Annotated in this window: 87 protein-coding genes, 1 tRNA gene and 1 pseudogene (1 of these 89 running past the window's edge); 41 read left to right on the top strand and 48 right to left on the bottom strand. The window is 63.2% G+C overall.

Annotated elements, in window-relative coordinates; genetic code table 11:
* Positions 1-266: 266 nt before the first annotated feature.
* The 3 genes from ACMGE0_RS24540 to ACMGE0_RS24530 all read right to left on the bottom strand — a co-directional run bounded on the left by ACMGE0_RS24540 (position 267) and on the right by ACMGE0_RS24530 (position 4,194).
* Positions 267-343: transfer RNA gene (locus tag ACMGE0_RS24540), tRNA-Arg, on the bottom strand.
* 139 nt (positions 344-482) lie between these two features.
* A complete protein-coding gene (locus tag ACMGE0_RS24535; RefSeq protein WP_436818514.1) occupies positions 483-1,979 on the bottom strand; it encodes an ATP-binding protein in 1,497 nt (498 codons plus the stop codon).
* Positions 1,980-2,157: 178 nt separating this feature from the next.
* On the bottom strand, positions 2,158-4,194 hold the full coding sequence (locus tag ACMGE0_RS24530; RefSeq protein ID WP_436818513.1) for a methyl-accepting chemotaxis protein: 2,037 nt from the start codon (positions 4,192-4,194) through the stop codon (positions 2,158-2,160).
* Between the two features lie 474 nt (positions 4,195-4,668).
* Here ACMGE0_RS24530 and rpmH point away from each other — a divergent pair, with 474 nt between their 5' ends.
* The 4 genes from rpmH to yihA all read left to right on the top strand — a co-directional run bounded on the left by rpmH (position 4,669) and on the right by yihA (position 7,816).
* Positions 4,669-4,803: a 50S ribosomal protein L34 gene (gene rpmH / locus ACMGE0_RS24525; RefSeq protein ID WP_081953029.1), complete on the top strand. Its 135-nt coding sequence runs from the start codon at positions 4,669-4,671 to the stop codon at positions 4,801-4,803.
* A 27-nt stretch (positions 4,804-4,830) separates the two neighbouring features.
* A complete protein-coding gene (gene rnpA / locus ACMGE0_RS24520; RefSeq protein WP_436818512.1) occupies positions 4,831-5,223 on the top strand; it encodes a ribonuclease P protein component in 393 nt (130 codons plus the stop codon).
* Entirely contained in the window at positions 5,223-7,031 is a 1,809-nt protein-coding gene (gene yidC, locus ACMGE0_RS24515) for a membrane protein insertase YidC (RefSeq protein WP_436818511.1), read from the top strand. The genes rnpA and yidC overlap by 1 nt, the downstream gene beginning before the upstream one ends.
* A gap of 125 nt (positions 7,032-7,156) precedes the next feature.
* The gene (gene yihA / locus ACMGE0_RS24510) at positions 7,157-7,816 is read left to right on the top strand and encodes a ribosome biogenesis GTP-binding protein YihA/YsxC (RefSeq protein ID WP_436818510.1); all 660 of its coding nucleotides are present in this window, start codon (positions 7,157-7,159) and stop codon (positions 7,814-7,816) included.
* 61 nt (positions 7,817-7,877) lie between these two features.
* Here yihA and ACMGE0_RS24505 read toward each other — a convergent pair whose 3' ends face one another.
* The 3 genes and pseudogenes from ACMGE0_RS24505 to ACMGE0_RS24495 all read right to left on the bottom strand — a co-directional run bounded on the left by ACMGE0_RS24505 (position 7,878) and on the right by ACMGE0_RS24495 (position 9,827).
* Positions 7,878-8,435, bottom strand: a complete 558-nt coding sequence (locus tag ACMGE0_RS24505) for a fasciclin domain-containing protein (protein ID WP_436818509.1) — start codon at positions 8,433-8,435, stop codon at positions 7,878-7,880.
* 123 nt (positions 8,436-8,558) lie between these two features.
* Positions 8,559-9,285: pseudogene (locus ACMGE0_RS24500) on the bottom strand (anti-sigma factor).
* Positions 9,282-9,827, bottom strand: a complete 546-nt coding sequence (locus ACMGE0_RS24495) for a sigma-70 family RNA polymerase sigma factor (protein WP_436818508.1) — start codon at positions 9,825-9,827, stop codon at positions 9,282-9,284. The pseudogene ACMGE0_RS24500 and the gene ACMGE0_RS24495 overlap by 4 nt, the downstream one beginning before the upstream one ends.
* Before the next feature lie 140 nt (positions 9,828-9,967).
* Here ACMGE0_RS24495 and argB point away from each other — a divergent pair, with 140 nt between their 5' ends.
* Positions 9,968-10,855, top strand: coding sequence for an acetylglutamate kinase (argB, locus tag ACMGE0_RS24490; RefSeq protein WP_436818507.1), 888 nt, complete (start codon positions 9,968-9,970; stop codon positions 10,853-10,855).
* A 7-nt stretch (positions 10,856-10,862) separates the two neighbouring features.
* Here the strand turns inward: argB and ACMGE0_RS24485 are convergent, their stop codons facing one another.
* Positions 10,863-11,636 (bottom strand): isocitrate lyase/PEP mutase family protein, encoded by a 774-nt coding sequence (locus ACMGE0_RS24485; protein WP_436818506.1) that lies wholly within the window; start codon positions 11,634-11,636, stop codon positions 10,863-10,865.
* 75 nt (positions 11,637-11,711) lie between these two features.
* Positions 11,712-12,614, bottom strand: a complete 903-nt coding sequence (locus ACMGE0_RS24480) for a DMT family transporter (protein WP_436818505.1) — start codon at positions 12,612-12,614, stop codon at positions 11,712-11,714.
* 104 nt (positions 12,615-12,718) lie between these two features.
* Here ACMGE0_RS24480 and ACMGE0_RS24475 point away from each other — a divergent pair, with 104 nt between their 5' ends.
* The 3 genes from ACMGE0_RS24475 (at position 12,719) to ACMGE0_RS24465 (ending at position 15,641) form a co-directional block, all read left to right on the top strand.
* Positions 12,719-13,432, top strand: coding sequence for a pyrimidine 5'-nucleotidase (locus ACMGE0_RS24475; protein ID WP_436818504.1), 714 nt, complete (start codon positions 12,719-12,721; stop codon positions 13,430-13,432).
* 110 nt (positions 13,433-13,542) lie between these two features.
* Positions 13,543-14,169: an EF-hand domain-containing protein gene (locus ACMGE0_RS24470; protein WP_436818503.1), complete on the top strand. Its 627-nt coding sequence runs from the start codon at positions 13,543-13,545 to the stop codon at positions 14,167-14,169.
* A gap of 230 nt (positions 14,170-14,399) precedes the next feature.
* Positions 14,400-15,641 carry an MFS transporter gene (locus ACMGE0_RS24465; protein WP_436818502.1) on the top strand — a complete coding sequence of 414 codons (1,242 nt, stop codon included), beginning with the start codon at positions 14,400-14,402 and terminating at the stop codon, positions 15,639-15,641.
* Between the two features lie 22 nt (positions 15,642-15,663).
* On the opposite strand, the gene ACMGE0_RS24460 is transcribed toward ACMGE0_RS24465, so the two are convergent.
* Positions 15,664-16,524: an LOG family protein gene (locus ACMGE0_RS24460; protein ID WP_436818501.1), complete on the bottom strand. Its 861-nt coding sequence runs from the start codon at positions 16,522-16,524 to the stop codon at positions 15,664-15,666.
* 138 nt (positions 16,525-16,662) lie between these two features.
* On the opposite strand from ACMGE0_RS24460, the gene dapD reads away from it, so the two are divergent.
* The 3 genes from dapD to ACMGE0_RS24445 are packed head-to-tail and all read left to right on the top strand — an operon-like array spanning position 16,663 to position 19,302.
* Complete coding sequence (gene dapD, locus ACMGE0_RS24455) at positions 16,663-17,517, top strand: 2,3,4,5-tetrahydropyridine-2,6-dicarboxylate N-succinyltransferase (protein ID WP_436818500.1); 855 nt, start codon at positions 16,663-16,665, stop codon at positions 17,515-17,517.
* Positions 17,518-17,525: 8 nt separating this feature from the next.
* On the top strand, positions 17,526-18,722 hold the full coding sequence (dapE, locus tag ACMGE0_RS24450; RefSeq protein ID WP_436818499.1) for a succinyl-diaminopimelate desuccinylase: 1,197 nt from the start codon (positions 17,526-17,528) through the stop codon (positions 18,720-18,722).
* Positions 18,706-19,302 (top strand): hypothetical protein, encoded by a 597-nt coding sequence (locus tag ACMGE0_RS24445; protein ID WP_436818498.1) that lies wholly within the window; start codon positions 18,706-18,708, stop codon positions 19,300-19,302. Before dapE ends, ACMGE0_RS24445 begins: the two co-directional genes overlap by 17 nt.
* Positions 19,303-19,422: 120 nt before the next feature.
* Here the strand turns inward: ACMGE0_RS24445 and truA are convergent, their stop codons facing one another.
* Genes truA through def form a run of 5 tightly spaced genes read right to left on the bottom strand, consistent with a single transcriptional unit; the run spans position 19,423 to position 22,395 of the window.
* Entirely contained in the window at positions 19,423-20,169 is a 747-nt protein-coding gene (truA, locus tag ACMGE0_RS24440; RefSeq protein WP_436818497.1) for a tRNA pseudouridine(38-40) synthase TruA, read from the bottom strand.
* The gene (fmt, locus tag ACMGE0_RS24435) at positions 20,169-21,122 is read right to left on the bottom strand and encodes a methionyl-tRNA formyltransferase (RefSeq protein ID WP_436818496.1); all 954 of its coding nucleotides are present in this window, start codon (positions 21,120-21,122) and stop codon (positions 20,169-20,171) included. Before fmt ends, truA begins: the two co-directional genes overlap by 1 nt.
* A 24-nt stretch (positions 21,123-21,146) precedes the next feature.
* Positions 21,147-21,566, bottom strand: coding sequence for a type II toxin-antitoxin system VapC family toxin (locus tag ACMGE0_RS24430; RefSeq protein ID WP_436818495.1), 420 nt, complete (start codon positions 21,564-21,566; stop codon positions 21,147-21,149).
* Positions 21,563-21,820, bottom strand: a complete 258-nt coding sequence (locus tag ACMGE0_RS24425; RefSeq protein WP_436818494.1) for a FitA-like ribbon-helix-helix domain-containing protein — start codon at positions 21,818-21,820, stop codon at positions 21,563-21,565. The genes ACMGE0_RS24430 and ACMGE0_RS24425 overlap by 4 nt, the downstream gene beginning before the upstream one ends.
* Before the next feature lie 59 nt (positions 21,821-21,879).
* On the bottom strand, positions 21,880-22,395 hold the full coding sequence (gene def, locus ACMGE0_RS24420) for a peptide deformylase (RefSeq protein WP_436818493.1): 516 nt from the start codon (positions 22,393-22,395) through the stop codon (positions 21,880-21,882).
* Positions 22,396-22,506: 111 nt separating this feature from the next.
* On the opposite strand from def, the gene ACMGE0_RS24415 reads away from it, so the two are divergent.
* From ACMGE0_RS24415 to ACMGE0_RS24390, 6 genes are all read left to right on the top strand, one after another.
* Positions 22,507-23,709 (top strand): DNA recombination protein RmuC, encoded by a 1,203-nt coding sequence (locus ACMGE0_RS24415; RefSeq protein ID WP_436818492.1) that lies wholly within the window; start codon positions 22,507-22,509, stop codon positions 23,707-23,709.
* A 50-nt stretch (positions 23,710-23,759) separates the two neighbouring features.
* Positions 23,760-24,659 carry a ribokinase gene (locus ACMGE0_RS24410; protein WP_436818491.1) on the top strand — a complete coding sequence of 300 codons (900 nt, stop codon included), beginning with the start codon at positions 23,760-23,762 and terminating at the stop codon, positions 24,657-24,659.
* Positions 24,660-24,804: 145 nt separating this feature from the next.
* On the top strand, positions 24,805-27,153 hold the full coding sequence (locus ACMGE0_RS24405; RefSeq protein ID WP_436818490.1) for a methyl-accepting chemotaxis protein: 2,349 nt from the start codon (positions 24,805-24,807) through the stop codon (positions 27,151-27,153).
* 216 nt (positions 27,154-27,369) lie between these two features.
* Complete coding sequence (locus ACMGE0_RS24400; protein ID WP_436818489.1) at positions 27,370-27,846, top strand: GNAT family N-acetyltransferase; 477 nt, start codon at positions 27,370-27,372, stop codon at positions 27,844-27,846.
* A gap of 367 nt (positions 27,847-28,213) precedes the next feature.
* A complete protein-coding gene (locus tag ACMGE0_RS24395; protein WP_436818520.1) occupies positions 28,214-28,639 on the top strand; it encodes an Hsp20 family protein in 426 nt (141 codons plus the stop codon).
* Between the two features lie 45 nt (positions 28,640-28,684).
* Complete coding sequence (locus ACMGE0_RS24390; protein ID WP_436818488.1) at positions 28,685-28,942, top strand: BQ00720 family protein; 258 nt, start codon at positions 28,685-28,687, stop codon at positions 28,940-28,942.
* Positions 28,943-28,954: 12 nt separating this feature from the next.
* Here ACMGE0_RS24390 and trmB read toward each other — a convergent pair whose 3' ends face one another.
* From trmB to trpS, 15 genes are all read right to left on the bottom strand, one after another.
* Entirely contained in the window at positions 28,955-29,671 is a 717-nt protein-coding gene (trmB, locus tag ACMGE0_RS24385; RefSeq protein WP_436818487.1) for a tRNA (guanosine(46)-N7)-methyltransferase TrmB, read from the bottom strand.
* A gap of 69 nt (positions 29,672-29,740) precedes the next feature.
* Complete coding sequence (metK, locus tag ACMGE0_RS24380; RefSeq protein WP_436818486.1) at positions 29,741-31,000, bottom strand: methionine adenosyltransferase; 1,260 nt, start codon at positions 30,998-31,000, stop codon at positions 29,741-29,743.
* A gap of 189 nt (positions 31,001-31,189) precedes the next feature.
* The gene (locus ACMGE0_RS24375) at positions 31,190-31,609 is read right to left on the bottom strand and encodes a helix-turn-helix domain-containing protein (RefSeq protein WP_436818485.1); all 420 of its coding nucleotides are present in this window, start codon (positions 31,607-31,609) and stop codon (positions 31,190-31,192) included.
* A gap of 151 nt (positions 31,610-31,760) precedes the next feature.
* A complete protein-coding gene (gene lnt, locus ACMGE0_RS24370; RefSeq protein WP_436818484.1) occupies positions 31,761-33,362 on the bottom strand; it encodes an apolipoprotein N-acyltransferase in 1,602 nt (533 codons plus the stop codon).
* Positions 33,363-33,454: 92 nt separating this feature from the next.
* Positions 33,455-34,639 (bottom strand): hemolysin family protein, encoded by a 1,185-nt coding sequence (locus ACMGE0_RS24365; RefSeq protein WP_436818483.1) that lies wholly within the window; start codon positions 34,637-34,639, stop codon positions 33,455-33,457.
* Positions 34,640-34,649: 10 nt separating this feature from the next.
* Positions 34,650-35,159: an rRNA maturation RNase YbeY gene (gene ybeY / locus ACMGE0_RS24360; RefSeq protein WP_436818482.1), complete on the bottom strand. Its 510-nt coding sequence runs from the start codon at positions 35,157-35,159 to the stop codon at positions 34,650-34,652.
* Positions 35,160-35,177: 18 nt separating this feature from the next.
* Positions 35,178-36,233 carry a PhoH family protein gene (locus tag ACMGE0_RS24355; RefSeq protein ID WP_436818481.1) on the bottom strand — a complete coding sequence of 352 codons (1,056 nt, stop codon included), beginning with the start codon at positions 36,231-36,233 and terminating at the stop codon, positions 35,178-35,180.
* Positions 36,234-36,246: 13 nt separating this feature from the next.
* Positions 36,247-37,692, bottom strand: a complete 1,446-nt coding sequence (miaB, locus tag ACMGE0_RS24350) for a tRNA (N6-isopentenyl adenosine(37)-C2)-methylthiotransferase MiaB (RefSeq protein ID WP_436818480.1) — start codon at positions 37,690-37,692, stop codon at positions 36,247-36,249.
* A gap of 284 nt (positions 37,693-37,976) precedes the next feature.
* Entirely contained in the window at positions 37,977-38,780 is an 804-nt protein-coding gene (gene olsA / locus ACMGE0_RS24345; RefSeq protein ID WP_436818479.1) for a lyso-ornithine lipid O-acyltransferase, read from the bottom strand.
* Complete coding sequence (locus tag ACMGE0_RS24340) at positions 38,777-39,205, bottom strand: Fur family transcriptional regulator (RefSeq protein ID WP_436818478.1); 429 nt, start codon at positions 39,203-39,205, stop codon at positions 38,777-38,779. The genes olsA and ACMGE0_RS24340 overlap by 4 nt, the downstream gene beginning before the upstream one ends.
* Positions 39,206-39,246: 41 nt before the next feature.
* Positions 39,247-39,741 carry a GNAT family N-acetyltransferase gene (locus ACMGE0_RS24335; RefSeq protein ID WP_436818477.1) on the bottom strand — a complete coding sequence of 165 codons (495 nt, stop codon included), beginning with the start codon at positions 39,739-39,741 and terminating at the stop codon, positions 39,247-39,249.
* A gap of 3 nt (positions 39,742-39,744) precedes the next feature.
* The gene (gene tsaB / locus ACMGE0_RS24330) at positions 39,745-40,410 is read right to left on the bottom strand and encodes a tRNA (adenosine(37)-N6)-threonylcarbamoyltransferase complex dimerization subunit type 1 TsaB (RefSeq protein WP_436818476.1); all 666 of its coding nucleotides are present in this window, start codon (positions 40,408-40,410) and stop codon (positions 39,745-39,747) included.
* 18 nt (positions 40,411-40,428) lie between these two features.
* Positions 40,429-40,995: a NifU family protein gene (locus tag ACMGE0_RS24325; RefSeq protein ID WP_436818475.1), complete on the bottom strand. Its 567-nt coding sequence runs from the start codon at positions 40,993-40,995 to the stop codon at positions 40,429-40,431.
* A 124-nt stretch (positions 40,996-41,119) separates the two neighbouring features.
* Positions 41,120-41,611, bottom strand: coding sequence for a universal stress protein (locus ACMGE0_RS24320; protein ID WP_436818474.1), 492 nt, complete (start codon positions 41,609-41,611; stop codon positions 41,120-41,122).
* Between the two features lie 220 nt (positions 41,612-41,831).
* The gene (gene trpS / locus ACMGE0_RS24315) at positions 41,832-42,896 is read right to left on the bottom strand and encodes a tryptophan--tRNA ligase (protein ID WP_436818473.1); all 1,065 of its coding nucleotides are present in this window, start codon (positions 42,894-42,896) and stop codon (positions 41,832-41,834) included.
* Between the two features lie 1,151 nt (positions 42,897-44,047).
* On the opposite strand from trpS, the gene ACMGE0_RS24310 reads away from it, so the two are divergent.
* On the top strand, positions 44,048-44,521 hold the full coding sequence (locus ACMGE0_RS24310) for a YcbK family protein (RefSeq protein WP_436818472.1): 474 nt from the start codon (positions 44,048-44,050) through the stop codon (positions 44,519-44,521).
* Between the two features lie 7 nt (positions 44,522-44,528).
* Here ACMGE0_RS24310 and murJ read toward each other — a convergent pair whose 3' ends face one another.
* From murJ to ACMGE0_RS24295, 3 genes are all read right to left on the bottom strand, one after another.
* A complete protein-coding gene (gene murJ / locus ACMGE0_RS24305; protein ID WP_436818471.1) occupies positions 44,529-46,115 on the bottom strand; it encodes a murein biosynthesis integral membrane protein MurJ in 1,587 nt (528 codons plus the stop codon).
* Between the two features lie 213 nt (positions 46,116-46,328).
* Entirely contained in the window at positions 46,329-49,172 is a 2,844-nt protein-coding gene (locus ACMGE0_RS24300; protein ID WP_436818470.1) for a [protein-PII] uridylyltransferase, read from the bottom strand.
* Positions 49,173-49,277: 105 nt separating this feature from the next.
* Positions 49,278-50,312 (bottom strand): helix-turn-helix domain-containing protein, encoded by a 1,035-nt coding sequence (locus tag ACMGE0_RS24295; protein ID WP_436818469.1) that lies wholly within the window; start codon positions 50,310-50,312, stop codon positions 49,278-49,280.
* A gap of 133 nt (positions 50,313-50,445) precedes the next feature.
* Here ACMGE0_RS24295 and ACMGE0_RS24290 point away from each other — a divergent pair, with 133 nt between their 5' ends.
* Positions 50,446-51,498, top strand: a complete 1,053-nt coding sequence (locus ACMGE0_RS24290) for an alpha/beta hydrolase family protein (protein ID WP_436818519.1) — start codon at positions 50,446-50,448, stop codon at positions 51,496-51,498.
* 34 nt (positions 51,499-51,532) lie between these two features.
* Here the strand turns inward: ACMGE0_RS24290 and mutS are convergent, their stop codons facing one another.
* Entirely contained in the window at positions 51,533-54,181 is a 2,649-nt protein-coding gene (gene mutS, locus ACMGE0_RS24285; protein WP_436818518.1) for a DNA mismatch repair protein MutS, read from the bottom strand.
* Between the two features lie 197 nt (positions 54,182-54,378).
* Between mutS and ACMGE0_RS24280 the strand changes: the two genes are divergently transcribed.
* The 5 genes from ACMGE0_RS24280 (at position 54,379) to ACMGE0_RS24260 (ending at position 58,083) form a co-directional block, all read left to right on the top strand.
* The gene (locus ACMGE0_RS24280; RefSeq protein ID WP_436818468.1) at positions 54,379-56,664 is read left to right on the top strand and encodes an NADP-dependent malic enzyme; all 2,286 of its coding nucleotides are present in this window, start codon (positions 54,379-54,381) and stop codon (positions 56,662-56,664) included.
* Positions 56,665-56,727: 63 nt separating this feature from the next.
* Positions 56,728-56,982, top strand: a complete 255-nt coding sequence (locus ACMGE0_RS24275) for a type II toxin-antitoxin system Phd/YefM family antitoxin (RefSeq protein ID WP_436818467.1) — start codon at positions 56,728-56,730, stop codon at positions 56,980-56,982.
* A 97-nt stretch (positions 56,983-57,079) separates the two neighbouring features.
* Positions 57,080-57,385, top strand: coding sequence for a hypothetical protein (locus ACMGE0_RS24270; RefSeq protein WP_436818466.1), 306 nt, complete (start codon positions 57,080-57,082; stop codon positions 57,383-57,385).
* A gap of 66 nt (positions 57,386-57,451) precedes the next feature.
* Positions 57,452-57,697 (top strand): type II toxin-antitoxin system Phd/YefM family antitoxin, encoded by a 246-nt coding sequence (locus tag ACMGE0_RS24265; protein ID WP_436818465.1) that lies wholly within the window; start codon positions 57,452-57,454, stop codon positions 57,695-57,697.
* Positions 57,694-58,083, top strand: a complete 390-nt coding sequence (locus ACMGE0_RS24260; RefSeq protein WP_436818464.1) for a type II toxin-antitoxin system VapC family toxin — start codon at positions 57,694-57,696, stop codon at positions 58,081-58,083. The genes ACMGE0_RS24265 and ACMGE0_RS24260 overlap by 4 nt, the downstream gene beginning before the upstream one ends.
* Positions 58,084-58,088: 5 nt before the next feature.
* On the opposite strand, the gene olsB is transcribed toward ACMGE0_RS24260, so the two are convergent.
* Complete coding sequence (olsB, locus tag ACMGE0_RS24255) at positions 58,089-58,961, bottom strand: l-ornithine N(alpha)-acyltransferase (protein WP_436818463.1); 873 nt, start codon at positions 58,959-58,961, stop codon at positions 58,089-58,091.
* A gap of 99 nt (positions 58,962-59,060) precedes the next feature.
* Positions 59,061-60,863 carry a hybrid sensor histidine kinase/response regulator gene (locus ACMGE0_RS24250; RefSeq protein ID WP_436818462.1) on the bottom strand — a complete coding sequence of 601 codons (1,803 nt, stop codon included), beginning with the start codon at positions 60,861-60,863 and terminating at the stop codon, positions 59,061-59,063.
* On the opposite strand from ACMGE0_RS24250, the gene ACMGE0_RS24245 reads away from it, so the two are divergent.
* Positions 60,840-61,871 (top strand): hypothetical protein, encoded by a 1,032-nt coding sequence (locus tag ACMGE0_RS24245; RefSeq protein WP_436818461.1) that lies wholly within the window; start codon positions 60,840-60,842, stop codon positions 61,869-61,871. The genes ACMGE0_RS24250 and ACMGE0_RS24245 overlap by 24 nt on opposite strands.
* Before the next feature lie 41 nt (positions 61,872-61,912).
* Here ACMGE0_RS24245 and lspA read toward each other — a convergent pair whose 3' ends face one another.
* The 3 genes from lspA to ACMGE0_RS24230 are packed head-to-tail and all read right to left on the bottom strand — an operon-like array spanning position 61,913 to position 64,364.
* Entirely contained in the window at positions 61,913-62,425 is a 513-nt protein-coding gene (gene lspA / locus ACMGE0_RS24240) for a signal peptidase II (RefSeq protein WP_436818460.1), read from the bottom strand.
* A complete protein-coding gene (locus ACMGE0_RS24235; RefSeq protein WP_436818459.1) occupies positions 62,422-63,282 on the bottom strand; it encodes a TrmH family RNA methyltransferase in 861 nt (286 codons plus the stop codon). The genes lspA and ACMGE0_RS24235 overlap by 4 nt, the downstream gene beginning before the upstream one ends.
* Positions 63,279-64,364, bottom strand: coding sequence for a class I SAM-dependent methyltransferase (locus tag ACMGE0_RS24230; protein ID WP_436818458.1), 1,086 nt, complete (start codon positions 64,362-64,364; stop codon positions 63,279-63,281). Before ACMGE0_RS24230 ends, ACMGE0_RS24235 begins: the two co-directional genes overlap by 4 nt.
* A gap of 209 nt (positions 64,365-64,573) precedes the next feature.
* Between ACMGE0_RS24230 and ACMGE0_RS24225 the strand changes: the two genes are divergently transcribed.
* On the top strand, positions 64,574-65,029 hold the full coding sequence (locus ACMGE0_RS24225; RefSeq protein ID WP_436818457.1) for an SRPBCC family protein: 456 nt from the start codon (positions 64,574-64,576) through the stop codon (positions 65,027-65,029).
* Positions 65,030-65,031: 2 nt separating this feature from the next.
* Here ACMGE0_RS24225 and ACMGE0_RS24220 read toward each other — a convergent pair whose 3' ends face one another.
* The 3 genes from ACMGE0_RS24220 to sppA form a co-directional block, all read right to left on the bottom strand.
* Entirely contained in the window at positions 65,032-65,367 is a 336-nt protein-coding gene (locus ACMGE0_RS24220; RefSeq protein ID WP_436818456.1) for a lipopolysaccharide assembly protein LapA domain-containing protein, read from the bottom strand.
* A 105-nt stretch (positions 65,368-65,472) separates the two neighbouring features.
* Entirely contained in the window at positions 65,473-65,772 is a 300-nt protein-coding gene (locus ACMGE0_RS24215) for an integration host factor subunit beta (protein ID WP_037159231.1), read from the bottom strand.
* Between the two features lie 26 nt (positions 65,773-65,798).
* On the bottom strand, positions 65,799-66,755 hold the full coding sequence (sppA, locus tag ACMGE0_RS24210) for a signal peptide peptidase SppA (protein WP_436818455.1): 957 nt from the start codon (positions 66,753-66,755) through the stop codon (positions 65,799-65,801).
* Between the two features lie 210 nt (positions 66,756-66,965).
* On the opposite strand from sppA, the gene ACMGE0_RS24205 reads away from it, so the two are divergent.
* From ACMGE0_RS24205 to ACMGE0_RS24175, 7 genes are all read left to right on the top strand, one after another.
* Entirely contained in the window at positions 66,966-67,634 is a 669-nt protein-coding gene (locus ACMGE0_RS24205; RefSeq protein WP_436818454.1) for an LPS export ABC transporter periplasmic protein LptC, read from the top strand.
* 12 nt (positions 67,635-67,646) lie between these two features.
* Entirely contained in the window at positions 67,647-68,213 is a 567-nt protein-coding gene (locus ACMGE0_RS24200; protein ID WP_436818453.1) for an LptA/OstA family protein, read from the top strand.
* 36 nt (positions 68,214-68,249) lie between these two features.
* Positions 68,250-69,032, top strand: a complete 783-nt coding sequence (gene lptB, locus ACMGE0_RS24195; RefSeq protein ID WP_143531660.1) for an LPS export ABC transporter ATP-binding protein — start codon at positions 68,250-68,252, stop codon at positions 69,030-69,032.
* Positions 69,033-69,212: 180 nt separating this feature from the next.
* Positions 69,213-70,763 (top strand): RNA polymerase factor sigma-54, encoded by a 1,551-nt coding sequence (rpoN, locus tag ACMGE0_RS24190; protein WP_436818452.1) that lies wholly within the window; start codon positions 69,213-69,215, stop codon positions 70,761-70,763.
* 235 nt (positions 70,764-70,998) lie between these two features.
* Complete coding sequence (gene hpf, locus ACMGE0_RS24185; protein ID WP_436818451.1) at positions 70,999-71,574, top strand: ribosome hibernation-promoting factor, HPF/YfiA family; 576 nt, start codon at positions 70,999-71,001, stop codon at positions 71,572-71,574.
* 78 nt (positions 71,575-71,652) lie between these two features.
* Positions 71,653-72,117 (top strand): PTS IIA-like nitrogen regulatory protein PtsN, encoded by a 465-nt coding sequence (gene ptsN, locus ACMGE0_RS24180; RefSeq protein ID WP_436818450.1) that lies wholly within the window; start codon positions 71,653-71,655, stop codon positions 72,115-72,117.
* A 184-nt stretch (positions 72,118-72,301) separates the two neighbouring features.
* Complete coding sequence (locus ACMGE0_RS24175; protein ID WP_436818449.1) at positions 72,302-72,538, top strand: hypothetical protein; 237 nt, start codon at positions 72,302-72,304, stop codon at positions 72,536-72,538.
* A gap of 55 nt (positions 72,539-72,593) precedes the next feature.
* Here ACMGE0_RS24175 and grpE read toward each other — a convergent pair whose 3' ends face one another.
* Complete coding sequence (gene grpE, locus ACMGE0_RS24170) at positions 72,594-73,253, bottom strand: nucleotide exchange factor GrpE (RefSeq protein ID WP_436818448.1); 660 nt, start codon at positions 73,251-73,253, stop codon at positions 72,594-72,596.
* Between the two features lie 115 nt (positions 73,254-73,368).
* Positions 73,369-74,448, bottom strand: coding sequence for a heat-inducible transcriptional repressor HrcA (hrcA, locus tag ACMGE0_RS24165; RefSeq protein ID WP_436818447.1), 1,080 nt, complete (start codon positions 74,446-74,448; stop codon positions 73,369-73,371).
* A gap of 226 nt (positions 74,449-74,674) precedes the next feature.
* Here hrcA and rph point away from each other — a divergent pair, with 226 nt between their 5' ends.
* The 5 genes from rph to hemW all read left to right on the top strand — a co-directional run bounded on the left by rph (position 74,675) and on the right by hemW (position 78,257).
* The gene (rph, locus tag ACMGE0_RS24160; protein ID WP_085423341.1) at positions 74,675-75,391 is read left to right on the top strand and encodes a ribonuclease PH; all 717 of its coding nucleotides are present in this window, start codon (positions 74,675-74,677) and stop codon (positions 75,389-75,391) included.
* Positions 75,392-75,552: 161 nt separating this feature from the next.
* Positions 75,553-75,960, top strand: a complete 408-nt coding sequence (locus ACMGE0_RS24155; protein WP_436818446.1) for a VOC family protein — start codon at positions 75,553-75,555, stop codon at positions 75,958-75,960.
* A gap of 81 nt (positions 75,961-76,041) precedes the next feature.
* The gene (locus tag ACMGE0_RS24150; protein WP_436818445.1) at positions 76,042-76,347 is read left to right on the top strand and encodes an antibiotic biosynthesis monooxygenase family protein; all 306 of its coding nucleotides are present in this window, start codon (positions 76,042-76,044) and stop codon (positions 76,345-76,347) included.
* A gap of 65 nt (positions 76,348-76,412) precedes the next feature.
* On the top strand, positions 76,413-77,057 hold the full coding sequence (rdgB, locus tag ACMGE0_RS24145; RefSeq protein ID WP_436818444.1) for an RdgB/HAM1 family non-canonical purine NTP pyrophosphatase: 645 nt from the start codon (positions 76,413-76,415) through the stop codon (positions 77,055-77,057).
* Positions 77,058-77,063: 6 nt separating this feature from the next.
* Entirely contained in the window at positions 77,064-78,257 is a 1,194-nt protein-coding gene (gene hemW, locus ACMGE0_RS24140) for a radical SAM family heme chaperone HemW (protein ID WP_436818443.1), read from the top strand.
* Positions 78,258-78,264: 7 nt separating this feature from the next.
* On the opposite strand, the gene ACMGE0_RS24135 is transcribed toward hemW, so the two are convergent.
* The 5 genes from ACMGE0_RS24135 to mutM all read right to left on the bottom strand — a co-directional run bounded on the left by ACMGE0_RS24135 (position 78,265) and on the right by mutM (position 83,509).
* Positions 78,265-78,885, bottom strand: coding sequence for a LysE family translocator (locus tag ACMGE0_RS24135; RefSeq protein WP_436818442.1), 621 nt, complete (start codon positions 78,883-78,885; stop codon positions 78,265-78,267).
* Positions 78,886-78,949: 64 nt separating this feature from the next.
* The gene (dnaA, locus tag ACMGE0_RS24130; protein ID WP_436818441.1) at positions 78,950-80,515 is read right to left on the bottom strand and encodes a chromosomal replication initiator protein DnaA; all 1,566 of its coding nucleotides are present in this window, start codon (positions 80,513-80,515) and stop codon (positions 78,950-78,952) included.
* Positions 80,516-81,367: 852 nt separating this feature from the next.
* The gene (rpsT, locus tag ACMGE0_RS24125) at positions 81,368-81,634 is read right to left on the bottom strand and encodes a 30S ribosomal protein S20 (protein ID WP_436818440.1); all 267 of its coding nucleotides are present in this window, start codon (positions 81,632-81,634) and stop codon (positions 81,368-81,370) included.
* 209 nt (positions 81,635-81,843) lie between these two features.
* Positions 81,844-82,617 (bottom strand): enoyl-CoA hydratase, encoded by a 774-nt coding sequence (locus ACMGE0_RS24120; protein WP_436818439.1) that lies wholly within the window; start codon positions 82,615-82,617, stop codon positions 81,844-81,846.
* Positions 82,618-82,630: 13 nt separating this feature from the next.
* Positions 82,631-83,509, bottom strand: a complete 879-nt coding sequence (gene mutM, locus ACMGE0_RS24115; protein WP_436818438.1) for a bifunctional DNA-formamidopyrimidine glycosylase/DNA-(apurinic or apyrimidinic site) lyase — start codon at positions 83,507-83,509, stop codon at positions 82,631-82,633.
* Between the two features lie 158 nt (positions 83,510-83,667).
* Here mutM and ubiE point away from each other — a divergent pair, with 158 nt between their 5' ends.
* The 3 genes from ubiE to ACMGE0_RS24100 all read left to right on the top strand — a co-directional run.
* On the top strand, positions 83,668-84,444 hold the full coding sequence (ubiE, locus tag ACMGE0_RS24110) for a bifunctional demethylmenaquinone methyltransferase/2-methoxy-6-polyprenyl-1,4-benzoquinol methylase UbiE (RefSeq protein ID WP_436818437.1): 777 nt from the start codon (positions 83,668-83,670) through the stop codon (positions 84,442-84,444).
* A gap of 4 nt (positions 84,445-84,448) precedes the next feature.
* The gene (ubiB, locus tag ACMGE0_RS24105) at positions 84,449-86,011 is read left to right on the top strand and encodes a 2-polyprenylphenol 6-hydroxylase (protein WP_436818436.1); all 1,563 of its coding nucleotides are present in this window, start codon (positions 84,449-84,451) and stop codon (positions 86,009-86,011) included.
* A gap of 118 nt (positions 86,012-86,129) precedes the next feature.
* Positions 86,130-86,722: the 5' portion of a hypothetical protein gene (locus tag ACMGE0_RS24100; protein WP_436818435.1), read on the top strand. Its footprint extends 703 nt past the window's final position; the window shows 593 of its 1,296 coding nt (coding positions 1-593); the start codon lies at positions 86,130-86,132; the stop codon falls past the right edge of the window.

Raw genomic sequence — 86,722 nt, 5'->3', positions numbered from 1 at the left:
CGGAAACTCCAAAATTCCCGCCACCGACACAATCAGCTTGCTACAATCACGATCGGCGGACTTTTGACACGGTCTGCCCGAAACTCGCGACACATATTGCGGTTGAATCTGCGAAGAGGGAAGGCTTGCAATGGGTCGAACCACGAAGTTCCTGAACGGGAAAGGCGCTCGCCGAATGTCACCGACGATAGGTCAGCATGGCTGGCTCAAAGGCAACATAGTGGCCAAAAAGGCAAAATAGCGTGGCAATCGACAGTTGGGTAAATTGGCGCACCCGAAGAGATTCGAACTCCTGACCCCCAGATTCGTAGTCTGGTGCTCTATCCAGCTGAGCTACGGGTGCGTGAGCGAGCGGCGCGTCACCGCTTGCGTGGCGATCCTCTAATGGGTGCCGCGAAGGATTGCAAGCGATTTTCCCGAGGGCCACGTCATTTTACTGTCACTTCTCGCTCAAGCCGTTGAGAAGCAACATGTATTTCCATTCAGGCCCGGGCCCGGTAATCCTCCAGCGAGACGGGCCGGTCGGGAATTTCGATCCTGAACTGCGTTCCGGGACCCGGTTTCTCCACGAGCGCGATCGTGCCGCCATGCGCGAGCACGAGTTCACGGGCGATCACCAGGCCGAGGCCCGTCCCGCCGGAACGGGCCGAGCCGCGGAAAGCGGAGAACAGGTTCTCGCGCGCCTTGCGCGGCATGCCGGGACCGGTATCGTCGATCATGATGCTGACGACGCTGCCGACCCGATGCGCCGAGACCGTGATCCGCCGGACCATGGACGCGTCCTCGGGATCGAAATTCATCAGCGCCTGCACGGCGTTGCGGCAGAGGTTGTGGATGACCCGGAAAAGCTGTTCGCTGTCGCAATCCACCTCGACATCGACGCCGACCTGTTCGAGAAACTCGATGCCGGCTTCCGGATCGATGGCCAGGATGTCGCGCACGTCCTGGCAGAGGTCGGCCAGCCGGATGCGGCGGCGGCGCGGCGCGGCCTCGGAGGCCTGGCCGTAGGCGAGCACCTCGCTCGTATAGCCGACCGCACGGTCGATCGTCCGCAGCAGCTTGGGCGCGAAACTCCGCACCATCGGATCGTCGACATCCGTCAGGCGGTCGGACATCAATTGCGCCGAAGCCAGGATGTTGCGCATGTCGTGGTTGATCTTGGAGACGGCGAGGCCGAGATCGGCAAGGTTCTTCTGCTGTTTCAGCGTGCGCTGCAGCTCCACCTGCATGGCGGTCAGGTGCCGGCCGGCCACGGCGAGTTCGCCGCGGGATCGATCGCCGGCGAACACGCGGGCGGGATCCTCCGGCTGTTCGGAGAAGAGCTGCATGCTGTGCGTCAGCCGCCGGATCGGCATGATCATCATGCGGTTGATGGCCAGGAAGATCAGCACGGCCGTGATCAGCGAGATCAGCAGGGAAATGAGAAACATCATTTTCGAATATTTCAGCATGTCCTTGCGCAGGGCATAGTCGGTCATGACCAGCTCGATGATCATGTCGCTGTCGCCGATCGGCCCGAAGACACGCATGACACGGCCACCGCCGAAGACCAGCGTATCGAGCGCATCGCGCATCGAGGCAAGCATCGGCGTGCTGGCAAGGTCGAAGACCTGATCGACCTGCGGCTGGGTATCCGTCGCGGCAAGCAGCCGCGAAGTGCCGTCCTTCTTGAGCGCGATCACCTTGGTGCCGGTCGCGAGCAGCGTGTCATCCTGCACCGCACGGGGAAGCTCGGCCGGCTGCAGACCATCGATGACGATGCCCGCGGCTGCGGCCGTATCCAGCCTGTCGCGCAGCCAGTTCATGCGCATGGTCGCCACTGATGGCACGAAGATCAGCACTTCCGCCAGCATCACGAAGATCATGGTGAGCCAGAGAAGCCTGCCGGAAAGGCCGCGGAAAAGACGCGGCATCGGCTCCGGACCTGCGCCTTCCGGCGAGGTCCCCGAGTGCCCCGAGGTGCGAACCTCGTCGTCCATGCGGGTCTCCATTTCCGAATTCCAATCCTGCCGTGCAAGGCTGGCGGCAGGCTGCGGCTGATCCTTTATTTTAAAGGTTCGGCCGCAATTTACCAGCCCTTCTTCACTGCGGTGCAAAAGAGAAAGCGGAGACGGTTTCCCATCTCCGCTTGCCTCCCGACCGGCTGAAGCGATCGGATCAGAACTCTTCCCAATCGCCGGCTGCGGCGGCCGACGTCCTGGCGGCAGCCCCGCCGCCTGCGAAAGCCCGGACGAGCGCGCCCGCCATGGCCTTGACCGGAGAAGCGTGGGGCCGATGGCCCGCGGCAGCGGCCACCGGGCGGGAGGATTTTTCCGGCCTGGCCGGGCTTTGCCCGCCATCGCCGATGTTGAAATTCGAGACGAGCGAAAACAGGCTGTCGGCTTCCAGGGACAGTTTCGTCGTCGCGGCGGAGGTCTCCTCCACCATGGCGGCGTTCTGCTGGGTCACCTGATCCATCTGGTTGACGGCGGTGTTGACCTCCGCAAGCCCCGTTGCCTGTTCGCGGGATGCGACGGCGATCGAATGGATATGGTCGTTGATGCGCAGCACGCGTGCCTCGATCTCGGAAAGCGCTTCCCCCGTCTTCTGGACGAGCCGTACGCCGCCGGCGACCTCCTCGCCGGATTTGCTGATCAGCGCCTTGATGTCCTTCGCAGCGCTTGCCGAACGCTGGGCGAGCTCGCGCACTTCCTGCGCCACGACGGCGAAGCCCTTGCCGGCCTCGCCCGCGCGCGCCGCCTCGACGCCGGCATTCAGCGCCAGAAGATTGGTCTGGAAGGCGATCTCGTCGATGACATTGGTGATCTGGGCGATCTCGCGCGACGCCTGCTCGATGCGGCCCATGGCGTCCACGGCGCTGCGGACCACCTCGCCGGATTGCACCGCGCTCTGCTTCGCCTCGCCGACCATGACGGTCGCCTCATGAGCGCGCTCCGTCGAGGTCTTTACGACGGCGGTGATCTCGTCGAGCGCGGCGGATGTCTGTTCGAGCGCCGCGGCCTGCTGCTCGGTCCGCCGCGAGAGGTCGTTCGCCGCCTTGCTGAGTTCGGTCGCCCCGCCGTTCATCGAACCCGTTGCGATGCGAACGTTGTTCATCGTGGCGCGCAACGTCTCCATCGTGCCGTTGACGTTGTGCTGCAATTCCGCGAAGGCACCTTTGAAATCGCCTTTCATGCTGTCTGTCAGGTCGCCTTCGGCGAGGCTCTTCACGACGCGGCGGGTTTCGGAAACGCCGGCATCGACGCTCGCCATGAGCTGATCGACGGTACGCGCCATCCGATCCAGCCCCTCCTCGCTCCACTGCTTGCCGATGCGGCGCGTGAAATCGCCCTCCGCGGCCGCGGCCACGACGTCCGCCATACGGGCCTGAAGCTCGTCGCTGTTCGCACGCATGGCCGCCTCGGAAGCGTTCATGCGGGCCACTTCAAGACCGTTCTTGCGGAAAACCTCGATGGCCGCCGCCATGTCGCCGATCTCGTCGGCCCGGTCGCCCACGGCGACTGCGGCATCGAAATCGCCGGCGGCAATCCGCTTCATGGTCCTCGTCAGGCTCATGATCGGGTGGCTGAGCTGCCGGCGGCCAAGATAGAGGCCGAATCCGGCGCCGGCGGCCACGCCCGCGAACGTGACGGCGGAGACCAGCACGAACAGCGTGCGGGTGAACGTATTCAACTTTTCTTCGACCGCCGCCAGCACGGCCTTGTCCGTCTTGACGATCGCATCGATCTCGGACTGGTAGGCCTTGCGGTTCTCGCGATTGGCGTCGTTGTTGCCCTGCTCGTTGGCCGCAGCGGGGCTCACCTCGCGGCCGAGGCGGGCGGTTTCGGTTCTGAACGCGGTAAATTCCTTCGAGCGGGCCAGCAGCTTGTCGAATTCGGCGCGCTCATCGGCGGGAACGATCGGGTTCCAATCCTTGAGGAGCTGATCCATCTCCGCCAGATAGCCGAGGATGCCGGTGCCGAATTTCGTGGCCTCCTTGGTATCCTTCGACATATAAACGCCGCGGGAATCCATGACGACGGCGGTCACGAGGCGGTTCAGGTGCTCGCCCTTGTGCGCGCGGTCGGCGGCCAGTTCGTATTCGACCATCATCGTGCGGTATTCCGCCATGGCAAACAAAGCCATGCCGCCGATAAAGCAGGCCACCAGGCTCATAAGGCCGACGAGGAGATTGATCTTTCCCCGAATTTTCATCGCTTTCCCCCTAAATCACGCATGCAACGCAGGAAAACCACCACTCTTCAGGCAGCCCCTTTCCATTGATTGCTAAAATTAGCACTCATGCATTAAGAAATACTTTAGATTCAAATAAGCCGCCTGCCTCATCGGGAGGTATAATTTCAAATACTTGGAGGTGCGCAGAGGCTTTTCTTGTGAACATTCTCACGCCTCCTTGCAGGAAGAGATCAAACGGGCGGCGACCGCGGCAATTCTTGACGGCCGGCCGGGGCGTTCCGCTTTGGCCGCGTATGCGGACGCGAAGAGATGCAGGCGAAAAGCCCGGCAGCGATTGACTTTTCCTTCAAAGTCCTCTTATAAGCCGCGCACGTTCAGCTCCGGCGGGCTTGCACGCATGCAGCCGCTTGCGCGGAACGTTTTTCCGAAACGCTCTTGCTTCCTCCGGGCGGCAAAATCCAAGAAGGGCCGCACACCGCGGTATTAAAATAAATGAAGCGTACCTATCAACCGTCCAAGCTTGTCCGCAAGCGCCGTCACGGATTCCGTGCCCGCATGGCCACCAAAGGCGGCCGCAAGGTTCTTTCCGCACGCCGCGCCCGTGGCCGCAAGCGTCTCTCGGCCTAAGGCCGGGATGCCCGAGATGACCGGGCGATGACGACCGAAACGAAAGACAAGAAGACTGTCGGGCGGCTCAAGAGCCGGCCGCAGTTCCTCGCCGTCCGGGAGGGCGAAAGCCGCCGGGGCCGGACCTTCCTTCTGGAGGTCCTCGACCGCGATGCGCCGGACGAGCGGCCGCGCGTCGGCTTCACCGTCACCAAGAAGCATGGCAACGCGGTCGAACGCAACCGCATGCGCCGCCGCCTGAAGGAGGCGGTGAGGCAATCTGCCGGATTTGCAATGAAGAACGGACACGACTATGTGATTGTCGCGCGGCGGGAGGTGCTGACGGCTCCCTTTGCGGATATGACGGCACAGCTTATCGCTCGCATCGAGGGCAAGCCGAAACCGAAGCGGTCCGAGGAGACCCGTTCCAGGAAAGCATGATGGAAAAGAACCGTAATTACTTCATCGCGATCGCGCTCTCGGTGCTGATCGTCCTTGCCTGGCAGTTCCTCTACATGAATCCCAGGATGGAGGCCCAGCAGCGCGCCGAAGAAGCCCGTCGCGCGCTTCAGGGTGAAACCGCCCAGACCACCTCCCCGGAAAGTCCCGGCGCCCAGAGCGGATCGGGCACCTCCACCGGAAACCTGCCGGGCGCCAATCCGGCCCAGGCGACCGCCACCCGGGACCAGGCGCTTGCGAGATCTCCCCGCGTGCAGATCGAGACGCCCGCGCTTATCGGCTCCATCAACCTGACCGGCGCCCGTTTCGACGACCTGAAACTGCGCGAGTACCACGAGACGGTGGACGACTCGAGCCCGATCATCACGCTCTTCTCGCCTTCCGACACGCGGGACGGCTATTTCACCGAACTCGGCTACATCCCCAACGAATCCATCGGCACCGTGCCCGGCACGAGCACTCAATGGACCCTCGCAAGCGGCGACAAGCTGACGCAGCAGACGCCGGTGACGCTTTCCTTCACCAACGACAAGGGCATCACCTTCACCCGTACGATCTCCGTCGACGACCATTACATGCTGACGGTCGCGGACAAGATCGACAACAAGACGGCCGCTCCGGTGACGCTTGCGCCCTATGGCCGCGTCATCCGCAACAACAAGCCGGCGACGCCCTCCGTCTGGGTCATCCACGAAGGCTTCATCGGCGTGATGGGCGAAGGCGGACGCCTCAGCGAACACACCTACTCCAATATCGAGGAAGAGCAGTATACCAACGAGAAGGCGACGACCGGCTGGTTCGGCATCACCGACAAGTATTGGGCGGCCACCATCGTTCCGCCGCAGACGCTGCCCTACGTCACGCGCTTCTCGCATTTCACCGGCGGTCAGGCGAGCTATCAGGCCGACTACAAGGGCGACGATCTGACCATCCAGCCCGGCCAGTCGACGGAGCTCAAGAACCTGGTCTTCGCCGGCGCCAAGGAAGTGCCGCTCGTCTCGCGCTACGAAACCGACTATTCGATCCCGCAGTTCAACCGCCTGATCGACTGGGGCTGGTTCTACTTCATCACCAAGCCGATGTTCCAGCTGATGGATTTCTTCTTCCGTCACGTCGGCAATTTCGGCGTCGCGATCCTGCTGACGACGGTGGTGGTCAAGGCCATTTTCTTCCCGCTCGCCAACAAGCAGTACGCCTCCATGGCCAACATGAAGCGCGTCCAGCCGAAGCTCGAAGAGTTGAAGGCCAAGCATGGCGACGACCGCATGGCCATGCAGCAGGCGATGATGGCCCTCTACAAGGAGGAGAAGATCAATCCGATCGCCGGCTGCTGGCCGGTGCTCCTGCAGATCCCGGTCTTCTTCGCGCTCTACAAGGTCATCTACGTCACGATCGAGATGCGGCATGCGCCCTTCTTCGGCTGGATCCAGGACCTTTCCGCGCCGGACCCGACGTCGCTCTTCAACCTGTTCGGCCTGCTCCCTTACGACGTGCCGCACTTCCTGCTGATCGGCGTCTGGCCGCTCGTCATGGGCATCACGATGTTCCTGCAGATGCGCATGAACCCGACGCCGCCGGATCCGACCCAGGCGATGATCTTCACCTGGATGCCGGTCGTCTTCACCTTCATGCTGGCATCCTTCCCGGCCGGCCTCGTCATCTACTGGGCCTGGAACAACGCGCTGTCGATCACCCAGCAGGCGCTGATCATGAAGCGCCACGGCGCCAAGATCGAGCTCTTCTCCAATCTGAAGGGCCTCTTCCGACGAAAACCGGCCGCGTCGAAATAGACTTGAGAGCCCCGCTCCGGCGGGGTTTTTCATTTCCCCGTCCCGGCAAACCTGCCCAAGCTTGACATTGCCGCTCAAAACCCTGAAGCGATTTCCCTTCTCGAAAGACAGGACCACAGGACGCGATGCCCGCAGACAAGAGCACGGACGACAAGCCGCTTTTCGGCCGCCCCTGGATCTTCATCCGCGGCGTGCCCTCGATGAAATTCCTGCCGCCGGAAGGCCCGCTGGAGGTCGCCTTTGCCGGGCGCTCGAATGTCGGCAAGTCGTCGCTGATCAACGCGCTCGTCGGGCAGAAGGGGCTGGCGCGTACATCCAACACGCCGGGCCGCACCCAGGAGCTCAACTATTTCGTGCCGGACGGCTATTCCGGCGAAGGCTCCGACCTGCCGCCGATGGCGCTGGTCGACATGCCGGGCTATGGCTATGCCCAGGCCCCGAAGGAGCAGGTCGACGCCTGGACGAAGCTGGTCTTCGATTACCTGCGGGGCCGCGCAACGCTGAAGCGCGTCTACGTTCTGATCGACAGCCGCCACGGCCTCAAGAAGAACGACGACGAGGTCCTGGACCTGCTCGACAAGGCGGCCGTCTCCTACCAGATCGTGCTGACCAAGACCGACAAGATCAAGGAACCGGCCGTGCCGAAGCTGATCGCCGAGACCGCGGAGAAGATCCGCAAGCGGCCGGCCGCCTATCCGGACGTGCTGTCCACCTCCTCCGAAAAGGGTAAGGGGCTCGACGAATTGCGCCAGGCGATCGCCGAGGCGGTCGGCCAGGGCATCTGAAACAGAAACCGGGCGCCTGGAAGCGCCCGGCTATTCGCTACAGCGCGATCGCGACCCGCTTTTACATCCTCGGCAGAAGCACCCGGTCGATGACGTGGATCACGCCGTTGGACTGCTCGACGTCGGCAATGGCGACCTTCGCCACATCGCCATTCTCATCCGTGAGAGTGATCTTGCCCATGTCCTGCTTGGCCTTGAGCACACAACCGCCGACGGTCTTGACGTCGTGCTCGCCGCCGTCGTCCTTGACCATCTTGGAAATGGCGGAGGACATGGCATCGGCCGCAACCACATGGCAGGTCAGGACCTTGGCAAGCTTTTCCTTGTTTTCCGGCTTCAGGAGCGTATCCACCGTCCCCGCCGGCAAGGCGTCGAAGGCGGCGTTGGTCGGAGCGAAAACGGTGAAAGGGCCCTTCCCCTGCAGCGTTTCCACCAGACCGGCAGCCTTGACCGCCGCAACCAGCGTGGTGTGATCCTTGGAGTTCATCGCATTCTCGACGATGTTCTTGTCTTCGAACATCGCCGCGCCGCCGACCTTCGGGTTCTCGGCATGCGCCGCCATGACGCCGGCGGAAAGAACGGTTGCCGCGGCAAGGGCGCGGAGTGCAAACTTCAACATTATCGATTCCTCTTCCTCTTGTGGTTGATCGTCCCGTCCTCATCGGGAACATCACAAGGGACGAGGCTTTCGGAAGAAGAGTTTCAGGCGCTGCTATTTTTTTGACGTTCAGCCGCCAGCGCCTCACGGGCGCCTCGCCTGCCCAGCCGCTATGACCGGTCCTGTGGCCTGCCCGGTGGGCGACCCTCCGAAGGGCTCCAGGCTAACGGCCAATGTCGTGCCTTCGGCAATGCGGTTTCGAAGGATGGCCGGAATTTCCACCTCTCCCTCGCCCGATTGCGGCAGCACGCCGAGCGAAATGGCGGGATCACCGCCGCCGGGCACCAGCCAGAGTTCCAGCGAACGCTCGTCCGCCGCGCCCGCCGCCACCGGCGTGATCCGCAGCCGGCCGTTTTGCGCATCGTAGTGCGCCATCAGCGCTACGGAACTGCCCTCGCCCGCCATTTCCGCGACGAGAGGGGTTGCCGGCTGCCTGACGCCGATCCAGCCGCTGTCGAGAGAGACGTAGGTAATCAGCAGGGCGATGGCCGCCAGCGAAATCGCCCGCCAGAGGAAAAGCGAATTCCACAGACCGGCAAGGTTCTGCCCTCTGGCAGACGGTAGATCGGGAAAAAGACGAGCTTCCAGCGCCGGAAACAGATGGGACGGCGGTGGCACGGGTGCGTATTCATCATCCAGGCTGGAAAGGTTCTCCTGCCAGCGCGCAACGATGGCGGCGAAGTCGCGGTCATGTTCGATGCGCGCCTCGACACGCCTGCGGTCTTCCAGGGAGAGGACGCCGAGCACATATTCGCCGGCGAGAACCTCGTCGCGGGAACGGTCTCCTTCGCTCTGTTTCCGGGCTCGTCATCGGTCCAGACACTCTCTCAGCTTCAAAAGGCTGCGTCGCAGCCACGTACGCATGGTGTTCAAAGGCACACCGTGGCGTTCGGCCAGCTCCTGATACGTCAGACCCTCCACATATGCGCTGCGGACTGCGCTGGCACGATCAGATTCCAACTCTTCCATACACCTGTCAATGCGCCTTCCCTCACCCTTGACGACCGTCGCCATTTCGGGATTCGGAGAAGAATCTGCAATGCTCCAGCCGTCCTCTTCGAGGCTCTCGGCCACAGGCCGGCGAGCACGCAGGATATCGATGGCGTGGTTGCGCGCTACTGCCACAAGCCAACCCGTGGGGCTTGTCCCAATCGCCGCGAAACGGTCCGCGCGCTGCCACACCTTGACGAACACGTCCTGAAGCGCATCTTCGGCTTCGGCCTTGTCCTTCAGGATACGTAGGCAGACCGAGAAAAGTTTCGGAGCGGTTGCCGTGTAGAGAGCGGAAAACGCGGCTCGATCGCGCAGCGCCACGCGCGAAATCAGAGCGGCAATCTCCTCGCCTGCGTCCATCCCGCCTCCCCGCGCAGATGTCTTCCATGCAACAGGCACGACCGCCGCTTGCATGTCAATCCGCTAAACTGTCCCAACGATTATTTCCTCCGTCAAAAACATGCGCTAAAAGGCCCCACCTAGAGATCACGGGGAATTCGATGACCGCTTCCGAGAGCGAACTTCAGGCCAAGCTTCTGGCGCAGGCGCTGCCCTACATGCAGCGCTACGAGAACAAGACCATCGTGGTGAAATATGGCGGCCACGCCATGGGCGACACGGAACTCGGCAAGGCGTTCGCGGCGGATATCGCGCTTCTCAAACAGTCCGGCGTCAACCCGATCGTCGTTCACGGCGGCGGGCCGCAGATCGGCGCCATGCTTTCCAAGATGGGCATCGAATCCAAGTTCGAAGGCGGCTTGCGCGTCACCGACCAGAAGACGGTCGAGATCGTCGAGATGGTGTTGGCAGGCTCGATCAACAAGGAAATCGTCGCGCTGATCAACCAGACCGGCGAATGGGCGATCGGTCTTTGCGGCAAGGACGGCAACATGGTCTTCGCCGAGAAGGCCAAGAAGACGGTCATCGATCCCGACAGCAATATCGAGCGCGTTCTCGACCTCGGCTTCGTCGGCGAGGTGGTGGAAGTCGATCGCACGCTCCTCGACCTGCTCGCCAAGTCGGAAATGATCCCGGTCATCGCCCCGGTCGCGCCCGGCCGCGACGGCGCCACCTACAACATCAATGCCGACACGTTTGCCGGCGCCATTGCCGGCGCGCTCAGCGCCACGCGCCTGCTCTTCCTCACCGACGTTCCGGGCGTCCTCGACAAGAACAAGGAACTGATCAAGGAACTGACGGTGGCCCAGGCCCAGGCGCTCATCAAGGACGGCACGATCTCCGGCGGCATGATCCCGAAGGTCGAGACCTGCATCGACGCGATCAAGGCAGGCGTGCAGGGCGTCGTCATCCTGAACGGTAAGACCGCCCACTCCGTGCTGCTCGAAATCTTCACCGAGCGCGGCGCCGGCACCCTGATCGTCCCGTAATCCGAGATCAGCCGGCGGCGGCGAAGACCGCCGCGGCCTCTTCCTTCAACCTCGCCATCATCGCCCGATAGGGACCCGGCCCGTAGCTCACGCGACCGACGCCGAGCTCGGCAAGCCGCTTAGGGGCGGAGACGCCTGAAAACATCATGATGTTGACCGGCAGCGGCGAGGCTTCGCAGAGCCTGGCGATCAGATCGTCGTCTGCGAGACCCGGTGCGAAGAAGCCGCTGCCGCCCGCGTCCGCATAAGCAGCGGCACGCTCGATCGCCTCGTCGAGAAGGGCGGCATGCCTGGTCCGGTCCGCTTCCTGCAGGAAAAGGTCCGTGCGGGCATTGATGAAAAAGGGCAGGCCGCGTTCGTCGGCCATCCCGCGAACGGCCCGGATGCGCCCGGCCTGCCGGCTTGCCGGATAGATGCCCTCGCCCTGTACGACCTGATCCTCGAAGTTGATGCCGATCGCGCCGGCATCGATCACCCTGCCGACATTCTTCGCGAGTTCCACCGGATCCTCCGCATAACCGCCTTCGAAATCCACCGACAGCGGCAGATCGACCGCAGCGGTGATCGACCTTACGGTGGCAAGCAGCGCTTCCAACGGCAGGTTCTCCCCGTCGGCATAGCCTTGAGCGGCTGCGACCGACCAGCTTCCGGTGCCAAGCGCCTTGGCGCCGGCATCCGCCACGGCCTTCGCGGTGCCGGCATCCCAGATATTGTAGATGATAACCGGATTGCCCTTCTGGTGAAGCGCGGCGAATGCGGTCGCCTTGTCCTCCTGAGACATCGAATGGTCCTCCCCGTTCAATATCCTCATCCTAACCGGATTCCGCAACGGGTGCCGCCGCAAATCAGGCGTGGATTACGAGAAAATCAATCCGAGGATGCCGCAGACGATCAGCAGGCAGCCCGCCACTTCCATGCGGTTGACCTTTTCATGGAAGAGGAAATAGGAGGCCATGAAGGTGAAGACGAGCTCGATCTGGCCGAGCGCCCGCACATAGGCCACCTGCTGCAGCGTCATCGCCGTGAACCAGCCGGCCGAACCGACGACGCCGGCGAGCCCCACCAGCGAGGACGAACGCCAGGTGAGCAGCACCTGAACGATCTCGCGCCTGTCCTTCCAGAACATCCAGACCAGCATGAAGAGCGTCTGGAAGGTCGTCACGCAGGCGAGCGTCACCGCCGCCTCCATGACCGGCCCCGGCCCGTCGAGCGAGAGGGATGCGCTGCGATAGGCAACCGCCGAAATGCCGAAGACTGCGCCGGAGGCGATGCCGATCAGCGCCGTACGGCCGGTCAGAGCCACGACAAGATTGCGCCAGGAAAGCGGCAGCCGCGCCATGGAGATCATCATCACGCCGATGACGCCAACGATGATCGCTCCGACGGCGCCGGGCGTCAGCTTCTCGCCGAGCAGGATGAAACCGAAGATGGCGGCCTGCACCGGCTCCGTCTTGGAATAGGCCGTGCCGACCGCAAAATTCCGGAGCGAGAAGAGATGCACCAGCATGATGGTCGCGAAGATCTGCGCAAGGCCGCCGATCACCGCCCATAACGCGAAGGTCCAGTTAAGCGTCGGAAAAGGGTAGCCGGCGAAATGATGCAGCGCCAGCACATAGAGGATCGCCACCGGGAAGCCGTAGCCGAAGCGCACGAAGCTCGCCCCGCGCGTGCCGAGCGAACCCTGCAGATGTTTCTGCAGCGCGGAGCGCAGGTTCTGCAGGAAGGCGGCAGCGATGGTGATGGGGATCCAGAGTTCCATATCGCGGCGGTATCACGCGGCCCGATCGGCCGCCAAGGCCGATTCGGCGGAAACCGGTCGCCTTTTCGATTTTCTTTATCGGCACGGCAGTGCATAAGACCGGCATGGACAAGAAACCGAAGACCTCTGCCGATCCCGCCGATTTCGCCCATATCCGCGACTGGGTATTCGATCTCGACAACACGCTCTACCCGCATCACATCAATCTGTTCGCGCAGATCGACGTCAACATGACGGCCTACGTGCAGGAACTGCTGCAACTGGAGCCGGCAGAGGCGAGAGCGCTGCAGAAGCGTTATTACCACGAGCACGGCACGACGCTGCAGGGCCTGATGCTGAACTACGGCATCGATCCGGACAGCTTTCTGGAACGGGCGCATGCGATCGACTATTCGGCGCTCTTGCCCAATCCCGAACTCGGCGAGGCGATCAAGGCTCTTCCGGGGCGCAAGTTCATCTTCACCAATGGCAGCGTGCCCCATGCGGAAGCGGCCGCCCGCGCGCTCGGCATCCTCGACAATTTCGACGACATCTTCGACATCGTGGCGGCTGGCTACGTGCCGAAGCCGGCCGGCGCCACCTATGACAAGTTTGCGAGCCTGCACCGCGTCGATACGAAGAACGCCGCGATGTTCGAGGACCTGCCGCGCAATCTGCAGGTGCCGAAGGCTCTCGGCATGCGCACGATCCTCCTCGTGCCGCGCAATCTCGACGACGTGCTGATGGAACGCTGGGAAAAGCTGACCGACGAGGACGATCACATCGATTACGTGACCGACGACCTTGCCGGTTTCCTCGGCGGCCTCAACGCCGGTTAAGGTTTTATCAGCCTTACCAAAAGTTCATCCACATTACGGATGTTTAAGTGGTTTTGACCGGTTGCGGGGCATAGCTTCAAGCTATCGACGCAACCGGAAAGGACCCTTCGATGACCGCGAAGAAGATCGTTTTGGCGACCCTCGGTGCCGCTCTCGTCGCTGGAGCCGCCCTCCCGGCATTCGCAGCTCCCGAGCGTGGTGGCCCGGACCGCAGGGGAGCCGTCATGCAGGACGTGATGTTCGTCCGCCTGCTCAAGAACGCCGATGCCGACAAGGACGGCAAGGTCTCCAAGGATGAGATGACCGCCCGCCAGGACGCGCTGTTTACCGAAATCGATGCCAACAAGGACGGCACGATCACCCGCGGCGAGCTCTTCGACTATCGCCAGGCCAAGCGCGAGGAATTCCGCAAGAACAACCCCGCCCCGCAGCAGGCCGATAACGACGACCAGCAGGATCGGCGGGCCGACCGGCGCGACGACGACCGCCGGGATCATGACCGTCACGGCTGGAACCATCGCGGCCATCACGACCGGGACCGGCGCGAAGCCCGCTTTGACGGACCGAGACATGGCGGCATGATGCGCGGCGGCTTCTTCCGCATGGTCGACGAGGATCGTGACGGCAAGATCACCAAGGCCGAAGCATCCGCTGCGGGCGACAGGCTGTTTGCCCGCATGGACACGAACAAGGACGGAACCATTTCCATCGACGACCTGCCGGACCGCCCCCTCTAGTTCCCTGCCCCTGGGGCTTCGGCCCTGAACTAGCACCGGCAGTCGTCTGAAGGACCCGCCCCTTTTTCCAAGGGGGCGGGTTCTTTCGTTTCAATACCCCGCCTTCAAAGCACGTCCCGATCTTCAGAGCCGCTTCCTGCCTTTTAAACCTCTGTTTTTATATCGCTGTCGCAAAACCGTTGCATAGTCTCAACGCGATTCAGCACAGACCTTTCAAGCACCAAGCCACCATGCCGTCGATCACCCTTCCGTTCCGTCGATTCCCTCGATGGCCGCTCCGCTCACCCACAGTCCGTGCTGTTGCCGCCCTGTCGCTGACCCAGCTCGTCGGCTGGGGCGCCACGTTCTGGCTGCCCGCGGTCACGGGACCTGCCATGGCCGCCGAACTTGGCATGGCCCTGCCCATGATCATGGCAGGACCGACGGTCATGCTGGTCGTCATGGCCATGGTGTCCTGGCCGCTGAGCGCCGTCTTCGAGCGCCATGGCGCCCGCCCGATCATGGTGTTGGGATCGCCACTGGGCGCAGCCGGCCTGCTGGTCATGGGCCTGGCCAACGGTCCGGTTTCCTATCTCCTGTCGTGGATCATTCTCGGCCTCGCCGGCGCCGGCATGCTGACGACACCGGCGCAGATCGCGGTGACCGAGATCGCCGGCGAGAAAGCGCGCCAGGCGCTCGGCGTGCTGATCCTGGCCGGCGGGCTGACATCAACCATCGTCTGGCCGCTGACAGGGCTTCTGCAAGCCCAATGGGGCTGGCGCACGACGACGCTGGCCTATGCCGCCCTCATGCTCATTGTCTGCATGCCGTTGCATTGGACCGCACTTGCCCGCCGGCCCCGGGGAGAGTCGGGGGAAAAATCCGCAGCGATGGCGACGGCCGAGCCCGTCCCCATCGACCGGCCACGCTTCATCCTGCTCGCCATGAGCTTTGCCGCCAACGGCTTCTTCACATGGGGCTTTGCCCTCACCATCATCATCCTGTTCGAGGCCGCGGGCCTCGATCACGCCAGTGCGCTGACGGCCGCGGCCTTCATCGGCATTGCCCAATGGGCGGGGCGCATGGTCGATTTTCTCGGCGGCCGGCGCTGGTCGGGCTTCGTCACCGGCCTTGCCGGCTCGGCCCTGTTTCCGCTGAGCTTCATCGTCCTTCTGCTGACCGGCAATTTCGTCGGCGCCATGCTTTTCGCGACGCTCTACGGCATCGCCAGCGGCATCACCGCCGTCACCCGCGCCACGTTGCCGCTGCAGATTTTCCCCGCCGGCGCCTATGCCCGCGCATCGGCGCAGCTCGCGGTGCCGCTCAACCTCTCCTTCGCGGCCGCACCGCCGGTATTCGCCGCCATCATGACGTCTGCCGGTCCCCATGCCGCCCTATGGCTGGCCTTCGCGATCTCGATCTTCGCCTTCTGCACGCTTCTCGGCCTTTTGCTGCTGCACCGCCGAATGAACGGCACATCGCAACGGAACTGAACCCTGAATGCCCGATCGAGCCTCAGTGCTCGTAGAAATCCGAGATGATCTTCCAGGCCTGCTCGGCGGTCTCCACAAAGCTGATGAGGTTCAGGTCGTCCGGCGCGATCGTGCCGAACTCCGCAAGCGCGCCGAAATTGATGATGCCGCGCCAGAACTTCTCGCCGAACAGGATCAGCGGAATGCGCTCCATGCGCTTGGTCTGGATGAGCGTCAGCGCCTCGAACATCTCGTCCAGCGTGCCGAAGCCGCCGGGGAAAACGGCGACCGCCTTGGCGCGCATCATGAAATGCATCTTGCGGATGGCGAAGTAGTGGAAATTGAAGCTGAACTCCGGCGTCACGAACCGGTTCGGCGCCTGCTCGTGCGGCAGCATGATGTTGAGGCCGATGCTGGGTGCGCCGGCTTCCGTCGCCCCGCGGTTTCCGGCCTCCATGACGCCCGGCCCGCCGCCGGTCACCACCACATATTCCTGGTAGTTGTAGCTCGCGGAATGCTTGCCGCAGAGGTTCGCGAACTTGCGCGCCTCCTCGTAATAGATCGAGGCCGCCTCCAGATTGTTGCGCTGTGTTTCGTTGCGGGCCGCCCAGGCGTTCTGGCCGGGGGCGGGAATGCGGGCGCCGCCGAAGAGCACGACGGTCGATTGGATGCCGCGTTCGGCCAGCATCATTTCCACCTTCATGAGCTCGAGCTGGAGGCGGACCGGACGCAGTTCCTCACGGCTGAGGAAATCGTCATCCGCATAGGCAAGCCGGTAGGAAGGCGATTCCGTCTGCGGCGTCTTCGGCTGGCCGGCCGCTGCGTGCTTGTCCGCAACATTGCCCTTCAGCGGATCCCAGATGCCGCCTTTGCGCCGTGGTCCGTCTTTTGTCGCCTTTGCCATTTCTACAGTTCCTTCCGGCGCCAACAGCGGTTGACGCCAATTCACATTGACGCTTGAGTGACGGTCGCTTAGAGCAAATGACACCAGTTGGCCACCTCTCCCAGCATCACGATATCGAGCGACGTTTAAGGATTTCCCATGAGCAGCCCCGCCTTCTCTTCCCTCGAAAAGACCATCGAGACCGCCTTCGACAATCGTGAGAGCGTTACGGTTTCCACCAAGGGCGATATCCGCGATGCGGTGGAGGAAGCGCTGAACCTGCTCGACAGCGGCAAGGCGCGCGTCGCGAGCCGCGGCGCGGACGGCGCCTGGATCGTGCATCAGTGGCTGAAGAAGGCCGTGCTGCTCTCCTTCCGCCTGAACGACATGGAAGTGGTCAAGAACGGCCCCGGCAATTCCACCTGGTGGGACAAGGTGCCCTCCAAGTTCGAAGGCTGGGGCGAGAACGAGTTCCGCGCCGCCGGCTTCCGCGCCGTGCCGAACGCGGTTGCCCGCCGCTCCGCCTATATCGCCAGGAACGTCGTCCTGATGCCGTCCTTCGTCAATCTCGGCGCCTATGTCGACGAAGGCACGATGGTCGATACCTGGGCGACCGTCGGTTCCTGCGCCCAGATCGGCAAACACGTGCACCTGTCCGGCGGCGTCGGCATCGGCGGCGTTCTGGAACCCATGCAGGCCGGCCCGACCATCATCGAGGACAATTGCTTCATCGGCGCCCGCTCGGAAGTCGTCGAAGGCTGCATCGTCCGCGAAGGCTCGGTGCTCGGCATGGGCGTCTTCATCGGCAAGTCGACCAAGATCGTCAACCGCGCCACCGGCGAGATCAGCTACGGCGAAGTGCCGCCCTATTCCGTCGTCGTCGCGGGCACCATGCCAGGCAAGCCGTTCCCGAACGGCGAGCCGGGCCCGAGCCTCTACTGCGCCGTGATCGTCAAGACGGTCGACGAAAAGACCCGCTCCAAGACCGGCATCAACGAGCTGCTGCGCGACTGAGCCAGACAATGTCCGCATCCGATCCCGTCGCCAATCTCCAGACGCTTATCCGCTGCCCCTCAGTGACGCCCGCCGAGGGCGGCGCGCTCGCGGCGCTGGAGGCCATGCTCCTGCCGCTCGGCTTCAAGGTGGAGCGCATGGTGGCGAGCGAACCCGGCATGCCTGATATCGAGAACCTCTATGCGCGGCTCGGGACCGGGGGGCCGCATCTGATGTTCGCCGGCCATACGGACGTGGTGCCGCCCGGCGACGAAACCTCCTGGAGCCACCCGCCCTTCGCGGCCGAGATCGACGGCGACGAACTTTTCGGCCGCGGCGCGGTGGACATGAAGGGGGGCGTCGCCTGCTTCGTCGCGGCGGTCGCCCGTCACATCGAAAAGCACGGCGCGCCGAAGGGCTCCGTCTCTTTCCTGATCACCGGCGACGAGGAAGGCCAGGCCGTCAACGGCACGGAGAAGCTGCTCAAATGGGCGGCAGACAAGGGCGAGCGCTGGGACGCCTGCCTGGTCGGCGAACCGACCAATCCGGACGCGCTCGGCGACATGATCAAGATCGGCCGGCGCGGCTCGGTTTCCGGCAAGGTGACCGTTTCCGGCGTGCAGGGCCATGCCGCCTATCCGCATCTTGCCGACAACCCGGTGCGCGGCCTCCTGCCGCTGGCATCCGCCCTCATGGATCCGCCGTTCGATGCGGGCACCGACAATTTCCCGCCGTCCAACCTCGAAGTGACCTCGGTCGATGTGGGCAACCCGGCGACCAACGTCATTCCGGCCAGGGCGACGTTTTCCTTCAACATCCGCTTCAACGACACCTGGACTGCCGATACGGTGAAGGCCGAGATCCTGCGCCGGCTCGATACTGCCGCGGCCGACGGCCCGCTTCGTCCGGATCGCGAGCCGGTTCGCTACGAGATCGCCTGGGCGGAACGCCCGAGCCATGTCTTCCTCACCCGCAACAACGCGCTGATCGCCTCGCTTTCCGAGGCGGTGGAAAGCGTTACGGGGAGAACACCGCAGCTTTCCACCACGGGCGGCACTTCGGACGCCCGGTTCATCAAGGACTACTGCCCGGTGGTGGAATTCGGCCTGGTAGGCCAGACGATGCACATGATAGATGAGCGGGTGGCCCTTGCCGATCTGGAGACGCTCACCCAAATCTATGGGACTTTCATTTCCCGCTGGTTCGATAATGCCCTCCTACTCTGAAGTCAGGCTCTATCTTAGCGGCCTCTGGCTGTTGATCAGAGGCGAGGCCCAGGGATTCCGCCTGCTCGACATTTCCGATCGCGGCATGATGCGCTCCTTCTGGGCCTTCGCCTGGTGCCTGCCGGCGGCTCTGCTCTCCTGGCTCTGGTGGCGGGCCTATCTGCTCGAAAGCATGCCCTCCGGTGCGCGGATCGGCGGAGTTTTCTACATCCGGATGGCGATGCTGGAGGTCTTCAACTGGCTGATGCCGCTGATCCTTGCCGGCCTCCTCTGCGGACTGCTCGGCATCGGACGGAAGTTTCCCGCCGTCGTCGTCACCGTCAACTGGCTGTCGGTTCCGTTCGCCTATCTTTACGGCCTGCTGAGCCTGCGTTTCCTGTTGCCCTCCGGCCTGGATTCCCTGCTCGCCTTCATCCATTTCATCCTGCTGATCGTCATGGTGATCTCGCTGTCGCGGGTGATGCGGATGATCTGCGGACCGCAGCCGTTGATGGTCACGGGTCTTGTGCTCGTGCTGATCGTGCCCGGCATGCTGCTGACGGAGGCGCTGCAGCGGTTCCTCGGCATCTATCCGCTCTGAACCGGCCCAGGCGTCGCGGGGAACGGCTTGGCCGCCCGTGAGAGCGGCTTCGCCGCCCGTGAGAGCGGCTTCGCCGCCCGTGAGAGCGGCTTCGCCGCCCGTGAGAGCGGCTTCGCCGCCTCATGGATAATCGACCTTCATGAAATAGAGGCCCTCCGGCGGCGCGACCGGTCCGCAGGCGGCGCGATCCCGTGCATCGAGCGCCGCGCGCACGTCGGCCGGCGTCATCTTGCCCTCGCCCGCGAGCTTCAGCGTGCCCGCAAACGAACGGATCTGGTTGTGCAGGAAGCTCTGGGCGCTCGCGCGCATCTCGATGAGATCGCCATTGCGCGTCACGTCCAGCCGGTCGAGGGTGCGGACGGGGCTCGTCGCCTGGCAGTGGGCCGAGCGGAACGTCGTGAAATCGTGGTGGCCGACCAGCGTCTGCGCCGCCGCGTGCATCACCTCGTGATCGAGATGGCGCGTCACCCACCAGGCGCGCTTCGCCTCCAGCGCCAGCGGCGACGGGCGGTTGAGGATGCGGTAGAGATAATGCCGGCGGATCGCCGAAAAGCGGGCATCGAACGTATCGTCCACCGCCTGGACATCGAGCACGGAGACCTTTTCGCCCGCCATCATCAGATGAGCGTTCAGCGCATTGCGCAGCTTGTGAGGCGCCCATTCGCGCGAAAGGTCCGCATGGATGACCTGGCCCACGGCATGCACGCCGGAATCGGTGCGCCCCGCGCCGCGGACCGAAACGGTTTCGCCGGTGAGCGAGAGGACGCCCTTCTGAAGAGCCGCCTGCACCGAATGGCCGTTCTCCTGCATCTGCCAGCCGACATAGGAAGTGCCGTCATATTCGACGGTCATGCGGAAGCGCGGCATCAGGCCGGCCCCGCCTGTGCCGTGAGCCTCGTGCCGGCCGGAAGCGGCGTTCCCCGCAGGAACTCCGCCGCCGCGAGCGGCTTGCCGCCCGCCTTCTGAAGTTTCAGCAGCCGGACGGCCCCCTCGCCGCAGGCGATCGTCAGAGCATCGTCGAGCACCGTGCCGGCCTCGCCGCTTCCCTCACCCACTTCGGAGGCCAGGACCTTCACCCGCTCCGGCTTGCCGCCGATCTCCGCCTCGAACCAGGCGCCCGGAAAAGGCGAGAGGCCGCGGATGTGATTGTGCACGACCGCTGCCGGCTTTAAAAAATCGATGCGCGCCTCGCCCTTGTCGATCTTGGCGGCATAAAGAACGCCCTCTTCGGGCTGCGGCTTCAGCGGCAGGTCGTTCGCCTCCAGCTTTTCCATCGCCTCGACCATGGCGCGGGCGCCGGCCTGCATCAGTTGGTCGTGCAGTTCGCCGGCCGTCATGTTCTCGCCGATCTCCACCTCACGGGTGAGCGCGACCGGGCCGGTATCCAGCCCCTTCTCCATCCGCATCACCATCATGCCGGTCTTTCCGTCGCCCGCCATGATCGCCCGCTGGATGGGCGCCGCTCCCCGCCAGCGGGGCAGGAGCGAGGCATGGCCGTTATAGCAGCCGAGCCGCGTGCCGCTGAGGATCGCCTCGGGCAGCAGCAGGCCGTAAGCCACCACCACCGCCACGTCGGCATCCAGCCTGCGGAACCTTTCCCGCTCTTCCGGATCCTTGAAGTTCACGGGCATGAAAACGGGAATCCCCAGCAATTCTGCAGCCTGATGCACCGGCGACTTTACGAGGTCGAGGCCGCGCCGCCCGCCCGGCCGCGGCGGCTGGGTATAGACCGCGGCGATCTCGTGGCCCGCCTGCTTCAGCGCCTGCAATGTCGGCACGGAAAATTCCGGCGTGCCCATGAAGATGATGCGAAGAGACATGATGCGATTTCCGCCCGTTCTGTTTCAGGCGCCTTCAAACGGGTTTACCAGCCGAAGATCAAGCCCCTCGAAGTCTTTTACGTTCCTGGTCGCCAGCGTCGCGCCATGGGAAAGGCAGATCGCGGCGATCATCGCGTCCTTGGCTTCCATGGGTCGGCCCATCCTCTTACGCCGTGCGCGAAGGATGCCGTAATAGTTAGCCGCTTGAATTGAGAACCCCAATATTCGTCCAAGAAACCGCTCTTGGACAGTATCGAACGCTTTCAACAGTTCAGCTTGTCGCCGCCCCTGCGGCAGCAATTCCAATCCATAACGCATCTCCGCGACGACGACCGTCGTCAGGAACAATGCCTCCACTTCATATTGAGAGAGCCACACCAGGAGATGCTCACTATGCTGCCGCCCCTGAAGCTCGGAGACGATGTTCGTGTCAAGAACGATCATTCGTCGAATCGTGGAGGTTCACGCTCGGGTTCGTGGCGCAGCGCATCGATTGCCGCGATCTCCTCTTCCGTCAAGCGCTCATCGCCCAGCGCCGAGCGCAACCATTCACCGGTAGAAACCGAACGATCCGCCATGAGATTTCTCTGAATGAGATAAATGGCCTCTTCCGAAAGGCTTCGGCCACTCTGCTTCGCGCGCTCCTGAAGCGCCCGCTTCAAAGCGTCATCCAAATTCCGGATCAGCAAGTCACCCATAGGCATCTCCTATGATATCACTGATATCATAGTCCTGCCGGCATCGGTTTTCAACGAAATCAGACGGCTTTGGCCTTGGCGGCCTTGGTGAACCTCTTGATCACCATATCGCGTTTCAGACGCGAGATATGGTCGATGAAGAGGACGCCGTTCAGATGGTCCATCTCATGCTGCAGGCAGGTGGCGAGCAGGCCATCGGCCTCGATCACATGTTCCTTGCCGTCGCGGCCGATATGCTTGACGGCGACGGCCGCCGGACGCTCCACTTCGGCGTAATATTCCGGAATGGAAAGGCACCCCTCTTCGTAGACCGAGCGCTCGTCGGAGGATTTGACGATTTCCGGATTGATGAAGACCTGCGGGTTCTTCTCCTCGCCTTCGCGCGCGACATCCAGGACGAGAATGCGGCGCGGCACGCCGATCTGGATCGCCGCAAGGCCGATGCCGGGCGCATCGTACATCGTCTCCAGCATGTCGTCGGCAAGGGTCAGGAGTTCGGCATCAACCCTTTCGATGGGCTTGGAAACCTGACGCAGGATCGGGTCGGGAAGTATAATCAGCGGCTTGATCGTCATGGCCTCCCATACCCCATCTTTTTTTCGGATGAAACAGAAATTGCGAGCCCCCGGCATGAAATGTTCACGTTTTGATCTTTTCAAGCCGGGGAATTCTGATAGGCTGATGCGATGGATGATCTTCTCGACCGCCTTCCCACGCTTCTGATGTCGCAGCAAATCATGGCGCTCGTCGCCGCGGCCGCGATCGTCATCGTGCTGCTTATCCTCCTTTTCGTGCGAAGCAGCGCCCGCCGCCGGCAGGAAGCTCTCGATCGGGCGGCGGAGGCCGAAGCCCGGCTTTCCGAACTCGTCCGGGTCCAGAGCGAGATGCAGGGCCGGCTTTCCAGCATGGCGGAGACGCTTTCGGCGCGGCAGTCGGAGCTCAACCAGGCGGTCAGCCAGCGGCTCGACGGCATGACGCACCGGATCGGCGCGACGCTCACCGAACAGACCCGATCGACGCACGAAAACCTCCGGCGGCTGCAGGAGAGGCTCGCGGTGATCGACGCCGCCCAGAGCAATATCCAGACCCTCGCCAAGGATGTCGTCGGACTTCAAGCCATCCTATCCAACAAGCAGACGCGCGGCGCCTTCGGCCAGGGGCGAATGGAGGCGATCGTCGCTGATGGCCTGCCGCTCGGCGCCTATGCCTTCCAGACCACGCTTTCCAACGGCACCCGGCCCGACTGCACGATCCGCATGCCGAACGGTGCTCCGCCGCTGGTGATCGACGCCAAGTTTCCGCTCGAAGCCTGGAACGCCTTCCGCGAGTCTGCCGCGCCGGAGGCCAGACGTACGGCGGCGCAGGCTTTTCGCCGCGATCTCGAAGTGCATATCCGCGACGTATCGGAAAAATACCTGATCGCGGGCGAGACCCAGGAGATGGCCTTCCTTTTCGTGCCGTCGGAATCGATCTTCGCCGAAATCCACGAGCACTTCGAAAGCGTGGTGCAGAAGGCGCAGCGCTCCCGCGTCGTCATCGTCTCGCCCTCCCTTCTGATGCTGTCGATCCAGGTCATCCAGGCCGTGCTCAAGGACCAGCGGATGCGCGAGCAGGCGCATCTGATCCAGGGCGAAGTCGCGCTGCTGATGGAGGACCTTTCCCGGCTCGACGACCGGACCCGCAAGCTGCAGGCGCATTTCCTCGCCGCCCAGAAGGATGTCGAGCAGATCATCACGTCGACCGACAAGCTCAACCGGCGCGGCGCGAAGATCGAAGCGCTGGAGCTGGAGGCGCCGATCGAGGCCGAGACCGCCCGCGACCTGCCGCAGGCCAAGGTGGTGGAAAGCCGCACCGGTCTCCTCAAGCTCAGGGTGGTTGACGAGGAGTGACGCTCTCGGGCAGTGTCGCGCGACTTCGAACCGACCAGACAGGCCTGCCCATGATCACCGTTTTCGGCTCCATCAACATGGACCTCATCGCCACGACCGAACGGCTTCCGCAGCCGGGCGAAACGGTCGCCGGAACCAGCTTCGCGACGGCGGCCGGCGGCAAGGGCGCCAACCAGGCGTTGGCCGCACGGCGGGCCGACAGCCAGGTCAGGATGGCGGGCGCGGTCGGGCAGGATAACTTTGCCGTTCCGGCCCTTGCGCTTCTCGATGACGCCAAGGTCGATCTTTCCGCCGTCGCCCGCGCCGGCGAGCCGACCGGCACGGCCCTGATCCTGGTCGGCGGCACGGGCGAGAACATGATCGCCGTCGTCCCCGGCGCCAACGGCACGGTGAGCGAGGCGCAGGCACGCGCCGCAGTCGATGCCATGCGGGCAGGCGATATCCTCATGCTGCAGCTCGAAATCCCGGCGGCAGCGGTGGAAGCGGCACTCGAGGCGGCGCGCGCCAAAGGCCTCAGAACGATGATCAACACGGCGCCGCTGACGGATGACGCGGCGCGGCTTGCCCGGCTGGCCGATATCGTCGTTGCCAACGAGACGGAATTCGAACTGCTTGCGGGAACCGCCATCCCGGATGCGACGGCCCGCAGGGCGGCGCTGGAAAAGCTGCATGCGGAGACCGGCCAGATATTCGTGGTGACGCTCGGCGGCGACGGTGTCGTCGCCATCCGGGACGGCGAGATCGTCTCCGCCCAGGGCCTCAAGATCGAGCCGGTCGATACGGTGGGTGCCGGCGACACGTTCTGCGGCTACCTTGCCGCGAGCCTCGATCAGGGTCTCGATTTTACCCAGGCGCTGCGTCGGGCGGCCGTCGCCGGCTCGCTCGCCTGCCTCACCCGCGGCGCCCAGCCGTCGGTTCCGCTCGCCGAATCGGTAGACGCGAGGGTCTGAGCCGATCCAATTTTAGTCAAAGTTAAGACATGCCTTCTAGGGTTGCAGCGGATATCTCCCGCGGGAACCGGGATTCGGCCACGACATCCGTCTCGCGCATTGCCCCATGAGGGGGCACTCCCCCATCCGCAATCCGAGGCAATCCATGTTGTCGCTGAAGATCAAATCCCTTTCCACCAAGCTCATATTGGTGACGGGCCTGGCCATCGCCGCCGTGCTCGTCGTTTCGAACCTCTTCCTGATCTCTCAGACACGCGGCCGCGTCGCGGCCCTCACGATGGCGCAGGCCGAGGCCGAAGCCCGTTCGATCGCCAACGAGGTGGCCGTCGACATGGGGCAGATCGCGGGTGCGGCCCGCTCGATCGCCGGCGTCATCGGCCGCGGCCATGCCGCCGGCTATCTCGACCGCAAGGGGGTGACGGACGCGCTGAAGGCCAATCTGGAGCAGAATGCCTTCGCCTACGGGAGCTGGTTCGCCGAAGTGCCCGGCGCGTTCGACGGCAGGAATGCCGAACTCGCCGGCAACAAGGAGATGGGCGCCAACAAGAAGGGCGAGCTCGCGCCCTATTGGACCAAGAGCCGTTCCGGCGAGATCGCCTACAGCGTCTTCGATATCGATACCCAGGCGGAGTGGTATTCGCTCGCGGCGAATTCGAAAAAGGGCTCGCTGACGCAGCCTTATGTGGAGAGCACGACCGGCGATGCGACCGCCATGAGCTCGGCCGCCTATCCGGTCTTCTCCGGCACGAGGCTCATCGGCGTCTCGGGGCTCGACGTCTCGCTTGCCACGCTTTCGAAGAAGCTGCAGGCCATTCGCCCCTTCGGCTCCGGCCGCGTCCTGCTGATATCCCAGGGCGGCAAGTGGATCGTTCCGGTCAGCCCGGACAGGCTGATGAAACCGGTGGAGGGCGAAAAGGCGGCGGAAACTCTCGCCGCGCTGAAAGCCAACACCCCCGCGCAGCTCCACGACCTGACGACCGATGCCGCCGAACCCTATGAGCGCGTCGTCTATCCTTTCACGGTGCCGGATCTCAACGCCACCTGGGCCATTGTCGTCGATGTGCCGCAGAGCGTGATCACGGCACCGGTTCACGACCAGACCCTGATGATGGTGCTCGGCGGCCTCATCGTCCTCGGCGCCTGTATCGCGACGCTCTATCTCGGCAGCAGCGTCTTCGTGCGCCGTCCCCTCGGCGCGCTCCTCGGCAGCGTCGATCTCCTGAGCCAGCGCCGCTTCGAGCAGCCGGTCGAAGGCCAGGCCCGCACGGACGAGATCGGTACGCTCGCCCAGTCGCTCGAGGGCTTCCGCCACACGCTGGCCGATGGCCGCCGTCTGGAAGCGGAGGCCGAGGCCCAGCGCTCCGCCGCCGAGACCGAGCGCAGCCGCTCCGAAAGCGAACGCGAAGCCAGTGCCCAGCAGCAGCAAAGGGTCGTCGGCTCGCTCGCGAAGGGCTTGGCGGAACTCTCCGCCGGCAATCTCGGCTACCGCATAGCGGACGAGTTTCCGGGCGACTATGCCAAGCTGAAGGTCGACTTCAACAAGGCGCTGGAAAGCCTGGAGGAGACGATCGCGACCGTCAATTCCACCGTCCACAACATCGGCAACGGCACCCGCGAAATCGCCGCCGGCGCGCAGGACCTGTCGCGCCGGACCGAACAGCAGGCATCGAGCCTGGAGGAAACGGCGGCCGCCCTCAACGAACTCACCGCACAGGTGAATTCCAGCGCCGAAAACGCGGGTTCTGCCGCCTCCACGGTCAATCTCGCCTGCGACGACGCGGAAAAGTCCGGCGAAGTTGTGCAGAAGGCTGTCGCCTCCATGCAGGGCATCGCCCAATCCTCGCAGGAAATCTCCCGCATCATCGGCGTCATCGACGAGATCGCCTTCCAGACCAATCTGCTGGCGCTCAATGCCGGCGTCGAGGCAGCCCGCGCCGGAGAGGCGGGCAAGGGTTTCGCGGTCGTCGCCCAGGAAGTGCGCGAGCTCGCCCAGCGCTCCGCCAATGCCGCCAAAGAGATCAAGGCGCTCATCAACGCCTCGACCACTCAGGTCGGCGAGGGCGTGGAACTGGTCGGCAAGGCGGGCGACACGCTGCAGAAGATCGCCGTGCAGGTCATGCAGATCAACGGACTGATCCGGCAGATCTCGGCATCCGCCAGCGAACAGGCGGCCGGTCTCAAGGAGATCAACTCCGCCGTCAACCAGATGGACCAGGTCACCCAGCAGAACGCAGCCATGGTGGAGGAAACCACCGCCGCGAGCACCGTGCTGAGCACCGAGGCGGAGACATTGAAGTCGCTGGTTGCCCGCTTCCGCGTCTCCGCGCATGCCGGCGGGGTCCAGATCGCGCCGCAGGCGCTGCGCCAGGTCGCCCAGACCATGCGGGCGCCGGTCGCAAGCCAGCCTGCACCCCGCGCCAGACCGGCCCCGAAGGCCGCCGTTGGCTACGGTTCGGCAGCCGCCGCCCCAGCAGACGACTGGCAGGAATTCTGAGCGATCATTTTTATCGGAATTCAAAGCCTCCAGCCCCCGGCCCAGTCTCTAACCGAAAGGTGGAATGCAAGCATCAAGCATATATCGATGCCGAAACCGCTCGATGAATGAACACCTCAGGCGATTTTGCTTGCTGGAAATACGCTCACAGCGCATTCTTCGCATTCAACTGTCGCTTGAATCCGGAGTTTTGCCACCGCTGGACGGGGGGGTGTTATGTCGGAAAAAGTAGCCATCCGCGAGCTGTTTGGCCTCGAACAGATGATGACGATCTTTCCATTGTACAGTCAGGTGAGCCATCTTAGCGAAGGTGCCGTTCGCGAGCGGCTGTCGGCCATGCTTGCGCAGAACAACTACCGCTGCATTGCGGCATACGTCGATGAGCGGATGGTGGGACTATCGGGTTTCTGGACAGGTACCCAGTTGTGGTGCGGCAAATATGTCGAGGCGGACCATGTGGTAGTGGACAGCAAGCTGCGCAGCCGAGGCATCGGCGGCAAGCTGATGGCATGGATTGAGGCGGAAGGAGAGCGGACGGAATGCGCCGTGATCCGCATCACCATGGCTCTGGGCAGGGAGCGTACACACCAGTTCTACGCGAGGAATGGATATTTCGACGATGGCCTGTTGATGGTGAAAGCTCTCAGTCGCGGCGCGGCCCAGTTTCCCGAGTATGTTTCTCAACGAGCGTAAGAGGCCCTGCCGGTTTCCTCCATGAGTGCTGGCGATCCTGACTTTGGCGGCAGGATCGCCAGCACTGCCCCTTCGATAAGTGTCTGTCACAACACTCCGCGAATGAGTTTGCGGCAGACATATGCGGCAGAAGGTATTCCACATTTGGTTAGGAACTGGCGGCTTTCTTCTCCTGCCGGTGCCCGTTGTTCCGTTCTCGATCGCCGTGATCTACAGTCCTGCGCCTCGTCAAATACCACCTGCCCCGCGCGGAGCGATCGTGACCGCCCGCATTCTTGCGGTCGGCGCTGCAACTCCCCATATAGTTTTCGAGTTGGCGGGCCGAATTTCGGACGCCGATATGGTCGCTTGCTGCAAGGACTGGACGATGAGCCGAATGACGCCGTTTGCAAGCCCGCTGCTTCTGGGCTTCGACGCCATGGAAAAGACCCTCGAACGCCTTGCCAAGGCGAACGACGGCTATCCCCCCTACAATATCGAGCGCCTCCGGGCGGATGCCGACGCCCCCGAACGGCTGAGGATCACGCTTGCAGTCGCCGGCTTCTCGGAAACGGAGCTCGATGTGACGATCGAGGAAAACCAGCTCGTCATCCGCGGACGCCAGGTGGAACAGGGCGAACGGGATTATCTCTATCGCGGCATTGCGGCGCGCCAGTTCCAGCGCGTGTTCGTGCTCGCCGACGGAATGCAGGTTTCCGGTGCCTCGCTGAAGAACGGCCTTCTCTCCGTCGACCTGATCCGGCCGGAGCCGGAACGCATGGTGCGAAAAATTAACATTTCCGTCTCACAGTAGGTCAACAGCGTTAATGCCGTTGCGTCCTCAATACTGGAGGCTGGAATGCTCCTGAAAGAAGCGAATACGCGTTTGTCGCAGTCCGAACTTGCCCATCTTGGCACCGGAGAGGTCGGATATATTCGCAAGATGCGGTCGGACGAAGTGTCCCGCTGCTTTCCCGAAGCCCCGGAAATCGATCCGAATCTCGACCTCTGGGCCTTGTTCGGCGCCGACGGCACGCCGATCCTTCTGACCGACAACCGCTCCAGCACCTTTTTCAAGGCTGCTGAAGACGACCTGAAAACCGTCAGCCTGCACTGACGCTTTCCGGTCCTATACCTTGCGAAACGTCAGATAGGCCGAGGAACGGCCTTCACGGCGGGCCTTGTTCTCGTACCGCGTCCCCGGCCAGCCGGCGAAGGGGGTCAGCCAGTCGGACGATTGTTCCGCCTGCCATTGGAATCCGCCGTGATCGCGGCAATGGATCAGCGTCCAGTTGACATAGGTGTCGATGTCGGACGCGAAGCAGAACAGTCCCTCCGGCTTCAGCACGCGGTGGAAGCGGTCGAGATTGACCGCGGAGACGAACCGCCTTTTCCAATGTTTCCGCTTCGGCCACGGGTCCGGATAAAGCAGGTCGATGCGGTCGAGAGACGCGTCCGGCAGCCAGTCCAGCACCTGCGTGGCGTCGTCGTCATAAACGCGGATGTTCTTCAAACCCAGCGCGTCCACGCGCGTCAGAAGCTTCGCCATGGAATTGACGAAGGGCTCGATGCCGATGAAGCCCGTCTTCGGGCTTTCCTGCGCGCGATGGACGAGATGTTCGCCGCCGCCGAAGCCGATCTCCAGCCGCAGTTCCTCCACCGGAACAGGAAAGAGTTCTGAAAGCCTCGCGGGCGCGGGCGCTTCAAGATCGAGCTTCAACGCCGGCAGCAGCGTTGCCAGACCTTCCGCCTGCCGCTCACGCAGCGGCTTTCCCTTGCGACGTCCGAAGAAGGCTTCGGTGGCGCGGCTCGGGTGCTGCTGTTCGGTCATGGGCACTTCTCTCATGATAAAGCGGGCGTCTCCTCCAGGAGGCACCCGCTTTACAGTTTTCTTGAGCGGTCCGTAAAGGCCCGATCAGGCTGCCTTCAGCGTCTCTTCCTTCAGAGCGTCCTTGAGCGGCTTCACGAGGTCGGTCTTCTCCCAGGAGAAGGAACCGTCGCGGCCGGCCTTGCGTCCAAAGTGGCCGTAAGCGGAGGTCTTGGCGTAGATCGGCTTGTTGAGGTCGAGGTGACGGCGGATGCCGGACGGCGACAGGTCCATGACCTTGCGGATCGCGGCTTCGATCTGGTCTTCCGTCACGCCCTTGCCGGTGCCGTGCAGGTCGACATAGATCGACAGCGGCTGGGCGATGCCGATCGCGTAGGAGAGCTGGATCGTGCAGCGGTCGGCAAGGCTTGCGGCAACGACGTTCTTTGCCAGATAACGGGCGGCATAGGCGGCGGAACGATCGACCTTGGTCGTGTCCTTGCCGGAGAAGGCGCCCCCGCCATGCGGTGCTGCGCCGCCATAGGTGTCGACGATGATCTTGCGGCCAGTGAGGCCCGCGTCACCATCCGGACCGCCGATGACGAACTTGCCGGTGGGATTGATGTACCACTTGCAGTCCTTGTCGATCGGGAGATCGCCGAGCGCTTCGCGGATATAGGGTTCGACGACCGCACGAACCTTCTTGGAGTCCCAGCTTCCGTCGAGGTGCTGGGTGGAGAGAACGATCGAGTCGACGCAGGCCGGCTTGCCGCCGTCGTAACGGACGGTCACCTGGCTCTTCGCATCCGGGCCGAGCTTGCCGGCGTCGCCTTCGCCCTTCTTGCGGGCGGCGGCGAGGAGCTGCAGGATCTTGTGGGAGTAGTAGATCGGTGCCGGCATGAGGTCCGGCGTTTCCTTGCAGGCGTAACCGAACATGATGCCCTGGTCGCCGGCGCCCTCGTCGCCCTGCTGGTCGGCGGCGCTGTCAACGCCCTGGGCGATGTCGGCGGATTGGGAGTGCAGGAGCACGTCGATCTTCGCCGTCTTCCAGTGGAAGCCGTCCTGCTCGTAGCCGATGTCGCGGATCGCCTTGCGGGCAGCCGACTTGAACTTCGAAGGATTGATGACGTCCTTGCCGTCCTTGTCCTTCTTCATCAGGCTCGGCGGCAGACGCACCTCGCCGGCGATGACCACGCGGTTGGTGGTCGCAAGCGTCTCGCAGGCGATGCGCACCGTCCACGGATCGATGCCGCTCTTGGCCGCCTCACGGTACACAAGATCCACGATTTCATCGGAAATACGGTCACAAACCTTGTCCGGATGGCCCTCGGCTACGGACTCGCTGGTGAACAGGTAACTTGCGCGCATTACGGGATTCCCCTCAAAGAAACGAACGCGCCTGTGTTAGTGATTTCCGTCGACAAAAACAAGCGCACAACGACATAAATATATCTTTATGTGTACAATCACAACCTTCTCGCAACAGAAGGCGCAGAAAAAAGAAGGCAAGAAAAAAGCGGCCCTGGGGCCGCTTTCCACGAGAATGCTTCCTTCGCCTCATTCGACCTCGGCATCCGCGGCGAGCGCCTTGACGAGATCGACCACGCGCCGGCGCACCTTCGGATCGGAAATCTTCACGAAAGCCCGGTTGAGCTGCAGGCCCTCGGAGGAAGAGAGGAAATCGACCACGTAGTTCGAGCTCGAGGCTTCCGCCATGCCGCCCGGATTGCCCGACTGCTCGCCCGGAGCGTCCTCGAAGAAGAAGGAAACCGGAACGTTGAGAATGCTGGAAATGTTCTGCAGGCGGCTGGCGCCGACGCGGTTCGTGCCCTTCTCGTATTTCTGAATCTGCTGGAAGGTAATGCCAAGGCTTTCACCCAGCTTTTCCTGGCTCATCCCGAGCATTGTCCGGCGAAGGCGAATCCTGCTCCCGACATGGATGTCTATCGGGTTCGGCTTCTTCTTGTTTTCAATCATAGCGATGTCCTGACGAAGTTTCTGTTCAATCCTCACAACCCGGTCTGCGTGTGGAGCTACACTTCGCGCGGTTGGTCACAATAGGCTCAACGTGTGAAGCATAAGTCGAGACGAAAGGCTGACACCACTATGCAATTTTAGGGGTTTTCGGTCAATTCGTCCGGAAATTAAAACCCACACGCGAGACGACTGCAATCAACAACATAGACATCAGCACCAACCAGAAGTACCTCTCACGGGCGCTCCTGCCCCAATGCGGAACCGGGCCACTCTCCATAGTTGCGTCCATCACACCTTTTTGATTGTAGCCGACACCCCTTATTAGCCTTCCGTAGGGATCGACAACGGCCGAAATGCCCGTATTGGCGCCGCGAATCAGCGGCAGGCCGTTTTCGACGGCGCGGATCCGGGCCTGCTGAAAATGCTGATAGGGACCCGGCGTCGCCCCGAACCAGCCGTCGTTGGTGACGTTGAGAAGGGCGCTCGTCCGCTTCACGTCGTCGCCGATCTCGTCCGGGAAGATCGCCTCGTAGCAGATCAGCGGATAGAAGGTCCTGCCGCCCGGCAGCGTCAGCAGGGCGCGCGCCGGGGCTGCGGTGAAGCCGCCCGGCATGGCGATGGCGTCGGAAATGCCGAGACTGCGCAGCAGGTCTTCATAGGGCACGTATTCGCCGAACGGGACGAGATGCACCTTGTCCGATGCGGAGACGATCTGGCCCTCGCCGTCGATCACATAGATGGAATTGTAGAACCGGGGCGCAAAACCGGCACCGGCATCTTCCGACCGCACCGCCCCGGTGACGAGGACCTGACCGTCCTGAAGGACTTCGGCGATGCGGGTCAGCGCATCCGGGTTCTGGGTGATGATGAAGGGTACGGAGGTTTCCGGCCAGACGACGATGTCCGGCCGCTTGCCCCCGTTTTCGGGCGGCAGGGCGGAGAGCGCCAGATGCTCCTCGAAGATCGCCGCGCGTTCCGCATCGTCCAGCTTGCGGGCCTGGTCGATCGCCGGCTGGACGATGCGCACGGTCGTCTGCCCCTCGGCGGGTGCCACTGGAACGGCGTCGGCGACATGGAGCCGGTAGGCGCCATAGCCGAGATGGGCGCAGAACAGCAGCGACGCGAGCGTCAGGCCGGTGCGCATGCCCTTTCTCGTGCCGATCAGCGCCGGGGCCGAAAAGACGAAGACGGCAAGAACGGTCACGCCGAAAATGCCGAGCACGGCCGCCGACTGCATCATCAGCGGCATCGGCATGGCGCCGTATCCCACCGCGTTCCAGGGAAAGCCCGTGGCGACGATGCCGCGCAGCCATTCGGCGACGCCGAAGCCGAAGGCGAGCGCCGCGATCCGCCCGAAGCCGTCCGACCAAAGGATGCGGGCGAGCGCGGTCGCGAGGCCATAGAAGAGTGCGAGATAGGCCGGCAGGCCGAGCACCGCGAGCGGCAGCGCCCAGGCGAACTCGTCGGCTTCCACCAGGAGCGCGTTGCCGAGCCACCAGAGGCTCGCCACGAAATAGCCGAAGCCGAAAACCCAGCCGACCCAGAAAGCGGAGCGAAGTCGCGCCCAGACGCCGCCGTCGGGATTGCCGGTCGAACCGTCCATCAGCCAGACGAGCAGCGTGAAGGAGATGGAAAGCGCCGCAAAGAAGCCGAAGGGCGGCAGCGCCAGCGCGCCGGCGGCGCCGGCAAGAAACGCGACTATGGCGCGTGGAAAGCCCCAGAGAAGCATGATCCTGCCCGCAAGCCGCTCCATGGATTTCCCCTTCTGCCCCGAATCAGCCGCCGCAGTCTTCCAAAAAACGGCGGACTTGTCGTGAGGTCAAAGGGGCGCAGCCATCTGCCGGATCATTGGCTGGGCCGGTCGGCATCCGGAACCTTGGGAGGCGGCGGCAGCAGGGCAGCCGGCGTGTGGTCGCTGAGCAGTACCTCGCCTTCCTTCTGGCGGCGGCGGGCGAGCGTCCGCTTGCGCATGATGCGCACGCGCTTGATGCGCCGCGGATCGGCCTCCAGGATCTGGAATTCGAAACCGGGCACCGCCTGCACCACCTCGCCGCGCACGGGAATGCGGCCGAGCGCGGAGAAGATCAGGCCGCCGAGGGTATCGACGTCCTCGAGCCGGTCCCTGATGTCGAAATCGGGGCCGATCGCCGCGGCGATCTCTTCCAGCTCGATGCGGGCATCGGCCACGAAGACATCCTCGCCGGCGCGGGAAAACATGACTTCCTCGTCGTCGTGCTCGTCCTCGACATCGCCGATGACCATTTCGACGATATCCTCATGGGTGACCAGGCCGTCGGTGCCGCCGTATTCGTCGATGACGAGCGCAAGCTGGGTGCGCGCCGCCTGCATGCTCTGCAGCAGGTCGGACGCCAGCATGGAAGGCGGCACGAACAGGATCTTGCGGATCAGCCCGGCTTCCGCGACCGTCTGTTCGAGATCGACCCGGCCGAGGTCGAAGGCAGGCCGCGGCACGCGGACGGCCTTTTCCGGCTTTTCCGGCTTTTCCGGCTTGTCGGTGGCAAGCGGCATCGGCTGCGACGGGGCGGCCCTCGCGCTCGTCCGGCGCTTGTTGCGCGCCTGCTTGGCGAGATAGGAAAGCAGGTCGCGGATGTGCACCATGCCGCGCGGATCGTCGAGCGTGTCCGAATAGACCGGCATGCGGGAGCGGCCCGTCTCCTCGAAATGGATGAGCAGCTCGCCGATGGTCATGGTCATGTCGACCGCCTCGATATCGGCGCGCGGCACCATGAGGTCCTCGACCCGGACCTCGCGGAAACGCAGGATATTGTGCAGCATCGCCCGCTCTTCGGGCGAAAAGGCATTGCTGACATTGGCATCGGTCATCAGCGCGTCGGCGAGATCCTCGCGGAGCTTCTCCCCCTGGGACGGGCGGAGCAGCCTCAAGGCGCGCGACCAGAAAGAGCTTTGTCTACTTGGGGTTTCCGCTCGTGACGGACTACTGCCCTCTTCCGAAGACGTGGAGTCGGCGTCCTTGCCCTCTCGGGCAACATTGCTCGATAAATCGTTCATGGTTCCAATACTATACTATCGGGTCCTGTCCCGCATAGGGGTCAGATAGGCCGAGCACCGCCAAAATGCGAGTCTCCAGCGCTTCCATTCTTTCCGCCTCGCCGGTTTCCATGTGGTCGTAGCCGAACAAATGCAGGAAACCGTGGACGAGCAGATGGGTCAGATGATCCTCGAAACTCTTGTCGAGATCAACCGCCTCGCGCCCGACGGTCTCGCGGGCGATGACGATATCGCCGAGCATCGGCCCGGGCATCCCGCCCGGTTCGAGCGGAAAGGCGGGAAAGGAGAGCACGTTGGTCGGCTTGTCCTTGCCGCGCCATTCGGCATTGATCTCCTGGATCGAGGCGTCGTCGGTGAAGACCAGCGACAGTTCCGGCGCCGTCTGCGGAAAAGGCTGCCCTTCCTCATCCGCCAGCAGGTCCGCCGCCGTGCCCAATGCCCTTTCGCTCAGCAGGAGAAGGGCGGACTCATCGGGCCATCCCTCGTTTTCCACCGTGATCTGTATGTCGAGCTTGGACATGAGCTTCGGTCTCGACCTTCAGCGGTCGAGGTCCTCGCTTTCCTCATGGACGGCATATTGCGCGTCGTAAGCCTGAACGATGCGGCCGACCAGCGGATGGCGGACGACGTCCGTGTCCTTGAAGCGGACCACCGAAATGCCTTCGACGCCCTTCAATATCTGCAGCGCCTCGACCAGGCCGGACTTGACGCCGCGCGGCAGGTCCACCTGGCTCGGATCGCCGGTGACCATCATCCGGGCATTCTCGCCGAGGCGGGTCAGGAACATCTTCATCTGCATCGACGTGGTGTTCTGCGCCTCGTCGAGGATGACGGCGGCATTCGCGAGCGTCCGGCCGCGCATGAAGGCGAGCGGCGCGATCTCGATGACGCCGGCGGTGATCGCCCGCTCCACCTTGTCGCCCGGAATCATGTCGTAGAGCGCGTCATAAAGCGGCCGGAGATAGGGATCGACCTTCTCCTTCATGTCGCCCGGCAGGAAGCCCAGGCGCTCGCCGGCCTCGACGGCGGGACGCGACAGGATGATGCGATCGACCGCGCCGCGCTCCAGAAGCTGGGCGGCATGGGCGACGGCGAGATAGGTCTTGCCGGTGCCGGCCGGGCCGACGCCGAAGACGAGCTCGGACCGTTCCAGCGCCCGAATATAGGCGTCCTGCGTCGGCGTGCGGGCCGCGATCGTCTTCTTGCGGGTGGAAATCTGCGCCATCGAAAGCTTTGCTTTGCGCTCCAGAGTGGGGAGGGTGAGCTGGTCGTCCGCGGCCTGCGCCATGCGGATCGCGCCTTCGACGTCGGACGTTTCGACCGAACCGCCCTTCTGAAGCCGCTCATAAAGGAAATCGAGCGCCCGGCGCGCCTGGTTGGTGGCCGTCACATCGCCGGAGATAGCGACCGAATTGCCGCGCGGCCGCGCATCGATATGGAGCCGCTCTTCCAGCAGCTTCAGGTTCTGATCGAACTGGCCAAAAAGCTCGCCCGCGAACCTGTTGTTCTCGAACGTCAGGACGAAGTGATTGGCGTCGGTCGCGGCGGAACGGGGTTGGCGCGCAGATGAGGAAACCAATTCACGTCCGTTCAAGCAGGCTCGCTCCTCAGTAATTCTGGGCTCCTATTAAACTTCCTGCCGGTTCGGCAAACAAGCTGTTGGGGCCGGTTCCGATGATTCGTACTTGGATAATGTCACCGATTTGCGATGCTTTTGCATCAACATTCACGGACTGCAGCCAGGGCGAACGCCCGATCACCTGACCCGGCATGCGGCCGGGCTTCTCCAGCAACAGCTCGATGACCTTCCCAATGCAGGATTTGGAGAACTCCGCCTGCTGTTTCAAGAGCAGCGCCTGCAATCTTTCGAGCCGTTCGGCCTTCACCTCTTCCGGTACCTGGTCGGAAAGCTCCGCGCCGGGCGTGCCGGGGCGGGTGGAATATTTGAAGGAGAAGGCCTGGGCGTAGTTCACATCCTCGACGATGCGGAGCGTGTCCTCGAAATCCTTGTCGGTCTCGCCCGGAAAGCCGACGATGAAATCGCCCGACATGGCGATGTCCGGCCGGGCCTCCCGGATGCGCTCGATGAGGCGGAGATATTCGGCGGCCGTGTGGCGGCGGTTCATGGCTTTCAGGATGCGGTCGGACCCCGCCTGCACCGGCAGATGCAGATAGGGCATCAGGGCACGCAGATCGCGATGCGCCGCGATCAGCCGGTCGTCCATGTCCCGCGGATGGCTGGTCGTGTAGCGCAGCCGGGCGAGACCCGGAATTTCCGCGAGCCGGTAAAGCAGGTCGCCGAGGCCCCATTCGCCGCCGGTCGGGCCGGCCGAGCGCCAGGCATTGACGTTCTGGCCGAGCAGCGTGATCTCGCGCACGCCGCCCTCGACCAGGCGCTCCGCCTCGTCGAGGATCTGCCGGACCGGGCGGGAGACTTCCGAACCGCGGGTATAGGGTACGACGCAGAAGGTGCAGAACTTGTCACAGCCTTCCTGCACGGTCAGGAACGCCGTGACGCCGCGGGAGCGGATTTTCGCCTTCTCGGTCGCCGGCAGGTGCTCGAACTTGTCCTCGACGGCATATTCCGTGTCGACCACACGGGTTCCGGCGCGGGCGCGCCTCAGCGCTTCCGGCAGGCGGTGGTAGGTCTGGGGTCCGATCACCACGTCGACGGCCGGCGAGCGGCGCAGGATCTCCTCGCCTTCCGCCTGGGCGACGCAGCCGGTGACGCCGATCATCAGCTCCCTGCCTTCGGCGGCACGGTCCTTCTTCATCTCGCGCAGGCGGCCGAGCGCCGAATAGACCTTGTCGGCCGCCTTTTCGCGGATATGGCAGGTGTTGAGGAGGATCAGGTCCGCCTCGCCCATGTCTTCCGTCGTGACGTAACCGTCGCCCGCCAGCGCATCGCTCATGCGGGTCGAGTCATAGACATTCATCTGGCAGCCGTAGGTCTTGATGAAGACCTTCCGCGTATTGGGGCGGCCGTTCAGGCGCTGGACAGCCTCTTCGGCCCCAGGGGCAGCAGTGGCGGAAAGGGAGACGTGTTCGTTCATGGGCGCTTCCATACCCCAAGAAAGCCGGGAAATGAAGCGTTTCCTGATGAGGGCATTGGGGCAAGCTCGTCCCTCCACCAATCAAGAGAGCGGGTAGGCCCCTCACCCGGCCTCCGCTTTGCTCGGCCACCAACCGGGACGGGTCGACGGCCCCGTCCCGTCCTCCGGACCCCCGAGGGGAGAGGAGGAACGGAGACGTCGCGGCATTCCCTCTTCTCCCCGTCGGGGAGAAGGTGCCGGCAGGCGGATGGGGGGCCACACGAACTCGACTGCCGTTGCTTGTTTCAGCTCTGATCGTAATCCCGGCCGCGCAGGTGCCTCACCAGCATGCGGCGGAGCTGGTTCGTCACCCTCTGGCTCAGATGCTTGCGGTTGTCCCCGGCGCGGAAATCGACCGTTTCGCCGAAGGCCACGTCCACGTCGAGCGCGCCTTCCTTCAGGACGCCGAGCAGATGCGGGCCGAGTTCGATATCGCCCGGCCAGGCGGCGATCGGCCGGTGATAGCGGCCCATCGCCATGCCATGGACTCGGGTATAGGCGATCGCCACGGGCTGGATGTGGACGATGCCCTCCTTCGTATGGGGGACGGCGGCGGCGGCCGCGCCGAAGAGCGAGGACTTCACCTCCAGGAGCCGGTTGCCGTCCGACGTGGTGCCTTCCGGGAAGAGCACGACGATCTCGCCGGCCTTCATGCGCTCGGCGATCTCGTTCACCTGCTCGCCGGTGCGGCGCTTCTGTTCGCGGACCACGAAAATGCTCTTCTGCAGCTTGGCGAGCGTGCCGAAGATCGGCCATTCCGAAACTTCCATCTTGGCGATGAAGACGACGTCGGCGATCGCGCCGAGCACAAGGATATCCTTCCAGGAGACATGATTGGAGGCGAGCATCAGCGGCCGGCGGCGCTCGATCCTTCCATGGACGTGGATGCGGATGCCGAGCAGGAAGCAGGCCGTGCGGTGCCAGTAGCGCGGGAGATAGCGGCGGATCTTCAGGTCAAAGGCAAGACCGATCAACTGGAACGGCAGGATGATCAGCGTGACCGCGAAAAGGACGACGATGACGATGCCGATCCGAACCCAGGTGATCACTTATCGTCCTTATCCAGCGGGATGCCGTAAAGCTCCAGCCGGTGGCCGACGAGACGGAAGCCGTGCTCGCGGGCGATACGCTCCTGCAGCGCCTCGATCTCCGCCGAGCGGAATTCGATGACATTGCCGGTATTGAGATCGATCATGTGGTCGTGATGTTCTTCCGGCACCGTCTCATAACGCGAGCGGCCGTCACGGAAATCGTGCCGTTCGATGATTCCCTCGTCCTCGAACAGTTTCACCGTGCGGTAGACGGTGGAAATCGAGATGCGCGGATCGACCCTGGAGGAGCGGCGGTAGAGCTCCTCGACATCCGGATGGTCGTCGGATTCCTGGAGAATGCGGGCAATGACGCGGCGCTGGTCCGTCATTCGCATGCCTTTTTCGGCACACAGCTCCTCCAGGGTTTTGGAAAGGTCTGTCATGTCGTTTTGGCCTTCGAAACGTTCCAGTGCAAAACAACGGACTAGCGAAGAACGCGGCTCATGACAAGCGCCGCGGATCGCGCTCCGTCCGGGCCGGTGTAATAGGCCGGCCGCTCGCCGACCTTCACGAATCCGAGCTTGCGGTAGAGCTCAACTGCCGCCCGATTCTCCGCCTCGACCTCGAGAAACATGCGCTCGCCGCCGCGTGCCGCAGCCTCCCGCAGGGCTGCCTGCATGAGGCGCCAGCCGAGACCCTGGCGGCCGAATTTCTCGTTGACGGCGACGGTCAGAATTTCCGCTTCGCCGGCCGCTTCCCGGGACAGCACGAAACCGCCGAGCGGTTTCGAAAAGAAAGCATTGGTCTGACGCGCCGCGAAACCGAAGACATTGTGCTGCAGAAGCAGGTTCTGGAACTCGCCGTCGCTCCACTGCCGCGGGAAACGCGAGCCATGCAATTCGGATATTTCCGCGCAATCGGCAATCTCGATCGGCACGACTTCGAAAAACGGTTTCCAGCTCAGATAATCGTCAAGCATCGGTCATTCACGGGCAAGGGCGAATCCGGTTTGCGGTTTCGCATCGGGTCCGCGAAGATACAACGGTTTTGGCCGGTCCGCACCTTCAGGTTTTTCCGCGCCGATGCGGGCGACCATGGCGATATCGAAACGGTCCCGCCCCTCGAACGCGGCCTCTCCCTTGGCAGGGGAGTGCTCCACCCAGGACCCTGTTGCCGCAGCGGAAAGGGAGGCGATCAGCCTGGAGACTTCTTCCGGCGAAAGCGCAGCAGGTTCGCTCAAGGGGAAGCCCTCAGCGGAAAAGGCCTGGGCATAGACCTCGTTGCGCTTGGCATCCATGGCGGCGACCACCGGCCGGCCGGGATGCCCAGCCAGATGGCTCCGCGCCAGAACCTCGAGCGTCGTCACGCCCACCGATCCGACGCCGAGCGCAAGGGCAAGACCCCGCGCCGCCGCGACACCGACGCGAATGCCGGTGAAGGAGCCTGGGCCGACGACGACGGCAATCCGTCCGACGGCGGCGAGCTGAAGATTGGCGGCGGCGAGCGCCTGGTCGATCACCGCCATCAGCCGCTCGGCATGCCCCTTGCCGATCGTTTCGGTGACCGCGGAAAGCACTTTGCCCGCCGCACCGTCATAGAGCGCGGCGGAGCAATCCACTCCGGCGGTATCGATGGCCAAAACGATCATAAACGGGGCTGCCGGACCTTAGAGAGCCTCGACCGCCTGAACTTCCGGGACGAAATGGCGCAGCAGGTTCTGCACGCCGTGCTTCAGCGTCGCCGTGGACGACGGGCAGCCGGAGCATGCACCCTTCATGTTGAGGTAGACCGTGCCGTCGCGATAGCCCTTGAAAGTGATGTCGCCGCCATCCTGGGCGACGGCCGGGCGGACGCGGGTCTCAAGCAGCTCCTTGATGGTCGCGACGAGAGTTTCGTCGTCCTCGTCGAAGAACTCGCCTTCCTGGTCGAAAGCCTCGGCAAGCGTGGAGGAACCGCCCATGACCGGCTGGCCGGACATGAAATGCTCCATGATCGAACCGAGGATCGCCGGCTTCAGGTGCTGCCACTCTGCACTGTCCTTCGTGACGGTGATGAAATCGTAGCCGAAATAGACGCCGGTCACCCCGTTGATCGCGAAGAGACGGGAGGCGAGCGGAGAGGCTTCCGCCTCGCCGGCATTGCGGAAATCCGCGGTTCCGCGCTCCATGACCACCTTGCCGGGCAGGAACTTGAGCGTCGCCGGATTGGGCGTGGCTTCCGTCTGAATGAACATCTCGTCTCTCCTGGGCTTGCCTGGGCTAAAGCGCGCCTTGCAAATTTAGAATTCTTCAAAAGAAGATAAGCCTTATCAGCTTTTCGTTCAAGTGCGCCTTTGCCCTTTCCGGGTCAAGAGCACTTCAGCAAAGCGCGTCGATTTCCTCGTCGGTCAGTGTATCAGGAAGCACGGTGACGGGGATGGGAAAAGCGGCCGCGCGGCCGGCGACGGCGGAAACCAGCGGCCCCGGCCCTTCCTTGGCGGAGGCCGCCGCCAGAACCAGGATCGCGATATCCCGGTCCTCCTCGACCAGCTGGTTGATCTGCTCGGTGGCGCTGCCTTCGCGGATGACGATCTCGGGATCGATGCCGATCGTCTCGCGCACCTTCTGCGCCGCCTTGGCCATGACCGCTTCGGCCTCCTCGCGGGCCTCGGCGCGCATGATCTGCTCGACACCCAGCCATTGCTGGAAATCCCCTTCGGGGATCACGAAGAGGAGAACCAGGCCGCCGTTGGAGTTCTTGGCGCGGCGGCCCGCATAATGGACCGCCTTTTCGCATTCCGGCGTGGCATCGATGACGGCCATGAACTTGCGCCGGTGTCCTTCAAGCCGCGAAAGCCGTTTCGAAACCATGCCCGCCCCCTATCTAGCACGTACTCGACCGAAGCAGTCGTGATGCGGAATTTAGAGCGTTCGGCAGAAAATGAAAACCCACGAAGATATTGCGGTGGTTCGTTGCCGAGCCGTCATGCTCGGGCTTGTCCCGAGCATCTGCGTCGGTTCGATATAACTGACGCGCGGCAGATCCTCGGGACAAGCCCGAGGATGACGCCCCAAGAAAAGCGGGCTGAGGTCACCGCAGGAAGCCGACGATGTCGAAGACGTCCGCCATCACCTTTTCGGCCCGGGCGCGGGCCCGCTCGCCGCCATCCCTGAGGATCCCGTCGATATGGCTCGTGTCGTCCATCAGGCGGCGCATCTCGGAGGTGATCGGCGAGAGCACGTGCACGGCAAGATCGGCAAGCGCCGGCTTGAAGACCGAGAACTGCCGTCCGCCGAATTCGGTAAGCACGTCGGCCTTGGTCCTGTCGGCGAGCGCGGCATAGATGCCGACGAGGTTGTCGGCTTCCGGCCGGTCCTTGAGCCCCTCCACCTCGCCCGGCAGGCCTTCCGGATCGGTTTTCGCCTTGCGGATCTTCTTGGCGATCTCGTCGGGATCGTCCATCAGGTTGATGCGGGAGAGATCGGACGGGTCGGACTTCGACATCTTCTTGGTGCCGTCGCGCAGCGACATGACGCGCGGCGCCGGGCCCTCGATCAGCGGCTCGACCAGCGGGAAATAGCCATGGATCGGTTCCTCGCCGACGACCATGTCGACGCCGGTGCCGGTTGCCCTGATCTTCTCCTGGAAGTCGATGTTGAACTTCTGGGCGATGTCGCGGGCAAGCTCCAAATGCTGCTTCTGGTCGTCGCCGACCGGCACGTGGGTGGCGCGGTATACGAGGATGTCGGCCGCCATCAGGCTCGGATAGGCGAGCAGGCCGAGCGAGGCGTTCTCGCGGTCCTTGCCGGCCTTGTCCTTGAACTGGGTCATGCGGTTCATCCAGCCGATGCGGGCGACGCAGTTGAAGACCCAGGCGAGTTCCGCGTGCTGCGGCACGGCCGACTGGTTGAAGACGATATGCTTCCTCGGGTCGATGCCCGAAGCGATGAAGGCGGCGGCGATCGAGCGGATCTGGCCGCGCAGGTCGTCGTGCACGAGCTGGGCCGTGATCGCATGCAGATCGACGACGCAATAGATGCAGTCGTTGTTCTCCTGCAGCGCCACGAACTTGCGAATCGCGCCGAGGTAATTGCCGAGATGGAGATTGCCGGTCGGCTGAACGCCGGAAAAGACAAGCGGTTTGAAAGTGTTCATATCGTCCTCGAACAGGCTGGTGGAAGGCCCCAGGCCTTGGGAATTGCGCAACTCCGGGAGGTTTGAACGTCTCCGGCGATTACGCCCCGCGGGCCATGTAGCTAACGGGCGGGCTTATGCACAGGTGACGGGGTGCAATCAAGGGCTCACTTCGTTTCAACGCAATTCCGGAGAACGGGCATGATGGCTCCCCCGGTAATTTCAGGTGACGGCGGGTTATGCGCCAGGCGCGCGCGGCATTCAAAAAGGCAGAATCCGCCCTTGGCGATCTTGGTTATTTTCAGTTTCGGCCGGGACACGTCGTGTGCCTCGTATTGAATTTTTATATGTGACACGCGACGTGTCCCGTTCGGTCAGTTTTTCCGCGCAACTCCGGTCCCTCTGCGGCGGTATGGTCTTATGTCCTTGCGGATGCCATACCGGGTTGTGTGCGACACACGCACGCCCCGCCTTAAGACGGGAGGGGGACCATTTTCTGCGCAGCCCCCGACAACCCGCCTGCATCAACGGCAGACCGCCAGGGCACCGGTCCCGTCTCGCCGGCGATGCGCATCCGGTGTAGCCGAAACGGAACGAGCAAAGCATGGCACGGGTTTGATGGACGGGGATGAACGGAGGTGATTTTTTCTGCCGGTTTTTTCAAGGCATTGATTTTCCTTGTGGTACCCCCCTCTGCCCTGCCGGGCATCTCCCCCTCAAGGGGGGAGATCGGATGGGCGCACGGGCTTCCCCAAACAACAAACGCCGCTACCCGGCACATCATCGATTTGGCAGGAAGAGCTTGCCGCTTGTGATCTCCCCCCTTGAGGGGGAGATGTCCGGCAGGACAGAGGGGGGTGTGGCGGTCCGATTGCGTTGGGTACAAACGCAGGCTGCTCCTGCTTCCACTCAGAACATTCATCCCTCTCAGACCGGCTTCCGCGTGTACCGCTGAGGGCAAAACCGCTACCGCTTCCAGCGAGACCTCGGCACCCAAGTAGTAAATTCTACTCACCCCTCTCCAAAAAGGTTAACGAGAATTAGCCTTTTAGGCGGCTAAATTCCTATTTTTGAGCAAAAGCCTCCTTATTCCCGCCTCTTTTGGAAAAGAAATACCCGACCAACACCACGGTTAACCGGTCATGAAGACCGGTCTCTTCACGGGGGATACCATGCGCATGATTTTCCGCATCGCGCTGTCCTGCCTCATGGCGCTCAGCCTCAACGTCAATGCCGAAGCCGAAGCCGGCCAGAGCCAGAAACGCCGCGGCACGTCCTTCAAGCACGACTACTCGGCCTTTTATACCGTGCAGCGGGTCAGCGTCCGCACAAGCTGCTTTCCGGAGAAGCTCGGCGCCATCCTCGCCCATATCGCCAAACAGACCGGGCGCAAGCCGATGGTGACATCCGGCCACCGGCCACGGTCCGGCCGGTCGCAGCACAGCCGCTGCTATGCCGCCGACATCCGGGTTCCCGGCGTTCCCGAACAGAGGATCCTCGCGGCTGCGCGGAGCGCGCCCGGCATCGGCGGCGTCGGCCGCTACTGCAACGGCATCGTGCATGTCGACATCGGCCCGAAGCGCACATGGGCCTATTGCGGCAAGGCGAAGGGCCTCGCCAACCTCAAGCGCCGCGCCCGTTCTTAAGAACGGGCTATTCCGTCGTTTCCGGCGCCGCCTTCGGCTTGCGCTTCAGATTCCGGCGGATCAGGCCCATGTCGGCGCCGCCGATCAGGAAGGCGGACGCGAAATAGACGGCCATCGCGAGTGAGAGCAGGCAGCCGAGCGCGGCGACCTGGGAAAGAAGCGATGCCTCCGGCGCAAGCCACGGACCCGCATAAGGGAGCGCATAGACGAGCGCCGCCGACATGATGCCGGTCGCGGCAAGAAGCAGCGCCGTGCGCTTCGCCAGCGCCCATTCCCAGACGAGATCGCCGCGCCACAGGAGCGTCGAGAAAAGCAGGATCGTGTTGATCCAGCCGGCGGCGGCCTCGGCCGTCGCGATGCCGCGCTCGGCGATCAGCGGGAAAAGCGTGACCGCCAGGCCGGTATTGACGACCACGGACAGCATGGTGAAGCGCATCGGCGTCCGGGTGTCCTCGCGGGCGTAAAAGCCCGGCTGCAGCGCCTTGATCAGCACGAAGCCCGGCAGGCCGATGCCGTAGATCGCCAGGATCGAGGCGACGACCGCGGTGTTTTCCGCCGAGAAGGCGCCGCGCTCGTAAAGCACGCGGATGATCGCGTCCGACAGGATCCAGAGGCCGGCGGCGGCGGGCAGCGTCAGGAACAGCACGAATTCGATCGAGCGGTTCTGGGTATTGGCGGCCTCCTTCACATGGCCGGCCTTCAGCGCGCGGGCAAGCTCCGGCAAGAGGACGACGCCGACCGCGACGCCGACGACGCCGAGCGGGAGCTGGTAGATGCGGTCCGCATATTGAAGCGCGGCGATCGCGCCTTCCTTGCCGGACGCGATCGCCTGGCCGATGATCTGGTTGATCTGGGTGATGCCGCCGGTGACGGCCGCGGGAACTGCGAGCACCAGCAGGCGCTTGACGTTCGGCGTCAAGCGCGGGCGGCGGAAGCCGATATCGATGCCCGCGTGGCGCACGCCGATATAGACCACCGCAAGCTGCAGGATGCCCGCCGCGAGCACGCTCCAGGAGAGATACCAGGCGATCGTCAGCGGCTCTGCGCCGGTCCAGAGCCCCCAGAAGAGCGCGCCGATCATCACCACGTTCAGGAAGACCGGCGCGATGGCGGCTGCGAAGAAATGGTGCAGCGAGTTCAGCATGCCGCTCATCATCGCCGTCAGCGACATGCACATGAGATAGGGAAACATCACCGCCGCCATGCGGATGGTGATGGAGGTCTTTTCCGGATCGGCGGCAAAGCCCGGCGCGATGATCCATTCCACCAGCCACGGCATCATCAGTTCCATGGCGATGGTGATGAGCAGCAGCGCCGAGAACAGGACGCCGAAGACCTCTTCCGAAAAGCGCTTCGCCCCTTCGACGCCGTTCGCCTCGATCTCCTTCGAGAACAGCGGCACGAAGGCGGCGTTGAACGCGCCTTCGGCAAACAGCCGGCGGAAGAGGTTCGGAAAGCGGAAGGCGGCATAGAAGACATCGGCCATCGGGCCCGTGCCGAGCGCTGCCGCCATCAGCGTCTCGCGGGCGAAGCCGAAGATGCGGCTGCCGAGCGTGGCGCCTCCGACGGTCGCGAATTTCTTGACGAGGGTCATGGGGCGGGGCTCGAACAGGTTTGAAAGAAAGATTGCTGCCGTGCGGCCCCCTCACCCGGCCTCCGCTTCGCTCGGCCACCCTCTCCCCAAAGGGAGAGGAGGAAATAGCGACGCGGCTCCTCCCCTTCTCCCCAGCGGGGAGAAGGTGGCCCGAAGGGCCGGATGAGGGGGGCGAAGCGAATGCTTCTTGCGTCGCGGCAATTCATAGCAGTTTCACGCGCTGGCCTTGGTCCTGCGCGAGGGGGCGGGAGCCTCGGCAGGGGGCGGGGCCGGCGCGATGATGCCGGCGGGCATGCCGCTCCGGAGCTCGTCCTCCTGCTCGGCCATGACCGCCTTCAGCCGCGCCGTGATGTTGCCCTGGCGGTTCTCGTTCACGACCTTATGGCCGACGAGATCGGTGACGTAGAAGGTGTCGATGACCTTCTCGCCGAAGGTGGTGATGCGGGCCGAATGGATGTCGAGCGAGAGATCGGCGAGCACGGCGGTGATATCCGCGAGCAGGCCGGTGCGGTCGAGGCATTCCACCTCGATGACGGTGAACTTGTTCGACAGACCGTTCGAGATGATGACCGAGGGCGGAATGGTGAAGGTCTTGTTGCGCTTGCGGGACTTCGCGCGCGTGGCGATCACTTCCGGCAGCCGTTTCTTGCCCGAGAGCACATCCTCGATCATGCGGCTGATCGTGCCGCCGCGGCGCAGCTCGTCCTCGTCCACCGTAAATTCGCGATTGACGAGGATCGTGTCGAGCGCCCGGCCGTCGGAAGTGGTGAAGATCTGCGCGTCGGCGATGTTGGCGCCGGCGGCCGCACAGGCGCCGGCAATGATCGACAGGAGACGCGGATGGTCGGGCGCCAGCACCGTGATCTCGGTGATGGCGTGGAATGAATCGGTCCGGACCATGGTGGCGAGCGCCTGGCCGGCCTTGTCCGCCTCGCGGATGAACTTCGCATGGCGGACCTGATCCTCCAGCGAGACCGACAGAAGATAGGGCTGATAGTGCAGCTTCGAATAGGTGCGGCGGTCCTTCTGGCTCCAGTCGGAGAGCGCGCCGAAGAGCTCCTCTTCCGCCTGGCTGGCGCGCTCCTTCCGCGACAGCTCCGAAAAGCCTCCGGAGAGCAGCAGCTCGGTTTCGTAATAGAGCGTGCGCAGAAGCTGGCCCTTCCAGCCGTTCCACACACCCGGGCCGACGGCGCGGATATCGCAGATCGTCAGGATCAGGAGCAGCTTCAGCCGGTCCATCGACTGCACCTTCTCGGCGAAGTCGGTGATCGTCTTGCGGTCGTGCAGGTCGCGGGTCTGCGCCGTCATCGACATGATCAGATGTTCCTCGACCAGCCAGACGACGAGCTCGGTCTGCTTCGGGTTGAGGCCGAGGCGCGGGCATAGCTTTCGCGCGATCCGGGCGCCGGCGATCGAGTGGTCCTCCTGGCGGCCCTTGGCGATGTCGTGCAACAGGACCGCGACATAGAGCACCGTGCGATCCTCGATCGTCGGCATCAGCTTGTTGGAAAGCGGATGGATATCGGCCGCCTTGCCATTGTCGATTTCCGACAGCGCCTCGACGGAGCGGATCAGGTGCTCGTCGACCGTATAGTGATGATACATGTTGAACTGCATCATCGCGACGACCTTGCCGAATTCCGGAATGAAGCGGCCGAGCACGCCCGCCTCGTTCATGCGCCGCAGCATCAGCGCCGGATCGCGCCGCGAGGTCAGCATGGAAAGGAAGAGCCGGTTCGCCTCCTCGTTCTCGCGCACATCGTTGTCGATCAGCGAGAGAGAGCGGGTCATCCGCTTCAGGGCATCCGGATGCAGTTCCAGGCCGTTGATATCGGCCACGTGGAAGAAGCGGATGAGGTTGACGGGATCGCGCTTGAAGACATCAGGATCGGCGAGCGTGATGCGGCCGCGATCCTCGACGAAATCCACCGTGCCGGGAATCTTGCGGACGCGCTTGGTGAAGCGCGAGATGACGCGTCTGGTAAGGCCCCCCGGCGCATCCTTGGCCTGCTCGTCCTCAAGGGCTGCGCAGAGGATGCGGGTGAGATCGCCGACATCCTTGGCGACGAGGAAATAGTGCTTCATGAAGCGCTCGACGGCGGAGAGGCCGGGGCGCGTGTGATAACCGAGGCTTTCGGCGATCTCCCTCTGGATGTCGAAGGAAAGCCGCTCCTCCGCCTTGCCGGTCAGGAAATGCATGTGGCAGCGCACCGCCCAGAGGAAATCATCTGCCTTTTCGAACAGCCGCGATTCCTCGCGCGACAGGACGCCGAGCTTGACGAGCTCGGCCGGATCGCGGACGCGGTAGTAGTATTTGGCGATCCAGAAAAGCGTGTGGAGGTCGCGCAGGCCCCCCTTGCCTTCCTTGACGTTCGGCTCGACCAGATAGCGCGTGTCGCCAGCCTTCTGGTGGCGCTGGTCGCGCTCGGCAAGCTTGGCGGCGATGAATTCCGGTCCGGTATCGGCGACGATCTCCCGGTCGAAACGGGTTTCCAGCTCCTTCACCAGCGCCTCGCGGCCGCAGATATAGCGGCTTTCCAGGATCGCCGTGCGAATGGTCATGTCCGTCTTCGACAGGCGGATGCATTCCTCGACGGTGCGGGTCGCGTGGCCGACCTTGAAGCCCATGTCCCAGAGCACATAGAGCAGGAACTCGACCGCCTTGCGCATCGCATCGGAATTCCTTTCCGGCAGCAGGAAGAGGAGGTCGATATCCGAACCGGGCGCCAGCGTGTCGCGGCCATAGCCGCCGACGGCGGCCACCGCGATGTCGGCTCCCTCGGGATGGATGCCGTCGACGATCACATCGTAGAGGACGGTGATGATCTGGTCCTGCAGCCAGGAGAGGCGGCGGGCGCAGCTCAGGCCGCTGCCGTCCCGGCCAAGAAGCGCGCGGGCCTTCTCCCGGCCTTCGACGCTCGCCCGGCGCAGGACCGGCAGGAGTGCGGCGCGCAGTTCGAGCTGCGGACGATCCCTGTCCCCGGCGATCGCCCTGCATTCGGCCCGCAGGCGGGCCACGTCGAGAAGTTCGGAAAAATCGATGTCGTGTCTGGCCATGTTATCCTGCCGGCGCCGGCTGCGGGGAGGCTATAGTCCTTTTGGGCACCCCGGCCAAGAAATATCATCCCGGCGTTTCAAAGTTGTTTCCTCCCGAGGCGAAGTTCAAGCTGGTGGTCCTTTTTGCACGGTCGCCTTGCTCTTCCTTGCCTTGGCCCGGTACTCAGCCGGGCTCATCCCGGTGACCCTACGGAACTCGCGATTAAAGTTCGATTTTGTCGAAAAGCCGACCTCGAACATGATCCGGGTGACCGTTCCTTCACCTTCCCGCAAAAGGCGGCAGGCTTCGGCGATCCGCCGGTTATTGACGAATTGCGAGACATTGAGGCCCGTTGCGCGGTTGACGGCGGCGGACACATCGCGGGCCGGAAGCCCGGCCCGGCGGGCGAGTTTCGCAAGGCTGAGATTTTCGTTCCTGTAGAATGCGCGTTCGTCCAACGCCACTTCCACGCGGGCGACGATAGCCCGGTCCGCCTCCGTCGCACCGACGGACGACGGACCGGCAGCCGGCTTCGCCGGAGAAAATTCCGGTGCCAAGCAATAGATGACAACTGCGGCGATGGCTCCGAGATTCATCAGCCCCACGGCGAGCGGCACCTCGGCGGCACCATAAAGACGCGTATAGGCGGCGAGCGCAGCATCACTGACTGCGAAAAAGAACATCAGGCCCGCCGTCAGACGGGCGGCGCGCAGGGCCGACCGCATGCGCTGAAGCGCGGCCTCCGCCATGACATCGTCTCCGCCGGATGTGGTGAGCCGCCACAGAGCGATCCCATAAGCGAAGAAGATTACCAGCAGAAGCGGATCGACGAGATCGCGGACGAAACCGACGGCGGCAGCGACGGCGAGAGGCGGTAGTGCCAGATGCAGCCAGGGCCTTTCCAGCCGCTCAGCCGTCAGTGCGCGAAAGGCGAGATACGCGAGCGGCGGCATGATGGCTGCCGTGACCGGCTGCACCGGTGCCAGCGCCTGGACGCCGTATCCGAAATGCAGGCCGACGATCAGGGCCTGCGAAGCATAGAGGGCGAGGAATGCGAAGAAATAGCGCCGCGAGCCAGGTGTTTCGACACCCTTCAGAGTGCGGTAGAGCGTCAGCACGAAAACGAGGCCGGCAAGGAAGGGCAAGGGAACGGACGGCAACGCGAATACCCGAAGTGAAGCGGCCTCGATCGTGATGTTGTTCGGCCTTTATCATCTTCGAGGTCGAAAGGCACGAAGGATTGTGGCTCTGCTCGGCAGCGTCCGCACTTATCGGGAGCCCTCAATGTTTTCCATGTTCAAACGTCTCTGCTTTCTTGGCGCCGTCGCAATTTCCGTCGTGACGACGCACGATCCGGCCGATGCCGAAGACAATGTCGGTGTACGCCAGATCATCGCGCCTTCCAAAGAGCGCGGCAGTGATCTCGACTTGACAGTCTGGTATCCGGCGCGTTCAGGCGGCGAACAGGCCGTGCTTGGCGAGAGCATGTTCTTTAAGGGAACGCCCGCCATGCGCGATGCCCCGGTTTCAAACGGAAAATTCCCGCTCATCCTGCTTTCCCACGGTGCCGGACTGGCGGGAAGCCCACAGGCCATGAGCTGGATCGCGGCACCTTTGGCCGGCCACGGGTTTGTGGTGGCAGCCCCCACGCATCCGGGAAATTCCGGCCAGAATAGGTCTGCTGCCGAAACGATGAAGATCTGGCTGCGGCCGAGCGATCTCACCGAAACCCTGAATGCGATGGTGGGGAACCCGTTCTTCAAAGAGCACCTTAACGAAGGCAAAACAGGTGCCCTAGGTCTTTCCATGGGCGGCAGCACAGCTTTGGCGATAGCAGGTGCCCGCATAGATCCGAAGCTCCTCGCAGGCTATTGTGATACAGACGCGCTTAACGCATCCCTTTGCGAGTGGGTCAGACAAAGTGGCGTCGATCTTCACGCAATGAACCTGGAATCTGCCGGCCGCGACAATGAAGACACGCGCATTCGTTTTGTCATGGCGATCGATCCTACACCGATCGATGTCTTCGATTTCGACAGCTTTTCCGGGATTTCGATCCCGGTCGAACTCATAAATCTCGGTCGACCGGGAAAAATTCCGCCGACGGCGCAGGCTTCCGAAGTGGCGAAGGCCATTCCAACGGGGAGCTATGCAACGATCGGGGACGCAAGCCACTACAGCATGTTTGCCGAGTGCAAACCCGATGCGTCAAAGATCGCTGAAGCGGAAAAGATCGGTGATCCCATATGTACGGACGGCGAAGGGCGGCCGCGAAGCGAGCTCCATGCACATCTCGTAGATATGACCACCGCTGCTTTCACCCGCGCTCTGAAGACAGGCCCGTAAGCCAAAAGCTGCCGCTCATGGCCTTCATCCATCGCTACTTCCCGCCGAGCTGCTTCTTCAGCGCGTAAAGCGCATCCAAAGCCTCGCGCGGGGTCATGTCGTCCGGGTTGATCGCCTTCAGCGCCTCTTCCACCTTGGAGGAGCCGGCGCGCTTCACCTCCTCGCGGCGGACGGCGACCTGGAAGAGCGGCAGGTCGTCGATCAGCTGGCTCGCCGGGTTCTTGCGGTCAGAATCTTCCAGCTTCGTCAGCACGTCGCGGGCGCGGGCAACGACGGAGTCGGGTAGCCCGGCAAGGCGGGCGACCTGGATGCCGTAGGAACGGTCGGCGGCGCCCGGGCCGACCTCGTGCAGGAAGATCACCTCGCCGTCCCATTCCTTCACCCGCATCGTGGCGTTGGAGAGGCGGTTCAGCTTTTCGGAAAGCACCGTCAGCTCGTGGAAGTGGGTGGCGAAGAGGCCGCGGCAGCGGTTCGCCTCGTGCAGGTGCTCGACGGCGGCCCAGGCGATCGAGAGGCCGTCGAAGGTCGCGGTGCCGCGGCCGATCTCGTCGAGGATGACCAGCGAACGGTCGGTCGCCTGGTTGAGGATCGCCGCCGTCTCGACCATTTCGACCATGAAGGTGGAGCGGCCGCGGGCGAGATCGTCCGATGCGCCGACGCGGGAGAAGAGCCTGTCGACGATGCCGATATGAGCGGATGCGGCGGGCACGAAGGAGCCCATCTGGGCGAGAATGGCGATCAGCGCGTTCTGGCGGAGGAAAGTCGACTTGCCGCCCATGTTCGGGCCGGTAAGCAGCCAGAGCGCGCCGAACTCGCCGCCTTGAGGAGAGAGGTCGCAATCGTTGGCGATGAACGGACCGGAAGACTGGCGGCGCAGCGCCTGCTCGACCACCGGATGGCGGCCGCCCTCGATCGCGAACATCCGGGAACCGTCCACCACCGGGCGGCGATAGTTCCATTCCTCGGAGAGCATGGCAAGGCCGGCCGCGACATCGATGACCGCGAGCGCGCGGGCGCCGGCCTTGATCGCCTCGGCTTCGGAGGTGACTGCCGCGACCATCCTGCCGAAGGCTTCGAGCTCGATCGTCAGCGCCCGGTCGGCGGCGTTGGCAATGCGGCTTTCGAGATCGGCAAGCTCCGTCGTCGTGAAGCGCATGGCGCTCGCCATGGTCTGGCGATGGATGAAGCGCGCCTTGCCTTCCGGCGTATCGGTCATGGTGCCGGAATTGCCGGCCGTCACCTCGATGAAATAGCCGAGCACGTTGTTGTGCTTGATCTTCAGCGACTTGATGCCCGTCTCCTCGGCATATTGGAGCTGCAGGCCGGCGATCACTTTGCGCGACTGGTCACGCAGGGCCCGAACTTCGTCCAGTTCGGAATGGGCGCCTTCCGCGAGAAACCCGCCGTCGCGCTTCAGAAGCGGCAGTTCCTCGGCCAGCATATTGCCGAGCATGGATTCGAGCTGCAGCGGCAGGGCCTTGAGGTCAGTGAGCGCCTCACCCAACTCTTCCGGCAGCATGGCGCGGTCGAGGAAGGCCGCGACGCCGCGAGCCGCTTCCAAGCCCTGCAGGATGGAGCCGAGGTCGCGCGGACCGCCGCGATCGAGCGCCAGGCGCGACAGCGCACGCGGCATATCCGGCACATGCTTCAACGCGGATCGAAGTTCCGAGCAGAGCGACGGCTCTTCGAGAAGGAAGGAGATGGAATCGAGCCGCCGGTTGATGCGGTCCGGGTCGGTGAGCGGCGACATCAGCCGTTCGGCGAGCAGACGGGCACCGCCGCCGGTGACGGTTCGGTCGATCGCCTTCAGGAGCGAGCCGTCGCGATCGCCGGAGAGCGTCTTCGTGAGTTCCAGATTGCCGCGCGTCGCCGGATCGATGAAGAGGGTCGAGGCGCCGCTTTCCCGCTCCGGCCGGCCGAGCGGCGGATGTTCGGAAATCTGCGTCTTCTCGACATAGGCGACTGCGGCGGCCGCTGCCGCAAGCTCGGAGCGGGAGAAGGTGCCGAAACCGTCGAGCGTACCGACGCCGAAATAGCGCGCGATGCGGCCTTCGGCACTGGCGCTGTCGAAGAGCACGGCGGGCTGCGGGGTCGCGACCTTGCCGAGCACGTCGAAGACCGGTTTCAGCTCCGCATCGTGGAAGATCGTGTCCGGCAGGATCAGCTCGCGCGGATCGATGCGCAGGATATCGGCGAGCAGCCGCGACGGATCGGTTTCCGCCAGCCGGAAGACGCCGGTCGAAATGTCGATCCAGGCGAGCGCCATCTGCGCCTCGGATGAGCCGCGAATGCGGGCGAGCGCCATCAGGTAGTTGGATTCGGAGGCGACGAGCAGCTTTTCCTCGGTGATCGTGCCGGGCGTCACGAGACGAACCACGTCGCGCTTCACCACCGATTTCGAGCCGCGCTTCTTCGCCTCCGCCGGGTCTTCCACCTGCTCGCAGACGGCGACGCGAAAACCGAGCGAGATCAGCTTCTGGAGATAGTCGTCGGCCGCATGCACCGGCACGCCGCACATGGGGATATCCTGGCCCATATGCTGGCCGCGCCTTGTCAGCGTGATGCCGAGCGCGCGCGACGCATCGACCGCATCCTCGAAGAAAAGCTCGTAGAAATCGCCCATGCGGTAGAAGAGCAGCGAACCCGGATTGTTCGCCTTGATCTCGATATACTGCTCCATCATCGGCGTCGCGGATGCGCGGCTTTCCTCCGAGGCGAGTTCGGCAGCGTTCAGAGCTTCGATGGAGAATCTTTCAAACTGGGTCACGGAACCGATTTTTTGTTGCGCAAGGGAATTGACGACACTATCGATGATGACCCCTGAAAGACAACATCTGCCGCGGCCTCAAGGACGGCTGCCCACAAAAAGCTGGAGGAGACATGCCTGCCAATGACAAGGCCACGCGCACGCGCGCTTCGGTGACGGAACAGGAAGCGCTGGACTTCCATGCCGAAGGCCGGCCGGGGAAGCTGGAGATCAACCCCACCAAGCCGATGGCGACGCAGCGGGACCTCTCGCTCGCCTATTCGCCGGGGGTGGCCGTGCCTGTGAAAGCGATCGCCGCCGATCCGGCCACGGCCTACGACTATACGACCCGCGGCAACATGGTGGCCGTCATCTCCAACGGCACGGCGATCCTCGGCCTCGGCAATCTCGGCGCGCTCGCCTCGAAACCCGTCATGGAAGGCAAGGCCGTCCTCTTCAAGCGCTTCGCCGACGTCGATTCCATCGACCTGGAAGTGGACACCGAAAACGTCGACGAGTTCATCAACTGCGTGCGCTTCCTCGGCCCCTCCTTCGGAGGCATCAACCTGGAAGACATCAAGGCGCCGGAATGCTTCATCATCGAAAGCCGCCTGCGCGAGCTGATGGACATCCCGGTCTTCCATGACGACCAGCACGGCACGGCGATCATCGCCGCCGCCGGCCTCATCAACGCGCTGGAGCTGACCGGCCGGGACCTCAAGACCACCAAGCTCGTCTGCAACGGCGCGGGTGCGGCGGCAATCGCCTGCGTCGAGCTCATCAAGGCGATGGGTTTTGCCGCGGAAAACATCATCCTCGTCGATACCAAGGGCGTCATCTACCAGGGACGCCCCGAGGGCATGAACCAGTGGAAATCGGCGCATGCGGTGAAGACGACCAAGCGGACGCTGGCGGAAGCGATGGAAGGAGCGGACGTGGTGTTCGGCCTGTCGCAGAAGGGCGCCCTCACGGAAGAGATGATCCGCTCCATGGCGGACAGGCCGATCATCTTCGCGATGGCGAACCCCGATCCGGAGATTACCCCGGAAGAGGTCGCCCGCATCCGCGACGACGCGATCATGGCGACAGGGCGTTCGGACTATCCGAACCAGGTCAACAACGTGCTCGGCTTTCCCTATATCTTCCGCGGCGCGCTCGACGTCCGGGCGACCCAGATCAACGACGCGATGAAGATCGCCGCGGCGCAGGCGCTCGCAGCACTCGCCCGCGAGGACGTGCCGGACGACGTCGCAGCCGCCTATCAGGGCAACCGGCCGCGCTTCGGCGCGCAATACATCATCCCCGTGCCGTTCGATCCGCGCCTCATCTCGGCGATCCCGGTGGCGGTGGCGGAAGCGGCGATGGAAAGCGGCGTCGCCCGCAAGAACATCACCGACCTTGCCGCCTACGGCCGCGAGCTCTCCGCCCGCCGCGATCCGATCGCCGCGACGACGCAGAGCATCTACGAACGCGTCCGCCGCTTTCCGAAACGCGTCGTGTTCGCGGAAGCCGAGGAAGAGCAGGTCATGCGCGCGGCGATCTCCTTCTGCCAGCAGGAGCTCGGCACCGCGATCCTGCTCGGCCGCGACGACGTGATCCGCGCGACCGCCGAAAAGGCCGGCATCGATCTCGGCCGGCCGGGGATCGAGATCGTCAACGCCCGCCTCTCGACCCGGGTGGAAGCCTATATCGACCATCTCTATGCCCGGCTGCAGCGCGAAGGCTTCCTGCATCGCGACGTGCAGCGCCTGATCCACAACGACCGCAACCATTTCGCGGCGACCATGGTGGCGGTGGGCGACGCGGACGCGATGGTGACGGGCACGACCCGCAACTATGCGACCGCGCTTTCCGACGTGCGCCGCTGCATCGACATCAAGCCGGGGCACAAGGTGATCGGCGTGTCGCTCGTCATCTCGCGCGGCCGGACGATCTTCGTGGCGGATACGGCCGTGCACGACATGCCGAACGCGGAGGACATCGCCGATATCGCCGTCGAGGCCGCCCGCGTCGCCAAGCGCATGGGTTACGAGCCGCGCGTCGCGCTGCTTGCCTATTCCACCTTCGGCCAGCCGATCGGCGAGCGGTCGGAACGGGTGCGGGAAGCGGTGAAGATCCTCGACCGGCGGCGGGTCGATTTCGAATATGACGGGGAGATGGCGGCCGACGTGGCGCTCAATCCGCACCGGATGGAGCAGTATCCGTTCTGCCGGCTTTCCGGCACGGCCAACGTGCTCGTCATGCCGGCGATCCATTCCGCCTCGATCTCGACGCGCATGCTGCAGGAGCTCGGCGCCTCGACCGTCATCGGCCCCCTGCTCGTCGGCCTCGACCGCTCCGTGCAGATCACCTCGATGGGCGCGAAGGACAGCGACATCGTCAACATGGCGGCGATCGCGGCCTATAATGCGGGGACGTGAGGCAACGCGATTGCTAAAAACAGCTAATTTCGCTATTTTATGGAAAATAGGAGATCGGCTGGCATGGCAAGCTTCACGCTGACGGAACTCGGCAACAAATCCGGCGAGGTCATCGAGGCCGCTTTTAAAGGCCCCGTCGACATCACCAAGCACGGCAAGCGGAAATTCGTGCTGATGACGGCCGAACAATTCGACAGTCTTCGACGCGGTGGCAGCCAGAGAGCCCAGTGGATCGAAGACCTGAACGAGGAAGAGCGCAGCGAACTTCTCGCAGGTCTGGACGCTTTAGCGCAGGAAGACGAGCAGGCGGATGACTGAATTCGCTCACGGCGATGTCATCCTCTATTCCTATCTGTGGGCACGCGAACGGGACCGAGGCGAAGAAAGCGGGCGCAAGGCGCGCCCCACCTGCGTTATGCTGATCCTCATCGGCAAAGACGGCAGGCAGAAACCGCTTCTTTTCCCTATTACCAGCCAGCCGCCCACTGCGAATTCATGGGCGATTGAAATTCCTGAGACGGAAGCGCGGCGGGCAGGTCTTTATATGCCAGCCTGGGTGATCGTCGACGAATTCAATAGCGATGATCTTGCGGCATCCTGGGCGATCGAAGATGCCACGCCGCTTGGGCGCTTCAGTCGAAAATTCATGAGCCGAATTGCCGCGGCGGCCGCTCAGGCCATACGCGCCAGCAAGATGCGGAGCGTGCCGCGGCAGACTTGAGACGAGCTTGCTCGACTCGACGAAATAAACTAAGTTCAATGGACTAAGTCCACTCGGATATTCGCCATGAAGACCGTCAACATCCATGAAGCCAAGACCCACCTGTCGCGTCTCGTCGAAGAGGCGGCGAACGGTGAGGGATTTGTCATTGCCAAGGCCGGCAAGCCGATGGTGAAGGTCGTGCCTTTGGGAGAGGCGCCGAAGAAGAAACGGCGCGCAGGCTTTCTGAAAGGCTACGCGCAAATTCCAGAAAACTTCAATACGATGTTCGCCAAAGAAATCGAAGAGATGTTCTATGGAGACCATGAATGAGGATTCTTCCGGATTCTCATATTCTGGCATGGTTTGCGGAAGACGATCCCAATCTTACCCATGAAATGCGGGATATACTTGAAGATGAGGATAACGAACTTTTCTTCAGCTCCGCGAGCATCTGGGAACTGACGATAAAGCGTGCGCTCAATCGTAGAGGATTCAACATCGAACCGCACGTCCTATATCGGGCATTGCTGGACAATGGTTTTGAAGAAATACCAGTGAGTTCAAGGCACGCTTTCATACTGGAAACCCTGCCATCGATCCACAAGGACCCGTTCGACCGAATCCTTATCGCGCAGAGCATGGCCGAGGGCGTGCTACTGCTCACCTCGGACCAGGCGATCGCCCAGTACAAAGGGCCTATCCGGCTGATTCGTTGAGAGTACTAGCTCGCGAACCTTCCGGCGTCGGCGCCGTAATAATTGATGTAGCGGTTGGAGATCGAGGCGATCGGCAGCACGACCAGCACGTCGGTGGTGTTGAAGGCATGGTCGACGACCGCGCCGTCGCCGATCGTCGCGCCCAAGCGCAGGTAGCCCTTGATCAGCGGCGGCAGCGCCGACAAGGCCTTGCGGGCATTGACGCCTTCGAAGGGCATCAGGTCCATATCGCGATGGAGCTCCGGACGGGCCGAAACCGCCCACTCGCCCTTGGCCGAAACCGTGTGATGCAGGAAGGAAAGCGCCAGCGCGTGCTCCTCCGGCCTGATGCCCGGGAAGGAGGCGCAGCCGAACATGGCGTTCATGCCGTGCTTCAGGGAATAGGCCCAGTTGCCCTGCCAGAGCAGCTCGACCGTGCGCTTGGTGCGGTAATCCGGCAGCACGCAGGAGCGACCGAGCTCCATGAACTGCTTGTCGGGATGGCGCGCCAGGAGCGGCTCGATGTCGAATTCCGACGCCGAATAGAAGCCGCCATTGGCGAGCGCCACTTCCTGGCGGAGCAGACGGTAGGTGCCGACGATCTGGTCTTCGATATCGCCTTCGATCGCATTGTCGATGACGAGAAGATGGTCGCAGATCGCGTCATAGGCATCGACGTCACGGCGAAGGCGCATGGCGTCCGGGTTCAACGTGGCGTTCATCTCCTCGACGAAGACGCGATAGCGGACTGCCTGGGCAGCGTCGATCTCGCGCTCGCTGCGGGCCAACCGCGTTTCGAGCGTGCCGATGCGGCCGAATGTATCGCCGCCTGCCGGAATTGAGGCCGGCGCCTGGGTCGTTTCAGGGGTCAATTCACGGTTCAGGAGTTCAATTGTCATGGTGATTCGTCCCGTACCGGTTGGATCACCGCCATAAATCACTTCTCTGCGACAGGATCGTGACAGTTTCTGTCACAATAGGTTCCGCCGGTGAGCGCGTCAACGGACCTGTTGACGCTCGTGGCCGAGAACGCCCACGACCCTGACTTCCTCGAGAAGTTTGAGGGGATCGACCGGCTTTCCCAGCACGCGGTCCGCCCCCTGGAGAAGCACTTCCTGCCGGGCCGCCTCGCGGCCTTCGCCGGTCAGGACGATGACCGGGATCGGGAGGCGGACGTCCTGCTGCCCGCCGGCGCGCAAGGCCGAGAGAAGGTCGAGAACGGTGCCGCCCGGCATGTGCATGTCGGAAACGATGAGATCGGGGCGCGGCTCCTCTTTCAACGCCGCTTCGATGAGAGCCGGGAAATCCTCCACGAGCCGGACGCGATGGCCCGCCTTTCCGAGCACGGCGCGGATGAGGAGGGCGTTGACGGGATCGTCCTCTCCCAGGAGCACGTCGAGCCCGCCGGACGGCCTTTCGATCACCGGAGCAGCCGGCGCCGGGACGCTGTCGGTGACGGTATCGCGGGTGCCGAAGCCGCGCAGGCGCCCGCTCAGGACGTCGATCAGGGATTTTTCCCGAAGCGGCCGGATGAGCCAGGCGTCGAAGAAATCCTGCGGCTGCGAGGCCCTCTCCTCCGGGTTGACGAGCAGGATGCGGTGGAGGGGCGCATGGGCCTTTTCGTTGGCGTAATCGGAGGCAAGCCGGTGATCGACGACGAGATCGGTATAGGGAACGGAGCCCGCTTCGGCGCGGTCGATCAGCATCTGGACGTCGGCCGGGTTCGAGACATGCCGGCAGCGACCGCCGAGGGTTTCGATGCTCGACACGGTTGCCATCGCCGCCGGACCATCGGGCGCCAGGAGCAGGACGCGCGAGCGGGCGAGCAACTGATCGCGCGCCACGCCACCGGACTGGGCGGTCTCCGCAAGGCGCAGAGGGAAGCGGATCGTGAACGTGCTGCCGACCCCCTTGCGGCTGGCGACCGAAAGCGAGCCGCCGAATTCCGTCAGAATGCGGGATGCGATGCCGAGACCGAGGCCGGTGCCGCCGCTGCGCGCTTCGGCGGAACCCGCCTGCTCGAACTCGCCGAAAATCCGCGCCTGCTCCTCGGCGGCCATGCCGGGGCCGGTGTCGATGACGGCAATCGCCACATTGGTGTTTTCGGGGGCGTTTTCGGGGCCGTTCTCGACAAAGGCCCGCACCAGAACGCCGCCTTCGGCCGTGAACTTCACCGCGTTGCCGATAACGTTGAAAAGCACCTGCCGGATGCGGGCGGGGTCGAAATCGAGAAGATCGGGCAGGTCGGCCGCGACCGTCGCGGCGATCTCGATGCGCTTCTCGTGCGCCCGGGGCGCCAGCATCTCGACGACGCTCTCGATCAGGTGACGCAGGTTTTCCGCCCGGTTGTTGAGCCGGAAGCGGCCGGCCTCCAGCGTCGAATAGTCGAGAAGGTCCTCGACGAGCTGCGCCAGAGCATGGCCCGACTGGCGGATGCCGCTCAGATAGTTCTGCTGCTCCGCCGTCAGCTTGGTCTGATAGAGCAGGTGCGTCATGCCGAGGATGCCGTTCAGCGGCGTGCGGATCTCATGGACGACCGTGGCGATCTGGCGCGACTTGGCGGCGCTTGCGGCCTCGGCCTCCTTCCAGGCCCGGCCGAGCCGGGCGGCGGAGCGGTTGCGGCGCCACTGCGCCATGCGGAAAAAGAACGCGACGAAGGCATTGGCCGGCACGGCACGCTCCTCCCGCGACCGCAGCCCCAGCGCAGGCACGATGTTCTCGACCGCCGGCTCGGCATCGACCGAGGCGGGGGACGCGAACGCTTTGACAATACGCTCATGTATTTCGGCAATGTCGCGCATGGGAGAAGACTAGCCGGGTTTCTTTCCCAATCCTTAGACCAATCAGGTAAAATTTTACTGATCGTTTTTTTTAAGTCGGACATTCCAAGCCGGATCGAACGGCAGAGCGGATTTAGGCGGATACAAGGAGCAAACGCCACCGCCGACAGCCCGTGGCTCTTTGCGGCCGTTCCGAAGCCCGTTAATCTCTCTATCATGAAAACGCCGACCACACCTGCCGATCTCGAAAAAGCGAGAGACGACCTTCTTGCGACGGCAGTTGGCCGGTTCAAGACAGACCCGGACGTTTTGTGTATTTTCCTCGGCGGGTCGATCGCCGCTGGAAGCGCCGACGCCTATTCGGATGTCGATCTGCGTGTCGTCGTAAAATCCGAGCGGCATTCGCACTTTGTGGCGCAGCGCCGGGAAATCCCGAAGCAGTGGCCGGGTTTCCTCTTCAACGAATGGCTTCCGAATACGCAGCACTGCGTGTCGCATTTTCTGCCGTTCGGGAAGATCGACATATTTTACTACGACGCTGCGGCGCTGATACCTTCGCCGTGGTATCGGCTGCCGATCAAAATCCTGCACGACCCCAAGGGCATCGTTACCGATCTTGTGAAGCGGTCGGAAGAGCTGTCCTTCACGGTCGGAGAGGAGGACGTGAGCATTTCGATCAGCAAGGGCCTGGCGGCGGCTCATGAAACATATCGGCGGGCGATGCGTGGCGAGCTGTTCTACGCGCAGACGCTCCTGGACGAGCTTCGCCATCACATGATGCGGGCCGATGACTGGCTGCATGACCGGACCCCGGAAACGGCGGTCATGGCGAAGTACAACAAGCGAGCAAGCGGCGATGTTATGACCGCTCTCTCGACTTCCTATTGCCCATGCGAAAGCGATGCAATTTTGGCGACGTTACGCTCGCTCGTGCGTATCTATCGGAATCAAGTGGCGGCGCTGCATGAGAAGTTCAAGCTTTCCCGGCCGCTGAAAAACGATATAGCCGCCCTCGATATCGTCGCGTAGCAGCCCGCTCAGCGAGCCCTTCAAACAATCTTCTCGCCATTTCAACCGTCATCTCGGCCCTGTTTGGGAAGATCCGACCTCGGCCCGAACAGCTCGTCGAGGATCACCAGGCCGGCGCCGATGGTGATGAAACTGTCCGCCAGGTTGAAGACCGCGAACGACCACGTGGCCGTGTGGAACAGGATGTAGTCGATCACGTGGCCATAGACGAAACCGTCGATCAAGTTGCCGATCGCGCCGGCGATGATCAGCGCGAAGCCCGCGTGGGCAAAGGGGCGCTCCTTCGGGGTGCGGCGCCAGAGCCAGAGCACGAAGGCGACGATGACTATGCGCATGCCGACGATGAATTCGCGCTCCATGCCCGACAGAAGCGAGAAGGCGACGCCCAGATTATAGGTGCGGTAGAGCGCGAGAACCGGCAGGAGAGGTACCGCCTCCCGCATCGGAAGATAGGCCTCCACGGCAATCTTCACGGCCTGGTCGAGTAGAACCGCGACGACGATGACGATCAGGGCCGTCAGCGGTCTCGAAAGGAAGGCGGCGCGTCCGGTCATTTTTTCTCGTCCAGGGTCAGAAGATGGCGCCGCGCCTCGAAGAGCACGACAGCAGTCGCGATGGCGAGATTGAGCGAATCGGCCCTGCCCTGCTGCGGGATGCGCACGGTGCGATCGGCCGCCCCGGCGAGATTGTCCGGCAGGCCGGACTGCTCGTTGCCCATCAGCAGGACGACCGGCTTCTTCGCGTAGTCCACGGTGCGGTAATCGACGGCGCCGGCGAGATGCGTGGCGACGACCTCCGCGCCCGAGCGCTTCTGCCAGACGAGGAATTCCTCCGCCGAGCATTTGGCGACGGGCATGGCGAAGACCGAGCCCATGGTGGCGCGGACCGTCTCCAGCGAAAAGGGATCGGTGCATTCGCCGACCAGGACGACGGCGGAAGCGCCGGCCGCATCCGCCGTGCGGATGATGGTGCCGAGATTGCCGGGATCGCGAACCCGGTCGAGCGCCACGAGGGTCTCACCCTTGGCGGGCTTCAAGTCGTCGAGCCTCTTCCAGCGCTGCTCGAAAATGCCGACCACCATCTGCGGATTGTCGCGGCGGGTGACCGAGGACAGCACCTTTTCGCTGACTTCCAGCACTAGTCCGCCATGGGCGACCGTTTTTGCCGCCACCTGCTCCACCAGAGGCTTGCCCTTGGCAGCCTTGGCGTAAACCAGGGTGCGGATCGACCAGCCGAGCTCCAGCGCGTCGATGACGAGCTTCAGGCCTTCGGCCATGAAGGTGCCGCTCTCCTCGCGGTCCTTCTTGTTGGTGAGCGCCTTGATATCCTTGATGATCGGATTGGCGAGCGAAGTGACTTCCTTCACCTGCCCCACCCGTCTCGGCCCGGACTTGTGATGATCGTCGGTCATGCCGGCACCCAGCGGCTGAAAAGGGAGGTGGAAAGCGCGCGGCCAGGGCTTTTGCCGTCGAGACCGGCCTCGCGGATGACGAGCTCGCCCGATTCCACCGCGCCGCCGGCGCCGCGCATCGTCTCGCGCATCAGCTCGTGGATGGAATAGAAGCTCGCGCGGATCGAGTAGGCGGTCAGCACAAGGCCGATCGCCTTTGGCGACAGGAGCTCGCGGCAGATATCCAGCATCAGCGGCAGGTGGTCGAAGAGCTGCCAGACCTCGCCGTTCGGGCCGCGGCCGAATTTCGGCGGATCGGTGAGGATGATGTCGTAGCGGTTGCCGCGGCGTTCCTCGCGCAGGATGAACTTCATGGCATCCTCGCAGATCCAGCGGATCGGCGCCTTGTCGAGGCTTGCAAGCGCCTGGTTTTCGCGCGCCCAGCCGATCGCCTTCTTCGAGGCGTCCACATGAGTGACTTCCGCTCCTGCCGCCGCCGCGACCAGCGATGCGACGCCCGTATAGCCGAAAAGGTTCAGCACCTTCACCGGCCGTTTGGCTTCTTCGATGCGGGTCTTCATCCAATTCCAATGGACGATCTGTTCCGGAAAGACGCCGACATGGCGGAAGGCCGTGAAGCGTCCGAGGAAATCGACGCCGAGCAGCGAGAGCGGCCAGGTCTCGCCGAGGGCTTCCTTCGGAAAACGCCAGCGGCCCATGCCGTCCTCGTCCGTATCGCCGGTGAAGACCGCATCCGCCTTCTCCCAGACATGGGGCGGCAGAGAGGGCTGCCAGAGCGCCTGCGCCTCCGGCCGGACGATGCGGTAAGGCCCGTATTGTTCGAGTTTCAGACCGTTGCCGCTGTCGATCAGGTGGAAATCGCCGGCTCCGGCCGATTCCAGGATGACGGGCACGCGTTCGGCGGGGCGATCGCCCTCACGCGGAACAAGTACACGGGTTTCGGCCTGCGGCGTGGCGGGCACGGGTTTGGCCGGCTTTTCGAAGGGCCGGGATACGGGCCTGACGGCCGCATGCTGGCGCGCTGGCCGCTTTCCGGCCTCGGCCCGGATCTTCACGCCCGGCCGCCTTTCCTTGTTCTTCAATGCGTTCGTCCGCCTGGGAAATTCCTATCGTGCGGCAGCAGATAACATTTACCGGGAATTCTTCAAAGCCGGGCGAATCGAAGAAACCGGTGTTTTATTTTCTTGTCATACGGTACTACATTTGCATATTGTCCCTCCATCTGTCCCACTTGGCAAACGACATAGGGCTTGCAATAAGCCTTCAACATGCATTTTCGGAGGATCATCACATGGATATGGGCGGCGAAGAACGTATTGCAGCACCCCGCGACGTGGTCTGGCAGGCATTGAACGATCCGGAAATCCTGCGGCAGTGCATTCCGGGCTGCCAGACGCTGGAGCAGAAATCGCCGACCGAACTCGCCGCCACCGTCAAGCTGAAGATCGGCCCGGTCTCGGCCAATTTCTCCGGCGAAGTCACCCTTTCCGACATCAACCCGCCGGAAAGCTATACGATCTCCGGCGAAGGCAAGGGCGGCATCGCGGGCTTCGCCAAGGGTTCGGCGACCGTGACGCTGGTGGAAGACGGAACCGACACGCTGCTGCGCTACTCCACCAAGGCGCAGGTGGGCGGCAAACTCGCCCAGCTCGGCTCGCGCCTGATCGATTCGACCTCGCAGAAGCTCGCGGGCCAGTTCTTCGCGGATTTCAACAAGGCGGTGGTCGCCAAGGCCGCCGAGGCCTGATCCTATTTTGAAGGCAGTTGCGACGAGGCCGGCCGTCCCGCGACGGCCGCCTTGTGCTCGTTCTGCCACCTGACGGCTTCGCGCGCCTCGACGCGGGCCTGCTTGCGGTGCTTGCCCTGGCTCCACCAGGTCACCGCCGAGCCGATCAGCATGCCTACCAAGACGGCCAGGAACAGGAACAGGAAGAGCGGCGCACTCACCGACAGGACACCGTCTTCCGGCCGGAAGGGATTGAGCGCCAACGTCACCACCTGGCGGTTCGCCACCGCGAGCACGATCAGCACGATGCCGAGCGGCACGAAGATCACGAGAGAGACGATCCGTTTGAACTTGTCCATGGGATTCTCCGGCGACAGACGATCTGCCGTTTTATCGGCGTCCGTTGCAGAATAGGCGCACTTCGGGGGGATTCAAGGGCGGCGGATGACCGCGCGGCAGGGGAATCAATCGTCCTCGTCGGCAAGGCCCGGATTGAGGCGTTCGCGCAGTTCCTTGCCGGTCTTGAAGAAGGGAACCCACTTCTCCTCGACGAAGACGCTTTCGCCGGTGCGGGGATTGCGGCCGGAACGGGAGGGGCGATTCTTCACCGAAAAGGCGCCGAAACCGCGCAGTTCGACACGGTTTCCGGCGGCCAGTGCATCTGTGATCTCGTCGAGCACGGCGTTCACGATGTTCTCGACGTCGCGGTGGTAGAGATGCGGATTGCGGGCTGCAACGATCTGAACCAGTTCTGACTTGATCACGGTTGTCCCCTGAAAAAATTAGATTTTCATCCGCGTCCAACCTGCCAAACGGAGACCAGACCGTCAAGAAACAACTTGTCCGTCCCGAACATCCGAAAGGCATAGGGGGCGATCGCCTCACCTAAACCGGTCTGCCGGAAGAACTCGGCCATGGCGCTCGCGAGCCAGAAGGACGAGGAGGACCTCCGCTCCTTCCAATCGACGACCGGCAGATCCTTCGAGACGCCGCGCGATTCCAGATAAGCCCTTATGTCCTCGTCGCCGCCGAGCTTGTCGACCAGCTTGACGCCGAGCGCCTGGCGCCCGGTGAAGATCGTCCCGTCGGCCAGTTTCAGGACCTCCTCGCGCGGCAGCTTGCGGCGGTCCGCAACCAGATCGACGAACCAGCCGTAGCTGTCCATCACCATGTTGCGGATCATCGTCCTGGCCTCCTCGCTCGCCGGATGGAAGGGCGACGGCTCGGCCTTCAGCGGCGCCGATTTGATCTCCTCCAGCGAAACGCCGATCTTCTGCATCATCTCGGCGATCTGCGGGTACTGGAAGATGACGCCGATCGAGCCGGTGATCGAGCTCTCGCCCGCGACGATCTGATCGCCGGCGGTGGCGATCATATAACCGGCGGAGGCCGCGAGCGTGCGGATGTCGGAGACGACCGGCTTCTTCTCCGCGACATGGCGGATCGCCTTGAAGATGCGCTCGCCGCCATAGGTCGTGCCCCCCGGCGAGGAGATCGAGACGACGAGCGCCTTGGCCTGACTGCTGTCGGCGATCCGGTCGAGCCGCTCCAGAAGCTCCTTGTCGTCGGAGATCAGGCCGGAAATCTCGATGCGGGCGACATGCGGCACCGCCGATCCCACACGATCCCCACCGGCAAAGCGGTAGAGCGCGAACCCGATGCCGATCAGAAAGACCAGGGCGACGATGCGCCAGAAGCTCAGCTTGCGGCGCAGTGAACGCCGGTCCGCAATTGCCATTTGATCCATGAGACCACCCTTTCGAGATGCGCTGCCCGCTGCTAAATAGGCTCTCTAGCGCGTTTTGCAGCAGTGCACATCACGTTTTTATGTTGTCCGTTATTGTTTGTTGATGAATAAAAACCATATTGGCGGGCAAGACAAAGCCGCATCCGTCCCGCTCCCCGCCGTAACCGCGGGAAGGACGGCAAAAGGCAAGTAAGGATCGATCCGGCACCCATGCTGCAGCATATTCGAAAGACGGCAGGCCTCGTGGCGGCGCTGGAGCCGCATGCGGACGCCTATCAGGCAGCGCTTTCCCATTCCACGCTGGTGCGGAAGCTGAAAGTTCTGCTGCCCATCAGCGCCGCCGTGATCTCGGCTCTCTTCATCGGCGTCTCGGTCATCCGCGCCTACCTGCCCGAGAACCTGTCCATCGAGAACGCCCGCATCGAGAACGGCAAGATCGTCATGGAGCGTCCGGCGATCTCGGGCCGCAACAGCGACGGCATCAGCTATTCGATGATCGCCACGCGCGCGCTGCAGGACATCCAGAACCCGAACATGATCACGCTCGAGGACGTGAAGGCCGCCGTGCCGATCAACGACGACGTGATCGCGCGGGTGACGGCGACCGGCGCCGACTTCGACCGCGGCTCCGACAAGCTCAACCTCACCGCGCCGTTCGACGTCAACCTGTCGAACGGCATCACCGCCCGCTTCAAATCCGCCCGCATGGATATCCCCGGCGGGACCATGGATACGCCCGATCCCGTCGATATCTCCATGAAGGAAGGCTCGATTGTTGCAGAGTCTTTAAAGATAACGGATAAGGGACGCACTATCACATTCCAAGGTCAGGTTCGCGTCCATCTCGACCCTGCCGCAATCCGCAACCAAGGCAAATAGAGCCCGGCCGCCATGATGTATCGCCGCCTTCTTTCCCGCAATACCGCAGTTCTGATCGCGGCAGGCCTGCTGTCCTGTCTCGCCGCCACCGCGCACGCCCAATCGACCACCAGCCAGATGGAGGGCCTCAAGCTTTCCGGCGACCAGCCCATCCAGATCCAGAGCGACCAGCTCGAAATCAAGGAGCAGGAGAAGAAGGCCTTCTTCACCGGCAACGTGCAGGTCGTGCAAGGCTCGACCACGATGAAGGCCGGCAAGATGACCGTCCTCTATACGGGGCAGGAAGGCGCGTCGGTCACCTCGGGCAATGCCAATATCGACAAGATCTTCCTCGACGGCACGGTTTTCCTGAGCTCCGGCACGCAACAGGCGACCGCCGAGAAGGGCGAATTCGACATGGCGTCGCAGACTTTCGTGCTTTCCGGCAAGCAGGTCGTGCTTTCCGAAGGCCCCAACGTATTCAAGGGTTGCAAGCTCACCGTTCTGATGGCAACCGGAGAGGCGAAGCTCGACAGCTGCGGCGGGCGCGTCGAGATCATGCTCGATCCGAAATCCCGGCAGCAGCCACAAAACCGATAATAGACCCAAGACGTGAAAATACCGCTGCTCTCCAGTCTGTCGGCCAGGAAGCCGTCCGCGCCCGAACCTTTCGTTGCACGCGACAAAGCGCGCTACGAGGGCACGCTCGTCGCTCATGGCCTTTCCAAGACCTATGACACGCGCCGTGTCGTCAACGGCGTGTCGCTCGTCGTGCGCCGCGGCGAGGCCGTCGGGTTGCTCGGACCGAACGGCGCCGGCAAAACCACCTGCTTCTACATGATCACCGGGCTCGTGCCGGTCGACGAGGGCATGATCGCCATCAACGGCAACGAGGTCACCCGGATGCCGATGTATCGCCGCGCCCGCCTCGGCGTCGGCTACCTGCCGCAGGAGGCCTCAATCTTCCGCGGCCTGACGGTGGAGGAGAATATCCGCGCCGTTCTCGAAGTGCACCAGCCGGACAGGGACAAGCGGGAGAGCAAGCTCGACGAGCTTCTGGACGAATTCCATATCGGCCAACTGCGCAAATCCGCGGCGGTGGCGCTTTCCGGCGGCGAGCGGCGGCGCCTCGAAATCGCCCGCGCGCTGGCGACCGATCCCGCCTTCATGCTGCTCGACGAGCCGTTCGCCGGCGTCGACCCGATCTCCGTCTCGGATATCCAGAATCTCGTACGCCACTTGACGGCGCGCGGGATCGGCGTTCTGATAACGGACCACAATGTCCGCGAGACGCTCGGCCTCATCGACCGGGCCTATATCATCCATGCGGGCGAAGTGCTGACGCACGGCCGGGCGGACGATATCGTCAACAATCCGGACGTCCGCCGCCTGTACCTGGGCGACAAGTTCAGCCTGTAATACGCGTCGTGCGGCAAAGAAGTTCACCTTCTCCGCACAGCAGCGCTTGACCAAATCTTCTAAAAAAGCAATTCTCGTGCCAGATGCAAATTCGGCCATCGAAGGGGCATGGCCGAAAGCGTGGTCGCCGCTTCATGAGGGAGCGGCACAAGGAGATCGCAGGGGAGTTTCGCGTCCGTCATGGGTTTATCCGCCAGCCTTTTCCTGAGACAGACTCAATCGCTGGTGATGACGCCGCAGCTGATGCAATCGATCCAGCTGCTGCAGATGACGCATTTCGAGCTCACGCAGTTCATCGCCCACGAAGTCGAGAAGAATCCGCTGCTCGAAATTGCGTCAGACGGAAGCGAAAACGGCGCTGAAACAGGCTTTGAAGACAACGAGGCCTTTTCCGAACCCGACAGCGGAAGCCCCGACGGCGCGGCCGACGGACACTGGTATGAAAGCTCCTCCTCCGGCATGGCGGAACGGCTCGACGAGGGGCTCGGTACCGGGTTCGAAAACGTCTTCCAGGATGACGGTCCGGTCCGGCGCGCCGATGCCCCGGAATTGCTCAGCCAGTGGAAAAGCATGCCGGGCGGGGAAGCCGGCGAAGATTACGACCTGGACGACTTCGTCGCCGGCCAGGTGACGCTGCGCGACCATCTGAACCAGCAGATTCCCTTTCTTCCCGGCGGCGCGGCCGACCGCCTCATCGCCCAGCACCTGGTCGACCAGCTCGACGAGGCCGGCTACCTGCAGGGCGATCTTCAGGAAATCGCAGCCCGCCTCGGCAAACGCATCGAGGCTGTGGAGACGGTCCTGCACTCGCTGCAGACGCTCGACCCGCCGGGCGTCTTCGCCCGCTCGCTCGGCGAGTGCCTGGCGATCCAGCTTCGTCAGAGAAACCGGCTGGACCCGGCCATGGACGCGCTGGTCAAGCATCTGGAACTGCTTGCGAAGCGCGACTTCGCCTCGCTGAGGAAAATCTGCGGCGTCGACGACGAAGACCTGATCGACATGCTGGCGGAAATCCGGGGGCTCAATCCGAAGCCGGGCGCCGACTTCGAGAGCGGCGCTTCCGAGACGATCGCGCCCGATATCGTCGTGCGCGCCGCGCCGGACGGAAGCTGGATGGTCGAGCTCAACCCCGACACGCTGCCGCGCGTGCTGGTCAACCAGGCCTATTTCCAGAAGGTGGTGAAGAACTGCCCGAAGAACGGCGAGGATCACAATTTCCTCTCCGAATGCCTGCAGAACGCCAACTGGCTGACCCGCAGCCTCGACCAGCGCGCAAAGACGATCATGAAGGTGGCGGCCGAAATCGTCCGCCAACAGGACGCCTTCCTGATGTACGGCGTCGACCACCTGCGGCCGCTCAACCTGAAGACGGTCGCCGAAGCGATCAAGATGCATGAATCGACGGTGAGCCGCGTCACCTCCAACAAATACATGCTGACGCCGCGGGGCCTATTCGAGCTCAAATATTTCTTCACCGTCTCGATCGGCTCGGCGGAGGAAGGCGGCGACAGCCATTCGGCCGAGGCGGTGCGCCACCGCATCCGCCAGATGATCGCCCAGGAGACGCCGGACGCGGTGCTTTCCGACGACGACATCGTCATCAGCCTGAAGCGCGGCGGCGTCGAGCTTGCCCGCCGCACCGTCGCGAAATACCGCGAGGCGATGAACATCCCCTCCTCCGTCCAGCGCCGGCGGGAGAAGCGCGCGCTTGCCAGGGTCGCGGCTTTTTGAGCGTCCTCGGCTTCTCCGGGACTACGTCGAATTCCTGATGCCCGCGACCGTTGACATTCCCGGCCCCGGGCGCTAGAAGCCCGCCGCAATTGCACGGAACATGGTACAGACAATCCCGCCGTCCAAACAGGCATCGATTGCAGCAATTTGGCCTTGTCGCATGCGAATGGCTTGGATGAGGGGGCGGCTTGGCGTAGACTGAAACACGCAAGTCACGACAAGAAGGAAGAATTCCATGAGTGTGCGCGTATCCGGTAAGCATATGGAAATTGGCGATTCGTTCCGTCAAAGGATCGAGGAGCAGATCGGTGAAGCGGTTACGAAATACTTCGACGGGGGGTATGCGAGCCAAGTCATCGTGGAAAAATCCGGTTCGCGCTTTTCGGCCGATTGCAAGGTGCATCTCGATACCGGGGTCGTCCTGCATGCGGCGGGAGAGGCGAATGATCCACAGGGCAGTTTCGACGCCGCGGCAGAGCGGATCGAGAAGCGGCTGCGCCGCTACAAGCGGCGGCTCAAGGACCATCATGCGGGCAACCACATGAACGGCCATACGGAAATCGCCTACACCGTCATGGATCGCGTACCGGATGAAGCGGATGAAGTGCCCGAGGATTTCGCGCCGACCATCGTTGCCGAAAGCTCGAAACAATTGAAGACAATGTCGGTGGCAAGCGCCGTGATGGCGCTGGACATGACCGACGAACCGGTTCTTCTGTTCCGCAGCCCCGGCAAGGAAGAGCTGAACATCGTTTACCGCCGCAACGACGGCAATATTGGCTGGATCGATTCCACCAATATCAAAAACTGAACAATCTTGGGGAGAGCGTCGGCAGCGGCGCTCCCCTTCGCCTGGAGCAAAGCTCTTGCGGCACAAAGGATGACGAGAATGGCATTGGCAGATTTACTGCAGCAAGATGCGATTATTCCTGCCCTCAAAGTGAATTCCAAAAAGCAGCTTCTGCAGGAACTGGCGGCGAAAGCTTCCAAGCTCACCGGCGTTGCCGAACGGGAAATCTTCGACGTCATCCTGCAGCGGGAGAGGCTCGGCTCCACCGGCGTCGGCCACGGCATCGCCATTCCGCACGGCAAGCTCAACAGCATCTCCTCGATCAAGGGCATTTTCGCACGCCTCGAAGCGCCGGTCGATTTCGAAGCGCTCGACGACGAGCCGGTCGACCTGGTCTTCCTGCTGCTCGCGCCGGAAGGTGCGGGCGCCGACCATCTGAAGGCGCTGTCGCGCATCGCCCGCGTGCTGCGCGACCAGGAACTGGTGGCGAAGCTGCGCAAGACCGATTCCGCCTCGGCGATCTACGCCTTCCTCAACGAGGAGCAGGCCAACCACGCCGCCTGACGGCAAACGGGCTTTCGTGGGGACGAGACGAGCCGCCCGGCCGCCGGAAAGGCGCCGGGCGGTTTTGGTTTTTTCGAAGCTTCTCCAGCATCGTCTGCATGGCGCGGGAGCCGAACGCCCGACAAGACCCCCTTTGCCTTTTCGGCCGCCTGCCACATCTCCTCAGTTAGCTGTGGAGGCAGCCATGAACGATGAAGCGCGTGCCCGCATTGCGGCCAATGACAAACTGCTGAAAGCACTGATCACGCTTCTTGCGATCAAGGATCCCGATCTGCTCGACGAGCTGGACCTGATCTTCACGATCGCCGGCGATGAAGACAGCCCGATCGGGGAGGCGGACCGAAGGACTCGCGACCACCTGCGCAAGGAGCTGGAAATGATCAGGACACTCGCCAGCAAGGCGCTGGAGACGGCGCATTAGGCGTCTTCGCCCGGGACAGCCCGGGCAGGACGGAGGAAAGGTTGCGGGCCGCCGGTCAGGCCTTGTTCTCGCCCGCCGTTTCGGTGGCCGCAGACGCTTCCGGCTTCGGACCGCCTTTGGCGACCCCGACCATGGCTGGGCGCAGAACGCGTTCGCCGATCGTGAAGCCGGCCTGGACGACCTGAACGACCGTGTTGTTCGGCACCGTGGCGTCCGGGATTTCGAACATGGCCTGATGGAAGTTCGGATCGAACTTCTGGCCCTCCGCCTCGATCTTCTTCACGCCGTGCCGCTCCAGCGCCGAGAGCATGGAGCGCTCGGTCATTTCCACGCCTTCGAGAAGCGTGCTCAACGTGGCATCGGCACCGGCGCGTATCTCGGTCGGGACGGCGTCCAGCGCCCTGCGCAGGTTGTCCGAAACGGCGAGCATGTCGCGCGCGAAGCCCGCTACGGAATAGGACTTGGCATCCTTCACGTCGCGCTCCGTGCGGCGGCGCAGGTTGTCCATCTCGGCGGCAAGCCGCAGGAAGCGATCGCGCAATTCGGCATTCTCATTTTTCAGCACGTCAAGCGGGTCAGGCTCCTGGACTGCCTCCGGGGCCTTGGTTTCCGCGGCATTCTCCGTGGCCGCGTCCTCGAGAGCAGACGCCACAGCTTCCGCCGTGTTTTCGGCGGCAGTTGCGTCAGGTCCGTTCTTCTTGGTTTCGTCGGTCATGACGGTCTCCGGTTATTCTTGCTTGGATTTCTGGGCTCAGTTTTGTGCCCGATATCGAGGTTTAAGGTGAAAAAATCAAGGCTTGACGGGAAACTTGGGCTAAGGCTCTCGGAGATCAGCGCGACAGCCTTGCCAACAGCTGGGCCGTATAATCCACCATCGGCACGATGCGGGAATAGTTGAGCCGCGTCGGACCGATGACGCCGACCGCGCCGATGATGCGATCCTCGCCGTCGCGATAGGGCGCCACGATGAGCGAAGAGCCCGAGAGCGAAAAAAGCTTGTTTTCCGAACCGATGAAGATGCGTACCCCCGGCCCCCGCTCGGCAAGGTCGAGGATTTCGAGCAGGCTGTCCTTTTTTTCGAGATCGTCGAAGAGAAGGCGCAGGCGGTCCAGATCGGCCGTATCGTCGAGGCCTTGAAGGAGGTTGGCGCGGCCACGGACGATAAGCTGGCTCGGCTTGCCTTCCTCGCTGTCTCCCGACCAGACGGCCAAACCCCGTTCCACAAGATCCTGCGAGAGAGCATAGAGCGCGCCCTGCACCTCGTCCTTGAGCTTCTTCAGCTGGCTGCGCAGTTCCGGCAGCGTCTGGCCGGTCAGATGCGCGTTGAGGAAATTGGCCGCCTCGGTGAGCTGCGACGACGTCACGCCCGCCGGCAGCTCGATGATGCGGTTCTCCACCTGGTTGTGATCGCCGACGAGCACCGCGAGCGCCTTGGTGGGCTCCAGACGGATGAACTCGACATGTTTCAGCACGGGATCGCTTTTCGCGGTGATGACGAGGCCGGCGCCGCGCGACATGCCTGACAGAACCAGGCTCGCCTCCGCCATCAGGCTTTCCATCGGCTGGTCGCGGTCGGCGGGGCGGATCTGCCGGTCGATGCTGGCGCGCTCCTCCTCCGACAGGTTTCCGACCTGCATGAAGGCATCGACGAAGAACCTCAGGCCCGACTGGGTGGGCAGCCGGCCGGCGCTGATATGCGGCGAATAGATGAGGCCCAGTTCCTCCAGGTCGCTCATCACATTGCGCACCGACGCCGGCGAAAGCGACATGGGGAGCAGGCGGGAGAGGTTGCGGGAGCCGAGCGGCTCACCGGTTTCGAGATAGCTCTCGACGATGCGACGGAAAATTTCGCGCGAACGGTCATCGAGCACAGAGCCGCTCTCCCTACCCGCCGGTGCCGAAAAACCCATCTAAACCTTCACCACTCTGTTGATCCTTCCGGAAAATATAGTCATTCGCCCGCGTCTTCGCAAAAGGGAAAATCAGCCAAGCCGTCATCACGGCCGTTCAAAAAGCAGGCCCCCCGGCAAAGGCATGCGCGGGATTTCCAGATTTCGCAATTCCGGACGGAAAACCGCTTCGCACTTTTCCTGGAATTGCTTTAGAAGGCAGAAACCGAAATCCAGGGAGCAAAGCATGCGGCCTTCAGGCAGACAGACGAACCAGATGCGCAAGGTCTCTTTCGAGCGCAATTTTTCGAAGCACGCGGAGGGCTCCTGCCTCGTGAAATTCGGGGACACGCATGTGCTCTGCACCGCAAGCCTCGAGGACAAGACGCCGCCGTGGCTCCGGAACAGCGGCAAGGGCTGGGTGACCGCGGAATACGGCATGCTGCCGCGCGCCACCGGCGAACGCATGAAGCGCGAGGCCGCCGCCGGCAAGCAGGGTGGCCGCACGCAGGAAATCCAGCGTCTGATCGGCCGGTCGCTGCGCGCCGTCATCGATCTCGAAGCGCTCGGCGAGCGGCAGATCACCGTCGATTGCGACGTCATCCAGGCGGATGGCGGCACCCGCACCGCCTCGATCACCGGCGGCTGGGTGGCGCTCTACGACTGCCTGAAATGGATGGAAGCACGCTCGATGATCAAGGTCGAGAAGGTGCTGAAGGATCACGTGGCGGCGATCTCCTGCGGCATCTTCGCCAGCCAGCCGGTGATCGACCTCGATTACCTTGAGGATTCTGCGGCCGAGACCGACGCCAATTTCGTCATGACCGGTGCCGGCGGCATTGTCGAGGTGCAGGGAACGGCGGAAGGCGCGCCCTTCAGCCAGGAAGAATTCCTGCAGCTCCTGGCGCTGGCGCAGGCGGGTACGCAGGAACTGGTGGCGCTGCAGAAGCAGGCGATCGCATAAGATTGCCCCTCACCCTAACCCTCTCCCCGTTCTGAAGGGAGAGGGAACGTGCCCCGCGAAACGTCGCATCTGCGAAAACGGTGCGGCATATACCCTTCTCCCCGCAAGCGGGGAGAAGGTGCCGGCAAGCGGATGAGGGGCTGGGGCAAGGAAAGGGAATAATGATCGAAGGCATTCTCGAAACCGCGCTCTATGCCGACGACCTCGACGCGGCGGAAGCTTTCTACGGCGGCGTGCTCGGGCTCGAAAAAGTGCTGCGCGCCGGCAATCGCCACGTCTTCTTCCGCTCGGGCCCGGGCATCCTCTTGATCTTCAATCCGGCCGAAACGATAAAGCCGCCGCCGGCCGATGCGCTGCCCGTGCCGCCGCATGGCGCGACCGGTCCGGGTCACGTCTGCTTCCGCATGAGCGGCAAGGCGATCTCCTCGCTCAAGGAAAAGCTGGAAACGGCAGGCATAGCCATCGAAAGCGATTTCCGCTGGCCGAACGGCGCCCGCTCGATCTATTTCCGCGATCCCGCCGGCAACAGCCTGGAATGCGCAGAGCCCAAGCTCTGGAATCTCGATTGAGGCCGCGGCCTCACAAGACGCTTGGTATCCGCCACAAAACTCCGTTATAGACAAGGCAATCAGAGCCAGGAATTCTTCCCGATGATCATACGCGAATGGCGAGGCCGCGCCTCTCCTTCCAATACGGACGCCTATCCCGCGCATTTCCGAAGCCACGTGGTTCCGGAACTGCAGGCGCTTCCGGGCTTTATAGGCGCGCATCTCAGCCGCCGGGCGCTCGGCGACCGGACGGAGTTCGTCGTGCTGACCCGCTGGAGGGACATGGATGCCATCCGCGCTTTCGCCGGCGACACGCCCGACAAGGCCGTGGTGGAGCCGGGCGCGGTTGCGGCCCTCATCGAATTCGACGATTTCGTGGAACATTACGAGGTCGTCGAGGAAACCTAGCTTGAGGCATTTCGGCAAACGACCGTGCCCCAGCCTCTCCATTTTCAGTTTCATAAAGACAAAGAATGCGCAAACTCGATACCAAGACCATCGTCGTCGCCAGTCACAATGCCGGAAAAATCCGCGAGATCGCAGAGCTGATCGGCCCGCTCGGCTTTTCGGCGAAATCCGCCGCCGAACTGAAGTTCGAGGAGCCGGACGAGACCGGCACGACCTTCGAGAAAAATGCCGCGATCAAGGCGCTCGCCTCGGCCAAGGCTTCCGGCCTGCCGGCACTTTCGGACGATTCCGGTCTCGTCGTCGATGCGCTCGATGGCCAGCCCGGCGTCTATACCGCCAACTGGGCGGAACGCGAGGACGGCACGCGCGACTTCTATATGGCGATGGAGAAGGTCGAAAAGGCGCTTCAAGAAAAAGGGGCCACGGCACCCGAGCAGCGCACCAGCCGCTTCGTCAGCGTGCTCTGCCTCGCCTGGCCGGACGGGCATACCGAATTCTTCCGCGGCGAGGTGGAAGGCACGGTCGTATGGCCACCGCGCGGGACGCAGGGGTTCGGCTACGATCCGGTCTTTCAGCCGGAGGGCTACGATACTACCTTCGGCGAGATGAGTTCCGAAGAAAAGCATGGCTGGAACATCGGCAAGCCGCAGGCGCTCTCCCACCGGGCGCGCGCCTTCAAGCGCTTCGTCGAAACCTGCCTGGAGGCCTGAGTTCCTTTGAACGCCACTATTCCCCTTCTGCCCGACACGCTCCTGCCCGATACCGGGGAGCCCGGATTTGGGGTCTATGTGCATTGGCCGTTCTGCGCGGCCAAATGCCCCTATTGCGACTTCAACAGCCATGTGCGCCACCAGCCGGTGGACCAGCCCCGCTTTACCGCCGCCTTCCTGAAGGAGATGGAGGCGATGCGGAAGATGAGCGGGCCGAAGACAGTCACCAGCATCTTTCTCGGCGGCGGCACGCCTTCCTTGATGGACCCGGCGACAGTCTCGGCGATCCTCGACGGCATCGCGAGGCACTGGCATGTGCCCGACGGCATCGAGATCACCATGGAGGCCAATCCTTCCAGCGTCGAGGCGACCCGCTTCCGCGGCTACCGGGAGGCCGGCGTCAACCGCGTATCGCTCGGCGTGCAGGCGCTGAACGACGCCGACCTGAAGTTCCTCGGGCGGCTGCACGACGTCGCCGACGCCTTGAAGGCGATCCGGCTGGCGCGCGACATCTTTCCGCGCATGAGCTTCGACCTCATCTATGCCCGGCCGACCCAGACGGTGGATGCCTGGGAGGCAGAGCTGAAGGAGGCCATTTCCTATGCCGTCGATCACCTGTCGCTCTACCAGCTGACGATCGAGGAGGGCACGCCCTTCTACGGGCTCGCCAAGGCGGGCAAGCTCACCGTGCCGGACGGCGACCAGTCGGCGGCCCTTTACGAGGCGACGCAGGAGATCACGGAGCGGTTCGGCATGCCGGCCTACGAGGTTTCCAACCATGCGCAGCCCGGCGCCGAAAGCCGGCACAACCTCACCTACTGGCGTTACGGCGATTATGCCGGCATCGGTCCCGGCGCGCACGGCCGGCTGACCCGCGGCCGGAACAAGATCGCGACCTCCACGGAACGGCGGCCGGAAACCTGGCTCGAACAGGTGGAGCGCGTCGGCCACGGCATGCTGGACGAGGAGATCCTCGGCTTCGAGGAACAGGCGGACGAGCTGCTGCTCATGGGCCTGCGCTTAAGGGAAGGGGTCGACCTTGCACGCTGGCAGCAGCTTTCCGGCCGCGATCCCGACCCGATCCGCGAAGAGCGGCTTCTGGAACACGGCTTCATCGAGCGGCTCGGCAATTCGCGGCTGCGCTGCACGCCTTCCGGCATGCTGATCCTGGATGCCGTGGTCGCCGATCTGGCGTGCTGAGCGCTTCCTATCGGGGCGACAGCAGGAGCCTCGTGCCGAAGCCGACGAAAACCAGGCCGACGCCGAGATCGATCTTCTTCTTGGCCCGGAGATACGCCGCCGCGACCGTGCGATGGGTGATGAGGCCGATCAGGCAGGTATAGTAGATCGTCGAAACCGTGACCATCACGGCGACCGCCACGAGCCCATAGACGAAGGGCGTGCCGGCCGGCATGGTCGCCGCAAAAAGGCTCGCGACGAAAAGCGCCGACTTTGGATTGGCGAGATTTGTGGCGAGCCCCATGCGATAGGCGGTCGGGAGCGGCACGTCGATCTTCCGGGTGTTGAGATCGGCAGCCTGCCGCGATTTCCGCACATCCAGAAAGATCCTGCAGCCCAGCCAGACAAGATAAAGCCCGCCAACGATCTTCAGCGCCAGATAGGCGAAGGGCGCGGCCTGGAAGAGAACGTTGATCCCCAGCCAGCCGGCAAGGCCCCAGAGACACGTTCCGGTGATGGTGCCACTTGCCGCAACGATCGCGACCCGCCTCGGCGCGGTCAGCGCATAACGCATGACCAGCAGCGTGTTGGGACCGGGCGTGATACACGCCACGGCCCAGATCGTTGCGACGGAGAGAAGGAACGTCACGTCGATTCCTCGCCTTTACACAACTCCGGACGCAACACCGCTCCGCACTTTCGACGGATTTGCCTTACGCATTGTTCTCGTTGATCAGCCGTTTCAGAAGCTCGACCTCGTGGCTGAGCTTGGTGTCGCCCGAGATCAGCTCCTCGATCTTACGGACCGCATGTAGCACGGTCGTATGATCGCGGCCACCGAAACGACGGCCGATTTCCGGAAAGGAGCGCGGCGTCATGGTCTTCGACAGATACATGGCGACCTGGCGCGGCTTGACGATGACACGGGTGCGCCGGTTCGAGACCAGTTCCTGGCGCGAGACATTGTAATGCCTGGCGACGACGCGCTGGATGTCCTCGATGCGGACGCGTTTCGCCTCACCCGCGCCAACCAGGTGCGCGAGCAGTTCGTCCACCCGCTCGATCGACAGCGACGGCTCGAAGGAGCGGCGGAAAAGCAGCTGGTTGAACGCCCCCTCCAGCTCACGACCGCTGCTCGCCACGTTGCGCGCCACATGGGACAGGATTTCCATCGGAATGTCGAGGGAAGGATCGTCCTGGCGGGCGGTCGCCAACCGGCCCTTCAGCATCGCCAGACGCATCTCGTAATCCGGCGTCTCGACTTCGATCGCGACGCCGCCCTGGAGACGGGAACGGACGCGCGGGTCGAGCGATTCCAGCTCCCAGGGGGCCCGGTCGGCGGCGACCACGACCTGCTTGGCGCTGTCGAGCAGCATGTTGAGCAGGTGGCAGAACTCGTTCTGGATCATCTTGCCCTGCAGGAACTGCATGTCGTCGATGATCAGCAGATCGATGTTGCGCAGCGAATCCTTCAGCGTCAGCGCGTCGTTGTCGCGGATCGCGGTCGCGAAGCGCCACATGAAATATTCCGCCGTCAGATAGACGACCCGCGGCATGCGCTCGCTGCCGACGGCGGCATTGGCGATCGCCTGGAGAAGATGCGTCTTGCCGAGGCCGACGCCGGAATGAATGAAAAGCGGATTGAAGCGCACGGCGCCCGCGCCGGCTTCGGCGATCGTCCTGGCGGCGGCGAGCGCGACCCGGTTCGACGGGCCTTCGACGAAAGTGTCGAAGGTGAAGCGGCTGTCGAGCGGCGAGCCGAACAGCGGGCCCGGAGCCTGGGAAGGACGGGCCGGAGCAGCGGCCGGCGGCGAGAAAGCGGCTATCTTGCCGATCTCGCGCGGCGCCTGCTGACGCTGGAAGGATTGAGCCGGCGCCGGTTCCGGGGGAAGAGCGCGCACCTCGCCTGCGGCGGGGGTACGGGTGCTGCGGCTTGCACTGCGCACCAGGATTTCCACCTTGAGGATCTCGGAATCCTCGGCCTGGAAGATGGATGTAATGAGATCGAGATACCGGTTGTTGATCCAGGACTTCAGGAAGGTTGTCGGCACCGTGAGCCTGACCACGCTCTTCGAAATCGAATGCAGCTTCAAACGCCCGAACCAGCTTGCATAAACGTCCTGACCGACCTGCGCTTTCAAACGTGTGCTGAATCGCTCAAAAAGAGCATCATGCTTCATTTCAGATGTTTCCCCTGCCGCCTGGGGGCAAATTGAATCGAGTGCTTTCCGTGCGTGGTCCCCATTCCCTGCACGGGCCGATACGGTATTCATCTGCATTATTCGCCGCCTTCCAATAATAGCCCGGCGGATTTTGCTTGTGCCGCCAGAACAAACCTCGTTTCAAGGCAAAGCAAACCATTCCCACTCATTGAGAACCGTCGCCGCCCGTCCCCTTGTTTCGGAACTTTCTCTCTCGCCTCGCAGCCGATCGAAAGCCGCGCCCGGTCCGTCTCGCATGCGGACCAAAGCTCGCGGGAGCCACCCCCGCGCAGACGAACGCCTCATCCTCATCATGAGCCGTCCGGACCTCTTTCCTCCTATCCGGCCGGAGCCGGGTTCGCGTTGACAAAAGCCGGCCGTCTCCGGAAACACCCCTGCTTCCGGCTTGCAACCGATGGTTATCTGGAAAACGGGAAAATCTCTCCCGTAGCAAGGGACAAAAAGTCTACGCGCCGTCGCTTGTTGACGGTTGCCGGCAGCCTCTGAAGTAATCCCCGCGCCCCTTGCTGGAACCCATTTAGGCAGGATCAAATGCCAAGATCAATGATGAATTTTACGCAAAATTAAGAGGCGGGCGTTGACTCCGAGAGCGTGATTTGAATGTCACAGAGGCGTTCATGGAGAATCGCTGTTGAATCAATGGGATTCAAAAAAGACATACATTCCCGGTCATTGTTCACAGAAAAAATAAAAATCTTCTTGACTCGATCAGACGGCTTTCCGGCATGCAAAAAGTCACACGCAGACTCACATACCTCCTACAAGCAGTTGATTTTGCTGATCATTTTATGTCACGCCCCTGACACGAAATTGTTAATGAGCCGGGTAAACATATGGAAACCTGAGAGAATCACAAAAAGCCCGGTCAATCAGACCAGGCTTCGTCATGACACAATCTTTAGGAAATGATCAGGCCGAGAGGGCCTTCACACGCGCCGCCAAACGGGAGACCTTCCGGGACGCCGTGTTGCTGTGGATCACGCCCTTGGAAGCAGCGCGCTGGATTTCCGGCTGGGCAACCTTGAGCGCTTCGGCAGCAACGGCGAGATCGCCGGAGGCGATGGCTTCCTCGACCTTGCGGATGAAGCCACGGACGCGCGAACGGCGAGCCTTGTTGACTGCGGTACGGCGAGCGATCTTGCGGGTCGCCTTTTTCGCCGAAGTTGTATTGGCCATTTATGCCTCTCTACGAATTCGAACCAAACTCCACCATTGCCGCGCCGGTCCTGCGACCCTTCATCCAGCAATTCGGGAGCAATAGAGGAAGCCGTGATCAGGCTTTCCCAACTGTGGGCGGGCATATAACCGGAATGGCCGCCCCCGTCAACGCAGATTCTGCCAACGCAGAGTTTGCCAACGCGCATTTTAACGAAGGCGATCGCCGTTCAGCGGTTGGAGAACTGCGGCTTGCGCTTTTCCACGAAGGCCGCCATGCCTTCCTTCTGATCGGCCGTGGCAAACAGCGAGTGGAAGAGCCGCCGCTCGAAGCGCAGGCCTTCGGCAAGCGTCGTCTCGAAGGAACGGTTGACCGCCTCCTTCGCCATCAGGACCGCCGCGCGCGGGAAAGAGGCGATCTTCTCCGCCGCCTCGACCGCCTCGTCGATCAACCGTCCGGGCTCGACGATCCGGGCCACCAGCCCTGCCCTTTCCGCTTCCGCGGCATCCATCATCCGGCCCGTCAGCACCAGGTCCATGGCCTTCGCCTTGCCGACGGCGCGCGTCAGGCGCTGCGAGCCGCCCATGCCGGGGATGACGCCGAGGGTGATTTCCGGCTGGCCGAATTTCGCCGTCTCGGAGGCGATGATGAAATCGCACATCATGGCAAGCTCGCAGCCGCCGCCGAGCGCGAAGCCGGAGACGGCGGCAATCATCGGCTTGCGGGTCGCGGCGATCGCCTCCCAGCCGGAGATGAAATCGCCGACATAGGCGTCGACGAAATCGATGCCCTGCATCTCCTTGATATCGGCGCCGGCGGCAAAGGCCTTCTCCGAACCGCTCAAGACGATCGCACCAACGTCGTCATCCTTGCCGAAGGCGGCCAGCACGTCCTTCAGTTCGGCCATGACGGTCGAATTCAGGGCGTTCAGCGCCTTCGGGCGGTTCAGCGTGATGAGCGCCACCGGGCCGCGCATCTCGGTCAGCAGGGTCTCGTAGCTCATCCGGCCTCTCCTTTTATTTCTGGCATGTCGGGCAATAAAATGTGGAACGGCCCGCCTGGGTGATGCGGGCGACCGTACCGCCGCAGCCCGGCGTACGGCAAGCCTCTCCCTCGCGATCGTAGACGGAGAAGGCGTGCTGGAAATAACCGAGCGAGCCATCCGTCCGGATATGATCGCGCAGCGACGAGCCGCCGGCGGCGATCGCATCGGCAATGACGTCGCGGACCGCATCGTTGAGAAGCGCAAGCTCCTTCTTCGGCTTTCCGGTCTTCGTCACGATGCTGCCGGCCGCCCGTTTCGGCGAAAGATGCGAACGCCACAGCGCTTCGCAGACATATATATTGCCGAGGCCCGCCACGACCGTCTGGTCGAGAAGGGCGCCCTTCAGCGGCTGGTTCTTGCCGGAAAAACGCCGGGCGAGATAATCGGCATCGAGCGCATTGCCGGTCGGTTCCGGTCCGAGCTCGGCGAAGGCGGGATAGAGATCGAGCTCGCTGCGCTTCCACAGATGCATGAAACCGAAGCGGCGCGGGTCGTTGTAGATGACCTTGAGCGGGCCCTTCTCGGGCGCCAGATGGAAGACGACGTGGTCGTGCCGGCCGTCCTTCGAGCGCGGATGGTGGAATTCGCCGGGTGTCTCGTTCTCGATCCTGAACGATCCGGACATGCCGAGATGGCTGATGACGGTCAGATCGTCCTCCAGATCGATCAGCAGGTATTTGGCGCGGCGGCCGAGCGAGACAATTCGCCGCTCCCGAACCGCCTCGGCAAAGTTCTCCGGGAGCGGAAAGCGCAGATCCGGGCGGTTCAGTTCGAGCTTCGCGACGACGGCGCCTTCCATTGCCGGGGCGAGGCCGCGCCGGACGGTTTCAACCTCTGGCAATTCGGGCATCTGATCCTAACTTCCTGTTCCAACCGCACCGTTCCTGATCTATAGACCGGACCGGATGTCGCCGTCATTCATATGGCATCTACAATGAGTGGGCCACAGATAGCGAGACCCGGCCGATTTCGCTATGGTCGGCCGGAATAGACGCAAGGAGTTCACCGATGACCGAAGCCCGTACCAGCGCCGACGGTGGGATGGAAACATCCTATGGCTTCCGAAAGGTGGCGGATGGGGAGAAACAAGGCCTCGTCAACGACGTCTTCCATAAGGTCGCCAAGCGCTACGACGTCATGAACGACGTGATGTCGGCCGGCATGCACCGGGTCTGGAAGGATGCGATGGTGGCTGCCCTCAATCCGCGCAAGGACACCGGCTACAAAACCCTGGACGTGGCGGGCGGCACGGGCGACATCGCCTTCCGCATCGTCGAGGCCTCCGACCGCAAGGCGCATGTGACCGTGCTCGACATCAACGGCTCGATGCTTGCGGTCGGCGCCGAGCGGGCGGCGAAGAGGCGGCTTTCGGAAAACCTCGATTTCGTCGAGGCGAATGCCGAATCCCTGCCCTTCGAAGCCGGTTCCTTCGACGCCTATACGATCGCCTTCGGCATCCGCAACGTGCCGCATATCGACGTGGCGCTCTCGGAGGCCTATCGCGTGCTCAAGCGCGGCGGACGGCTGCTGATACTGGAATTCTCCGAGGTGGAAATGCCGCTGCTCGAACGCGTCTACGAGGAATGGTCGTTCAAGGCGATCCCGCGTTTCGGCAAGATCATCACCGGCGATGCCGAGCCCTATCAATATCTCGTGGAATCCATCCGCAAGTTCCCGAACCAGGAGAATTTCGCGACGATGATCCGCAACGCCGGCTTCTCGCGCGTGACCTATACCAATTACACCGGCGGCATCGCGGCGCTGCATTCCGGCTGGAAGCTCTGACCGCATGAGCACGATCGGCGCCTATTTCCGGCTTGCCCGCGTGGGCTGGGTCCTTGTGCGCGAGGGCGTGGTCTCCGCCCTGCCCTCCCAGGGCCTGCCGCCTTCCGTCGGCCTCATGAAATCGCTGATGGAGCCGCTTGCACGCAAGCGCTCGCTGAAACAGGCGCGCAGCGAAAGGCTGACGCGCGCGGTCGACCGGCTCGGCCCGTCCTACGTGAAGATCGGCCAGTTCCTTGCGACCCGTCCGGACGTGGTGGGCGTCGACTGGGCGGTCGATCTGGCGCTTCTGCAGGACCGGATGGCCTATTTCCCGACCGAAGCCGCCAAGGCGGCGGTCGAAGGCTCGCTCGGGCGGCCGATCGCCGACCTCTATTCCTTCTTCGGCGAACCGATCGCCGCCGCCTCGATCGCCCAGGTGCACCCTTGCACGATCGGCGACAGGCAGGTGGCCGTGAAGGTGGTGCGCCCCGGCGTGCGCCAGCGCTTCGCCCATGACATCGAGAGCATGTACCTGCTTTCGCGCATGCAGGAGCGCTTTGTGCCCTCCAGCCGGCGCCTGAAGCCGGTCGAGGTGACGCGGACGCTCGAACAGACGACCAAGGTGGAGATGGACCTCAGGCTCGAAGCGGCCGCGCTTTCGGAGATCGCCGAGAACACCAAGGGCGATCCGGGCTTCCGGGTGCCGCAGGTGGACTGGGAGCGTACCGGCCGCGACGTCCTCACCATGGAGTGGATCGACGGCATCAAGATGTCGGACCTGGCCGCGCTGCGGGCCGCGGGGCACGACCTGGAAAGGCTCGCCGAGGTGCTGATCCAGTCCTTCCTGCGCCATACGCTGCGCGACGGCTTCTTCCACGCCGACATGCATCCCGGCAACCTCTTCGTCGATGCCGCCGGCACGGTTGTCGCGGTCGACATGGGGATCGTTGGGAGACTGGGCAAAAAGGAGCGGCGCTTCCTCGCCGAAATCCTCTACGGCTTCATCACCCGCGATTACACGCGCGTCGCCGAGGTGCATTTCGAGGCGGGCTACGTTCCCGCCCATCACGACGTCGCCGCCTTCGCGCAGGCGATCCGGGCGATCGGCGAGCCGATCCACGGCCAGCCGGCCGAAACGATCTCCATGGCGCGGCTGCTCGCCCTGCTCTTCGAGGTGACCGACCTCTTCGAGATGCAGACGCGGCCGGAACTCATCCTGCTCCAGAAGACCATGGTCGTCGTCGAAGGCGTGTCGCGCATGCTGAACCCGCGCTTCAACATGTGGAAGGCCTCGGAGCCTGTGGTCGGCGCCTGGATCCGCGACAATCTCGGGCCGAAGCGCGTGGTGTCCGACCTGCGCGACGGGCTGAAGGCTGCGGTGAAACTCGCCGAGGCCGTGCCCGAGATCGCCGTCAAGACGGAGAAATTCCACCAGGAGCTGCTGCATATGAGCGAGCATGGCCTGCGCTTCGATCCCGAGACGGCCGAAGCCATCGGCAGGGCAGAGGCGCGGCACACCCGCTCCGGGCGCGTGGCGCTCTGGATCATCGCGCTTTCGGCTCTCTATTTCGCTTTCACGCTCGGCTGAGGCGTCAAACCGTCACCACGGCCCAGCGGCATCCACCCTATTGCGATCCGCAGCCGGCCTTTATTCCGCCGGTTTCTTCATTCTCTGTTAAGGAATACATTCCTTTCGGAGACAACCCATGGCGCTCGGCGCATCCCAACGCTTATCCGACGGCGTCGCGGCCGTCGAAACCATGACGCGTTTCGCGCTCGCCGTGCTGGCGCTCGCATCCGGCGTCTATACCTATCTCGGCGTGCGCTCGCTTCTCGACGGGTCGCCGACCGCAGTCTTCTTCGCGGCGATCATCTATTCGGCCTCGGTGTCGGTCGGCATCTATGCCTTCTGGTCCTATATGGCGCGCTTCTATCCGCATATAACGACGCATACCGGCCGTGCCGCCATGCTGGGCGTCATGGCGCTCGGCGCCGCGATGATCATCGCCATGTCGAGCTGGCTGAACGCCGCGGCCCTTGCGGGCTCGGCGGCGCTCGAACAGCATCTCGCCGAAACGGTGGAGGACTACACGACCGACCTCGACCAGGCGCACCAGAATGCGCTGGCCGCCCAGAGCCTGCTGCCCGACATCCAGCGGGCTTCGGAGCGGTTCGCCCAGCTTGCTGCAGCGGAACGGCAATCCGGCGCGCTGACGGGTACGACCGGCTCCGGCAGCGTCGTGGCGCTGCTTTCGCAAATGTCGGCGCAACTCAAAGAGCTGGAAAACGGCATCAATGC

Source organism: Neorhizobium descurainiae (genome assembly GCF_051400715.1).
Lineage (GTDB): Bacteria > Pseudomonadota > Alphaproteobacteria > Rhizobiales > Rhizobiaceae > Neorhizobium.
The sequence above is the reverse complement of the archived record's forward strand: the minus strand, read 5'-3'. Positions and strand labels throughout refer to the sequence as shown.

Bases quoted from the DNA above. Each gene is read 5' to 3' on its own strand.
- ACMGE0_RS24535 (WP_436818514.1), bottom strand. From the start codon at position 1,979: ATGGACGACGAGGTTCGCACCTCGGGGCACTCGGGGACCTCGCCGGAA.
- ACMGE0_RS24530 (WP_436818513.1), bottom strand. From the start codon at position 4,194: ATGAAAATTCGGGGAAAGATCAATCTCCTCGTCGGCCTTATGAGCCTG.
- rpmH (WP_081953029.1), top strand. From the start codon at position 4,669: ATGAAGCGTACCTATCAACCGTCCAAGCTTGTCCGCAAGCGCCGTCAC.
- rnpA (WP_436818512.1), top strand. From the start codon at position 4,831: ATGACGACCGAAACGAAAGACAAGAAGACTGTCGGGCGGCTCAAGAGC.
- yidC (WP_436818511.1), top strand. From the start codon at position 5,223: ATGGAAAAGAACCGTAATTACTTCATCGCGATCGCGCTCTCGGTGCTG.
- yihA (WP_436818510.1), top strand. From the start codon at position 7,157: ATGCCCGCAGACAAGAGCACGGACGACAAGCCGCTTTTCGGCCGCCCC.
- ACMGE0_RS24505 (WP_436818509.1), bottom strand. From the start codon at position 8,435: ATGTTGAAGTTTGCACTCCGCGCCCTTGCCGCGGCAACCGTTCTTTCC.
- ACMGE0_RS24495 (WP_436818508.1), bottom strand. From the start codon at position 9,827: ATGGACGCAGGCGAGGAGATTGCCGCTCTGATTTCGCGCGTGGCGCTG.
- argB (WP_436818507.1), top strand. From the start codon at position 9,968: ATGACCGCTTCCGAGAGCGAACTTCAGGCCAAGCTTCTGGCGCAGGCG.
- ACMGE0_RS24485 (WP_436818506.1), bottom strand. From the start codon at position 11,636: ATGTCTCAGGAGGACAAGGCGACCGCATTCGCCGCGCTTCACCAGAAG.
- ACMGE0_RS24480 (WP_436818505.1), bottom strand. From the start codon at position 12,614: ATGGAACTCTGGATCCCCATCACCATCGCTGCCGCCTTCCTGCAGAAC.
- ACMGE0_RS24475 (WP_436818504.1), top strand. From the start codon at position 12,719: ATGGACAAGAAACCGAAGACCTCTGCCGATCCCGCCGATTTCGCCCAT.
- ACMGE0_RS24470 (WP_436818503.1), top strand. From the start codon at position 13,543: ATGACCGCGAAGAAGATCGTTTTGGCGACCCTCGGTGCCGCTCTCGTC.
- ACMGE0_RS24465 (WP_436818502.1), top strand. From the start codon at position 14,400: ATGCCGTCGATCACCCTTCCGTTCCGTCGATTCCCTCGATGGCCGCTC.
- ACMGE0_RS24460 (WP_436818501.1), bottom strand. From the start codon at position 16,524: ATGGCAAAGGCGACAAAAGACGGACCACGGCGCAAAGGCGGCATCTGG.
- dapD (WP_436818500.1), top strand. From the start codon at position 16,663: ATGAGCAGCCCCGCCTTCTCTTCCCTCGAAAAGACCATCGAGACCGCC.
- dapE (WP_436818499.1), top strand. From the start codon at position 17,526: ATGTCCGCATCCGATCCCGTCGCCAATCTCCAGACGCTTATCCGCTGC.
- ACMGE0_RS24445 (WP_436818498.1), top strand. From the start codon at position 18,706: ATGCCCTCCTACTCTGAAGTCAGGCTCTATCTTAGCGGCCTCTGGCTG.
- truA (WP_436818497.1), bottom strand. From the start codon at position 20,169: ATGCCGCGCTTCCGCATGACCGTCGAATATGACGGCACTTCCTATGTC.
- fmt (WP_436818496.1), bottom strand. From the start codon at position 21,122: ATGTCTCTTCGCATCATCTTCATGGGCACGCCGGAATTTTCCGTGCCG.
- ACMGE0_RS24430 (WP_436818495.1), bottom strand. From the start codon at position 21,566: ATGATCGTTCTTGACACGAACATCGTCTCCGAGCTTCAGGGGCGGCAG.
- ACMGE0_RS24425 (WP_436818494.1), bottom strand. From the start codon at position 21,820: ATGGGTGACTTGCTGATCCGGAATTTGGATGACGCTTTGAAGCGGGCG.
- def (WP_436818493.1), bottom strand. From the start codon at position 22,395: ATGACGATCAAGCCGCTGATTATACTTCCCGACCCGATCCTGCGTCAG.
- ACMGE0_RS24415 (WP_436818492.1), top strand. From the start codon at position 22,507: ATGGATGATCTTCTCGACCGCCTTCCCACGCTTCTGATGTCGCAGCAA.
- ACMGE0_RS24410 (WP_436818491.1), top strand. From the start codon at position 23,760: ATGATCACCGTTTTCGGCTCCATCAACATGGACCTCATCGCCACGACC.
- ACMGE0_RS24405 (WP_436818490.1), top strand. From the start codon at position 24,805: ATGTTGTCGCTGAAGATCAAATCCCTTTCCACCAAGCTCATATTGGTG.
- ACMGE0_RS24400 (WP_436818489.1), top strand. From the start codon at position 27,370: ATGTCGGAAAAAGTAGCCATCCGCGAGCTGTTTGGCCTCGAACAGATG.
- ACMGE0_RS24395 (WP_436818520.1), top strand. From the start codon at position 28,214: ATGAGCCGAATGACGCCGTTTGCAAGCCCGCTGCTTCTGGGCTTCGAC.
- ACMGE0_RS24390 (WP_436818488.1), top strand. From the start codon at position 28,685: ATGCTCCTGAAAGAAGCGAATACGCGTTTGTCGCAGTCCGAACTTGCC.
- trmB (WP_436818487.1), bottom strand. From the start codon at position 29,671: ATGAGAGAAGTGCCCATGACCGAACAGCAGCACCCGAGCCGCGCCACC.
- metK (WP_436818486.1), bottom strand. From the start codon at position 31,000: ATGCGCGCAAGTTACCTGTTCACCAGCGAGTCCGTAGCCGAGGGCCAT.
- ACMGE0_RS24375 (WP_436818485.1), bottom strand. From the start codon at position 31,609: ATGATTGAAAACAAGAAGAAGCCGAACCCGATAGACATCCATGTCGGG.
- lnt (WP_436818484.1), bottom strand. From the start codon at position 33,362: ATGGAGCGGCTTGCGGGCAGGATCATGCTTCTCTGGGGCTTTCCACGC.
- ACMGE0_RS24365 (WP_436818483.1), bottom strand. From the start codon at position 34,639: ATGAACGATTTATCGAGCAATGTTGCCCGAGAGGGCAAGGACGCCGAC.
- ybeY (WP_436818482.1), bottom strand. From the start codon at position 35,159: ATGTCCAAGCTCGACATACAGATCACGGTGGAAAACGAGGGATGGCCC.
- miaB (WP_436818480.1), bottom strand. From the start codon at position 37,692: ATGAACGAACACGTCTCCCTTTCCGCCACTGCTGCCCCTGGGGCCGAA.
- ACMGE0_RS24340 (WP_436818478.1), bottom strand. From the start codon at position 39,205: ATGACAGACCTTTCCAAAACCCTGGAGGAGCTGTGTGCCGAAAAAGGC.
- ACMGE0_RS24335 (WP_436818477.1), bottom strand. From the start codon at position 39,741: ATGCTTGACGATTATCTGAGCTGGAAACCGTTTTTCGAAGTCGTGCCG.
- tsaB (WP_436818476.1), bottom strand. From the start codon at position 40,410: ATGATCGTTTTGGCCATCGATACCGCCGGAGTGGATTGCTCCGCCGCG.
- ACMGE0_RS24325 (WP_436818475.1), bottom strand. From the start codon at position 40,995: ATGTTCATTCAGACGGAAGCCACGCCCAATCCGGCGACGCTCAAGTTC.
- ACMGE0_RS24320 (WP_436818474.1), bottom strand. From the start codon at position 41,611: ATGGTTTCGAAACGGCTTTCGCGGCTTGAAGGACACCGGCGCAAGTTC.
- trpS (WP_436818473.1), bottom strand. From the start codon at position 42,896: ATGAACACTTTCAAACCGCTTGTCTTTTCCGGCGTTCAGCCGACCGGC.
- ACMGE0_RS24310 (WP_436818472.1), top strand. From the start codon at position 44,048: ATGCGCATGATTTTCCGCATCGCGCTGTCCTGCCTCATGGCGCTCAGC.
- murJ (WP_436818471.1), bottom strand. From the start codon at position 46,115: ATGACCCTCGTCAAGAAATTCGCGACCGTCGGAGGCGCCACGCTCGGC.
- ACMGE0_RS24300 (WP_436818470.1), bottom strand. From the start codon at position 49,172: ATGGCCAGACACGACATCGATTTTTCCGAACTTCTCGACGTGGCCCGC.
- ACMGE0_RS24290 (WP_436818519.1), top strand. From the start codon at position 50,446: ATGTTCAAACGTCTCTGCTTTCTTGGCGCCGTCGCAATTTCCGTCGTG.
- mutS (WP_436818518.1), bottom strand. From the start codon at position 54,181: ATGATGGAGCAGTATATCGAGATCAAGGCGAACAATCCGGGTTCGCTG.
- ACMGE0_RS24280 (WP_436818468.1), top strand. From the start codon at position 54,379: ATGCCTGCCAATGACAAGGCCACGCGCACGCGCGCTTCGGTGACGGAA.
- ACMGE0_RS24275 (WP_436818467.1), top strand. From the start codon at position 56,728: ATGGCAAGCTTCACGCTGACGGAACTCGGCAACAAATCCGGCGAGGTC.
- ACMGE0_RS24270 (WP_436818466.1), top strand. From the start codon at position 57,080: ATGCTGATCCTCATCGGCAAAGACGGCAGGCAGAAACCGCTTCTTTTC.
- ACMGE0_RS24265 (WP_436818465.1), top strand. From the start codon at position 57,452: ATGAAGACCGTCAACATCCATGAAGCCAAGACCCACCTGTCGCGTCTC.
- ACMGE0_RS24260 (WP_436818464.1), top strand. From the start codon at position 57,694: ATGAGGATTCTTCCGGATTCTCATATTCTGGCATGGTTTGCGGAAGAC.
- olsB (WP_436818463.1), bottom strand. From the start codon at position 58,961: ATGACAATTGAACTCCTGAACCGTGAATTGACCCCTGAAACGACCCAG.
- ACMGE0_RS24245 (WP_436818461.1), top strand. From the start codon at position 60,840: ATGTATTTCGGCAATGTCGCGCATGGGAGAAGACTAGCCGGGTTTCTT.
- ACMGE0_RS24250 (WP_436818462.1), bottom strand. From the start codon at position 60,863: ATGCGCGACATTGCCGAAATACATGAGCGTATTGTCAAAGCGTTCGCG.
- lspA (WP_436818460.1), bottom strand. From the start codon at position 62,425: ATGACCGGACGCGCCGCCTTCCTTTCGAGACCGCTGACGGCCCTGATC.
- ACMGE0_RS24235 (WP_436818459.1), bottom strand. From the start codon at position 63,282: ATGACCGACGATCATCACAAGTCCGGGCCGAGACGGGTGGGGCAGGTG.
- ACMGE0_RS24225 (WP_436818457.1), top strand. From the start codon at position 64,574: ATGGATATGGGCGGCGAAGAACGTATTGCAGCACCCCGCGACGTGGTC.
- ACMGE0_RS24220 (WP_436818456.1), bottom strand. From the start codon at position 65,367: ATGGACAAGTTCAAACGGATCGTCTCTCTCGTGATCTTCGTGCCGCTC.
- sppA (WP_436818455.1), bottom strand. From the start codon at position 66,755: ATGGATCAAATGGCAATTGCGGACCGGCGTTCACTGCGCCGCAAGCTG.
- ACMGE0_RS24205 (WP_436818454.1), top strand. From the start codon at position 66,966: ATGCTGCAGCATATTCGAAAGACGGCAGGCCTCGTGGCGGCGCTGGAG.
- ACMGE0_RS24200 (WP_436818453.1), top strand. From the start codon at position 67,647: ATGATGTATCGCCGCCTTCTTTCCCGCAATACCGCAGTTCTGATCGCG.
- rpoN (WP_436818452.1), top strand. From the start codon at position 69,213: ATGGGTTTATCCGCCAGCCTTTTCCTGAGACAGACTCAATCGCTGGTG.
- hpf (WP_436818451.1), top strand. From the start codon at position 70,999: ATGAGTGTGCGCGTATCCGGTAAGCATATGGAAATTGGCGATTCGTTC.
- ptsN (WP_436818450.1), top strand. From the start codon at position 71,653: ATGGCATTGGCAGATTTACTGCAGCAAGATGCGATTATTCCTGCCCTC.
- ACMGE0_RS24175 (WP_436818449.1), top strand. From the start codon at position 72,302: ATGAACGATGAAGCGCGTGCCCGCATTGCGGCCAATGACAAACTGCTG.
- grpE (WP_436818448.1), bottom strand. From the start codon at position 73,253: ATGACCGACGAAACCAAGAAGAACGGACCTGACGCAACTGCCGCCGAA.
- hrcA (WP_436818447.1), bottom strand. From the start codon at position 74,448: ATGGGTTTTTCGGCACCGGCGGGTAGGGAGAGCGGCTCTGTGCTCGAT.
- rph (WP_085423341.1), top strand. From the start codon at position 74,675: ATGCGGCCTTCAGGCAGACAGACGAACCAGATGCGCAAGGTCTCTTTC.
- ACMGE0_RS24155 (WP_436818446.1), top strand. From the start codon at position 75,553: ATGATCGAAGGCATTCTCGAAACCGCGCTCTATGCCGACGACCTCGAC.
- ACMGE0_RS24150 (WP_436818445.1), top strand. From the start codon at position 76,042: ATGATCATACGCGAATGGCGAGGCCGCGCCTCTCCTTCCAATACGGAC.
- rdgB (WP_436818444.1), top strand. From the start codon at position 76,413: ATGCGCAAACTCGATACCAAGACCATCGTCGTCGCCAGTCACAATGCC.
- dnaA (WP_436818441.1), bottom strand. From the start codon at position 80,515: ATGCAGATGAATACCGTATCGGCCCGTGCAGGGAATGGGGACCACGCA.
- rpsT (WP_436818440.1), bottom strand. From the start codon at position 81,634: ATGGCCAATACAACTTCGGCGAAAAAGGCGACCCGCAAGATCGCTCGC.
- ACMGE0_RS24120 (WP_436818439.1), bottom strand. From the start codon at position 82,617: ATGAGCTACGAGACCCTGCTGACCGAGATGCGCGGCCCGGTGGCGCTC.
- mutM (WP_436818438.1), bottom strand. From the start codon at position 83,509: ATGCCCGAATTGCCAGAGGTTGAAACCGTCCGGCGCGGCCTCGCCCCG.
- ubiE (WP_436818437.1), top strand. From the start codon at position 83,668: ATGACCGAAGCCCGTACCAGCGCCGACGGTGGGATGGAAACATCCTAT.
- ubiB (WP_436818436.1), top strand. From the start codon at position 84,449: ATGAGCACGATCGGCGCCTATTTCCGGCTTGCCCGCGTGGGCTGGGTC.